The sequence below is a fragment of the Bacillus yapensis genome, from assembly GCF_005280205.1.
In the GTDB taxonomy this organism is placed as follows: domain Bacteria; phylum Bacillota; class Bacilli; order Bacillales; family Cytobacillaceae; genus Robertmurraya; species Robertmurraya yapensis.
The window spans coordinates 1-115,343 of sequence record NZ_SUND01000010.1 but is presented as its reverse complement, the minus strand read 5'-3'; the positions used below and the strand labels follow the sequence as shown (position 1 = coordinate 115,343).

Below are 115,343 nucleotides of genomic sequence, written 5' to 3'. Positions count from 1 at the left end.
CATTATAATCACCTCTAAACGCCAATCGTTATCATTATTTTTTCAAAAATATGCAACTTTGTCAATTTTTCTTTTGAACAGCTAATATTCCGTGCTGTTCATTTGTTCTTCTTCCACTATTGCTTGCAGGTCATAAAAATCGATCAAATAGATTTTGTAATCTGTTTTTTGCTGATAGTTTTTTGCTGTTTCATACAAAAACTTAGGACTTCCATCTCGTTCGGAATCGTATAAAAGAATTAGTGCATCACTTTTTTCTACTAAAAATTGATTTTTCAAGCGGAACTGCATTGGATTTTCATAGGGCTTCTTCGTTATAGAATCCACATAATCTGCCTGCATTAAAATGGACTCATACCATTCCTTTTTCTCATCCTTCCAGTTCTCCTCTTGATTCAAGAAAGGCGTAATAACCGCAAGTTGCAAATACTCATAGCCATTTTCCTGCAAATCAAATACGACCTCAGCCGCCCAAAGCTCAGTCCCTAATTGTCCGCTAATGATGACCCATTCCAGTCCATCATCCACTAATGACAAAAGCTGCTTTTTTATTGCAGCCTTAATGTAGTGTACACCGGGATCATTTGGCTTAAATATTCCTAATTCATGGGGTTTATAACCAGATACAATAGCAACCTTTGACAAAGCAACAATCTCCTTAATTCGTATGTAAAAACAAGGGCTTTTATGAGCCCTTGCTGTTAACTACTATCTTCCAAATGGTTTGCGGCCGAATGGCATTCCTCCGCCCATAGATCCTGGAGCTACGCCACCACCGAATCCGCCTGGTGCTGCTCCTCCTCCAAAGCCTCCGAATGCTCCTGGGGCTGCGGCTCCACCAAAGCCTCCAGCAGCAGGGAATCCGCCACCACCGAATGTAGCAGGGGCAGCTGCAGTTGGGGCAGCTACAAAGTTTTGGTTTGTTACTACTGTCTCAGTAGAATTTGTTTGTGGGAAGAAGTGCTGATGCTGATAGTTCACATGGTTCACTGTTGTTGTATGTGTTGGGTGAATGTGAGGAACTATATTATTCGTAAATGTTTGGTTCACACATTGTTTAGTAGGATGAACAACAGCAGGCAAAACATTAGAAACATGTGGTTTGCAACAATGATGTTTCATAAATCTGCTCCTTTCATAGTGATATTACTTACATTAACAGCCTATGATAAAGGATTAGATCTTGTACTAATCAAAATACCTATTTTTAAGCGAAAGAACTTACTAGACGAAAAGTCCTTATAAAAAAGAATAAAGATTCGTTTTTAAGTTCATAAAAACAATAGCAGTTAAACAAATGACAAGAAAAAATAAAAATAAAATTGCCTTTTGCAATGAAACCACGCGCTCCTTCATTATAATTCCATACAAATCAATATTTTACCTGTGTTCATACGAATAGACAACTAGGAAATTAGTGGTTTTTTCATGATTTATTTAATTTTCTTTTTAAGCGTTCCAGCCTTTTTTCAAGCTCCTCCAACTGTGGTTGTTTCTCGGTTCTCCAAATTTTCATTTTCTCTTGTAAGATCGACATCGCCTTCTTGCAATAGGCCATTGCGTCCTCGATATTTTTCTCTCGATGTTCATAATATTTAGCCAGTTCGACACAGGATTCAATGGCGATATTCTTGTTGCTAACTTCAGCTAATTCTTTCCAGAGAAGGATCGCTTTTTCCCATTCCTTTTGCTTTTTTCGTTCATAGGAGAGCGCAAGCTTAGCCTTCACGGAATCCTTTTCATCCCCAATGGCTGCTAGAGTTAGCGTCTCTGTAGCCGCACGAGTATCTCCAAGTGCCGCATACCAGCGCCCTACCTCATAGCTTTCGGTAATCGTTCTTTTCGCATCAATATTTAACAGTTGGAAAGTTAAATGTGTATATAACGTAATCAAAGACAATATATCCATTTCATTATGCTTTAAGATTCCGAGCATCCCATCCGGTTTTCCGCTTTCCACAAAATCAAAATAGATCATCGGTGCTAAAAAGCCTGGGACATCCTCAACTCGCTCGACCCCTAAAACTTCTTTTTCCACAATCGATAGCTTAAGTCGTTCTAATTTATGTTTCCATAAGCGCCTTGCTCCATGAAACAAATCAAAATGACCAAAAGAAGGCAATTTCGGTACATGCTCTCGAATTAAGGTGTGTCTTGTCTTCACCTGTGGCCAGTCAAAGGCTTTGCCGTTGTAGGTCACAAGTGTCGTGTAGTCGATATTTTCCAAAAAGCTTTGATAGAGTGGAACTTCTCCACTCGGATTAGGCAGAAAATGTTGTCTTAAAACCACTTTGTCTTCTTGAAATGATGCATACCCAAGTAGGAAAATCGTGTTTCCAACTCCTCCGCCTAAGCCGGTTGTTTCTGTATCGAAGAAAAATAATTGCCCTGCCTCAAATCCATTTGATGATAACGGATGTTGAAAGCTACTGTTATTCCAAGCCTGAACTGCGTGAAGAAACTGCGAAAACGTATAATTCCCATACTGCTGGTCTATAGGAAATACTTTTTCCCTCACAAAACAATAATGGTTATCGTAATAATATGGGCTTACTCCTTCTGCTTCCCACTGTTCTAGGAATGGTATCTCGTTAAGATTCTTTGTATCTTCTACCTTTACTTCTTGTTCAGCGGATAAATGAGGCTTCAAGCGATTCAATTTTTTCCGAAAGGACATTTACTTCACTTCCTAAATACTACAGAAATTTATTCAATATTTTTAAGGCATCTTGTTTCGCGAATTCACTTGTTGTATCCGTACCAGTACATGAAGGACAGCCACTCTCGCATTGACAACGTTGAATCATCGCTCGTGCTTCCTTGATGACAGTTTCCATCCCATCATAAATCTTCTCACTCAGACCAATTCCACCTGGGTAACGATCATAGAAAAAGATCGTAGGCTTTTCATTGTGAACTGCCTTTACCTGAGGTACCACATGGATATCCTGTGGATCACTCATCACAAAAATTGGTGCAATAAAACGTAATGCGTGAGCTGCACCGATTAAACCTTGTTCCATTCGTGCCTCTGTCAGTTCAGTCAAATCTCCTTGTACTGAAATCCACGCAGAACTCGTATGAAGTTCTTCTTCTGGGAGACTAATAGGACCTGAACCGATATTCTCATGTGTATCAAATTTGATCTTTTTGAAGAGCGTAGCTTTTGCTAATATACTTACATCTCCATAGCCAACTTCCATATGGTCGATACTACGTTTTTTATCTATTTCTAGTACTTTTAATTCTACGGCAAGATTGGCGTCCGTAAAGTAGTCGACATCTACTTCTCGAACAAACGCCTTCTTTTCCTCCCAATCTAGTTTTTCAACCTGAAATTGGGTGCCCTGATGTAGATAAATAGCTTCTTCATGCAAAAGAGTCATCGCAGAAAAGCGGTCCATTTCACCAATCACCTTCACGTTCGCTACATTTGATTGATCAATGATAACAATATTCTCTTGCGATGCAGAGCGAAGACTAATGTTATGAGCTGGGAATGAATCATTCATCCAATACCATTTGTCGCCATTTTGATAAAGGACTCTTTCCTCCACCAAATACTCTAACACTTCCTCTGTTTCAAAGGCGCCGAATTGCTCTCCTTTTTTAAACGGAAGCTCATATGCCGCACACTTGATATGATCGATTAAGATAATCAAGTTATCCGGATTGATTCTGGCAGTTTCAGGACTTCTCGTGAAAAAATAATCCGGATGTTCAATAATATATTGGTCAAGAGGACTTGAACTTGCGACCATGATCACAAGTGCTTCACTATGTCTTCTTCCAGCTCGTCCCGCCTGTTGCCAAGAGCTTGCAATTGAGCCAGGATAACCAGTCATAATGCAGACTTGGAGCTGTCCAATATCGACGCCTAATTCTAAAGCATTCGTACTAACAACCCCATATATATCCCCATTTCGAAGCCCTTTTTCAATCGCTCTTCTTTCTGTCGGTAAATATCCGCCCCGATACCCTCTGATCGCCTTTGGACCAAGCTGATTTTTCACTAACTCTTGTAGATAGGTTAAGAGAATTTCCACACGGACACGACTTCTAGCAAACACGATCGTCTGAATTCGATTCTTCAGCAATTCACCAGCTAGTTTTCGCACCTCAAGCGTTGCACTTCTACGAATATTTAATGGTTTATTGACGATCGGTGGGTTATAGAAAAGAAAATGCTTTCTTCCACTCGGTGCTCCATTATTATCAATGAGCTCCATTTTTGTACCCGTTAAATTTTCTGCAAGCTCTAAGGGATTCGCAATGGTCGCAGACGTACAGATAAAAATCGGGTCACTTCCATAAAAACGACAGATTCGTTGTAATCTGCGAATGACATTGGCGACATGACTTCCAAATACGCCTCGATAAATATGAAGCTCGTCGATCACGACATATTTCAGATTTTCAAATAATGATACCCATTTTGTATGATGAGGAAGAATCGCTGAATGCAGCATGTCAGGATTCGTTATGACAATATGACCAGCCTTCCGAACCTTTTCGCGAATCGAGGCCTGTGTATCTCCATCATATGTATAGCTATTAATCATTAAATCTGCTTCTTGAATAAGCTCATTAATTTCACTTTTTTGATCCTGTGCAAGAGCTTTTGTTGGAAAAATGTAAAGAGCCCTCGTTTGAGCATCCTCTGTAATTGCCTGTAGAACCGGCAGATTATAGCACATGGTTTTCCCAGATGCTGTCGGAGTAACCGCAACAATATTCTTTTTCTCCTGTACGGCTTCGAATGCCGATCTTTGATGCGTATACAGTTCGTTAACCCCACGCTTTTGTAGTGCCAGCCTTAAATTTTCATTTATTTGTAACGGAAGCTCCACTGTTTTTGCTTCCTTCTCCTCAATCGTATGCCAATGAACAATATTTTCATTAAATTTATTTTCTAGCTTTAATTCTTTTAAAAATTCCTGTAGGCTTTTTCGAACCTTCATGGTTTCACCTCGGGTAGACTCGTATTAACTCTATAATATCGAATAAACGTTCGCAGAAAAAGAATTTTAGACAATTTTTTATTGGAAATTATTTTCTGAAGTTTTTTCACATTTACAACATAATTATGAAGCTTCTATGACAATCCACGTTTCAAATAGTATGAATGCGCTCTATTTGATACAATTAAGCTAGAAACCAAGATTAAAGAGGTGGCGTATGAAACACTCGGAAATAAAGGATGTACTCGCAAAGTTTACCCTCTTCCGCGACTTAACAGATAAAGAATTAACAGAGATCGTCAATATTTCGATTTCGCGTGAGTACAAAAAAGGCAATCATGTGTTCATGCAGGATGAACCATTAGCAAATGTCTATTTTATATATAATGGAAAAATCAAAATCTACAAGAGCGATATTTCTGGAAAGGAACAGATTGTTAACTTTTTGAAAAAGGGTGAAATGTTCCCCCATGTCGGTTTTTTCAGAAAAGGTGGCTATCCTGCTTTCGCAGAAATTATCGAGGATTCGACCTTAGTCGTCGTCCCTATTTCCAAGTTTGAACATGTATTGATTGAAAACCCAGAGCTTAGCATTAAAGTTTTTAAAGTTCTAGGCGAAAAAATCGTAGACCTTCAGGAACGACTAGAATCACAAATCTTAAACAATACGTATGAACAAATTATTAAACTCTTAGTTCGATTAGGGAAAACACATGGACAGGAATTAGAGGACGAAACGGTTAAGCTTAAAGGGGAGTTCACAAATAAGGATTTGGCCAATATGATCGGTACGACCCGCGAAACCGTAAGCAGAACGTTAACGAAGCTGAAAAAAGATGGAAAGATCAAAGTGGATTCTAAAGGGAGCATGCTCTTTGATCCGAGTGAGCTATTAGATGAATTAATTTAGAATGACAAGCCGAGCCTTGATGGTTCAGCTTGTTTTTTTATATAGCTTTAAAAAGTATTGGTCAAAAGTTTTTAACAGCAAGACAATAGCTGAATAGACTGTATTGATGAATTTTTATAAAGGGGTGATTCGCATGTCTTCAAATCTTCCAAGAGACCCAAGAAAGCATGATGAACCTTTTAATGATTTTAGAGGTCTTATGAATGGTTTTTTTCACAAACCGCCAGTCAAAGGTTTCTTGCAAAGCATGGATGAATTCTTTCAAATGCCCTTTTCTACTTTTTCAGTCCAGGTTCAAGAGTTTGATAAAGAACACATCATCACAGCTGAACTTCCTGGTGTGAAGAAAGAACAGATCCATATCGATGTACTTGATCGTTCGATTAAAATTACGGTCAAGCATTTGGAAATCATCGAAGAAGAGAACGACGTAGATAAGGTTTATAAAAAAAGTCAATCGATGCAGCAATTAAGCAGAAATATCTATTTAGGACATCAAATTGACGAACGGAAGGTAAAAGCCTCTTATCAGAATGGCTTACTTAAAATCCGTGTTTCGAAACCAATGGGAAAGAAAATTTTAATCGAGGAATAAGGAAAACGACCACCCGCGTGGTCGTTTTTGATTACACTTTGAAAATTCCGCCTATCCCCTTCACTAATCCCGAAACCTGACTAAACGCATTCATCATAGTACCCGCAGTATCGATCATTTTATTAAAATCGAATGTGCCATCCTGAGCCTTAAAGGAATTCAAAATCGAATTCATTCCTGTAGGTGGGCGGTTTCCATAACCTGGCTTTGGATAAGGGTGCATATACGGATAGTTATTTTTCATATATGGATTTCCTTGCCCTCCCATTCCTTGAGTCTTCTTAGGTTGAAGAGGATTTTGCAGAATTGCTTCGATCGGATACGTTTGATTATAGCTGTAGTTCCCTCCATCCCCCATCATCGATTGTTGATGTCCGTAAGGCATTGGGCTTCCTTGGTACATCGGTGACGTTTGAGGATAGTAAGGATGGTAATAGGGCTGAGTTCTAGTTGGCGGGTTGCCTCCTATTTGATGCTTTTGATATGGATAATACGAATAAAGGGGTGGGTGTGAATAATGCTGATAGTTTTTATTTTTTCGTCCAAACAAGCCTACATCCCCTCCTTTTACGAATGAACACTTGGGTCTCTCTCCATAATTTATGAATCATTCGCCTAGGGTGTGAATATAAACCTTTGAAAAAAAATGCCCTTTAAGCTCAATATGAGAGCATGTCTAATTGTGTAAAAGAGTGTCGGAAGTTTCAATTTTATGAAAATTAATAAACGAAATAGTTCTATGTTAAGATTTTACATAAGATAGCGCGGATGATTTCAGTCATGCATCCCAAAAAAAGTTTGATCAAATTAGGGGAGGAAATTCTTATGTATGTTCACGAGCTAAAAGAAAAGTTTTCAATCCGTAAGCAGTATCAAACAGAAGATGTTAATGAGCTATTAGACTTTGCGAAAAAAGTGTATATCTCGAACGAAATCACTTCGGGCGAATACAAAAAACTAGTTCGTGAGCTTGAATCTCAAGGCGCACACTTGCCCGCTGATGAGCTAGAAAAACATTCCCATTAAGAAAAAACCTTTCTCAACAGAGCTCCTACAAAGGAGTTCTGTTTTTTCATTATCGAAAATTTTACTGTTTCTCAAGTTGCACAATAAGTGTTGTCAAAATGAAACGAACGGATTGAACATAATTGATGAATCTTGTTTTGCTCGTTTCTGGATAAAACGCTTGAACAGACAACATCTCAATTTGTTCTGTAGAAGATTCAATCTGTTTTACGTGTAAATTCTTCGGACGATTTGATGCAATCCAAGATGACGCAAGCTCAGACCACTTGTCATTGATCTCTTTCACTTCATCAGCAAAAGGCTTTACTTCTGTAAAAAAGTCTCCTCTCACTCCACTAATTTTAACTTCATCATATTTGTTGGAAATGAACTCCATATAATCCAATAATTTTTTTGTTAATGTAAGTAAGGTCACATTTTGTTCCACAGGGGATCCTCCGATCGCTTTTCTCATTAAGAAGTTTTTAGAAAAAAGCATGATAAAAAAATAAAGTAGCTCATAAACGGCTACTCTAAGATTCATTGTATTTTGTTTAGAAGCCAAGTTCAAGCTTCATGCTTGTATTTTGATGGAGATTCCCAACTCTTTTCTTATCAAACGTAATGTTTTGATAAATTCGTTCAAGTTTGGATATCCGACCATCTAGACGATCCAGTTTCGCAAATTGATCGGTCATTAATTTATTTCGATGCTCCGTTAAATTGTTATCTAGTGCTTTTTCCAATTCCTCAAGCTGATCATAAATCTCTGATAATTTTTCAAGTAGCTCTTCCTTTTGGACGTGATTCTTTTCCTCCATCATTAATCCCTCCTATCCTATATGGACGAACCTATATATTTAACAATTCTCAGTATATGCACTATATTCTCTCTTTGTACAAGACATCCTTCACAGTTGACAAAACTAGCTGTTATTCGGCAAAGAAAGTAGTATTTTTTATTGCTTTAGAGATATTTCGACACGAATGAAAACCTCTCTTTTGAACAAACTATGATCGGAGGTGTTGATCTTGAAAAAAAGAGATAAACAAAAAAATGCCCAACCAAAAAAACTAGAGGAAACAAAAGCTGGTTATGGAGATAAAAAGCTAGAAGGGCCAGATCGTCCTTCAACTTAAGAGTTTCTAAAAGGAGAAGAGAGCATCTGGAATATTCCTGTGCTCTCTTCTTTTTTAGTTCTTTTTGAATTTCCGCTTCTCTCTTTTATTGAAGCCCAAAGATTCAAACTTTGATTTCAAATGATGCCTTAGAATAATAGCCCTATGTAGCCTTGTTTGTTTCTTTTTGTACCATGTTGATAATTCAGTAGCATGCGAATGTTTCTTTATGGGAGCAAACCATTTTCGTTTAATCCTATTTGTCTCGGACCAATCCTCATATTCTTGGATATGATGGTCGATAATCGGAAAGGTTACTCTTAAATATGGGGTTGTTCTTTTGGGCTTTGGATGTACATATTGCTCATAATCAAATCTCGATCCTGAGTGGCTTGTATTCGTAGCAAATTCGTAAAAATATGGGTAGTAATTTTCATTAAAAAGAGTAGCTGATAATTTTTTCCCTAAATCAATCCTTCGATCCACAGTGCGAAATCCATGCACACTTGAGCCATATAATCGCCCGTTCATTGTTGGTAATAATACACAGCTATAATGAAACCAATCCTGAAAATCAAATAATAATGTGTGAAATACATTCTTTTTATAGCGAGGCTGTTCAACGACTGGCTTCTGAATCAAATTCTGTTCATTTATGATGAGGGCTGTTAACAATCTTTCTCTATCCCCTTTTTCCCAAAACCGATTCCACTCTTTTACCATAAATTGCGAAACATGGAAATACGGAAGAAGATGAAACATTGGAGCACCATTTTTCGTCGAATAATGGTAGAGAAGGAGCTGAGGATATGCATCGTGAAAAATGAGCCAATTTGCTCTTTCATAGGTTCTAAATAAAATGGCTCGCTTCTTTTTATCCAAGATAAGTGGAAACCACTTCCCTTGGAGGTCGCCCATATTCCAACCTGCATTTCGAGAAACCATGTGAGCAAGAAAAGACCACTTAATGTTAGAATGAGCATTATAGTAGCGGAGATAAGCTTCTGTCCTAGAAATATTATCGATGTTGTTACGCTTTACAACTTTGGCAATATCATGTACTATCTTTTTTTCGGAAGCTGTTAGCGTTTTAGAAAGATTTGGATCGTAAATTAGGACCACCCTCTTCACTTGCATTCTACTATAGAGTTCGTTAATTAGTGCTTTTTATTCAACCAAAGATAATGGACATTTGGTATGATAAGGATGGCTCAATACTTGTGTGCACCCTAAGTTCAGTAAACGAGATGAGCAATTAGAAGTCTTTGAGGTGTTGTCACTTGGAATTCCATTATCCAAACGGAAAAAAATTCAAACCTGCTACTACAGTAGAAAAAACAAAGAAAACAAAAGCAAAAGATTTCACCTATAGTAATCGGGGCATGACTTTGGAAGAGGATTTAAACGAAACGAACAAATATTATTTACAAAGTGAGATTGCTGTTATTCATAAAAAACCGACCCCTGTCCAAATCGTTAACGTTGATTATCCGAAAAGAAGCGCTGCTGTTATTAAGGAGGCTTACTTTAAACAAGCATCGACCACCGATTATAATGGCGTCTATAAAGGAAAATATATTGATTTTGAAGCAAAAGAAACGCGTTTCAAAACTTCATTTCCGCTAAACAATTTTCATAAGCACCAAATTGAGCATATTAAGCAAGTACTCAATCAAAATGGAATTGCTTTTGTTATTCTTCGTTTCTCGAGCATCGAGGAAGTTTACTTTTTAGAAGGAAAACATCTTCTTTCGCTCTGGAACAGAATGGAGGAAGGCGGTCGTAAATCCATTACAATTTCCGAGGTTCAAGAATATGGACATAGAATTTTACTTGGATTTCGACCGAGAATTGACTATATTAAGATAATAGATAAGCTTTACAATTTATCGTAGTAGGTTAGCTGTAAAAGGAAGGATGAACATATATGGCAGAAAAATATCAAACAAGGGAGGAGCGCCGCAAGAAGCTTGCAAATCAGCAAAAAGGAAAAAAGAAAAAAGGAAAAGTCTCAATTAAACGTGTCTTTTTATTCCTTGTTGCCTTAGGGATTATAGGGCTACTCGCAGGTGCTGCCACCTTTGCCTTTATGGTCAAGGACGCTCCAAAACTTGATGAAAAATTATTAAAAGATCCGATTTCTTCAGAGCTTTACGACGTCAATGGTGAAGTATTCACGGAAATTGGTTCTGTAAAACGAGATTATGTAAATTATGAAGATATTCCAAAACAGGTTGAGGAAGCCATTTTAGCAACCGAAGATGTACGTTTTTATAAGCACAACGGCATCGATTTAATCCGTTTAGGCGGCGCTGTCGTGGCCAATTTCACCCGTGGATTCGGTTCAGAGGGTGCAAGTACCCTTACCCAACAGGTTGTAAAGAATTCATTTTTATCACCAGAAAAAACCCTTTCGCGGAAAGCTCAAGAAGCTTGGCTTGCATTCCAGCTTGAGCGAAAGTATACAAAGCAACAAATCTTTGAAATGTATGTCAATAAAGTTACGATGGATACTGGTGGTCATGGTATTGCCACGGCTGCAAAAGTATTTTATGGAAAAGAGTTGGATGAACTAAATTTAGCTGAAACTGCATTGCTTGCAGGATTGCCACAAAGTCCATACAATTACAATCCTTTTAGGAATCCTGATAAAGCGGAAAAACGTCGCAATATCGTACTTTCATTAATGCATCAGCACGGTTTTATTTCAAAGGATGAGATGGAAGAAGCAAAGGCAGTTGACGTTACTTCTACATTAGTACCAGAAGAGGAACGTCAAAAGAATGGAGACATTCCTTACGATGCATTTGTTGGTCATGTCATCAAAGAAATCGAGAAAAAATACCCTGATTTAGATCCATTTTCAGATGGATTAAAAATCTACACAACGATTGAGCCAGATGCGCAACAATATGTGGAAGATATTCTTAATGGTAATGAAATTATTGCTTATCCCGATGACAAATTCAAAGCAGGAATCACCCTCTTAGATACAACTACTGGGCAAATTCGTGCACTTGGTGGCGGAAGAAATCAAACTGTTGATTTTGGATTTAACTACGCAACAGATGCGAAGAGACAGCCAGGGTCAACAATTAAACCGATTATTGACTACGGTCCCGCTATTGAATATTTAAAATGGGGTACTTATTATACGCTAGAGGATAAACCTTATACGTATTCTACCGGAGATAAAATCAATAACTGGGATAATAAACATAAAGGGATTATGACCATTCGAGAAGCTCTAGCAGATTCCCGAAATATTCCTGCCCTTCAAACTTTACAGGCAGTTGGTTTGGATAAAGCGAAGGAATTTGCGATTAGTCTAGGAATACCTTTAAAAGAAATTCATGAATCCTATTCGATCGGTGGTTTCGGTGGTGCTGATAAAGGCGTTTCTTCCCTTGAAATGGCCGGAGCTTATAGTGCTTTTGGTAACAATGGATTTTACACAGATCCCTACTCTGTTATTAAAATTGTACTAAGAGACGGTACAGAGCTCGATATGAAACCAGAATCTAAAGTTGTTATGCAAGATTCTACTGCGTTTATGGTTACAGATATGTTAAAAGATGTTGTTACTAGTGGTACTGGTACAAGAGCCAATGTTTCAGGACTCCCTCTAGCTGGTAAAACTGGAACGACAAACTATTCAGCAGATGATAAAGAACGATACGATATTCCAAAAGGCGCAGTACCAGATGCTTGGTTTGTTGGCTATACAACCAACTATACAGCTGCCGTATGGACTGGATATGACGATAAAAACAAAAACTTCCTCGTTGGGGATGATCAAAAAATAGCACAAAAGCTATTCAAAAATATTATGGAGCATGTTTCTAAGGATAAAGAAACTGCTGATTTCAAGGTTCCAAATACAGTCGAAAAAGTAAACATCGAAAAAGGTACAATGCCTGCGAAATTAGCAAGTGAATTCACACCCAAAGATTTGGTGCGTACAGAATATGCGGTTAAGGGGCATGCTCCTACCGAGGTTTCTGAGAAATACAAAAAGCTTGAAGCGCCTGTTGGCCTAAAAGCTAATTATGATGCCTTAAGTAATGAAATTGTCCTAACATGGGATTATACAGCTGAAAACGCTGAAGGCATTCAATTTGAGGTATATGCTGCAAGAGATAATGCCGCAGAAGAACTTCTAACCGTTGTCCCTGAAAAAACAATTAGAATGAAGGCTGAAAAAGGTGGAAACTACACCTTTAAAGTCATCGCTGTTCGTGAAGAGCTGAAGAGTGATCCTGCAACGACCACGATTCAAGTTCCAGATCCATTCTTCATGGACGATGGACAGGAAGATGGAGATGGCGACGGTATCCCTGACATTCCTGGTTTTGATGGAGAAGATGGCGAAGAAGGCAGTGAAGGCGGTGACCAATCAGGCGGTGACGGCACAGGAGACGGCAATAATGCTGGCTGGCCAGGTTGGAACAATGGGAACAATAATGGAAATGGGAACGGTGGAAATCGGCCTTAACAACGAAAGAAGCGTCTAAGCTTAAATGCTTAGACGCTTCTATTTTTTTAGCTTCTTTATCGCTAAAGCCTTTTTAAACCCTTTTTCTTGCTCAATGAAAAGCTCAGCTAACTGCATATAGGATTGGAATAAAGTCGGCCTTGCTATGATAAAATCAAGCCTTTCCCCTATATTAACCGGCTTAGTCTTGAATCCCGCAAAATCAATCTCTGTAGTTGAATCAACAGGTTTCTCATTGGACCAGTGTAGAAAGTCGATAAACAGGTTGATTCCTTTTTCCATGACAGGCTTAGCTTCCTTTTGTGCCCTTTTTTCAAAAAGAATATGAAGCTCCTCATTTAATGAAGACCATTGTTCTAAAAGAGTGGACACGCTCTCTTCCGGAGATTCCCATGGTTTGATACTTTCACTCATTTCTTTTTCGCCATCCTTTTCTGACCTTCACGACAAAGATCCAAAAGTGGACATTGTTCACATTGTGGATTTTGTGCTTTACAATGATAGCGTCCAAAGAATATCAAACGATGATGGGTTACGGACCATTCATCCTCCGGAACTTTTTTCATTAATGTTTTTTCAACTTCTAAAACGGAGTCCTTCCATCTGCAGATACCTAGTCTTTTACTGACTCGTTCTACATGGGTATCAACCGCAATAGCTGGCACTCCGAAGGCAACGGAAACAACTACATTCGCTGTCTTTCGCCCTACCCCAGGTAAATTTGTTAACTCGTCACGATCTCTTGGTACTTCCCCGTTATACTCGTCTAAGAGCAATTGACTGAGCTTTTGGATATTTTTTGCCTTATTACGATAAAGTCCAATCGAACGAATATCATTTTGTAATTCCTCTATTGGGACACTCAGATAGTCTTCTGGAGTTTTGTATTTTTGGAATAAGGATTTGGTCACCTTATTGACTAAAACGTCTGTACATTGAGCTGACAATGCAACAGCAATAACTAACTCAAAGGGATTGGAATGATCAAGCTCACAATGAGCATCTGGATACATTTCCCCAATTGTATCTAAACAAAAACGTATTTGTGTCTTATTTAACATTAGCTTCACTCACTTATTTTTATAACATTCTATTGTTCTAACCAATTATAGAAAGGTACTGCGTCTTTCCGAGGTGTTTGTTCCTCGTTATTAGCTCTCGGCTGCTGAGACTGATGCTGTCTAAACTTATTTCCGTAGCTCTTCGCCTGTTCAATCGTTTTAATTCCGTTTTTCTTCCACTCAAATAAAATCCGATCAATATAACGAAAGTTTAATTTTCCTGAAATAACTGCTTCTCTAAGGGCTGCCTTAATAATTAATGGCTCATGTCTATCATCATCAATCCATAAACCAAGCGTTTCACATTCGAATGGAGATAATGGTCTTCCAAATTCTTGTTCGAAGATCGTATACAAGTTCATTTCGGTTTGCTGATTCTGTTCTTTTTGCTGCTGATTTTGCTCTAATAGAAAGGCTTGTACTAACTTTTCCCAAAGCGGTTCAATGGAATATTTTTCAAAGCGGATACCATCAGTAGATTGACCATCTTCAATCGTAATAAACCCCTTTTGAATAAGCTTGCGCAGAAGTTCAGAGCATTGACTTACAGAAATCGTCATTCTTGTGGATATTTCTGGTGGAGTCGGAAAGTCATTTCCTGATTCAAGAAATGAAAAAACGTGTAAAAGCAACACCAATTCTTCCTCATTGATGTTTAATTGCTTATAATATGTCAACAAAGCCCGAGGAATTGTGATATTTCCTTCTTGGACCCATTTTATAATATTTTTATTCATATGGAGACACCTCCCGTCAATTATATCATGAAGTCACTTGCTTTTGTGCATGGAGAAATTAGGTACTTAAATACAAAAGCGAAATCTATAATTTCCTAACAAATGAAGTAAGAAAAAGTCCGCTAAATAGCGAACTTTTTCCTGAATTTTATTAAGGATATAGACGGTTCAATAAACGTGGGAATGGAATTGATTCACGAACATGTTCTACTCCACTAATCCACGCCACTGTTCTCTCAAGTCCAAGACCAAATCCTGAATGAGGAACTGAGCCATATTTGCGTAAATCTAAGTACCATTGGTAAGACTCAAGCGGAAGCTTATGCTCTTCAATTCGTTGTTTCAACAAATCGTAGTCATGAATACGCTCTGAACCACCAATGATTTCTCCATAGCCTTCTGGTGCAATAAGATCCGCACAAAGAACGACTTCTTCTCTTTCAGCATCTGGCTGCATATAGAAAGGCTTAAGACTTGTTGGATACTTTGTGATGAACACAGGCTTTTCGTAATGTTCAGCGATAGCTGTTTCATGCGGAGCGCCGAAGTCATCTCCCCACTTAATGTCATCAAAGCCTTTTTCATTCAAGAACTTAATAGCATCATCATAGCTAATGCGTGGGAATGGTGCTTTGATATTTTCAAGCTTGCTTGTATCTCTTCCTAATGTCTTCAATTCAATTGTACAATTTTTTAATACAGATTGAACGATATAAGAAACATATTGTTCTTGTACTTCTAGATTCTCTTCAAACTCAACAAATGCCATTTCCGGCTCGATCATCCAGAATTCAATTAAATGGCGACGTGTTTTTGATTTTTCCGCACGGAACGTTGGTCCGAAAGAGAATACTTTCCCAAGTGCCATTGCAGATGCTTCCATGTACAACTGACCACTTTGAGAAAGAAACGCATCTTCATCAAAATATTTCGTAGCAAACAATTCAGTTGTTCCCTCAGGAGCACTTCCTGTTAAAATTGGCGGGTCAACCTTAGCGAAACCTTGTTCATTAAAAAATTCATACGTTGCACGGATAATTTCATTTCTAATTTTCATTACCGCATGCTGACGGCGAGAACGTAACCATAAATGACGGTGGTCCATTAAAAATTCTGTTCCGTGCTCTTTTGGTGTAATTGGGTAATCAACCGATTGGTGGAGAACCTCAATTCCTTTTACAAGAAGCTCGTATCCTAATGGAGAGCGCTCGTCTTTTTGGACAACTCCAGTAACGTATACGGATGATTCTTGTGTAATAGACTTCGCAGTTTGGAATAATTCCTCAGCTACATCTTCCTTTACGACAACGCCTTGGATAAATCCAGTACCGTCACGTAATTGCAAAAATGCAATTTTTCCACTTGAGCGTTTATTGGCAATCCATGCACCAATTTTTACTTCTTGATCCACGTATTTGTGTACTTGTGAAATCGTTGTTTTGATCACTGTTATTTTCCCTCCAAAAACTAAAACACTTGCTGTGTATGTAATCAAGTTCGTGCGTCCGTCAATAGGACGAAAAAATTAAGTCAATATGCGTTTTCTTGCATCACTTTATTATACCTTTCAAAATTAGGACAATCAACATAAAAGCGGATGGACCCATTACGGTCGATCCGCCAAAAGTATTTAACTTAATTTATTTTCTACAAATTGATGGATTCTTGCTACAGCTTCTTCTAAAATCTCTAGGGAAGTTGCATAGGATAAACGAATATTATCTGGAGTACCGAAGCCAGAGCCTGGAACAACTGCTACCATCGCCTCTTCTAATAGTCCTGCAACAAAATCATCAACACTGCTAAATCCAGTTAAAACCGCTGCTTCCTTTACGTTCGGGTAAAGATAAAAAGCACCTTGAGGCTTAATGCAAGAAATGCCTGGAATCGCAACTAATTTATCGTAAATCACATTTAATCGATGCTCAAAAGCTTCCTTCATTTCTTGAACAGCATCCTGTGGACCTTCGTAAGCAGCGATAGCACCATATTGTGCAGTTGTCGTTGGGTTGGATGTACTGTGGCTAGCAAGATTCGTCATAGCTTTTATGATGACTGAATTACCAGCTGCGTAACCGATTCTCCATCCAGTCATAGAATGCGACTTGGAAACCCCATTAATAATGATCGTTTGCTCTTTTAATTGCGGAGAAAGCTGCGCGATAGAAACATGTTTATGATCTCCATAAATCAACTTCTCATATATTTCATCCGAGATAATAAGGATATTTTTCACTAAACAAATTTCACCTAGAGCAAGTAATTCCTCTGCCGTATAAATCATCCCAGTTGGGTTGCTCGGAGAATTGATAATCACTGCTTTTGTTTTATCTGTGATCGCTTGAGAAAGCTGTTCTGGAGTCATTTTGAATTCATTAGATTCTAATCCCTCAACAAAAACTGGAGTCCCCTCAGCTAATTTCACCTGTTCAGGATAGCTGACCCAGTAAGGAGCAGGGATAATGACTTCGTCCCCTTTATCAAGAATGACTTGAAATAGGGTATATAAAGCATGTTTGGCACCGTTCGTTACAAGAATTTCATTTTGCTTATACTCAAGGCCTTGGTCAACCTGGAATTTTTTCGCGATTTCTTCGATTAATTTAGCAAGCCCAGCTGAAGCTGTATACTTTGTTTGCCCTTCGTTCATTGAGACAGTAGCAGCATCGATAATATGCTGTGGTGTATTAAAGTCTGGTTCCCCTGCTCCTAAACCGATGACATCGTGTCCCTCTGCTTTTAATTGCTTCGCTTTAGCAGTAATGACTAATGTCGCCGATGGTGTTAATGATTTGACTCTAGCGGCTAACTGAATATCCATTTTTACTTTTCCTCCCAAGTTTCACATCATAAGTTTTGTATATCTTTTAACCATTCTCCGGTTTTAAAATCAATGTAGTAATAATTGATTTGATCATCGTTTGAACGGTAATAGATTTCCCACAGCGGAATATTGTTCTCAATCCCTAATTTGACGGTTATGATTTCGTCAGGATTCTTGTTTTCGTGAAGCTTCTGTATAGCTTCTTCTTTACTAATTCCATACTTTTCATTACGAACAATAATTTTATGTTTATCTTGTTTCTCAGGAATCCAGGCAATCAATGGATCTCCCGCCTTGTTAGTTCCCTTTACAACATAATAACTGCGTGAACCATTATAAATAGAAAAGTCGGTAACTGTTTCGATCACAGTTTCTTTTAATGCAATCTCTTCAGCCTTTTTCTCTGCACTATTTAATGGTTCTAAAGCGTTTATGTAAATATTGATGCCTATTCCCAAACAAATTAATAAAACTATACTTACAATCCAAATCCATTTTTTCATATTTTAAACTCCAATGTTTTGTATATCGTAAAAATCCCTTTGAAATAAACCACTCGACCTTGTGTTCACCTTTTACAACAATATTTGTAATTCATAGTTGTTCTTTTACAGGTAAAACTATTCTCAAGTAACGGCTGATATCAAAGCCTTTTTCTTAGAAACATTATAACAGTTTCCAGTGAAAAATCAGTACCCATTTCCAAAAATAAAATAACTTTTAGTCCACACACACACTTTTGCCGCGCGAAATCTGCGCGGCACTTTTTACATCCACTTTTCAATCAAATCAAGTGTCTCATTAATAGCAAGCTTTTTTACAGGGACTTCAGGAATCGACTGTAGAAAAGCTTTTCCATAAGAAGTTGTATAAAGACGTTTATCGAACACAACGACAAATCCTCGATCCTGAGTAGACCGAATCAAGCGCCCAAATCCCTGCTTAAAACGAATGATAGCTTCAGGCAATGAGTATTCAGAAAATGGATTCCCGCCACTTTGCTGAATCAAATTGCATTTCGCCTCTGTTAATGGCTCATTCGGTGGAGAAAATGGCAATCTAACAATAATCAGGCACGACAGATCCTCACCTGGGATATCAATACCTTCCCAAAAACTACTCGTTCCAAGTAAAATCGCTTTATCAAAACGCTGAAAATTTCTTGTAAGCCGTGTTCGACTTCCTCCTGTTATTCCTTGGCCCATTAGTACATAATCTTCAAGCAAGCCGCTCTCCTTCATCAAATGATACGTCCTTCTTAGCATGTCATAGGACGTAAAAAGAATCAGCATCCTCCCTTTTGTTACCTCTGCAATCGAAATAATATGTTCCGAAATAGCGGCGACATATTCATCGACCGATACAGAATTGATCTCTGGTAAGTCATTCGGAATGACAAGCTGTACTTGTTCTTTATAGTGGAACGGTGATTCAATTTGCTCCAGATGACAATTTTCCTCATTTAGCCCCAGCTCCCTCAACATGTAATCGAAGGAATTTTTGACTGATAGTGTAGCCGAAGTAATCACAACACTTTTCTTTTTATAAAAAAACTCCTGCTTTAATTGTTCGGCTATCGTAACAGGCTGTGCATATATCGTTGTTGAATTTTGTGGAGCACGTACGTCCACATCAATCCAAGCAACATTTTCTTCCGAAGGTTTTAGAATGAGCTTCTTAAGGTTTTCCCTTAGTCCTTCTAGATCACTTTGAAAAGCTGATACTTCCTGCAATAGAAGCTTTTGTTCATTGGATAGAACAATTGCATTCTTTGCAAAAGCATCCAAACACTCTTTTAAATAATCCATTAAATCTTTGATGATAAAATAAAATCGTTCCCCACATGCTTTAAGTGCTGACCATTCTTTAGATTTCTCTTCCTCTTTTAAACGGTAGGTAATACGGCTCATCGCACTTGAATGCTTCACTTTTTTCGTCGCAAAAAGCGCTACAGTCCGAAAGAATTCATCCATTTCATATGTGAGTTCTCCGAAGAGGCGATTGACCTCAAAGGAATGCTTACTTTCTAGCTTTAGCTCTGAAGCTTTTTCCTTTAACAGCTGCTCCAATTGGTAATGATATTGTTTTTGCTCGTATAAACCAAACTGGCTTAAAAGAATTCGAATATCCAGATAATCTAATGAGGACCCGAAATACTTTCCAGCTGCTTTTTCAAAATGATGACCCTCATCAAGAACACAATAGTCGTAACGAGGAAGGATCGACTGGTCGGATACTAAATCAGTTAGCAAAAAGGAGTGATTTGTAATAATGAAATCAGCAGTTTGTGCAGCTTTTCGAGCACGTAAATAGAAATCATAGTTCATCCATGATTTATGTTGAAAATACGCTGCATCATCATTTTTAATTTTGTTCCAATAAATCAAACCACCACTGGAAAGGTTCAGTTCATCCCTGTCACCAGTTTCTGTTTCTAACAACCAAATGAGAACCTGCATTTTGGTCAAGCATGTATCGTAATTGTCATCCTCTTCCTTTAATGTCTGTTCGAACTTCGCTAGGCTAATATAATGGCTTCTCCCTTTTAAAAGAACCGTATTAATTTCGAACGGAAGCATTTTTTCTAAATAAGGAATATCCTTGTTCAACAGTTGTTCTTGAAGCTGTGTCGTATGCGTACTTATCACAATGGGTTCTTTTCTTGCATTTCCAAAAAAAGCAGCCGGCAGTAAATACCCAATCGATTTACCAACCCCTGTTCCAGCTTCTATTAAGGCGTGTTTTTGATCCGAAAAGGCATGAAAAACCGAATCCATCATCTTAAATTGACCGCTTCTTTTCTCATACTCATGAAAAGCTTTTTGAAGCATTGCTTCCTTCTCTTCGTCTTGTTGAGGATATGGAATCGAAGACGGGCTCGTTTGTTCCTTTTTATTTTCAAAACCTTTCAAAACAATGCCTCGATGCCTTTCTAACCCATAAGGCAATTCTTCAATTGTCCGTTCCTTTTCTAATAACATGTCGTCTAGGAGAAGTGCAACGTCACTTTTTAGCCCTCCTGATAGCTTATGTAGTTGTTCAAGCGTTACTTGCGGCAAATTCCATAAGCGCTTAAGCAAAATAATTAAAAGTTCAGCCGTAACGTAAGCATCGCTATCTGCTTGATGGGGACGCTCATGATTCAAGCCCTCACGAATGGCTAGCTCATTAAGCTTGTAGCTATCGTAGGTTGGAAATAAGAATCGAGACATCTCGACTGTATCTAATACTGGACCTAGAAAGCCCTCGTAGCCAGCATTGACTAATTCTTCTTGGAGAAAGGATAAGTCAAATAATACATTGTGGGCGACGAAATAAGCATCTTCCAGTAAGGTAAGTACCTTTGGAGCAATTTCTTCAAAGGCCGGTGCATCACGAACCATTTCGTCAGATAGCCCAGTTAATTCTTCTATAAAAAGGGGAATTTCTCTCCCCGGATTGACTAGCGAGGAAAATTGCTCGACGATTTCGCCATTCTCTACAACGACGGCAGCAAATTGGATAAGCTTATCGCCTTTTTTCGGAGCGTTCCCAGTCGTTTCTAAATCTACAACAACAAATCTGTTACTCACTTCTTATGCACCTCAAGCGTCCATCAAATTGCTTTGAAGGAGTTCTTCTATATAATTTCTAACCTTCACTTTATCATAAACGAGGTTAAACGTAAAAACGAAGCAAACCGCCTCTTTTTTCCTAACTATATTAAAAATGTTGATTTCTACTCCAGGCGAACGCTTTCCGAGGGACAAAAAATAAGCGGTAAATTTCCGTCTATTTTTGGAGCTCCCCATGTTTCCCTTAAAATAAAGGGAGTTTTTCCGTCTATATTATCAAAATCATTGATTTTGGCCATATTTGGAGCTGTTACTCGGAATATCTCCGCTTATATCTGTTCCTTAGGCTTTCACTATATACAATAACCGGAATTTCTCCACCTAATAAATCGTCATACCTACATGGAATATCAACAAAAACACCTACTCGAACTTTTCCGAGTAGGTGCATGATTTACTTATGGATTTTATAAAATTGTACTTTCTGGTTCGGCGTGGAGCATTTCGACGATATTGTTGTCTTGGTCCATGATTGCGACCTTTGGTTGATGTGTGGCGATTTTTTCTTCTGCTACGAGGGCGTAAGAGATAATAATCACAACGTCTCCCTCTTGAACTAATCTGGCTGCGGCTCCATTGACACAAATGACTCCGCTCCCTCTTTTACCTGGGATAATATACGTTTCAAATCTTGCCCCATTGTTATTGTTCACAATTTGAACCTTCTCATTAGCAACCATACCTACTGCATCTAAAATATCTGTATCAATCGTTATGCTACCGACGTAATTTAAATTCGCCTCCGTGACACGAGCACGGTGGATTTTTCCATTCATCATAGTGCGAAACATGATGTACTTCCCCCCCTCTAACTAGCTCTGTTTATTCCACAGTAAGAACAAGATTATCAATAAGACGTGCATTGGCAAATTTCACGGCTAAGGCAATGATTATTTTGCCCTCTAGCCTTTCGTATTCTTCTAATTCTGGAAATGAATAAATCTCCACGTAATCGATAATACCCGTTGTCTTCTCTTCAATATGTTTTTTCATTTTCGCAATGACAACTTCTTTGCTTCGTTCCCCAGCTTCAAGTAATTCCTTTGCTAAAAGTAAGCTCCGATATAATTCAGGTGCCTCTTCTCGTTCTTCTGGAGCCAAACGGATATTTCTTGAACTCTTCGCTAGGCCATCTTCTTCTCGAACAGTACCAACTGGAATTAAGTTAATTGGAAAATTGAAGTCTGAAATTAATCCTTCGACAACAGCAACTTGTTGTGCATCCTTCATCCCCAGATAGACTCTCTCTGGTTGAACGATGTTGAATAGCTTTGTTAAAACGGTTGCCACCCCATCAAAGTGCCCAGGTCTTGATTCGCCACACAGGACGTTTGTCCTTCTTTGCACTAATGCTTTTACCGACAATGGACTTGGATACATTTCCTCAGCTGATGGATGGAAAATGATATCTACTCCTTCTGAAGAGCAGATATTTTGATCCCGCTCAAAATCACGAGGATAGGAATCATAGTCATCATTTGGACCAAATTGAAGCGGGTTTACAAATATACTCACAACGACAGTGTCATTTTCAAGTCGCGCTTCTTGCATTAGTTGGATATGACCTTCATGGAGATAGCCCATTGTTGGGACAAATCCAATTGATTTATCTTTTTTTATCTCTTTTACAAGAGCTTGCATTTCTTTTATTGAAGTAATGACCTTCATGATTTTCCCCCATAAAGTCCAAGTAGTTCTTCTTCCTTCATCGTGAAACTATAGGCATCAGTAGGAAACTGCGCTTTTTTCACTTCAGAGACATATTCAGCTAGTCCCTTTTGCACTTCCACATTCATATTCGCAAATGGCTTCACAAACTTCGCTAGTCGGTCTACTCCATACATCAACACATCATGGTATACAAGAACTTGACCGTCTGTTTCTACGCCAGCTCCTATTCCAATAGTAGGAATTTTTAAAGCATGAGAAATCTCGCGAGCTAGCTGCTTTGGTACACATTCGAGGACAAGCATAAAAGCACCTGCTTCTTCACACTTCTTCGCGTCTTCAATCAGCTTTCTAGCTGCCGCAGCATCCTTCCCTTGCACTTTGTAACCCCCAAGGACACCAACTGATTGTGGAGTAAGTCCAAGATGAGCAACAACAGGAATTCCCGCTCTCGTTAACGCTTTTATATGCTCTAAAACTTCATCAGCACCTTCCACTTTTACAGCGTTGGCACCCGTTTCCTGCATAATTCTCGCCCCATTAAGGAGCGTGTCCCTAACGGATAAATGGTAGCTCATAAACGGCATGTCAACGACAATGCTCGTGTTCTTAGCTCCTCTTCTAACTGCTTTCCCATGATGGATCATGTCCTCCATCGTGACAGGAACGGTGGAATCATAGCCAAGTACTACCATTCCTAATGAATCTCCCACAAGAATGATATCTACATCAACTTGTTCTGCTAATTTTGCGGAAGGATAGTCATATGCCGTAAGCATGACAATCTTTTCGCCTTCATTCTTCATTTTCAAAAAATCTGAAGTGCTTTTCATTTCAATTCCTCCTTTTAGTTGGAAGAGGAGATAAACAAAATAAAAAAGGGATCTTCTAAAAAACTACAGAAGGATCCCTTTGCATCATCATATAATTGTTTCATCCCTCTGTCCCGGTCCATTTGGATCTAGGCAGACTACTATTCATTTCAAAAAATTGTGATTCCAGGTGCAGTTCAAAAATGATACTGCCCGCACAAAAGATTATAACAAATCTTAAAGACTTTTCCTATCCAATTTCAATATCAGCTGAATAAATTTGATGGATTGTACCGCTCTCATCTTCAAGCATAAGCACGCCATCATCAGTTATTCCAAGCGCCTTTCCGGTTAGGTTCCCAGAAAGGGTCCGTGCCGTTATTTTTTTACCGATGCTTATCGCATAGCTTTCCCATAGAAGCTTGATCGGTAAAAAGCCTTTTTCTAAATAAAGTGTATACAGTTTTTCAAGACGTGCAAATACTGCCTGAACAAGCTCTGCTCGGTTAACGAACTCATCTTTTTCAATCGCAAGTGATGTAGCTATCGATTGAAGCTCTGGAGGATAGTCATCCTTTTGTTGATTAACATTGATTCCAATGCCAATAATAACAGAATGGATTTGATCCGCTTCTGCTTGTAATTCGGTTAAAATTCCGGTTACTTTTTTTCCATTGATTAAAATGTCATTTGGCCATTTAATATGCGGCTCTAGCCCCGTACAATCTCCAATTGCTTGCACTACAGCTACAGCGGTTAACAGCGTCAGTTGTGGAGCTTTTGGAAGAGGAATATTCGGACGAAGAATAATACTCATCCATACACCTGTCCCCTTTGGAGAGTGCCATGGACGGTTCATTCTGCCTCTTCCACCGACTTGCTCATCAGCTATGACAACGGTACCCTCTGGAACATTTTCAAGCCCAAGACGATGGGCTATTTTTTGTGTTGAGTCTACCGTTTCATGGTAATGGATTTCTTGTCCGATGGTCGAGGTTTTTAAGCCTAACCGAATTTCATTAGCAGTGACAAGGTCGGGAGCTTTTACAATCCGGTATCCTTTTCTTCGAATCGCTTCTAGTTCAAAGCCTTCATGACGCAAGTCCTCGATATGCTTCCATACTGCTGTCCGTGAACAGCCTATCAAGTCCGCTAAATATTGACCTGACAAATATTCACCTCTATGCTCAGTAAAAGCATCAAGCAGTTTTTTTCTTAAGGTTGATTGCATTCGAACAGCCACTCCCTTATTGATTCTTTTCCATTTCGAATCTCTCTCTTAATTACGGCAATTTCGATTTGTCGTAGGCGCTCTTCGATCCAAGGTCCACCCTTTTGCTCATACCATGCCATTAAATCCTGTCCGGTAACAGCTAACTCACTTCTCTCTTTTATCGGCAAAGCTTGCCATTGTTCCTCTAATTGCTTTATTCCATAATCCTTATCTTTTTTCATGAGAACATTGAAGAGCTTTTCCGTACTTACAGCTAGTTCAATTTGGGCTCGATAAAGTTCTTCTATTCCCCAGCCGCTATTCATTCTCTTATAAAGACAAGAAAGTCCCTTTTGCACACTTCGAATTTTTTTAACAGGCTGTTTCCAGCCTCTCATAAAAGATTCAACCTCAGTTGGAGGAAGGTTGAAATGGTAGAGCAGTATTACCCAATGCTCTTCAATCGTAAAGCTTCGATCGAGTTGAAGCTGCTGAAAAGCATGTAACTCTTCCTTATAACTAGTTAACCCAGGCAAATACTGATACATACCCGTTTCTATCAATAGCCGAATTGCTTGTTGATAATCTTGTCCCATAAGGAGCTTTTCAAATTCAGTCGTGATTCTTTCAACTGCGATAAAGCTTAACAACTTCCCATGTTCTTTTAAGGCTTGAAAAGTCTCAGAATCAATCGCAAAGGACAGCTGGCTCACAAAACGAACAGCCCTCATCATCCTTAATGCATCTTCATGAAATCTTTCACTGGCATCACCAACTGTTTTGATCACCTTGTTTTGCAGAGCAGCACGTCCGTCAAATGGGTCAATGATTTCTCCGTCTTTATTCATCGCCATCGCATTCATTGTGAAGTCTCTACGTCTTAAGTCTTCCTCTAATGAACGAATAAACGTCACATCATTCGGTCTTCTAAAATCATCGTATTCCGATTCACTTCTAAATGTCGTAACTTCATAGGATTCTCCTTGATAGAGAACGACTACAGTTCCATGAGCAATTCCAACATCTACGGTTTTAGAAAAAATCCCTTTAATTTCTTCAGGTGTGGCAGAAGTGGCAATATCAACATCGCCGATTTCTCGATTTAAAAGAAGATCTCGAACCGACCCACCAACAAAATAAGCCTCATAACCAGCTTTCTCTATTTCTTCTAAAATGGGCAATGCCTTTTCGAAAGGATATTTCATGTTATTCACCTTTATTAAATAGTTCATAATAGAGCGCTTCATACTGCTCGACAATGATTTCTCCTCTAAACTTCTCGTTTACGACACTTAGAGACTGCTCTGAAAAATGCTTATGAAGCTTAGCATCTGTTAAGATATCTAATGCTTTCCTTGAGATTTCGTCTACGTTCCCTAATTCACAAATATACCCATTTACTCCATCGGTAATAACTTCAGGCAACCCACCGATATTCGTTCCAATACATGGCACACCGCAGGCCATCCCTTCTAACGCTACTAAACCAAAGCTCTCTTTCTCAGATAGAAGAAGCATGAGGTCACTAATAGAATACAGTTCCTCAAGATTATCCTGCTTCCCTAAAAAAAGTACCTTGTCACGTAAATTGAGCTGATCCACAAGCTTTGAAACTACCGTTATTTCAGGGCCATCTCCAATTAATAAGAGCTTCGCATCAATTTTCTGAGCAACTTGGTTAAAGGCCTTAACGACATCAGGAACCCTTTTGACTGCACGGAAGTTACTGACATGAATCAACACCTTCTCATTTGGCTTAATACCAAACTCCTCTTTCAAATGGGTCGCTTCTTGGCGTTTGTATACTCTTTCATCGATAAAATTGTATACTGGAACAATCGTTTTATCAGGGTTGATTAATTCATAGGTTTGATTAATAAGAGAATGGGATACGGCAGTAACTGTATCCGATTTCTCGATTCCAAATCGAATGGCATCGGTCAATGTTAAGTCATAGCCTAAAACAGTAATATCCGTACCATGAAGCGTTGTAACGATTTTTACATCCCGTCCACTCATTTGCTTCGCCAAAATCGCACATACAGCATGAGGAATGGCATAATGAACATGCAATAAATCGAGATTCTCTCGCTGAATAACCTCAGCCATTTTACTAGCTAATGCAATATCATAGGGAGGGTATTGAAAGACCGAATACTGGTTTACTTCAACCTGATGATAGTAAATATTATGATACATTTTTCTTAATCGAAACGGCAGACCTGATGAAATAAAATGAATCTCATGCCCTTTTTCGGCCAACAATTTTCCAAGCTCAGTCGCAACAACTCCAGAGCCGCCAACAGTTGGATAGCAAGTAATGCCTATTCTTAATTTTTTCGTCATTCTTATTCTCCTAGTAAATCCTTATTAAGAATAATCGGTGCTTTCACCTTAAATCCTTCTGCGTATTTGACGCCAACTTCTTTTCCAAAAAGCTTCTCCCTTGCCTTAACAGAATCTATATATCCATTCACCAATGGTGTATCAAAACTATTATCTGTTTTTAGAAACTGACTTTCATAGGCATTTAAGGACGCAATTTTTTGATCCATATATTCTGAAATTTCAACGACAAAGTCCGGTTTATGAAACCCGTTAATCATATAGTAAAAGATTTGACTTGGACGATATGGAGGAAAATCTTCATTCGTTTCAAATTTTCGAATGCCCGCTGAAAAAAAGGCTTCTTCTACTATTTTCGTACAGTTTCCATGGTCCGGATGTCGGTCGACAGAATACGGTGTAAAAATAATCTTAGGTCGATATTTACGAATAACATCAGCTACTTGCTTAATCGAATCTTCCGTTATGTATAACCCACGATCTGGGAGATGTAAGTTTTCCCGAACTTGAACTCCAATGATATCAGCAGCAGCTTTAGCTTCTTTTGATCTTGTATCAACAGTCCCATTTGAAGAAAGCTCCGCTCGAGTCAAGTCGCATATCCCTATTCTTTTCCCTTGGCTTGCATATTTTGCAATTGTGCCCCCCATGCCAATTTCCACATCATCGGCATGGGCTCCAAATGCTAAAATATCTAAATGATTAATTTCCATTTTGTTCTCCATTACGTTTTTCAATGACTTCTCGCCATGCTAAATCTCCACGTTCTAATCCTTTTATGATAACCTCTGCAGTTCCCATATTTGTTGCAAGCGGAACTAAGTAGACATCACATAAGCGAATTAAAGCGGAAACATCTGGCTCATGCGGCTGTGCTGTTAAAGGATCGCGAAAGAAAAGCACGATATCCATTTGATTTTTTGCAATCATTGCTCCAATTTCTTGATCTCCACCAAGTGGACCTGATTGAAATCGGTGCACTTTTAACCTTGTTGCTTCCATAATTCTCGTTCCGGTTGTTCCTGTACCATATAACTCATGCTCTTTTAAGATTTCCTCATAAGCTGTTGCAAAACGAACCATGTCGTCTTTTTTCTTGTCGTGAGCGATTAATGCGATTTTCATCGGTATCCCCTCAATTCAACTTCAGATTTTATCTATTTGTAAAAATCTAGTTGCAACATTTGTATTTAGTAATACTAAAAGAACCTTAGTCAATAATATTTTCTAATCCGTATACAAACGAATCAATGTTCATAACAGTATCAACTGCTAGCTTCACACCTGACATAAATGAAGCACGATTATATGAATCGTGGCGAATCGTTAACGTTTGGCCTTCTGAACCAAACATTACTTGTTGATGAGCGATAAGTCCAGGGAGACGAACAGAATGAATGTGCATGCCATCGAAATCGGCTCCTCTAGCACCAGCAATTGTTTCTTTTTCATTCGGATGTCCTTGCTTTTTCTGCTCTCTTACTTCGGCAATCATTTGCGCAGTTTTCACTGCAGTACCAGACGGAGCATCTAACTTTTGATCATGGTGTAACTCGATGATTTCCACATCGTTAAAATATTTGCCTGCTAATTGAGCAAATTTCATCATCAAAACGGCCCCAATCGCGAAATTTGGAGCAATAATACAACCAATTTCTTTTTCCTGACAAAGTCTCTCAAGCTCTAGTAAATTTTCTTGTGTAAACCCCGTTGTTCCTACTACTGGACGAACTCCATGTAGCATTGCTGTTTTTGTATGGTGCATGCCCATTTCTGGAGTCGTTAGATCGATTAGAACATCCGCCTTTATCTCCGCAAGACATTTTTCAATTTCGCCGTAAACCGGAATATGTATAGTTTCAAAACCTTCTATGTCGTGTAATTCTTTTCCATCATGCTTATAATCGATTGCTGCTACAAGTTCATAGTTTTCCGTACTCTGCACTAGCTGTACTGCTTCTTTTCCCATTCTTCCTCTTGGTCCTGCAATAATGACTTTTACCTGTGTCATTTCAATCACTCCTCTTCAATCCTTGTCCAACGATCTTTGTCTCTCGTGTTAAATTTTTTCATAACTCGATTATGCGCTTCTTCTAAATCAATGTCTAAAGAATTAGCCAAGCAAGTGATGACAAAAAGCACATCTCCTAGTTCTTCTTCAATCGTTTTTTCATCCTCGGTTGCCTTTTTGGGCTTTTCTCCATAATAATGGTTTACTTCCCGAGCCAATTCACCTAATTCTTCCGTCAATCTCGCCATCATGGCAAGTGGACTGAAGTATCCTTCTTTAAATTGACTAATATATGCATGAACTTCTGCTTGAAGCTCCTTGACTGTCTTGTCCTTTTCCATGAGTTACACCTCTCTTAAAAAGCTCAATATAGTAATTTTAGTTAATAAATAGAGTTATTACAAATATTATTTCTCTAGGCATTTCTTGCCATCGGAATTTACTTCCCTTATAATTAAAGCGTTTTAGAGAGTTAAGGAATAGAAAGAGAGGACCATCATCAATGCTCTTTGGACTTAAGATAAAAAGTATTTTATTGATATTGCTTGGATCAGCTATATTTTCGTTTGGAATCGTTCATTTTAATATGCAAAACAATCTTGCAGAGGGAGGATTTACAGGGATCACACTACTCCTCTATTTCCTCTTTGATCTAGATCCATCATACACCAACCTTATCCTTAATATTCCCGTCTTTATAATCGGGTGGAAGCTCTTAGGGAGAAATGTGTTTTTGTATACACTCATTGGTACAATCAGCGTTTCCGTCTTTCTTTGGATATTCCAACGCTATCGATTTAACATTCCGCTAAATGACGATTTAGCACTCGCTGCTCTTTTTGCAGGTGTTTTTATCGGGATTGGTTTGGGGATCATTTTCCGTGCTGGGGGTACGACCGGAGGCGTCGATATCATTGCTAAGCTAGCCCAAAAATATCTAGGCTATAGTATGGGAAAAGCAATGTTTATGTTTGATGCAGTCGTAATCACACTATCACTCATTTTATATCTCGACTATCGTGAAGCGATGTACACGATCGTTGCAGTATTTGTTGCCGCACGGGTAATCGATTTTATGCAAGAAGGAGCCTATTCGGCTAGAGGGGCAATGATTATTTCTGATATGAACGATGAAATCTCTGAAAAAATCATGAAGGAAATGGACCGAGGAGTTACAGCGTTAAAGGGACACGGCTCTTTTACGAAACAAGAAAAAAATGTGCTCTACTGCGTTGTTGGTAGAAATGAAATTGTCCGTTTAAAAAACCTTGTCACGTCTGTTGATCCACACGCCTTTGTTTCAGTAAGTGTTGTACATGACGTGCTCGGGGAAGGTTTTACATTAGATGAAAATAAAAAACCAATTGAACGATAAGGCTCTTTTCACAATCGACAACAGCGAACGATAAAAGACAGCCGATGGCCAATGGCCAGCGGCTGTCTTTTTAATCTTCTCTTTGCATTCCCGTATAAATTAAGACTAAACGAACTAATTCTAATACCGCTACAGCTGCTGCCGCTACATAGGTTAATGCTGCTGCGTTAAGGACTTTCTTTGTTTCTCTTTCTTCCTCATTACGAATGATTCCAAGAGAGACTACTTGATCCATTGCGCGGTTTGAAGCATTGAATTCCACTGGGAGTGTAACAAGCTGAAATAGTACTGCTGCAGCCATGAAAATTATCCCTAATAATAACATTCCAGACAATTGAGCAAATATCCCTATCATAATCAGTACCCAGGAAAAATTTGAACCAATATTCGCTACAGGAACTAATGCATGGCGGATGCGCAATGCAGCATAATCCTGCTGGTCTTGAATTGCATGGCCAACCTCATGGGCTGCGATTGCTACTGCCGCTACAGAATGTCCATGATAGTTTTCCGAAGATAGGCGAACCGTTTTCGAACGTGGATCATAATGGTCGGTTAAGCGTCCTCTTGTTTCTACAACTTCTACATTATATAAACCATTACTGTCAAGAATTCTTCTAGCTACCTCAGCACCTCTCATATGTGAAGAAGAAGCTACTCGTGAATATTTTGTATATGCACTTTTCACTTTAACTTGAGCCCATATTGGTATGAGCACAATCAGAGCAAAATAGATGATGAATCCCATTTATTATTCATTCCTCCAATTACATGTTGTTACTTTTATTCTAAGGATAGTTATTTAAGGAGTCAATTAAAGAGTACTTGTCGGTTTAATCATTTTTCGCTAGGTTTAGCCTACATTCTCTTTTTCGCTCTTTCCCGTTCTTTTTCACCTTTATACTTTCTCCAGCCTACATAGGATAATGTAACAATGATAATACTTCCAGTCGTAATGATTACCCACCAAAGTGAAGGGTCTGCCTCATCCTCTGACATATCATCAAAAAGAGCTTTCAAGTCTGCCTCCAAAACTTCTATTTCTTGCCTGCTTTTATCATCACTCAGTATCTTTGCGCGATATTCATCAATGAAATTGATTCGGGCATCGATGTTTTGAACCCTTTGAATGGGCGCATCTATTTTTATGCTCGGATAGATGACTTCATAAAGAGATAGAAAGGAATTTAAATGAGCATGAAATTGTTCATTTTCTCCCTGTAAGGCAGCTTCCTTCATGCCACCAAGCACCGTCATCATAGGGTCCTCCATTTGAGTCCAAAGTGGTTGGTTCGAGGATGTAATGGCATCTATTGCAAGCCGAAACTTCGTCACCCTATTTATCCGTTCATCATGATTCATACTCCCGTCTCCCATTGCTTCAATAGCCTCATTTTGAGCAATGGTAACGATTCGCTTTTCATCTATGGAGAAAACGTCGTTTTCCATCGTGTACGTGAAAAACTCATTCGAAAAATACTCTAACAGCTTCTTAGCATCCTCGTAGCGCGAGGATTTAACCATTCGTAATGCTTCATCAGATATTTGATCAAGCTTCTCTATTGAGGATATATGATGATTAGCGTGAATCGTTACTGGTGCTAGAATTAGTATGATGATTATAAATAGTGCTACTTTGAATTTCATTCTTGTCCCCCCTCATATTACTATTAAATCGTATGAAAAGGTGGACAAGGTTAGACCAAAAAGATGAGCTTCTAATATTAGTTTCTAGGCTAATTGTAGTAAGATTATCTTATCGAAAGTGAAAACCTATTTTTCCGCAAGACAAAATAATACGCCACTCCAATGGATGCCATGCTTAACCAAAATGTAAAATACCCTATTTGAGGGATATAAGCATCGAGCATATGATACCTTGGAAGCATGAAAAATACGTAATCAATCACATCATTATGTAAGGTCCAAATTGCAGTTACGACTAAATGCCAAAGCTTAAATCGATAAAAAGGTGAATAGAGCACACCCTGTACAGCCATTGCCCCATGAGATACCATCAGCATTAACCCAATGCCGTCTAGTTCACCTGAAACGATGAACACCAATAGATTCATGACGACTGCCCAGATTCCATACTTCACGAGGGTAACTATGGCAAGCGCTTCAAATAACGGCCAATTCTTCCCAATCAAAAACGCTACTAATACAAATAAGAAAAAAAGACTCGCAGTTGGGCTATCCGGTACAAAAGCCAAAAATTTCGTCGGCGTATCGGCTAACTGATATTTATACCAGTAATATCCGTAGGCTGTACCAAAGAAATTGACCAATAGTAGCAGGTATAGTACCGAGCGATTACCTAAAATTGAGTAAATCCATTTCAACATCTTCACCTCTTAATTGTCATTCACATAACTTCTCTAAGATTAACACATATCACTCTTTGGCTCGTATAAAAAAAGCCGACGATTACTCGTCAGCTTTTATCATTATTCACTCTTAATACTTGAAATGAAATCTGCTAATACCTTTAGCTCTTCATCTGTGCCTTTGAACATACCAGCAGGCATTGCGCCTCTACCGTTCTTAGCAATGTCAGAGATTTCTTCTGGTGTTAAACCATTATCCACAAGAGCCGGTGAACCTGCTCCACCTTGGAGATCTCCTCCGTGACAGCTCGTACAGCCATTTGTTTCAAATATTTTATAACCATCAGATTCCTTATCAATTTCTGCTTCAGCAACAATCTTACCTTGTTCCTTAGCAGCTTCCCAATCGTGATGGGCAACTGATTCCCATGTTAGAAAAGTGATTCCTGCTAAAGCAAGAAGCATAAATCCTGTTGCTAATGGACGCTTGGATGGACGGCGCTCTGGTCCTCTATCAATAAATGGAGCCAATAATAAGGCACCAAACGCAAGTCCAGGAATTACAAGAGCCCCAATGATATTATATGGACCTGATGCATAAGAATATTTCAATAATTGATATAAGAATAAGAAATACCAGTCAGGTAATGGAATATAAGCTGTATCACTAGGATCCGCAATTTTTTCAAGCGGAGATGGATGAGCAGCAGTTAAACATAAAAACCCTACAAGAAAAACAGCTCCAATTAGCCATTCCTTTAAAAGAAAGTTCGGCCAAAAAGCTTCTGTTTTACCAGGGTATTCCGAATAATCTTTCGGAATATTTGGTTTACGTCCTGAAGCTGGGACACGTGAGTCGCCAACAAACTTCATACCTTTTCCACGATGCATTGGGCAATTCCCCTCCTTTTAAGAATTCACAAATCTTGAGTTTGAGTTTGATTTTACAATGGACCTGAAATACCCTGTTTACGAATCATCATGAAGTGGGCAGCCATCAATGCAAACAATGCAGCCGGTAAGAAGAATACATGAATCGCAAAGAATCGAGTGATTGTTTGAGCACCTACAATGTCAGAATGTCCAGCAAGGAGGATTTTCAAATATTCACCGATAAACGGTACTGATTCAATAATCGTTATCGTAACTTTAGTCGCGAATAACGCTTTCATATCCCAAGGTAATAAATATCCTGTCAATCCAAGTGCAAGCATGACAAAGAAAATTAAAACCCCAACAATCCAGTTAAGTTCACGTGGTTTCTTATATGCCCCTTGGAAGAAAACACGTAAAGTATGTAAGAACATCATTACAATAACTAAACTCGCACCCCAGTGGTGCATTCCGCGTACGATTTGCCCGAAAGCAACTTCATTTTGTAAATAATAAATAGATTCCCATGCATTTTTAATATCCGGAACATAGTACATTGTTAAGAACATACCGGATAAAATTTGAATAACAGTTACAAAGAACGTAAGACCACCGAAACAGTAAACAAATGCTGAAAAATGATGCGCAGGGTTTACGTGTTCAGGTACCTCATGGTCAGCAATGTCGCGCCACAAAGGCGTAATGTCTAAACGCTCATCTACCCAATCATAAATTTTGTTTAACAATGATTACGCCTCCTTTCGCGGTTCTGCTTTACCTAATGCTAAGTAACCATCCACTTCTTTGTATGGGTACACATCAAGCGGTGCCGCTGGTGGTGTACCTGGTACGTTTGTACCATCTTTAGTGTAAAGACCACCATGACATGGACAATAGAAATGTTCTGGGTTTGCCTTATCTTTATTCCAGTCAACTGTACAACCTAAATGTTTACAGATAGGAGATAATGCAATAACTTCACCATTTTCATCCTTGTATACCCATGCAGTATTCGTTACTTCAGAAGTATACCAAGCATCTTTTTGATCAAAAGTAAAGTCTACGCGAACTGGTTCGTTTGTAAGATCAGAGATTTTCTTATCAGTCACAACGAAATCGCCAGCCGCATTGTGCTGTAAAACAGGGTCAACTGCAAAACGGACCATTGGCATTAGCATTCCAGCAGCCATAAATCCACCTACACCAGTTAGTGTATAGTTTAGGAATTGACGTCTTGTTACACGTTGTTTGCTCATACCTTTCCCCCCTCTATTATGAAATCGTAGTCCAACGGACATAATTCAACACAATATAAAACTAGGACATAACCATGATATATCAATCTATACTTAAGGTCAATATAATAAATTACTAAAGGTTACCAACTGTGTGACCAAAATCTCAATTAGTCATTATTTTGCCACTTTTTCACGAATAAATGAATTAATTGTTGAACTTGGTCCTCTAATATTGAATTACGATACTTTTCATCCATGCTTTCAAGGGGTAAAGAAGGTAGCCAAATTAGTGTTCCGTCAAAGCTTTCTTCTCTAGATCTCCAGTCACTGTCAGATGTCAAATAGAATACATGATTAAATTTTTGATTTTGAAATTCAGCTTCCCAACGTTTAATATCATCTACTAGTACGTCATCAGAATTGTTTTTTAAATATGTATAGCCTGGCAGCATGAGAATTCGCCCTTTGAATTGACGTTCAAGCTGTATCGATAATAAAGAAATAAATTCTGTCATCGAGGTAGTTTGCTTTATATCATCTCCAAACGAAATCGGAAATAAAGGTAGTACTACCGTATCTACATATTCCTTTGCCCCTAAATACATATCAATATCGTTTGCGACCCACTTCATAACATCACTCCACCTTATAAAATTCTTTTTAATCATATCACTACAAATACACCCTTACCAAACGAAATTTTGTATACAGTAGGCAAAATAAAAAGCCTGCATTTAGCAAGCTTTGAAAAGTATTTAATCTTTTTGAAGTTGACTCAATTCCTTCGCTAATTTCTCAAAAGTGGCTTTGTCTTGATTGTCTAAAGCCTCATCAATTAGACGAAGCAATTTCTCTCTCTGGAAATTTTTCAGACTTGATGAAAGAAATTTCTCTGCAATGAGCCGGTCCTTTTCGCTAATTTGAAGACTCTTTGGCATGAATGGATTTTCTTCTAGTACAGCAGCATATTGATGAGCTTTATTCGATGCGTGAAAATTAAGTTGGATATAAATCTCCTCATCTCTATTCAAACGAATGTCATGAAATGATTTTTCAGCATCGGTTGTCATTACATTTTCTTTGTAGAATCGAAATGGCACCTCATCAACACAATGGGTTGACATGACAAGTCCACGAGGACAATATTGTGCTTGTTCTACAAAATGCACTTTCTCCATCAGCTGATCGTGGCTCATCAAATAATTTAAAATCCATACGCATTCCCGTCTTTTCAATTGGTAATGATTAAGGAACCAGCGAATAAAATCTTTTTTCTCGTTGACAGATACAGGGGTCTTCATCGCTTTTCCCTCCTCTGCGTGCAACTTTTTAATACAGCTGTTCTGAAAGTCTTTGTAATGTCTCCTCATACTCCTCGTTTGACGGATCCTTTTTAAGAAGCATACTAAATATTTCGATGGCCTCTTCCCTTTTTCCTTCTTCCATTAAAAAGTATCCATAATCTGAGAGAAAATCTAAATCATTCTTTAAAGAATTATATGCAAGTTGATATTTGTTTAATGCCTCAGAATATTTTTCCAAATGCTGTAACGCAACGGCCTCATCCCATATAAGTTGTGGTTCTTCAATGTCATTCTCATTAAATAACTCGATAATTTCTAACACATCTTCATATCGTTCTTGATGCAAGAGAAGCTTATTTAATGTAAGAGCCGCTTCAATGAACTCTGGATCGAGAACAAGCGCTTGTCTAAACTGGTTTTCCGCCTCTTCTTCATTGCCTAGCTTTAACGCAATTTTTCCGGCATAGAATGACAAATCCTTATTATATTCATCGTATCTTAGCCCTTCCTGTATCGCTTGGAAGCTGTTTTCTAAATCCTCTTCTCGCTCATACGACTTGGCTAAGTATAAGTATAAAGAATGGTACTCAGGATCTAACTCCTTCAATTCTGTAAATTTCTCGATCGCTGTCTTATTCATTCCTGCTTGATAGGCAGTTAGAGCATAATGGAATAATGTATTAATCTCCAAGCTATCTTCTAATGCTTTTTCATAATGAGTCAATGCTTCTTCAAATGCACCACCTGCACTATAAGCATCTCCTAATCTTTGATGAACATTTACACCAGCGATTTCGACCTCAACTGGCAGGACCTTGTCGTAAGCTCTTATCGCTTCAATAAACCTACCTTGTTCCATGTAAAGTTCACCTAAGGCAAAATCAATAATAAACTCATCAGGAAGCGTAGATTTTGCTTGAAGCAATTTCTGCTCACTCACTTCATATAACCCTTCCATTTGATATAAATCAGCCTGTAAGAGAAGGCTCTGAGGGTAACTTGGGTCATCCTCATGGATTTTATTTAAAGTTTGAAGAGCTTCATCCTCCTGTCCTTGCTCAATCGAAATTTCTGCAAGGTTGACGAGAATTTCTCCTTCCTCTGGGTAAGCTTCAAGAAGTCTTTCAAAAAGCTTTTTTGCTTCCTCTAAAAAGCCATATTGGAACAATTCTTCTCCAAGTAGTAATCGCTCATCATTTGTACCGTTCTTTAATATTTTTTCGTAACCAGCAAGCGCCTCTTCATGCTGACCGTTTTCTAAAAGAGTAATGATTTTATTAATCTTATCCATTTATTAATCCTTTCCCAAATCCCTAAATTAATAGTAGCTAGTCGTAATCATTATAAAGGAAAATCACGAATTGTACCCGTATGACGTTTTCGATTATTCCATTATAAAAAAGTTCGGAGTGTTTATAACAACATGTTCTCCAAATCCCGGTCGAAACAGAACATCTAGACCTGCTCTAATGACAGTTCCCTTATGAACCGTCACCTTTAACCGATCATTATATTTTTGAAAAAGCTCCTCCTCCATTATATTATTCCCCATATCTTCTTTCGCGTAAAAATTGTAGCTCACCTCTCCCCCTTGATGTATCCCCGATTTCAGAGGATAAATGCCCATCTTACATAAATGAAGGTGAGAAATGGGACCGTACGGAACTAATTCATCTTCTATAAATGGAATCTTCTCTTCGTAAAGTAAGCTTGTCCATCTTAATTTTGCTCGGTTTTTCATTCTTGCTTTGTCAGCCTTAAAAATAGGGATAAGTGGACTATTATACGGAAACATGGCCTCCCTTAGCCAGCCCCACGGTAGCCTCTCGAGCATCTCATCATCCTCAACCTCTACAAATATAGCAGGGACTTTTTCACGCCTACAATTTCTTAAAAAACTGGGCGTTAAAAGCTTGGGTTGTATTCTCACTCCAATACAATAGTCAATGGGGCTATTCAACAACCTCGTCTTCATTTTATTGAGAATAGGTTTTAACAAATGCTCCTTTTCGACTTCCACATAGGTTAAGAACATCGTGCACCCTTTGTTAAGGAATTCCTCAATATAATATTGTTTCATCATAGGAAATGAGGCATCTTCAGGGATTTGGGGACTGAATAGAATGTGAGGCTTGGTCATGATAAAAGAATTCGCATTTACCCTCATGTGTGTAAACCTTTTAAAAGTAGATCTTAGCGAATGAAATCTTTCATCCTTAATTAACAGGGAGATTCGCTCTAACTTGTCCTCTTTTAATACATTTGCGTCCTCAATAATATATGTCATAAAACCACCCTCTACAACGGTCTTATGACAAGCTATGCTGTTTTGAAAAAATATATGTAGGTTTTTTCTCACCATTCAAGACAGTAGGTTTGAGTGGCAAATGCATCAACATTTAAGAAAAGCTGCAGACGACTGCAGCTCTAATTAATTATGAAGCAAACGATTTAGATGACTAAAAAAGTTTGGATATGAAACTGAAATTGCCTCTTGATTTTCAAGAGTGGTTTCTTCTTTACAAATCAGAGCAGCAATAGCAAGCATCATCCCAATTCGATGATCACCGTGACTATTTACTGATCCACCTGATAGTGTAGTTTTGCCATGGATGATCATACCATCATCAGTCGCTTCGATGTTCGCTCCCAATTTTTTAAGTTCATTCACAACCGTATCGATACGATTGGTTTCTTTCACTTTAAGCTCTTCCGCATCCTTAATAATAGTAGTTCCTTCTGCTTGTGTCGCAAGCAAAGCAATTACAGGAATTTCATCGATCAGTCTTGGGATTGTGTCTCCGCCGATCGTGATTCCCTTTAAGGAAGATGTTCTTATAATAATATCCCCAACAGGCTCGAAACTTTCTTTCTCATTCACGATTTCAAAATCAGCACCCATTGCCTCTAGTACATCAAGGATTCCTGTTCTTGTCGGATTGAGTCCCACATTTTTTAACATGATCTCACTGTTAGGCACAATCGCACCTGCTACAAGGAAAAAGGCAGCTGAAGAAATATCACCTGGTACGTGGACATCAGCTGCTTTTAGAGCTTGACCGCCTTGTACAGTAATCGAAAGTCCATCAACTTCTACTTCTCCACCAAAATGTTTAATCATTCGCTCTGTATGATCTCTCGTTTTTGAAGGCTCAATGACTTTTGTTTTTCCATTCGCCTGAAGACCTGCTAATAAAATAGAAGATTTAACCTGCGCACTTGCAACAGGCAATTGATATTCCATTCCTTCCAGATTTCCTCCTCTGACCGAAATAGGTGTGTATTCTCCACCATTTCTTCCGTCAATATCTGCCCCTAAGCTACGAAGCGGTTTAGTGACCCTTGTCATCGGTCTTTTGCCAATTGAGTCGTCTCCAATTAAAGTAGAAAAGAACGGACGACCTGCTAAAATTCCAAGCATAAGTCGGATCGTAGTCCCTGAATTACCGACATCAAGAATATCTTTCGGCTCAACTAGTCCATCAAGTCCCTGTCCATAAACGATTACTTTTTCTTCATCAAGTTCGATTTTAACCCCAAGCTTTCGAAAGCAAGCAATCGTACTTAAACAATCATCACCAGTTAAAAAATTCGTTACAGTTGTTTTCCCTTCTGCAATTGCTCCAAACATAATCGAACGGTGGGAAATCGATTTATCTCCAGGAATCGTTATTTGTCCCTGTAATCGGCTTTTATTTATTGATAATAGTGTTGTTTTCATATCATCATCCCTTTTATAACCCCATTGACGTTTCATAGTTCGTATAACGTTTTATACATTGTTCCGCTTTTTCACGATCCTCTTCCGTTTGAAAGCTTATGACAAGAACACCGTATATTCCTTCGCGCGCCTCGCGAATGCGAATATTCGTTAAACTAATATTCTCTTTGGCCAAATAGCCCGTAATTTCTGAAATGATCCCCGGATAATCAGGAATATCTACAAATAAATCATAAAAAGCTGGGATCGCTCCCTTTTCTTTGATTGGCATTTCATCTCGAAATCGTTTTGCTTGGAAAAAGTATTCGTAGATGTCTTCCTCTTTTTCCTCTTGGAGCATTTGCGAGATCTTTTCCATCTCACTCTTCCATTCTTGCAATAACTCAATAAGAACCGACTTATTATGTAAAGAAATATCTCTCCACATTTCCGGGCTACTAGACGCAATACGTGTAATATCTCGAAAGCCTCCAGCAGCAAGGCGTGTGATCAGATTTTGCTTCAAGCTCGTTTTCTCCGCCTGATGAACAAGGGAAGCAGCAATAACATGAGGAAAGTGACTAATCACCCCTGTTATGTAATCATGCTCCTCTGGCATCACTTGTAAAAATCTTGCCTTCGTTCCCATTAACCAGTTTTGGAGTTTTTCAACATCCTCCATTCTAGTATCCTTTTCTGGAGTTAATAAATAAAAGGCGTTTTCGAACAGAATGGATTTAGCAGCTGTTACTCCACTTTTGTGGGAACCTGCCATCGGATGCCCGCCAATAAAGGTAAGTCCCTTTTCTTTTAGGCAAGTTGCTTTTTTGACGATTTCTAATTTGGTGCTCCCTGCATCAGATATGATGACATTATCCTTCAAAGGTACATCACAAAGAAGTTCAATGATTCTTTCCACTTCCTTAACAGGGGTGGCAATCAAAATCAAATCCGCTCGAGCCGCACCTTTTGGAATGTCATCGATGATTTCATCAATGACCCCAAGCATTTTTCCTAGTTGACTCTGTTTTTCGCTAACATCGTAGCCCATAATCGTTGCATCTGGATGCTCATTTTTTATACAAAGAGCCAGTGAACCCCCGATAAGTCCTAGCCCAATCACAAAAACATGCCCGTTCAAGAGATCACCTGCTTTTACTACAGTTTAGCGTACAAATTCTGTCGATGAGATGTATTCTTTAATTACATTCAATAGTCCACTATTTTCTTCTTCAGAGCCTACGGTTATACGTACGCTTGTTGGGAAGCCGAGGGCAACACCCGAACGAACGATGTAACCACGCTCAAGTAAATATTGAAATACTTCGTTCCCATTCACCTTGAAGTCAATCAATATAAAGTTCCCTTGTGACGGCAGATATGAGAGGTTATTTTCCTCACAAAATTGATAAAATTGTGCCATACCTTCACGATTTTTTTGCTTACAAGCTTCTACGTATTCCTGATCCTCTAGAGCTGAAATCGCCGCTGCTTGTGCAAAAGTATTGGCATTAAAAGGTTCACGTACCGGTTCAAGCGCTCGTATAACCGTTTCATTTCCAACTCCGTAACCAATTCGAAGACTCGCTAATCCATAAATTTTAGAGAAGGTGCGTAAGACGATTACGTTTTCAAATCGTTTCGCCAATTCAATTGCATCATAATAATCCTCAGCGACCACATACTCGTAATAAGCCTCGTCTAGAACAACTAGTGTTTCTTGTGGCACTCTTTCTAAAAAGGATACTAATGTGCTTTCATTAATATATGTACCTGTTGGGTTATTCGGGCTACATACCCAAACAACATTTGTTTTATCATCAATAGCAGTTAGCATGGCTTCTAAGTCATGATCTCCATTAATCAAAGGAATTTCCCGAACCTCAGCTCCCTCAATCACTGCATTGTGTTTGTACTGAGAGAAAGTCGGTACAGCCATTACCGTGTTATACCCTGGTCTCAAAAGTGCTCGTGAAATAATTTGAATAATATTGTCAGACCCATTTCCAAAAATCAACTCAGTAGGCTTCACATCAAGTTTTTTCGCAAGAGCCTCGCGAAGATCTGTTGCATATCCATCTGGGTATAAGGCAAGAGACTGATCAAATTCACGAATTGTTTTCAGAGCTTCTTTGGAGCATCCAAATGGATTTTCGTTTGAAGCTAGCTTCACAATTTTATCTAATCCGTATTGCCGTTTGACTGCTCCAATTGATTTACCTGGCTGGTACGGGGTTAGATTTAAAATCTCGTCTTTCCATCTCACAACAATCACCCACTCTATTTATTGATTTTGTCTATGCTTTTAAATCCGGTCTTAAAACGATTGCTTTCTCTAAATAAACATGGTGTATCTCTTCTTGTTTCTTCTCTGTATTCACATGTACCATCACACGGATACAATTTTTAAGAGAACCAACCACTGGAATTTCTCGCATACACATGACCGGGACATACGTCCATCCCTCTAACAGCCTTAAAGCTTTAGCTGGAAATGCGGCATCAATTTCTTCCGTAACAGAAATGAAGACAGAAGCTACCTTATCTGCCTCAATCCCATTTAAAGAAATAAGCTCATCCATCATTCTTTTTGTCGCTTCGACAATTAGCGCTTCTGTATTTTCTTCAATTGTAATAGCTCCCCTTACTCCTCTGAGCAAATTATTCCACCTCTCCTCGAAACATGTTTAAACTTTCCAATAAATATTGGTCATCTATTTCTTTTAATACCGGCTCGCCAATTTGATTTAAGAGCACAAATTGTACATGTCCACCAACCGATTTTTTATCCTGTTTCATTCTTTCTATTAACCTTTGATGATCCAACTGACTTGGAATTGCGATTTCATAGCCGAGCTTTTTCACCCAATTTTTGAACTGTGAAAGATTAAAAGAAAGACCAAGCAATTCACGACTTAGTTCTAACGCGAACACCATTCCGATCATTACCGCTTCTCCATGAGTTATTTTCCCGTAACCAGCTTCCCCTTCAATCGCGTGACCAAGAGTATGTCCTAGATTTAGGAACGCACGGACACCTGCTTCTTTCTCATCTTTTGAGACAAAGGAACCTTTAATAGCGATTCCTTTTTCTAGCATATAGGCAAACTGTTCTTCGCTTAATTGCTCTAAATTAGTGATATGCTCTTCTAACCATCGGTAAAAATCTAAATCAGATATAAGCGCTTCTTTAACCACTTCAGCAAACCCCGATCTTCTCTCATGGATTGGCAATGAGTGAAGGAACTCCAAATCATAGAAGACTGCTTCAGGTTGATAGAAAGCTCCAATCATATTTTTCCCTAATGGATGATTGATCGCTACTTTTCCACCTACAGCACTATCATGTGCGAGAATCGTCGTCGGAATTTGAATAAAAGGAATACCACGCATGTACGTGGCTGCTACAAAACCACTTACATCACCAACTGCTCCACCACCAAAAGCTAGAATTAATGATTTTCGATCAAGCTTTTTTTCTAAGGCAAAGGTCAAACACTGTTGATAAACCTCGAACGTCTTCGCGTATTCTCCATTTGGAACAGTATAAGATATCGGCTTAAAATCAGAAAGGACACTTACCAATAACGATAAGTATCTCTCTCCTACATTTTCATCCGTAATAATTAATAGATTCGTTAAGGACGGAAATTTTTCTTTTAGAAAACTCCCGAGTTCTTCAATGACACCAGTGCCAACATAAACAGGGTAATCCTTAGAAGTTGTATGTATCGTTAACCCTTCCATTAGAACTCCCTCGCATATTGACGCTGTTTTTCTACCGTATCGATTAATATATCTAGGCGATCAGCATAAAATTGGTCGACAATTGCAGAAGCAATCTCCCAAGCAACCGCATGCTCTGCCACAACTGCTGCAGCAGGTACAGCACAGCTGTCCGAACGCTCAATACTTGCAGTAAAAGGTTCTTTTGTATCAATATCGACACTTTGAAGAGGTTTGTATAAGGTCGGGATTGGTTTCATCACTCCACGAACGACAATAGGCATCCCCGTCGTCATTCCTCCCTCAAATCCACCTAATCGATTTGATTTACGATAATATCCCTCTTGTTCATTCCAAGCGATTTCATCGTGAACTTCACTACCTGGCTTATGAGCGGCCTCAAAACCAATGCCAAATTCAACGCCCTTAAAAGCGTTGATGCTGACGATCGCCGCTGCTAGTTTGGCATCGAGCTTGCGATCATAGTGAACATAGCTTCCGACACCAGGAGGCATTCCTTCGACAATAACTTCAACAATTCCTCCGATTGAGTCGCCATTTTCCTTTGCTTGATCAATTGCTTTCATCATTTCTACTTCGGCTTTCGGATCAAGACAGCGAACTGGGGAATTTTCCGTAATTTCTTTCAATGATTTTATTGATTCATAATCTCGAACTTCACTTTTTACTCCACCAATTTCCACAACATGTGAAGCTACTTCGATCCCCAATAAAGATAAAAGTTTCTTAGCTACTGCACCAGCAGCCACCCTCACAGTTGTTTCACGAGCGGATGAACGTTCAAGAACATTTCGCAAATCGCGATGCCCATATTTCAAACCACCATTTAAATCAGCATGACCAGGGCGAGGACGAGTGATCTTACGTTTCACTTCTTCTCCCTCATCAAGCTCTAATGGTTCTTGACCCATAATCTTTGTCCAATGTTTCCAGTCGTTATTCTCTACAACTAAGGCCACTGGAGAACCAAGGGTAAGTCCATGTCTAATTCCACTAGCAATTTGAGCCGTATCTTTTTCAATTTGCATTCTTCGACCGCGGCCATACCCTTTTTGACGTCTTGCTAATTCTTCATTAATATCCTCAGCAAGTAATGGCATGCCAGCCGGTAATCCTTCGATAATTGTTGTTAATTGGGGACCATGTGACTCTCCCGCTGTTAAATATCTCATAAACTCTTTCCTCCTTCAACGCTTTAAAGGATTATGTACCAATATAACATACGTTCCAAAATAAAAATAGTATAAGATTGAAAATATTAGAAATTTACATCTTCATACTGAAGTTGCCTTTATTCTATCATAGCTTTTTTCAAGAATAGAAAAATAGAGCCTAAATTGGCTCTAATTTTTCTTATAGAAGAAGGTATCCTCAGTCTCAAAACCATACACACTCGGATTGAAAATTTGCTCCGTACTCCCAACGAAAAAGATTCCGTCCTGTTTTAGCGCGCCTGAGAATTTTTTATAAAGGATATCCTTCGCATCCTCTGTAAAATAGATTAAAACATTGCGACAGACAATTAAATCAAATGGACCACCGAATGGGTCGGCAAGTAAATTCAGTTTTTTAAAGGTAACAGTTTTCTTAATCTCTTCCGAAATTTTAAAAAAGCTCCCATCCTGTGTAAAATATTTTCTTTTCATTTCTTCAGGGACTTCATTAAGAGACCTTTCAGGATAAGCCCCCGTTTTTGCCCTTGCAATCACATTTTCATCGATATCCGTTGCCAAAATTTGCACTTGGGAAAGTGGCATAAATTTGGATAAAATCATCGCAATCGTATACGGTTCTTCCCCAGTTGAACAAGCAGCACTCCATATTTTCAGGCGACCATTTTTTTCGAGTAATTTGGGAAGTAGTTTTTTCTCAAGGACTTCCCACCTCTTCCCATTACGATAAAATTCAGATACATTTATGGTCATTCTATCAAGAAATTCCTCTAATAACTTTCTATCTTCACTGACGGCCAGGTAATATTCTTGGAAAGAACGAAAGCCTCTTTTTTCATATAGAGAAGTCAGTCTTCTTTTCATTTGAGCTTCCTTATATAGAGCGAGATCAATTCCTGTTTTTTTCTTAATATTTACGACAAACTGTTCATAGTCTTGTACCATATCTATTCTCCCTATGCATTACGTTCCCTAAGATTAAAATCACATACCCATAAGTATAGCAAAAATAACAAAAATTGGAGTACAACTCATGAAAAATTTTATGTTCTAATTAAAAAAGCGCTTGCATTTTAATACAAGCGCTTACTTTTATAGTATTAATAAATTTCGCACAATTTTATTTGCACGTATATTTTAAATTAATAAACCCACTCAGTAATTAGTTTTGAATAAGATACTAGTTCTTCTTCTTTAAAAAATAACCCAATTTCTCTTTCTGCACTTTCAGGTGAATCTGAACCATGAATAATGTTCTTTCCAACAGTAGCAGCAAAATCCCCACGAACTGTTCCAGGAGCAGCTTCTTTCGGATTCGTCTTACCCATCATTCCACGAGCCGTAGCAATAACATCTTCACCTTCCCATACCATTGCAAATACTGGACCGGAAGTAATGAAATCTACTAATTCTCCAAAGAAAGGGCGTTCTTTGTGCTCCCCATAATGCTGCTCGGCTAATTCTTGCGGAATGCTCATTAGTTTAGCTCCAACTAACTGAAATCCCTTCTTTTCAAAGCGGGAAACGATTTCACCAATTAAACTACGTTGTACGCCATCTGGTTTTACCATTAAAAATGTCTTTTCCATGAACTCCACTCCTAAAATTCTATGTATGTTAGGACTTCATATTATTGCCAGTCCACGAAAATATTATCATTATTTTCGCAATTTAGCAACAAACTTTAGGAGTGGTGATGCTTAAAACTTCCTTTTTCCGATATATAGCGCAATGTCTTGCAGGGTTCTCTTTGCACGATTATTCGGTAAATCTTCTAAAACCTTCAGCGCTTTGTCTAAATAACGATTACTTATTTCAACAGATCTTTCAATTGCATTCGACTGTTTGATTAAAGAAATGATGGAATTGATTTCAGCTTGGCTCATAGCCTCGTGAACTTTTACAATCTCTGAGCGAAGTTTCTCATCTTCCATCGCGAACAATACCGGTAAAGTGATATTTCCCTGAAATAAATCGCCTCCAGCAGGCTTCCCCAACTCTTTCTCAGTACCAGTAAAATCTAAAATATCATCGGTGATCTGAAAGCTCATGCCAACAAAATATCCAAAACGATAAAGTTTACGATGGAGACTTTCGTCGACTCCAGCTGCAACTGCACCTAATTGACAGCTTGCTGCGATTAACAATGCTGTCTTTCTCTTGATTCGCAATAAATAATCTCTTAAATTCTGTTCAAATCGATACTTATCTTTAATTTGTTCAATTTCACCAATAGATAACTCAACGATGGTATTTGCTAAAATTTTATGTGCAATTGGGTTTTCAATTTTCGTCATTAATTCCAATGCTTTAGCAAAAATGTAATCTCCTGAATACATGGCAAAGCGGTTATCCCATTTGTTCTTGATCGTCGGTCTTCCACGACGCAAGTCGGCATCATCGATGACATCATCGTGAACCAAAGATGCCATATGAATTAACTCCAGGGCAACTGCAACTTCTTTAATTACATGAATGTCATAATTCCCGAATTTCCCAGCAAGCAAAACAAAAACAGGGCGGATTCTTTTTCCACCTGCTTGGAGTAAATGCAAGGAGGCTTCTTGTAGCAACGGTGATTCACCATGTACAGTGTCCTCTAACGCTTTTTCAATTATGTTGATATCTGAGTTCAAAAATGAATACATCATTTTTAATTTCATATTTACTTCACCAGCTCTACCATCTAATAAATTGTTTCTTTCTATTTTTCAAAAGCCAGTCCAACTAAAAATGAATACATCATTTTTAATTTCATATTTACTTCACCAGCTTTGCCTTGACTATTAATTTGTTCTCTCTTTTTTTGGAAGCTAGTTGAATTAAAAATGAACACATCATTTTTAATTTCATATTTACTTCACCAGCTTTGCCTTGACTAATAATAATTATAAAGCTCAATCCTTATAATTATATCAATAATTTCCCTTATCTAATTAAAAACTTAAGTCAAATTTTTGACTTAAGTTTTTTAAGAGCACATTTATTCCTTGTGGCCGATATGAACAGCTGCAGCACCGCCACTGTATGGTTTAAAAGTTACCTTCTTAAATCCAGCAGTTTCAAACATTTTTGCTAACTCTTTCATCCCTGGAAAATCTCTTGCTGATTCATGAAGCCACGCATATTCATTGTAGCTCTTCGCAAAAAGCTTTCCAAACAATGGCATAATAAAGCGAAAGTAAAAAAAGAATAGCTGGCGATACCCAAACATCGTTGGTTGTGAAGTTTCTAAACATACTCCAATCCCGCCTGGTTTAAGTACACGATTCATCTCTTTTAATACTTGAAGATAATCTGGTACATTTCTTAAACCAAATCCGATTGTCACATAATCAAACGTATTATCTTCAAACGGAAGCTCCATTGCGTTACCATGAATGAGCTCCACCTGATTAAGATTTAAATTCTTAACCTTTTCCTCACCGACCTTTAGCATGTTCTTACTAAAGTCTAAACCAACCACTTCACCAGTTGGCCCAATTTTCTCAGCGAGTGTGATAGTCCAATCAGCTGTTCCACAGCAAACATCTAACGCTTTTTTTCCAGCTTGAACATTCATACGTTTCATTGTATCATCGCGCCATTTTTTATGTAGTTGAAAGCTAATAACCGAATTCATTTTATCATAGTTTTCTGAGATTTTTTCAAAAACCCCATGTACACGTTGTTCTTTGGACTGGCTCATTTTCATCCTTCTTCCACAAGCGATTTAGCACCTAGCTGATGTTGATGTAAAATATCCTCAATCTTTTCCTCAACAGCATCATTAAGAATTGAAAGGTTTCTTTTTGCCTTAATTAACATCTCTTTTGAAAAATTTATATATTTATCGCAGATGAGAATTAAATATTTCTTTTGTTCAAGTGACAATTCACGAAGAGAATGTTCATGTTTTGGAAAAACAAGCTTTTTCAAGGCTTCGAATACGACTGAACGATTAGATTGAGTAAATAACTCTTTTTCTAAAATCAAACGTTTAATAAACATGTAATTAGCTATTAAATCATTCCACTCTGGAGCCTGTAAATGAGTAATTAATTTTTGATAAAGAGAAGATTCGATTTTTCTTACACTCTCCATCAAATTTTCAATCCCGTTTACTTCCTGCTGATAGACAATTATCTTCTGATCATTGATTATTTCGATGCCCTCAGCTAGTAAGCGAATGACCTCAATATCGTCTTGCTCTGCAAGAATTTTGTAGTACAAACCACTATAATAAATTCCTGCTAACACAGTTAGTTGACGATGCTTTTGATTTGTTTCTCCCGTCATATCATTCGTTACCTTTTCATGCGTATCAAGTGCAATTTGCAAAAGTAGCGTCGGAACCACATAATGCTCAATCTCGGATAAGGACATTCCCTTTTCATCCAAAAAGGAAACTAGTAGAAGAAGTTTATCATCGTCAATTATGGGTGCTTCGATATTTTGGGATAAGAAGGGATGACTAATCCTTCTTTTAATTTTCTCCCTAACATACTCGCATTTTTTTTGAAGGTCCTGCATGTAATCACCCTTGTATTCCCAAGTTTATATTGAAGGCTATTAATCTAAATACGATTGACATTCACGATAAAAGCGTCAATTAACAAACGTTTAAACTAAAACAGATTTTATCGTAACAGAAGAATATTCTGTATTATTTCATTCATGTAAATGCAATGACAATTATATCATAAATGAATTTAATATTGCTCTGTTTGTAAAAATATAGACTATTCTGTATGCTTTTGGTTCTACTTTTTCGGCTCACTTTCGATTTCACCGTGAGAAGTCAAAATTTTCGCGTTCCCTCTTACCTTTATCGCAGATGTATGTTCTGTAAACTGGGCAATCATTACTTCGCCTTTATCCAATTTTTCCGAGTGATGAAATCTTGTATCGGTTCCACGAGTAAGGCCGATTACATTCACACCATCTTCAATAGCTTTAATAACAACAAAATCTCCAGTAGGTTTGTTCTCCATTCGATCACCTTTCAACTCTCCAATATTTAAACAATCACTATTATTCTCCATAGAGGAGAAGTGTCGACTATTCTTTAAGACTTAGTCGACACAGTAACCTTCTCTATTGCTTGATAAGTGATAAAATCTCTGCGCGAGCATTGCTATCATCAGCAAACGTTCCTCTTACAGCTGTGGTAATCGTTTTTGCGCCTGGCTTTTTCACCCCGCGCATCGTCATACACATATGCTCTGCCTCAACGACGATCATGACACCATGTGGCTCAAGCTTTTCCATGATGGCATCTGCAACCGTTGATGTAATTCTTTCCTGAAGCTGTGGTCTTTTTGCGACTGCTTCCACTGCACGAGCTAACTTACTTAATCCAGTAACTCTTCCATTACGCGGAATATAGGCTACATGCGCTTTTCCGTAAAAAGGAACAAGATGGTGTTCGCACATGGAGTAGAACGGAATATCCTTAACTAATACAAGCTCTTCATGGTCTTCACTAAAAATAGTTTCAAAGTACTCACGAGGGTCCTGATTTAGCCCTTGAAAAACTTCTTCATACATTTTTGCAACCCTTTTAGGTGTATCTAATACACCTTCACGATTTGGGTCGTCTCCTACTGCTTCTAATATTAAACGTACCGCCTCTTCAATTTGGGCACGATTTACCTTTGTCATGATGGATCCTCCTCAGCCTAAACAAGCTAACACTAGTTTTATGTACTTAAATGTATAACAATACCATATTAGCATAACTATTTTAGTTCAAGCAAAACAGAAGAATTAATTTATAATAGTAAGACTAGTCATGACGATTATTTCCCGATTCAAACACTCCTATTTTTTACAAAAATAAAAAAGGCACGCATGTATAAATGCGCGCCTTTTTTATCAAGATAAGCTTAAAGTACTTTTATGTAATTATTTTACTGCGTCTTTAAGCGCCTTACCTGGTTTGAAAGCAGGTACCTTGCTAGCAGAAATTTCAATTTCTTCGCCAGTTTGAGGGTTACGACCTTTACGAGCTGCACGCTCACGTACCTCAAAGTTTCCGAAACCGATTAATTGTACTTTATCACCATCTTTTAAAGCATTTAAGATGGAATCAAATACTGCATCAACTGCTTTAGTAGCGTCCTTTTTAGAAAGTTCGCTTGCTTCTGCAACTGCATTAACTAGTTCTGTCTTGTTCATGCCTTTCACCTCCTCCCAAAAAATTCAATCCATTAAGTTGAAAATTGCATTCTTATCATCATTTGTAAACAAAATTACTGATTTCTATACGTTGCGACTTGTTTTTATCCCTATTTCAACAAATTCTGCTGTAATGGGAATTATATGACAACAAACGAAAACTATCAACCAATGTGATGAATTCACTAATGACGGGTAGTATACCCATGCCATATAATAAATGATAAAAATTAAGATTTCAACATTTTTTCTTTTAAAACCCTTTATTTTCAAGGATTCTAGTCGCTTTCATCAGTAATTCTGTTAAAAGATTATCATAATCAATTACTCTTATCAAGAAGATTTAGCGAAATTATGGTAATCTTTTCTTATTTGATATGATTTTGTCATATTTTGTCGAGGATTAAGCCATAAAAATGATACTTTTAGACTATTCTTAGGCAAAAGCATCCAAACACGAAAAAAACCAATAAAATCAAGTGTTAGCTCCTCCTAATACCTTCCATATGTCTTCTTTACTTATTCTATCAAATTCACTTTTTCTACCAAATAAAGTAAAAAAATAACATAATAATTCCTAAAAAAAGAAAAAAGACTCCGAAACAGAGTCTTTCACGGCATCTATAAGATAATGGCGATTAGGCCGCCTGATCCTTCGTTTATAATTCTCTCTAAAGTTTCTTTTAATTTGTAGCGAGCATTTTCAGGCATTAACGATAGCTTAGCTTGAATCCCTTCTCGCACGATGGAGCTTAAGCTTCGGCCAAAAATATCAGAATTCCAAATAGATAGTGGGTCATCCTCAAAATCTTGCATTAAATATCGGACCAATTCTTCACTTTGCTTTTCTGTTCCGATAATTGGGGCAAACTCTGATTCTACATCGACCTTAATCATGTGGATAGACGGTGCAACCGCCTTTAATCTGACGCCAAATCTTGCCCCTTGGCGAATAATTTCCGGCTCATCTAAGCTCATATCTGAAAGTGAAGGAGCTGCAATTCCATAGCCTGTTTGCTTTACCATTTTAAGAGCATCAGAGATGACATCATACTCCTGTTTAGCATGGGCAAAGTCTTGCATTAATTCTAGCAAATGGTCACGTCCACGAATCTCGACGCCGACAATTTCTTTTAGAATATCGTCATAAAGCTCATCTGGAGCAAACAAGTCAATTTCCGCTACCCCTTGACCCATCTCAATCCCAGCTAAACCAGCTCTCTCGATAAATTCGTAGTCACTGAACAATTGAACAACCCTGTCAACATCACGAAGTCTCTTAATATCCTTCACCGTTTCCTTAACAGCTTCCTGATAGCTCTCTCTTAGCCAATGGTCTTCTTTTAGAACCATTACCCAGCTAGGAAGGTTAACATTCACTTCTAGAACTGGGAATTCGTATAAAGCTTCTCGCATTACGCTAAGTACATCAGACTCGCGCATGCCTTCGATACTCATAGCCAGTACAGGGATATCATATTTCACCATCAATTCGCCGCGAAGAGCATCTGTATTTGGATGGTGAGGCTGCACACTGTTGATGACCATAATGAATGGCTTACCTACTTCTTTTAATTCAGCAATGACTCTTTCCTCAGCTTCAATATAGTCTGCTCTTGGGATTTCACCGATAGTTCCATCCGTTGTAATGACAACACCAATTGTAGAATGCTCTTGAATGACCTTACGCGTGCCAATTTCCGCAGCTTCATGAAAAGGAATCGGTTCCTCATACCATGGTGTATTAATCATTCTAGGACCATTCTCGTCTTCGTACCCCTTTGCACCTGGAACCGTATAGCCTACACAATCAACTAAACGAATATTGACATCTAGTCCTTCACTTACATGAATTGATGCTGCTTGATTTGGTACGAATTTCGGTTCTGTAGTCATGATTGTTCTTCCCGCTGCACTTTGAGGCAGTTCATCTTGGGTACGGGCTCTCTCAGCCTCGTTATCCATATTCGGAAGAACGACAAGTTCCATGAATTTTTTAATGAACGTGGACTTCCCAGTTCGAACTGCTCCAACTACTCCAAGATATATATCGCCGCCTGTTCTTTCGGCAATATCCTTAAAAATATCTACCTTTTCCAAGTGATCCCCTCCTGAAATCATGAGTTAGTGGGATAATATTTATCCGATTTTTAGTGCTATATATAGACAATATATATTTATGACGTTGTCCTACAACTGTATGACAGTTTTCTTAAATTTTTGCCCTCCTTATTTCATAAACTTGTTCTCTGCTAGTCTTTTCGATTCACTAAAGTTACGTTTACTTCCATTTATCCAGTCTCTTTTTCCGTCTGAAAAATTCATAAAAATATAAAATAAAAACCCTTCTCCTACAATATATTCCTGTAAGAAAAGGGTTATGACTATTTATCATATACCTGAATAAGGTTCTATTTTTCGTCATACACGATCTCATTTGTTTCTGGATCAAGTGTATATGGCAAGGAGTATGCTGGAACAAACATTGAATCTTGATGAAGAATTTTACGAAGATCCTCACCAGGTTCCATTTTTTCTCCTGATTTTTGCATAATTTGATATAGATCCTTCCGATAATCAACGTAAATCTCAGCGTTTCCCGTAATAACGAACGGTAGTTCTTGATTTGTAAAAGGACTTATCACAACAGGCTCTTCCTTATAGCCAAGCTTTTCAAAGTCTAAAGAATAGACATTTTCAGCTAATCGTTCTTTATATGGAGGATATTTCTCCATTTTGATCCTTAAATTTAGGTCACGAATCGTTTCGGCAATTCTTAAATCAAAAATTTTAACTGTTGGATTCGTCTCCACATCAATCAAGACGTATTGAAATATCCCACCAGATTCAAACGAATTTCCCGGAGGCTCCGCCATATATGTTGGTGCTATTTGCTTGAAATCTATCAAGTACTTTTGGTAAATCGGAGTGTCCTGTTCTTTCGTTTTAATTGGAAGGATTCCACCCTTATCCTTTTGAAATTGATCAACAGCTGATTGAACAGATTCTATTTGATCTTGATAAGGAGTTTGATTTTGGGCTAATCTGTCTTGCGGATATGCACAGCCTGTTAAAATAGCGGAAGCAATGACCCAAGTTAATAAAATTCGAACTCTTTTATTCATATGTATCAATCCTTCTATTCTATGTATTTAGCATTACGACGTTGGACCACTCATGACCACAAAAAGAATAATAATTCCGCTTAAAATCAACAAGATATACGCAATCAATGCTGTGATAAATTTCAATACACCAGTATTTATTTTATAACGACTAAGATAAATCAAAAGTATGGAAATAACCATGAATCCCATAGCAGAAATAGAAATCCACATTTTTAGCATGGATGGTGACATACACTCAACTCCTTTTTCAAAAATATTATAACAAAATACGCTTGCTGTATGGGTTTTCATATTCCAGCGCCACAAAAAAAAGACTAAAGTAAAGTAGGGGGCTGCTCTTTACCTTAGTCTGAAATGACTAAATACACCATACACCCTGTTCATTTCACCAGTTTGCTTCGCTCCCATTGTATGCATTTCTATTTGAAATCGCATCCTCGAAAGCCTATATTTTAGAAATTATAAGGACCTTTCCCCAATTAAATAGCTAAAAAAAGCAACCAAGCTTATTGTTCACTAGAAAGAACGTTGGCCAAATCCTCCATTTCGTGTGTCTTCACACGAGACATTAAGGCATCTACCTCATCTTTAGGATTTGCGTGTTGAAAAAGCACATTATGTAGCGCAGTTGTGATTGGCATTTTTACCTGATATTTCTCTGCAAGCTGATAGGCAGCCTTCGTTGTTCTAACACCTTCCACGACCATGCCCATGTTTTCTAACACTTCTTCAAGCTTTTGGCCTTTCCCTAAAAGATTTCCCGCTCTCCAGTTTCTTGAATGAACGCTTGTACAAGTTACAATTAAATCACCGATTCCAGTTAATCCCGAGAAAGTTAACGGACTCGCACCCATTTTCGTACCTAGACGAGCAATCTCAGCCAATCCTCTTGTGATTAGCGCCGCTTTTGCGTTATCCCCGTAGCCAAGTCCATCTGTAATACCAGCCGCTAGTGCAATAATATTTTTTAAAGCTCCACCAATTTCTACCCCGATAATATCAGGATTTGTGTACACACGAAAATAGGAATTGATGAATAAATCTTGTACTTTTTCAGCGGCTTCAATATTTTTTGAAGATACTGTAACAGTAGTGATATGACGCAAGCTGACCTCTTCAGCATGACTAGGTCCAGAAAGGACTACTACATCTTGAAGTAAATGCTCAGGCATCTCATCTTCGATCATCTCAGATATTCGTAATAACGTATCCGGTTCAATCCCTTTACTTACATGAACAATCGTGAGAGGTTCCTTATGGACTTCAGCCATATCATTTAGAACCTCACGGATTGCCTTAGTTGGTACAGCTAAAATGCAGGTTTCAACCTCATTCAGCGCGTCCTGTAAAGAGCTGTATCCAATGATATTATTCGGCAGTTCAACACCAGGTAAGTATTTTTCATTTGTATGAAGCCGATTTATTTCCTCTATTTGATTAGGATTATGTCCCCATAGCCTCACATCATGTCCATTATCAGCTAATACAAGAGCCAATGCTGTACCCCAGCTTCCTGCACCGACGACTGTGATTTTTTCTTTTCTTTCCATAAAATCACTTCCTTAAACAAATTCTCTATTATTTACGTTCACGAGCAAAGATTTTGATCGGTGTTCCTTCGAAACCAAAAGCGTCTCGAATTCGATTTTCTAAAAATCTTTGATAAGAGAAATGCATTAATTCTGGATCGTTTACGAAAACAACAAAAGTTGGAGGCGAAACCGCTACCTGAGTTGTATAGTAAATTTTTAGACGTTTACCATTATCGGTTGGTGTTGGATTCATCGCAACAGCGTCCATAATTACATCATTCAGCACACTTGTTTCCACTCTTCGCGCATGATTTTCACTAGCCATATCAATCATTGGAATTAATGTATGGATTCGTTTTTTTGTAAGAGCAGATAAAAAGACAATTGGTGCATAATCTAGGAATAAGAAATGCTCACGAATATTTTGTTCAAATGCCTTCATCGTTTTTTCATCTTTTTCGACTGCATCCCATTTATTCACAACAATTACTACTGCACGTCCTGCTTCATGAGCATATCCAGCAATTTTCTTGTCCTGCTCGATAATTCCTTCTTCTCCATCAAGAACAACTAAAACAACATCTGAACGTTCAATTGCCCTTAAAGCACGTAAAACGCTGTATTTTTCTGTACTTTCATAGACCTTACCTTTTTTACGCATACCCGCTGTATCAATAATGACATACTTCTGCCCATTGACTGTAACCATCGAGTCAATCGCATCTCTCGTTGTACCAGCTATATTACTTACGATTACGCGTTCTTCTCCAAGTATAGCATTTACTAAAGAGGATTTACCTACATTTGGACGACCAATAAGTGAAAACTTTATGGTATCTGGGTCGTAGTTCTCCCCTTGATCCGTTGGAAAATGCTTTGCGGCTTCATCTAACAAATCCCCTAAGCCTAGACCATGTGCGCCTGAAATAGGGAACGGTTCACCAAAACCGAGGGAATAAAAATCATAGATTTGATCCCGCATCTCTGGGTTATCCACTTTATTTACAGCTAAGACAACTGGCTTCTTCGCCTTATATAAAATTTTCGCAACCTCTTCGTCAGCAGCTGTTACTCCTTCTCTTCCATTTGTTAAGAAAATAATAACATCGGCTTCATCAATCGCGATTTGTGCTTGCGCACGAATTTGTTCTAAAAATGGTTCATCTCCAATATCAATACCACCAGTATCAATGATATTAAAATCATGCGTGAGCCATTCTGCTGCACTATATATTCGATCTCTTGTTACTCCTGGAATGTCTTCTACTATGGAAATTCTATCTCCTACAATTCGGTTAAAAATCGTTGATTTTCCAACGTTTGGACGTCCAACGATGGCTACTACAGGTTTCACCATGAACATCACCCTTTCCTTCTACTTTATCGAAATTTAATCATTAGATTACAATGTCAAATTTGCTTCCTGTTAGTAAATAAACCCTTCCATCTTAGAAGGGTCTAACCTAATTATATTAACAAAGTGATTTCTTCCTCGCAATGAAAAGATTGGATTGATTGGTGAAGACTGTAATCTCAATGCTTTACGATGATATAAATCTCATCTGATAAAGCGTGGGCAATTCCGTCTAGAATAGCTTCTAGGTTTGTTGTTATCGCATCCATCTCTTCCTTACTATCACAGTGAAAAACAGTTGAAGCGACGGGAGCCTTTTTCGGATTCGTTGTAATAACAGCAAGAATAAATTTTTGCAGATCCATATCTGTTATCTCCCCTCCTCTTTTCGTTTTCTTTTTGTAGGGAGGCGCACTGCATTTTCAAGTATAGGTACCTTGCCAATAATTTCGATTGCCCTTTTCTCATCTCGTTCCTGTGGTAAAACAAACACTCCCACTCTACCATCATCCAAATCTCTCTTGGCAAGCGGAACTAATGCCGGAGTCCCAGAATCCCTATATATGCCTAAGGCCGTTGAAACGTCATGAAGGATGGCCTGACGTTGACCAAGATTAGCAATCGTCGATCGCGAATCGAAACTTTTTGGTTTTAAAATAAAGCCCATCCCATAACTTAAGATTTCTTTTTTCCGTTCCGGTAAACCGATATTCATGATATAAATATTATCCACATACAATCCTGCACCTTCAAATCGTGGTTCTACATATTCAACATCGACAATATCCGTTAATTTTCCTCCAGCCATCAAGGCTTTTGAAATAAAAAAAGCGATCGCACCAACAATAATTCCTCCCCAAATATTCGATAACAAGTAAGCGAGCGTTGTCAAAAGAGAGGTAAAAATAACTAAATAATTCCGACTTTCAAAAGCGATCGCGATTCCTTCAATGTATGTTCTTCCTCTTGGGACTAACTCAGATGAATCCATTTCCGATAAGGTATTCCGTTCCATGTTTCTCACTTCTCTAAATTGGGAAGCAGCAATCGTTAAAAATGTGACCGCTGTAAAATCTTCTTCCATTATCGAAGGGACAGCAAGTGTTCCGAGTCCTGCCGCAATAAAACCTAGTGCAATATGAATAATTTTCCCATGTAAGTATGTTGGATACTGGCGATAATCTGTTCTCAGCATATATATTCTCGTTAATGTACCAATGATAATTCCAAGCAAAATTGGGTAAGTATACTCTGTCATGACTGTTTTTGTTTCTCCCTTTCAAATTGTTTGAAGTGACTTTCAAAGTAGATGGAGAGCTTTTTAAATCCACTAGCAATCAGCAGTAGAGCAATAGATATCGAGACAACATCAAGAAATGCATAGTCCCCAACAGAATGCGGAAATGTAAATTTTCGTAATATGAAGGAGTACAAAATATCCCCTAGAATAGCTCCTGATACTAAAGACAGTACCCGCACTTCCACTTTATTGTGAAGCAAAATCGAAAGATAAGTCATTAGAAGCGAAAGCATAATCGTTCGATCAAAAATTAGCCATACTGGATCAAACAGTTCAAACAGCTGAAATACAGTATAAGAAAGCATCAAAATAAAGGAGGTAATGAGCATGTAACTCCCTCTTTTAAAGCTTTGGCGGGCTATCCAAACAAAAAAGGTAATAAGTAAAAATAGGCTATTATAAGAAATTTCAATTTCCCAGAATGTAAAAGAAAATGTAGACAACGTAAGCGCCAACAAAATCCCAATCGATATTTTCAATCTAAGTTGATTTTTTTCCATAAAAAAAGTTGCCATGATCCAGAACATCCAAAATAGCCAATAAAAGAAAAAGCCTTCCATTTCGCTACCTCCTATCATTTCCATTATGGCTCATGGATATGTACTTTAACCTTCGGATGAATAAAGTTTTCTTGTTTATATATGATAATCATAGGAGGTGCAATTCACATGGGAAGGGACCGTCAAGAACAGAAGTTAAAAAAGAATAAGCAGGTTGAATCAGATCGAGACCAAGCACTTCACTATCCGGGTGCAACAAAAATGTCTAGCCCTGAAGAAGCTAGAAAATTAAATGATGGGAAATGAAAAAAACTCTCATGGAATTTGAATCCATGAGAGTTTTTCGATTATCTTTGACTAAATTTTTTTGTATCAATTCCTCTTTCGTTTAACCAATGATGAGTCTTCCCTGAAATAATAACGGGTATCTTTTGTAACTCCGGAAGCGATTTTGCCCCAAGAGCGGTCATCATAAGCTTTAACTCATCTTTCATTTCTTGAATCTCCTCAATAAGAGATTCAACACCATCATCAACCAACGTCTTGAGGACCTTTCCTGCTAAGCCTGTTGCACAGGCACCAAGAGCTATCGCCTTTATCGTATCAAGGCTATGTTGAACTCCACCAGAGCCGACAATTGAAAGATCCGGAAAAGCTTCTTTTGCTTCAATAATCGAAACCGCTGTCGGGATTCCCCAGTCATTAAAAAACGACAGAAGCTTTTTCCTTCTTGCGTTTTCAATTTTGGCAAAATTAGTGCCGCCAAAACCTCCAACATCTACCGCTTGAACACCAATCGAATGTAGCTTCCGCACTGTTTCCATACTCATGCCGAAACCCACCTCTTTTACGATCACCGGCATTTCCAAGCTCTTTACGATTGCTTCTATCCGTACAAGGGCATCTACAAAGCTCCGATCACCCTCTGGCATCGTCAGCTCCTGAATTGTATTAAGATGGATTTGCAGCGCATTTGCTTCAAGCATATCGGTAGCAGCTTTTGCCTGGTCAACAGTAGCTTCACTTCCTAAATTTGCAAAAACTATTCCCTCTTTGTTTTCATCTCGGACAATTTTATAAGTTCTTATTTCAGACGAATCCTTTAAGGCAGACATTTGAGAACCTAGTGCAATGGGAACATTCGCTTCTTGTGCAACGATTGCTAGTTTTCGGTTAATTTGATATGTTGCTTCTCCTCCGCCACCCGTCATCGCATTTATAAAAATTGGCGAACTTAAATCAAGTTCGCCAATTTTTGTACTTAATTGAATCTGTTCTACGGAACAATCGGGTAAGCTTTGGTGAACAAAAGTGATATCATCAAAACCGGTCAGTCTACTCTGTCCTGTTTTTAGAGCATATTGAAGATGCTCTGCTTTCCGTTTTGCTCTTGTCACTATTATCACCTAACAATTATTTAAGGTTCTTTAGCTGGTCTCCAATCATTTCTCCAAGTTGGAAACCCTTTGCCTCTTCAGGTAGCTCATAATCAAGAACTTCTGGCTCTTTTTCTTCAAGCTCCTTAATACTTAGTGAAAGTCTTTGTTCTGCTTCATTCACATCAAGAACTTTTACTTTAATATCTTGGCCTTCTTTTAATACTTCATGCGGAGTGCCGATATGCTTATGAGAAATTTGAGAAATATGAACCAAGCCTTCTACTCCTGGGAATACTTCAACAAATGCACCATAGGAGACAAGTCTCTTTACTACTCCATCAAGCACTGCACCCTTAGGAGCCTTTTCAGCAAGATTCGCCCATGGTCCAGGGAGAGTTTCCTTGATTGATAATGAAATTCTCTCATTATCTCGGTCTACATTTAGCACCTTCACTTTGACTACTTGACCTTCTTGAACAACATCCGATGGTTTTTGAACATGTTCATGTGACAGTTGAGATATATGCACTAATCCATCGATACCGCCAATATCCACAAATGCACCAAAGTCTGTGAGTCTTTGAACTGTACCTTCTAGTACTTGATTCGGTTGAAGAGAATCTAATACAGCTGATTTTTGTTTTCCTTTCTCTTCTTCTACAACGACACGATGAGAAAGAATCAATCTATTCTTATCTTGATCTAATTCAACGATTTTAAAAGTTAAAGTTTTCCCTTTATAATCCGAGAAATCCTCAACAAAATGGGCTTCAACCAGGGAGGCAGGAACAAATCCTCTTACACCTAGATCTACCACTAAACCGCCTTTAACGACATCTTTAACTTCTGCTTCAATAACAGCCCCACTCTCAAACTGCTGCTGAAGGTCACTCCAAGCTTTTTTCGCATCTGCTTTTCTTTTTGAAAGAATAAGAGCTTCTTCTTCAATCTTTAAAACTTCTAAAACAATTTCTTGGCCTTCTTCAACAACATCGCTTGCTTTTTCTACATGAAGGCTTGAAAGCTCACTAATTGGAATAATTCCGTCGAGCTTGCTGTCACGAATATCAACAATAACCTGTTTTTCCTCAACCTTGGTTACTGTTGCTGTGACTTGATCACCAATTTTAAATTTTTTTACCTCTACTTGATTCATCTCTTCCGACATATGTACTCCTCCTTAATCCAATCGCTACTCCCTTATCGTTAACGCATATATGATTTAGAAAATATAGGTCAGTACCGAAGATGATTCTTTTTATAACTTCTTATAAAACTACACTTTTGTCAAGAAAGTTGAATTATCAGTTTTTCTTATATCGCTCGATTAACTTACGAATTTCTTGCATAATAGCCTCTGTCGTTTCCTCAGCAGATGCTTTATTTTCACGAAGTGTTTTCATATCAATTGGTTTTCCATAAACGACCTTTAAACGCGAAAAAGCTTTGTAGGGCCCAATAATCGCACACGGAACGACATCTGCATCGGTTCTTAAGGCAAAAAATCCTGCTCCAGCTAATCCTTTGCCTAATTCTCCAGTTTTGCTACGTGTTCCTTCAGGAAAAAGGCCTAAAACCTTTCCTTCCTTTAACACTTTTAAGCCTGTACGTAATGCTTCACGGTCACTCATTCCACGCTTTACAGGAAAGGCATTTACATGAGGAAGAATTTTTCCTAAAACCGGAACGTTAAATAGCTCTTCCTTCGCCATAAAAGAAATAGGTCTCGGTGCCATAATCCCCACGACAGGAGGATCAAAATTATGAATATGATTTGCACATAAAAGAACCCCTCCTTCTTTAGGGATATTTTCTCTCCCGATTGCTTCAATTCGGTAAAATGGTTTTAAAATTCCATATACGATCGATCTTGCAAATCCATAAAACGACATCTTATTCGATCCTTTCCCTTGCTAAGCCCATAATAAGCTCAACAACCTCTTCTATTGATTTTGAGGTGGTGTCAATCTCCACCGCGTCATCTGCTTTTTTCAGAGGGGCTACTTCTCGCTCAGAATCGAGCTTATCACGCGCAGCTATTTCTTCTTTCAGCTTTTCTAAATCTGAAGGGAAGCCCTTTTCCAGATTCTCCGTATGTCTTCTTTGTGCTCTTTCATCAACACTCGCAAGTAGAAAAACTTTTACTTCTGCATGTGGAATGACATGGGTCCCGATGTCTCGCCCATCCATAACTACGCCACCTTGCAATGCAAATTGTTGCTGTCTTCTTACCATTTCTTCTCGTACAAGCTTATGCTTGGCAACATAAGAGACATTATTAGTTACTTCAGAATTTCTAATGTCTGAAGTTACTTCATGACCATTTACACGGACAATTTGTCCATTTTCTGTTGCTTCGAGTGTGATCTCAGTCATATCAAGCAATTCCATTAGTTGTTCTTCATTTTGAAGGTCAATTCCATTTTTTATTGCTTGAAAAGTTAAACTTCTGTACATTGCACCTGTATCTACATATATGTAATTTAGATTTTTCGCCACAATTTTTGCAACTGTACTTTTTCCTGCAGCAGCAGGTCCATCTATAGCTATTGAAATTTTCTTCATATGTCCTCCTAGTTGTTCAAAAAAGATTGCTGTCATATGCTCTGTTAAGTAAGATACGCCAAATCTCTCCATTATTTTCATAATCTATTTTACCATATGTCCTCTTATTCCTCTTATAAAAATAATAGTCTTTTTTTATTTTTTCATTGCATATCACAATTTATGATTTTAAATTATTAAACACCAAAGAAGGAGTCTATTTGAAAAAGTTGATTTCCACTTCAAGCCACTCGCTTTCCGTATAAATAGAAAACAAAAAAATAGCTGTGACCAAAAGTCGTTTCTAGACGGCCTTTGATCCAGCTTCACTTGTTCCCATTAAAAGCTTCTAACAGCTCGGAGAAGTTATTTTCAGTTACTCCTTCGTATTGAGTTATCTCTTTTAACTCAGGGAATACATTCCATTTATGTAATACAATTTGTGCTAAAACTAAGAAAAGCAATTGAATAATGATGAGTTTAATCATAATTCTTTCAATTGTTTTCATGTTCTCTCCACCTATCTCCAATGAATGCTTAATAGCATTATAGGAGATAAGTAGATAACTTATTCATCTCTTACCCCTTTTCTTCTCATCGCCAACTGGCGATCGAAGCAGAATCGAAGTAAAACTTGACGCTCGAGTGCTTCTACATTAAGAAATTCAAGAGACGTCTTAAATCTATTTGGATCGAGAGGAATATTCCTCACAACTTTTGCTTCGAACTTAAAATAATGAAAATCTCCGTTTTGCATCGGTAGCACGAACCACGAATCAATAAGTGTTCCTGCTTCTAGCTTCTGTTGCTTCGATACGATAATGGCTGCACCACCCGCACTTATGTCATCTGTTACAGTGACAAACGGTTGAAATTCAGAATTAGTTGAATGTACGGCCACATCTACAGCTGTTTCAACACGAACATATTGACGACGTTGGATTTTAATGAGTTGATCATCGCCTGGATATGTTAACTTAATCATCGGAATCTTTTGTTTCACTCGTCCAACAACTTCTGAATCAAACAAATAAACGGTACCATCACGCATAATAAAAGAACACTTTAACTGCGTTCCATCTAAAAAGAAGGCTGTCCGTTTCGTTTCCATATTAATTGGATAATCAATATATAATTGTTGTCCGTTTCTTTCTACTAGTTTACATTTGTATTTTTCAACTCTATCACTGTACTGTAATTCAAGGGTTAACGGGTCTCCGATTTTCATCATCATAATCACACTTTCTGTTTACCAAATATGATCGACTTATTATTGTTCATTATGACATGATAAGCCCACCATGCGCAAGAGCAGAAAAGTTATTCTTGATAAAAATGGATGAAAGGGAAAAAAAAGGAAAAGCGAGTGCTTTTCCTTTTTAAACGACATCTTCAAAAATCGGTTCTGCATTTTGGAGCTTTTCAATTTTTTCTTCAACCTTAGTCTCAGCATTAATATAAATTCTGTAAGTGTCATCGCCAAGAGTTCCATAAAATTCATGACACAATACTTCTTCATTGAGATCATTTACAATAATCGCTAAGCCTTCATCCATTATTTTAACGTTTGGATTAATTTCTTTCCGAGCTTCGGCAGCAGTAATCGTTGGTTTTGGAATATCTCTCGTATGATGAGACCGCAAATATTCCTCTGCTGAAAATCCAATAATGTTTCCATTATCAAGGGCAACCTTCACAGTAATTGCATCAGGGTAAATTCGAACGCCATCTTCATTCGTTACGAACGTAAATACTCCCATTTTGTCATACTGGCTACTTTCAAATAAATCTAGATTTTCAAAGTCATTATCCTTCAGAAACTTGACGGCTTTATTACTTGCATCATTCAAACTAATTTTCGCATCCTTTACCTCTCTAGAGAGAATAAACCAGATTGGGTAACCACCCTTTTTGGTAATGTCCATATTTGCTTCTTGCTTTGTTTTCTTATCTTGTACAGAAACGCTGAAGAAGCCAACATCTGAACCCTTTCCATTTTCGGTCACTTGAGTATTTGCGTTATTCCCGAATCCACTATATTTAAGCGCGATTTTCTTAGCCTCGTTTTTTGTAATATCTTTTCCTTCTAAATACTTATAGCCATCATCTTGTTTTTTCATATTAACAAAGGTTGGGCCAAAATCCGTTTCTCCATATCCATCAACTGTTTTCTCAACCGTTTTGAAACCATCAATAATCGTGTTATCGTTCGGTTGTTCCTCTGTCGCTAAAGCAAGCTCTACATCCATCCATCGAAGATTGTTATTTAAAACTGTATGTTGAACATTTCTTAATTCCTTCTGGATATCTGCAGATTGACCATATAATTCTTTTAGAGCAGCATACTCTTTATCAGATAACGGCTCTTTTTCTAAATCTCGAATAGCCGTTTGGTAACTAAAATCACCAATTTTCGCTAAAAATTCCTCTGTTTTATTAAATGGAAGTAAGGTTAATGGCAGTTGCCCCACGTCGCTATGTGCCTCTGAAGTAATTTTCCACACCTCTGCAAGTGCTGGAGAAAGAGATGTACGAGAATTCATTGCTAAAGTCGTGCCTATTTTGTCATTCAACAAATCAACTTGATAGGTCAAATCATGAAATGCCCTTTGATAATTGTTTTCAGCATTTATGAGAATGGCGTTCTTCTCTCTATGTTCCTGATACCCCCAAAAGGCTGTGCCCGCTACACCTAAAGCCAACACTCCAATAAGAATTCCTCTAATCAACTGTACCTCACCTCTTTATTTACAGAATATATGTTTCCCAATTTGCTTAATCTGTGGTCTCGTCCATATCCACCCACTCGTAGCCGTATCTGGATTAAAATAATAGATCGCATTTCCAGTAGGATCGTATCCATTTATCGCATCTAGCACTGCTTCCTTCGCCTGTTCATTAGGTGTTAACCATATCTGTCCATCTGCAACTGCTGTAAATGCACGAGGCTCAAAAATTACTCCCGATACTGTATTTGGGAAGCTTGCGCTATCAACGCGATTTAATATAACTGCTGCTACAGCTACCTGACCAATATATGGTTCACCTCGAGACTCCCCATAAACTGCGTTAGCCATTAGCTGAATATCATTTTGTGAAAAACCAGCCGGTACATTTGCTGCTGTTGGTTGCTTCGGCGGATTTGCCGGTGCCTTAGGAGCGGCTTGTTGCTGAGGCTGATTTGCTGGTGCCTTAGGAGCAGCTTGTTGTTGAGCTGGCGCTTTCGCTGCATTTCCACCAGTGGCTCCACCTTTATTCGTAGTACCACCACCGCCCGTTTTATTAGGAGCACTTTGCTTATTTAAATCCATCCCACCGTAATGTGAAAATTTGTTTCCTTTATTGATTTGTTCTTTTACAAATTGTTCGTTATATTTCGATGCTTTCGCTAACTTATTTTTGGTTGTTTGACCCGCTAGGCCGTCGATGGGTAATCCAAACTCATATTGAAAATTTCTTAATGCCCAGTATGTTCTCCAACCAAACACCCCATCAATTTTTCCTGTATAAAAACCTAAATATTGCAGTCTTGACTGTAATTCAATAACATCGTCACCTACTGCTCCATGCTGTATGACCTGATTGGAAAAAGCATCTACCGTTTTCTCGTTCATACTTAATGGAACACAAATTATACAAACTGATAGTATTAGCAAGATTTTTATAAATCTCTTGTTCAAAATGAATGCACCCCCAATTGAATTTGATTCCTAAGATGAACTGTTTGATTTATGCAATGTACTCCATTGAACCTATTTTTTGTATTGAGTGGGTTTTTATTCAAATCTATTTACACATAATTTAATTTCTTTTAAATTGAATGGTTTTTCAACAAACGGTAACTCCGTTAACAATTAAAAAAAGCCTCCATTTTACAATGGAAGGCTTTTGTTTAATTCTCTATTATGTTGAGATGTAAGAATACGAGCATGTTTTACTTTTCGCAAAGCGAGCCACCATAGAAAAATCATGAAAGGCAGCATATAAATTAACCAATTTTCAAAGGAAATAAGAATATAATCATAGACACCGTGAAACAGGAACGGAAATAGTAAAGAAAAAATAATCCACCTTGGTCTGTGACTTTTACTAAACTTCCCTTTACCTAAATAAAAGCCCATGATTACACCAAATAGAGCATGACTGGATACAGGTAATAAAGCACGGCTTAATGCATATTCTAAGCCATTCGCAATTAGATAAAATATATTCTCAACGGTCGCAAATCCTAATGAAACGGCAACTCCGTATACAATACCATCATATGGTTCATCGAATTCTACATGCTGATATACCGTATAAATTAAAATAAACCATTTAAAAAATTCTTCAAGGAAACTGATTGAAAAGAAGGCATGGATCAAATCCGAGTGGACAATATGTTCAACATCGAGAACATACTGAATAAACATAATTGGGAACACAAGGAGAGCGCCAATCATAAAGGCCCTGAACACAACTGAAATCGGTTCAGAATCATATTCATCCTTCAAATAAAAATAACTTAACAGTGCTAATCCCGGGGCAATCGCCGCCGACAATATCCCAAGCATGAAATTTGTCCTCTTTTCAAATCTTTTACATAATCGTATCATGGAATAAAGATAAAGAAAATGTTGAATTATTTACGGAGGGTTAATTTCATGAAGAAAAAAATACTCGTCATTCATACAGGTGGCACAATCTCAATGAGTGAGGATGAAACAACAGGAGCAGTCAAACCAAGTGAAATCAATCCAATGACAGATAAGACACAAGGGTTAGTAGACTTTGCTGATTTAATTATAGAAGAACCTTTTAATTTACCTTCTCCCCATGTAACTCCTAAGGAAATGCTTCAGCTAAAAAAATTGATCGGGGCCAAGAGCAAGGAGCATGCTATCGCTGGAGTAGTCATCACACATGGCACTGATACGTTAGAAGAAACAGCCTACTTTTTAGACTTAACTATGGATACAAAAATTCCAATTGTTGTAACTGGAGCCATGCGATCTAGTAACGAAATCGGCTCTGATGGTCTTTATAATTTAATTACTTCTATTAAAGTTGCAGCTAGCGATGAAGCAGTTAACAAAGGGGTTCTCGTTGTTCTCAACGATGAAATTCATACAGCCAAGAACGTAACGAAAACACACACAAGCAATATTTCGACCTTCCAAAGTCCACAATATGGACCGATTGGAGTCGTGACAAAAAGAGGTGTATTATTCCATCATTGCCCAACAGGCTCTGAGCATTACCCTATTCAAGACGTTTCAAAGAAAGTTGTTCTGATCAAAGCTCATGCCGGAATGGACTCTTCTCTTCTGTATGCTATCAACGAATTACCTTGTGACGGCATCGTAATTGAAGCACTGGGTCAAGGAAATCTTCCACCTGCAACTATTCCGGGTATCCAAGCATTAATTAAAAATAATATCCCTGTTGTCTTTGTATCACGTTGCTTTAATGGAATTGCTCAAGATACGTATGCATATGATGGCGGAGGAAAGCAACTGAAAGAGTTAGGCGTTATTTTTTCCAATGGATTAAATGGTCAGAAAGCCCGACTGAAACTTTTAATTATGCTGGATACAACGAGTGATTTTAAGAAAATCGAAGAAGCTTTTTCGATTTAATCGTAAGGGGGATGAGGAGGGACAACGGCTGGCATTTTGAGTTTGTCGGTCAAGTTGAGTACTTTGCTTCTCATCTTGACGTGCATTTCCTATTTGTCCGCCAAGTTGAGCGCTTTACTCCCCATCTTGGCGTACATTCCTTGTTTGTCGGTCAAGATGAGGCATTTTTTTCTTATCTTGACGTGCATTTCTTATTTGTCCGCCAGGTCGAGGCTTTTTCTCCTCTTCTTGGCGTGCTTTCCCTATTTGTCCGCCAAGTTGATCTCTTTTCTCCCCATCTTGGCGTGCATTCCTTGTTTGTCGGTCAAGTTGAGACATTTTTTTCTATTTTGACGTGCATTTCTTATTTGTCCGCCAAGTTGATCTCTTTTCTCCCCATCTTGGCGTGCATTTCTGAACTCAAGAATAACCCTATGAATAAAAAACGAAGCTGTCTGTAAGTGACAGCCTCCTTTTTATTTAATCCTTAGCAACTAGTGCATTGGCGATTTGTTCCCCATGAAAACGGCCATTTTCAATGAAAATTTCATTTGCATTATTGCCTGCTGCAATCACACCTGCAATAAATATCCCCTCCACATTTGTTTCCATCGATTCAGGATTAAAAATTGGCCTACCAGTCTCTTCATCAATTTCAACACCCATTTTTCGTAAAAACTGATGGTCAGGATGATAACCGGTCATCGCAAACACGAAATCATTTTTGATTTGTAGGACTTCCCCTGCTTTTTCGTAGATAACATGTTCTGATGTTATTTCCTTAATATTCGAGTTAAATTCCATTTTTACGATACCATGACGAACAAGCGATTCAAACTCCGGTAGAATCCACGGCTTGATGCTTGGAGAATATTCAGTTCCACGATAAATAACCGTTACCCTCGCTCCTGCTTTTACGAGCTCAATTGTCGCATCGACACTTGAATTTTTTCCTCCCACTACGACAACATCTTTATCAAAAAACGGATGTGCTTCTTTAAAATAGTGATAAACCTTTGGCAAGTCTTCACCTGGTACATTCATATAATTCGGATTGTCATAGTAGCCTGTTGCAATAACGACATTATTACAAGCATAATCCTCTTTATCGGTCTTAATCACAAAATCGCCGGATATCTGCTTTTCAACTGCTAAGACCTTTTCAAAGGCATTTACACGAAGAGCCGCTCTTTTAACTACCTCACGATAATAGACTAATGCTTGATTTCTTTTTGGCTTGTATTCCTCTGTAACAAAAGGAGTGTTACCGATTTCTAATTTTTCACTTGTACTAAAAAATGTTTGATGAGTCGGATAATTGTAAATCGCATTCACAATATTTCCTTTTTCAATTACTAACGCACTTTTGCCAATATTCTTTAATGCAATAGCCGCAGCTAAGCCGCATGGACCCCCACCAACAATAATGACTTCTTCCTGTTTCATAGTTGTAACACACTCCTTTTTCAGACAACGAAAGAAGAACTCGCCGCAACGACAAGTCCTTCTAAAAAGATTCGCTCATATATTTTCAGAGGGGATACAGGTTCTTATATCCATCCTCTAAATCTTGATGCTTCTGCCATTTTTCTTACTCCAACCATATAGGCAGCAAGTCGCATATCTACTCGACGTGTTTGGGCAGTATTATAAATATTTTCAAAGGATTTCACCATTACTGCTCTTAGCTTATCATCTACTTCTTCTTCCGTCCAATAATAACCTTGATTATTCTGAACCCATTCAAAATAAGAAACAGTTACTCCACCAGCAGATGCAAGCACATCTGGTACTAAAAGAATGCCACGATCAGTTAAAATTTGTGTGGCGTCTAACGTTGTTGGTCCGTTCGCTGCTTCAACCACAATTTTCGCCCTAATGTTATGAGCATTCTCTTCCGTAATTTGATTTTCAATTGCTGCTGGAACAAGAATATCGCAATCTAATTCTAATAATTCCTTATTAGTTATCGTATTATTAAATAGTTTTGTCACAGTCCCAAAACTGTCACGACGATCAAGCAAGTAATCAATGTCTAGACCTTCTGGGTCATACAGTCCACCATAAGCATCTGAAATTCCAACTACTTTAGCTCCGGCATCATGCATAAATTTTGATAGGAAGCTTCCTGCGTTTCCAAATCCTTGTACAACAACACGAGCACCTTTAAGTTCAATTCCTTTTCTCTTTGCCGCTTCTTCAATACAGATCGTTACTCCTCTTGCTGTGGCTGATTCACGACCGTGAGAACCACCTAGCACAAGAGGCTTTCCTGTAATAAAGCCTGGAGAGTTAAATTCATCGATTCGGCTATACTCGTCCATCATCCAAGCCATAATTTGTGAGTTGGTAAATACATCAGGCGCTGGAATATCCTTTGTTGGGCCTACAATTTGGCTAATTGCACGGACATATCCGCGACTCAAGCGTTCTAATTCACGAAACGACATATCCCTTGGGTCACAAACAATTCCGCCTTTTCCTCCACCATATGGTAAATCAACAATTCCACATTTCAAACTCATCCAAATGGAGAGTGCTTTCACTTCTTTTTCAGTAACATTTGGGTGAAAACGAATTCCACCTTTTGTTGGGCCCACAGCATCATTATGCTGAGCACGGTAGCCAGTAAAGATTTTTACAGAGCCATCATCCATTCTAACTGGAATTTTGACTGTCATTAATCGCAAAGGTTCTTTTAAAAGCTCATAGACTTCTTCAGGGTATCCAAGTCTTTCAAGTGCATTATGAATAACAGTTTGAGTGGACTTTAACACGTCGAGCTTGTCTTCTTGATTTATATTTTCTGTGCTTTTCTCGGCTACCATCTAAAATAGACCTCCTAAAAATCGCTTACAATATTGTCATCTTTCAGTCACAAGTATACACCTTTGGATAATTTATGCAAGATAAAAAAGATAATTTTTCAGCCTATTTCTATAATTTTTTGTAAACGTTATCAATGTTGAAAATTAAGGAATTAATAGGTGAAATACCACTATTAATTTTCCCTTTTTTAGAAGGAAGAAAACCACTATTTTTGATTAATTATTACCATTTTTATTATTACTGATATAATTTTTTTCAAAGAAAAAGGCTTTTCGCAAACATTGTTGCTTTTGAGTTATAACTTGGTAAGTACATTTCAAGTTTAAAATTAACTAAAAGTAGAATGGCAGCGAAAAATGCCGTGCAAAATAATGTGTGAATAGGAACACCGTAGGAAGTGTAAATGTCGGCTTTAGATTTTTTTAGAAGAAAAAAACTAGGACATTTACGAGAAAAACCACAACCATTACGAAAACAGCGTGAAAAAAAGACGCTTAGGGAGAAAGAGGTCTCTGCCTCTCAAAAATACTCCACAAGCGTCTCGACTGCATGTTGGTAAATGATCTTATTTCCATATTCCTCCAACCAATGAATACTCATCAGTGAAGGATTGCCAAATTCCGCCATGACCGCAATTAGGTCCGCTGAATCCCTTCTTATATCTTCTTGAAATGATAAAAAATATTTATCTTCCAACGCATATAAGCTTCCGCCAAAAAAATCTATCGTTAATAGTAGCTTTGCTAATCCGATGACATGCTCAATCTCCTGAAACTCAAAAAGAATATCCTCGTTATTTTTTGTGGTAACTTCCATATCAATAAATCCTTCATGGAGTGATTCTTCGTCTTCTTCTTCCATCGTGACAATCATAATCATTCCCTGAGCATGCATAGAAAAGATTTCCACAGCAACCGATCCCTCGATACTTACCCCAAATTCATCACTTGCTTCTTCAAGCATATCATGAAAAAGCTGATGCCACTTTAATGAATCCTTCCAAATATCCTCTTTTGTTAATCCACGTTCCGTCAAATCATCGGTCGTGAGGAAGATTTTGATTTTATTATAAGTTAATCGCTCTATGCGCATAGTATTTGCCCCCTGCTGTGACAACTGTTGGTTTAGTTTATGTAAAATTAGAGGGATGGTGAGTCGTCTATTTATGGTTTTTAAGCATTAGCTGTTTTCTAAATCCAACAATTTTTGCGAATAGAGCCTAAGCATTTGATTTTAATGTAATCACATGAGTTTCTGGTTTAGCACCAAGCCTTAATGGTATAGACGTTGTTCCATACCCGTTACTCACCAACAAGGTTGTCTGAGGGTACTTTTTGAGCTTCCCTATTTCATACAGCCCGATGCCAAAGATGCGAATCTGTCCACCATGGGTATGTCCGCTTAATACGAGTGAAATGTCTTCCTCTTTTGTTAACCTGTTCACGACTCGCGGGTCATGACTTACTAAAATTCGGAACCCAGCTTCTCCGCCATCCTGGAGAGCTAGATCCAGCCTATCTCTTTCTGTAGACATATCATCAATACCTAATAAAATTAATCGTTCTCCAATCTCTGACTCAAATGAGACAGCAGTGTTATCTAAAATTTTCACACCATATTTTAATAATAGTCCATCCAGTAGATGGGGATTGATTTCATAATCGTTATTTCCCCAAACAAAATATACCGGACCTACCTCTATTAACTTTTGAATGTTTTGTTCAACTTGTTCAATCGTTACCCTTTTATCCAGGAGATCTCCGCCAATTATGACCAAATCTACCTTTCCTCTTACTTCTTTTATGAGCTCGTCCGAAACAATTCTACAGTGAAGATCAGAGATAAAGAATATCTTTACTTCCCCTAAGCTTTTCGGAAATTCTGCGAATGTTATTTCTTGATAAATGATATTATCCATATGAGCTAATTTATACATATATACGAGCAAACCTACTGCAAAAACAATGCCTATCACAAAAATAAAGATCATAAGTCCTCCCCTAGACCACTACTCTTCGATCATTTTAAACCTTCTAAAATCTAATGAAATAATACCATACAGAATAGAAAAACAGAAAAAAACCATCGTTTGCCAAAAACCTGTTTGGAATAAAACATAAAAACTAACCATTAGCAATAACACAAAGATGATTTCCATTAGATTCGATTCTTTTTGATTGTATAACAAATACGTTTCTTCTACTCCCTCTTTAATGATCAGTGCATTTGATATAAAGCCAACAATAAATACGATTGAGGCAGCAAAAAACGAAAAAGGATTGATGACAAATTCCAGTAGGAATTCGGATAAGTTAAAGGGTGAGTCAATCGGAAACATCAAGATAAATAGATACCCACACCCGAAACCTAGTAATAATCGGATACTCTTTTTCCACATAAAAAAACCCCTCCCATACAAATCTATGAGAGAGATTTCGTTTATTGCTCTTAAAACCCAGAAAAATCATTCATCCTCATGAATATCTAATATACGAAAACCGACATCCTCTAGTTTTTTCGTAAACTTTTCAACGTTATCCTTCTTTTCAATCTTCACAACGATTCGTCGAACAAGCTTATCTGTTTCGTCGAATGTAACCAATGAAATGATATGCTCATGGAATTGTCGGGCGATCTCTGCAAATCTCGCAATTCTTCCTTCTGTTTCAATCGAGGTAAAAGCGATGCGGACCCCTTTCTTATTCACCCCAAATGCAGATTGAAATTGTTCAAGGACATCGAAGCGTGTGACGATTCCCAAGTATTCATTTTTATCATCCACTACTGCAAGTATAGGAAAATCTTTTAAATCAAGAAGTGTATGTTCAAATAGCTCTTGACCCTTTAAAAATTTTTCTTGGTAAGTAGCAATATCTGCGCATGTAGTGTTTTGAAGAAAGTCTTCCCTTGACTGATTAGAAGTAAAGTAATTTTCATACAAGTTGTACCTTGTTACGATACCTGCATATTGAGTTCCATTAAGAATAGGCAAACCATCAATATGATGCTCCTCCAATTTTTCAAGAGCCGTTTTCAATGAATCATTATTTTGAACTGTGTGCGTCTTGTGCTTTGGAATCATTATATTTTTGACAAACATATTTATCACCTCGGGGATATTATAAGCGACTATGTGTATAATTCCACATTCTAATGGTAAAATCCTTTTATTTTTCATAATTATGTCATGCCAGAGATTTTTAATCATAAAATTGAATGATATATAAATAAGAGGAGGGCAACTATGTTTACACTGTATAAAACCCATCGACCTTTTGTTGGTCCTTTTGATCCGTGTCCACCGATCAGGGTTAAAAGTTTTTCAACACCACCAAATTTATATATTGGGTTTCAACCAAATAACTTTCCTCAATTTACCCCAATGGAAGCATTAAGAGCCGGAACCCTTTGGAAGCCGCTATATGACCCCTATTACAATTCTCGTGAATTAGCAAAGGGAGGTAACCCTTTATGACAAAACAATTACCACCAGAATTTTATGAGCTAATGGAACAGCTTCAGGCTGTCGATTTTGTCCTTGTTGAGCTTAATTTATACTTAGATACTCATAATGGAGATTCAGAGGCTATCAGACAGTTTAACCACTATGTAAAAGAAAGAAAGAGATTAAGAAATGCCGTGGAAAGTATTTACGGACCATTAATGCATTTTGGTCACAGTTATTCGGGTGATCCTTGGAACTGGGACGACGCTCCTTGGCCATGGCAAGTGTAGAGACAATACGAATAGGAGGGATAGACACAAATGTGGATCTACGAGAAAAAGCTTCAATACCCTGTTAAGGTCACTACATGTAACCCGATGTTAGCGAAATTTTTAATCGAGCAATACGGTGGAGCTGATGGAGAGTTATCTGCGGCGTTACGTTACTTAAATCAACGCTATTCTATACCTGATAAAGTCATTGGACTTTTAACAGATATTGGAACAGAAGAATTCGCCCACTTGGAAATGATTGCGACAATGATATATAAACTCACAAAGGATGCCACACCTGAGCAAATGAAAGCAGCAGGATTAGGGGACCACTATGCAAATCATGATAATGCTCTGTTTTATCACAATGCCGCTGGTGCACCATGGACGGCAACTTACATTCAAGCTAAAGGTGATCCAATTGCTGACTTATACGAAGATATTGCTGCAGAAGAAAAAGCAAGAGCAACCTATCAATGGATTATCAATATGAGCGATGATCCAGATCTAAATGATGCCCTAAGATTTTTACGAGAACGAGAAATCGTTCACTCTTTACGGTTTAGAGAAGCTGTTGAAATACTTAAAGAAGAAAAAGATAAAAAGAGAATTTTCTAGTATGCTTAAGGAGGCAGATCTCATTCTGCCTCTTTTATTATCGCTGTTTTCGTAATGATTGTGGTTTTTTTTTTCGTAAATGTCCACAAGCCGACATTTACGCCTCCTAATGGGCGCTGCCACCCCTTGGGTGGTTCAGTGGCACACATAAATTTTGCGCGGCACTTTTCGCTACTCTCATATTGTTTTTTGAGGTCAGAAAGATAATTTCTATACCAACTTAGCTTCCAAAGCAACAAGTTTTTTTCGAAAGAAAATAAACAAATTATGCGAAAAGAGCCTTTATTATTTATTTTCATGGTATAGATTGATGTCATAATTCTTTTTCATCATTTCAAAAACGAGATGTCTATTTTTCCATGCATCCTTCGGCTTCCATAAATCCTTACTTTTATCAATAATTTCACATCGTAAAGCATGGTATTCTTTTTCTGCTTTATCCTTCTTTTGTTTTAGGAGATTCATTAAACCAAATAACCCACCAATGACGACAAACGCATACAAATTGAGGGAATTGTCCACATAAGCTGAAAACATTGCGGCAAACGAATAGGAGTATGGAATCGCGATCGTTTTATAGAGAAAATAAATATAGGAAAAAGCAAGAAAGACCGTTAGCCATAATACAGTTAAGTGCCGAAATTTGAATGCATCAAACTTCCTTTTTCTCTCCACAACCTTCTGAAGCATTTGTTTTGTCGCCTTATCTGTTCTTTCATCAAGCATTAAGATTGAAGATTCCACTTTCGACTTCCCCTTCCAACCATTTCAATTTGCAAGGTCCTATCCAAATATATGTACTTGTCCTGCAATATATGATTGACGCACACAAAAAGCCGTTCCTACTTTTTTCGTAAGAACGGCATTTTCCATTTATTGGGGAATCTTGATTGTTTGTCCTACTTGAATCTCATTACCTTGGATGTTATTTGCTTGTTTTATTTTCTCAATTCCAGATTGTGAACCGTAGTACTTCATCGCTATTCTAAATAAATTCTCACCTGGTTGTACGGTATGGCTTTGAACAGCTTCTGATGCTGTATTTGTTTCAGGTGCCGTTACTGGCGGTGTTGTATTCTTATCATTTACTGTAGTCTGAGTAGAAGCTGGATTCTCCATTTCTTCTGATTCCACTACTTCTGTTTCTTGATTTGCTTCTTCCTCTGACCCTGCCACTGACTCAGCAACAATTTCTTCATTGACATCTTCTACATTTTCTTCAATTACTGTCGAATCCGAAATCGAAACACCCTCGTCTTCATCTGTAACATTTACTGATTCAATATTGCCTTGTTCATTATGATCAACTGACTCTGTGCTAGCCTTCTCTTTGTTATGATTGATTATATAAATGCTGACAACCGGTAATAGAATAAAAAATATTGCCAATAATCTTATGATTGGATACTTTAGCTTTAACCTTGTTTTTTTCCTTTTTTGCTCTTGCTGATGTACTCTACTTCTCGGTGGCAAAGTAGCCGAACTGGTAATCAGTTCTTCGTGAGCTTCTGATTTCTTCGATATTCGTTTCCTTAGCCGTTGCGCTTGATCGCGTAGTGGTTCTTCTTTACTCATGGTTGGTTTTTCCTCCTCTTTGATTAGACTTCTTCCTAGAAAAACGAATCATTACACCTAACAAGAAATCCACAATAAAATGTAAAACTATTGTGACAAGAAGATTGTCTGTCATTTCGTATATATAGCCGATAAAAAAGCTTAACACAACAATATTGATAAAAAGAAACAGATTGAATAAATAACGATAATGGATAAGTGCAAAAATAATACTTGTGATAACTAATCCGAAATGGGTTTGTAGAACACCTCGAAATAATACTTCTTCGCCAATCGCAACGAGAGCGGCAATCGCAGCAATTTGCCAAACAGTTTTACTTTGAAAAAGTCTTTGATTTAGTCCTCCATCATCATAAAAAGAAGAAGGAAGAATTCTCATTAAGAGAAGATCTACATTGACAATCACCAATCCAGACACAACTCCTACTGTCCAAACTTTTGCATCATCCCATTTCAAGAGCTCCCAAAAGGACGATAAATCATCAAATAGAAAAAATCCTAAGATAAGTGAAATCACAATTAATAAGACTTGAGTAGCAACAAGATGAAACATGATTTCTCGGTCAGTTAATTCATTTACTATATCTGTATATTTATTTTTCATCATTCATTCGCTCACTCTTTACATAGAATAGTAGATAAATAATCCTGCCAATTAAACGGAAACTCAATTATTGCTTCATCTTCTTTTCGATACGAATCCATTTGCAAGCCACAAATATCACAACAAGGTTCAACCCCAATTTTCTTCTCTTCAGAAAAATAATTCAAGATTTTTTCTCGACGACATTGGTTCGACTGGATCCAATTTTTAAGCTGTTCAACTTTTTCACGTTTAACCTGAATCCGATTTTTAATAAACTCTTGAAATTCATTAAGAATTGACTCTAGCTCATTCCCGCTAGTCTCAACACTTGTAAAGAAATCCGCTAGGATCCGCCACTGTATATCATTTAAGCCTGCATAAGCTCTCATTTCATCTTCATATTCGCCAATAGAATCAATCTTTTTTTCCTTAAGCCATGAAAATACTCTGCCGATTTGAATTTCATTTGGCAACTCATTCTCAACAAGATGATAGGATAGATTCTCATCTCCAGAAGAATAGAGTAAAATCGCAATACTCTTCTTACCATCTCTACCAGCACGGCCAATTTCTTGGATATATGATTCCAACTGTAATGGCATATGGTAATGGATAACATAACGAACATTTTCTTTATTAATGCCCATTCCAAAAGCACTTGTTGCACAAACGAGATCAAGTTGGCCATAAATAAATTGCTGCTGTATAAGGATACGGCTTTCTTGGTCCATCCCTCCATGATAAGCCATCACACGTGAAATTCCATTTTCCCTCAACAATTGAACAATTGCTTCAGCTTTTTTCCGACTAGAAAAATAAATAATTCCTGGACCATTTAAATATGAAACAAGTTCCATCAACCGTTGGTCTTTTTCTCTTAAATCGGCTACCTCTTCCACCTTCAGCGCAATATTTGGACGATCAACTGAAAACAGAAACTCCTCCCAAGTTTTCAATTGCAATGAGGTCACAATATCGCTCACGACTTCTTTTGTTGCCGTTGCAGTTAGCGCTAGGGTTAGAGGATTTCCTAAATGCTCTCGCACCTGACCAAGCTTCATGTAATCAGGTCGAAAATCATATCCCCATTGAGAAATACAGTGAGCCTCATCGATTACAAAAAGAGAGATGGAAAGCCTTTGAAGTCTCTTTATTACGCCTGTCATACCCAGCATTTCTGGAGAGATAAAAATAAATTTATATTGATCCAATTGAGTAAAAATCGCTCTTCTATTTTCACCTGAATTAAAGGAATTAATCGCAACGACCCTTTTTTCTCCACGCATTTGAATCTGCTCCACCTGATCCTGCATTAAAGATAATAGTGGAGAGACAATAATAACGACTCCAGGAAGATTATACGCAGGAAGCTGATAGCATAGTGACTTTCCAGTACCCGTAGGCAATACAGCCACTGTGTTCTGACCACTTAAAACAGAATCGATGATCTCTTTCTGTCCTTGCTTAAAGGCCGAAAAACCAAAAAACGTTTCTAACATTTCTTCTAATTTGTTACTCATTGTTCATCACCATACTTTGTCATTACTAATCGAATTTCAAAATAAGTGGTATCGGGTACAAGCTCTTTAATATATCTCAATTGTTTTGAAGTCGTTTTATTCTTTGCAGCTATAATATGATTTATTTTTTCATTATCAACAAATGGTGTGATATCAAACGAATCAATTTGAAGTGCAAGCTCTACGATATGGTCTTGAATCGTATTTACTTTTAAATTTCTAATTTTACCGATTTCCTCTAGGGAAAAACCTTTATTTAATAGTTCATATGTTTTTTTAGTCGACTCAGTCAATGGCTGCTTTGTTTGCAAATCACTTAATACGATAGCTAAAAGTGGATAACTTGTCCGATTTGACTGAATTTTGTTCATCATATCGTGGATAAGCGCGTAAAATTGATAATGATATAAGGTTGGTTCAAGCCCCAATGTATCATTTGCTTGTTTTTCAGTTAACCCAATTGCTTGGAAACCTGTAAGTCGAATAACTACTACAGCTGGATCAATTACACTCACCTGGGTAAAATAAGCGACTAATTCTTCATAAAGAGTTCGGCTTAATTTTGTTCGAGGCACACCACACTGTCTTAAAAAGCTCTTAACCCAAGATTGGACATGACGATTGCGTTGGATCGGAACATATTTAGCTTCATGTTCAGTTAGATGCGATGCAACCTGAACAAGGAGGGAAAGCCTCTCCCAAAATAGTTCTCCTTCTTGGAAATGCCAGCCATCAAGAAAAGATAAGAATGGATAAGTCGGTTTCAACGTTTCAAGACCCGTTTCCGTTACAACATAATATTGTTCATCTGTTTCAAAAATCAAGCTCTGTTCAACTAATGACTTCACAATTTCATCAAAATGGTTTCTTGTAATGGAGCTATATGTTTTAAAAAATTTTGTAAGTTGGAAAAGATGTGCATCTTGAATCGTTTGGGAAGATTTTTTTCCACTAAGGAGATGATAAATAGAGTAAATCGTTCTTTCTCCGTTTAATTTATGTAAACAATGAAGAACAACATATTCCAAAAAAGGAGTTGACATTCTACCACCCTATTATTTTACGATTTTCAAGTCGTTCCGTTAGTCTTATCAAGGACTTTCACATAAATAGACGAAATTTCGACGTATTTCTCTTTTATTCTACCATGAAAAAGAAATTCTGTATCTCATCCCGTGCGAAATCCCTATATGATAAGCATTCTCAATATACTTTTTTATTGAAAAGTTACTGATACAGTTTTACAATAAGGTATGAGGGATACGTTTCAGAAAATTTTATGAAATGTATATGTATAATTCATTGGGAGGTAATTACATGGCAAAGTACACAATTGTTGACAAGGAAACATGCATCGCATGTGGCGCTTGTGGAGCTGCTGCACCAGATATTTACGATTATGATGATGAAGGTATCGCATTCGTAACACTTGATGACAACGAAGGAATCGTTGAAATTCCGGATGTTCTAATAGATGATATGATGGACGCATTCGAAGGCTGCCCAACTGATTCTATTAAGGTTGCTGATGAGCCATTCGACGGTGACGCTTTAAAATTTGAATAGAATTTTTCATCATAAAAGGTGCCCCATAAGCTATGCTCAGGGACACCTTTTTTCGTTTAGTGGATACAAAATGGTTGCTACTCCAAGTACTTCTTAAACAACAATACTGCATTATGTCCACCAAACCCAAAACCATTCGAGAGAGCATAATTCACTTCTGCTTTAATACTTCGGTTAGGTACATAATCAAGGTCACATTCCGGATCTGGATTTTCATAATTGATCGTTGGTGGGATTATATCTTCCTTGATACTCTTCAAAGTAATGATTGCTTCAAGTCCTCCTGCAGCCCCAAACAAATGTCCTGTCATTGATTTGGTCGAACTTACTTTCAATTTATATGCATGAGATCCAAATACGTTTTTAATAGCCTTGGTCTCAGATTTATCTCCCTCAGGCGTGCTGGTACCATGTGCATTAATATAATGAATTTCAGTTCGCTTGATGCCTCCCATATCCAACGCTAGCTTCATTGCTCTTTCAGCCCCATGGTAATCTGGAGAAGTCATATGGTGGGCATCTGTTGTGGAACCGTATCCGATAATCTCTCCTAAAATTGTCGCTCCTCTCTTTTTGGCGTGCTCATATTCTTCCAATAGTAGAACCCCAGATCCTTCTGACATAACAAATCCATCACGTAATGAGTCAAATGGCCGGCTAGCTTTTTCAGGAAATTCATTATTGGTTGACATGGCTCTCATTCTTGAAAAACCGGAATAAGCCAAAGGATTGACAGAAGCCTCCGCTCCACCCGCTAGAATCGCATCGGAATACCCGTGCGCAATATTTAGATAAGCCTCACCGATCGCTTGATTTCCAGTTGCACAGGCAGATACAGGTGAAAAACTTGGACCTTTGAACCCTGTTTTAATGGAAACAATTCCTGATGCCATATTACTTATCATCATTGGAACCATAAACGGTGACACTTTTCTAGGGCCCTTTTCTAGTAGACTTCTATGATTTTCTAGCGTCGTATTTATCCCACCTATCCCTGAGCCAATATATACGCCTAATCGGTTGGGATCACTTTCAGTAATCATTAATTTAGATTGTTCTAATGCTTGTTTTGCAGCGGCGTAGGCATATTGAATAAAAAGATCATATTTCCCCAACTCTTTCTTATCAAAATAGTCCTCAGGATTAAAATGCTCGATTAAGCCACCAATTTTCGTACTTATCTCTTTATATCCACTAAAGTTCACTTCTTTAATCCCTGATTTACCTAACTTAATATTTTCCCAAATTATTTCTGGATCATTTCCTAACGGGGAAATAGCTCCATATCCTGTTACTACGACTCTACGCTTCAACTATTTGTTCCTCCATTCTTTATTTCTCTATTTTTAGCTATCTTTCCATTAAGCACCATACAGGTTGAACTAGCTTTTGCTACCAACGACTCTTTTTCGTCCAATATAATACATTCAATTAAGCCTATTGATTTTCCCTTTTTTATGACATTGGCATGAGCACTTAAAACTGTTTTCCAAACAGGTTTTAAATAGTTCATTTTTAGTTCTATTGTTGTAAAGGACTCATTTTCCTCCAATAATGTTGCAAAAGCGATTCCATAGCCGCGTCTGCGAGATCACAAAGAATCCCACCATGTACAGTTCCCATAGGGTTAAAATGTTCTTGCTTTGTCTCTAATCTGAATAGAGCTTCACCACTTTTAACCTCAACCGGGTAAAATCCAATTAGTTTTCCAACAGGAGGAAGAGAAATCTTTTTATAATCATTAATTTTCAAATACTTATCCATTCAATATCCCCATCCAATTTTAGATTTTCAATAAATAAAACCAATCGGTCTTTTTTTGAGCTAAAAAAAATCACTTAAATGAAAAGTAATTTTTTTATCTGCTTAATCGCTAGTTCTAAATAGTCCTTATCCTGATACAATCGACTTAAAGCTAAAGCTCCCTCAAGGGTGGAAAGGATAAATTTAGCTGTGTCTACTACCTCAATGTCACCCTTGATTTCATTTTGAAGTTTCCCTTTTTCAATAATTCCTGAAATCAACGTTACTAAACCTGTAAACCCTTCTTTTATAGAGTCCTCAAAATCAATCGGAGTGTCATCAGCTTCAATTGCAGCATTCATTAAAGGACAGCCCCCTACAAGAACATTGTTAGAAAACAAAGATCTGAACACCTCAATAAAAGCATCAAATTGTTCATATGAAGTATCTTTTGAATTAACGGCTTCTAAGTATTTATTTCTTAATACGTTAACTGAATGGGAAAATGATGCCTTCGCCAAAACATCTTTGTTTTGAAAATGGTTATAGATTCCCCCCTTCTTAAGACCGGTAGCAGTCATAATATCAGAAATTGAGGTATGCCTATAGCCAAGTTTATTGAATAAAGCGGATGAATGTTCAATGATAAAACGTTTGGTTCTTTCTCCTTTGTTCACGCTAACCTCCTCCTAAAAAAAGAACAATCGGTCTTTTTTTTGTATCATAATATTATTTTGTAATTTCTGTCAAGAGGCCTCTTGAAATCAAACAGAACCTATATTAAGTGGCATAAAAAAAGGCATATCAGCAAATGCTAGATACGCCCCAAAATAACATAATTCATAAATATATCTTATTTTCCTTTTATATTAAACACGATATGCTCTTTGCTTTCCTATCCATGTACTCATTCGGCTAAATAAAAGAATGAATACGATTGAGATGATGATCCCTTTTACGATATTAAAAGGAAGGATCCCTGCCACAATCATTTGTCTTGTTTCAGCTCCAGTCATTGCTGGGAAGCCCATAAATAGCGTGTACAAAGGTAGGAACACAAAATAATTTAACACACTCATGACAATTGCCATGATCAGTGTACCTGCAACTAAAGCATATGTCATTCCTTTTTTCGTTTTCAACTTCTCATAAATAAAGTAAGTTGGAACAATAAACAGTATCCCTGCGACAAAATTCGAAAGATGCCCTACTGGAATCCCGGTATCACTGCTTGAGAAAATATAGTCCAATAAATTCTTAAAGAATTCTACTAATATACCCGCTACCGGACCAAAAATTAGCGCTGCAATCAGTGCTGGGATGTCACTAAAATCCACCATTAGAAATTTTGGAAATGGTGGCAGTGGAAAGTTTAAGAGCATTAAAACAAATCCAATGCTGCTCAACATTCCAATTGAAACTAAAGCCTTAACGTTGAAACTTTTCATTTTCCTCTCTCCTTTTTAGGATCCATCTCTCCTAAAGAAGAAAGGTTCAGCAAGCTTAAGGCACCTGTGAATTGTCGCACAAGAAAAAATCCTTTAAACGACAAACTCCCTCAAGTAAACTTGAGGGAGAAAAAATTCAGGCACGCTTAATAAACATTCAAATTACTATTCTTTTGAACGTCTGCAGAACCTCCATCTTCTCCCATCCAGACTATACTGTCGGCTTTGGAATTTAACCAAATCCTGCCAAAGCGATAATAGTATTTCACTTGATTCGTACTAATATCCTGTGAAAATACATTATCCACTTATAATTGGCTCGCGGGCTTAGAGACATACTCTCATCACCGCCGGTCGGGAATTACACCCTGCCCCGAAGATAGATCAATATTAAATTACAGTTTCAATTATACCCTACGATTATTTTTTTGTGAAGAAATACGTTTTGGCCGCCATATAATTTTGTTTTCTAGGCCGGTTTTATGGTAAATTAATATAGTAAAATTTATCATAGAATAAAAGTTATTCTTACAAAAGAAAACTAATTTTAGAAGGTGAGAAAATGGAAAAAGTACTTGTATTCGGACATAAAAATCCTGACACAGACACAATTTGTTCTGCGATTGCCTATGCAGACCTTAAGAATAAACTTGGGTGGAATGCAGAGCCAGTTCGTTTAGGTGACTTAAACGGAGAAACAGAATATGCTTTAAAAACATTTAACGCCGAAGCTCCTCGCTTAGTTCAAGCAGTAGCTGCTGAAGCAAAAGAAGTTATTTTAGTTGACCATAACGAACGTCAACAAAGTGCTGACGACATTGACCAAGTAAAAGTATTAGAGGTCATTGACCATCACCGCATTGCTAACTTTGAAACAAGCGATCCCTTATACTATCGCGCTGAGCCAGTAGGTTGTACGGCAACTATTTTAAAGAAGATTTATAAAGAAAACGGGATTGAAATTGAAAAGAATATCGCTGGATTAATGCTTTCTGCTATTATTTCTGACTCTTTACTATTCAAATCTCCAACATGCACAAACGAAGACGCGGAAGCAGCTCGTGAGCTTGCTGAAATCGCTGGCGTAGATGCACAACAGTATGGACTAGAGATGCTAAAAGCTGGGGCAGATTTACGCGATAAAACAATTGAGCAACTTATCTCTCTTGATGCAAAAGAATTCCAAATGGGGAACAGCAAGGTTGAAGTAGCTCAAGTAAACGCTGTTGACGTTCAGGATGTTCTTTCAAGACAAAGCGAACTCGAAGTAGCTCTTCAAAAGGTCATTGATGCGAAAAACCTTGATTTATTTGTATTTGTTGTAACGGATATTTTAAATAGCGACTCCACTGCTCTTGCTCTTGGACGTGCGACAGATGCTGTTGAAGAAGCTTATAACGTAAAACTTGAAAATAACACAGCACTTCTAAAAGGTGTTGTATCTCGTAAGAAACAAATTGTTCCTGTATTAACAAATATTTTTAACAACAGATAAGATAACAAATAAAACGTAGGTCATAGTGGCCTACGTTTTTTTATTTGATGTGTGCATTTGAGAATGAACCACGGTAACCTGAAATAATCCGAACATTTTAGAATAGATCACATTTTAATATATGGTAATTTATACTGTATTTTAAACATAAATTTAAAAAACGTTCGTTATTTTAGTTAATATTTGAACATTTTTGTGTAAAGAGAATTGACAGAAGAATATTCGTTTTGTACAATAATCAGAAAATTACTACTTAATTGGGAGATGTTCAAATGTATCAAGTTCTAGTTGCCGATGCGATAAACGCAGAAGGCCTCCAACCTCTTTTAGAATACCCGGATGCAGTTCTTATTGAGAAAAAAGTAACAGACCCAGACGTTGATTTAGAAAAAATGGACGCCATTCTCGTCAGAAGCGCCACTACTGTGACAGAAGAGCTTCTAGAAAAAATGCCTCAACTCAAAATCATCGCAAGGGCTGGCGTTGGCGTTGATAATATAGACGTTGCTGCAGCAACCAAGCGAGGCATCGTTGTTGTAAACGCTCCAGATGGAAATACCATTTCAACAGCAGAGCATACCTTTGCCATGATGGCAGCGCTTATGAGAAACATCCCCCAAGCACATGGTTCTGTAAAAAATTTGGAATGGAAAAGAAATGCGTTTGTAGGTCAAGAATTGTTTGGAAAAGCATTAGGGATTGTAGGATTAGGGAGAATCGGTTCTGAAATTGCCAAACGGGCGAAGGTTTTTGGGATGAATGTTCTCGTTTTTGATCCATTTCTTACAAAAGAAAGAGCAAAAAATCTGAATGTCCAAAGCTGTACACTTGATCAAATACTAGAACAAGCAGATATCATTACAGTTCATACTCCTTTAACTGCAGAAACAAAAGGATTAATTAATGAAGAAGCGATTAAGAAAACGAAAAAAGGTGTCTATTTCCTAAATTGCGCGCGCGGAGGCATCATAGATGAACAAGCGTTAGCAGCATACATTGGCAATGGTCATATCGGCGGCGCGGCAATAGATGTGTTTGAAGTAGAGCCTCCAGGTGAACATCCCCTTTTTAAATATGACAACGTAATCGTGACTCCACACTTGGGAGCTTCTACAAAAGAAGCTCAATTAAATGTGGCGACACAAGTAGCAAAAGAGGTCAGAACTTATTTTGAGGATAAGCCTGTATCTAACTCTATTAATCTTCCAGCGATATCAACAGATATTTATGAAAAGATTCGCCCGTTCCATAACTTATCGAAACAAATTGGCGTGATTTTATCACAATGCGTAAAAGAAGGAGTTCATGAACTTTCCATCAATTATGCCGGAAGTGTTACTGAACTAGAAACATCTTACCTAACTAAAGCATTGTTATCAGGATTTTTCAAAAACCGGATCGATGTCCATGTCAATGAAGTCAATGCCCTTTTAACAGCAAAGGAACGAGCAATTACAGTTGGTGAAAAAATTTCTACCGATGCCTTTGGCTACGCGAACAGCATTACCGTGACAGCAAAAGTTGAAGATAGACAATTTACAATTAGAGGGACTTATATCGATCATTACGGTCCACGAATCGTCTTTATGAATGGATTTAATATTGATTTTCTTCCTGAAGGCAATCTCCTCTATGTTCAGCATATGGACCGTCCAGGTGTAATTGGTCGTGTCGGAAAAATTCTAGGTGACCAATCCATCAATATCGCTACGATGCAGGTTGGACGCAAAAGTGCTGGGGGAGAGGCGATCATGGTACTTTCTTTTGACAAACCACTTGACGATGCATCACTTGCTCTATTGCAAAAGCTTGACGATATTGTGTTATTAAATCGAATTCATTTATAAAGCCTACAGGGTCGGAGGAAATATTCCTCCGATTTTTTATTCATTCACATTAATTTTTAGCACCTGTTGCGGCTGAATGACATCTGAATTTAGTTGATTTATTTCCTTCAGATCTTGAACGGTTGTATTCAAATGTTTCGCTATAGTAGATAAAGAATCACCAGCATGAACAACATAGCTATCCGTAGATAAAGGTTTTATGACCAATTCTTGGTCAGGCACGATTAGGTCATCTTCTAACTGATTAGATACCATAATCAGGCCAACAGACGTTTCATATTCTTCTGCAATCTCCCATAAAGTATCGCCTTTTTCAACCTTATAAGTTATATCTTCAGACTCTGCTTCATTATCATTTTGCAGACTCATAATCGTTTTTTCACTATCTCCCATTACAAGTAGATAATCGCTTTCAGGTAAGTATTTTGCAAGAGAGTCTACGGTTATAGTTTTTTCTGCTGAAGCTATTGATTCATCTCCCGTTTCCTTTACACCTGCTACTTGACCATTATCCATCACACCTGCAACCTGAGCTTCATCCTTTACTTCTTTCATCGCTTGGACGTGTGCCCCTTTGCCTACATCCCCAAGGACAGCTACAGGGTTAAGTGCATTTTCCTTCCCTACAGTCCATTCATTTTTATGTACTTCAAAATGTAGATGAACACCCGTTGATCTTCCAGTGCTCCCCATCTCACCTATGATATCTCCCTGTTTAACAGTTTGGCCTTCCTTTACACTCCTTTTACTTAAGTGCGCGTACACCGTCTCAAAACGATTAGGATGTTTCACAAAGACTACATTCCCATACGAGCTAGAATGATACGATCTTGTCACGACGCCTTCGTCAACTGAATAAATTGGTGTGCCAAGTCCTGCGGCTATATCGATACCGTAATGCTTTCCGCCTCGCGTTCCAAACGTATCCGTGATTACTCCGTCTGCTGGCCACATCCAGTGGTCAGCTGCTGCTTGCAAATCATTCGTAGCAGCTTGTGGATATTTTACTCCTATAAAAAGTAGGCTAATAAACAACGCCATTATACCCGCAATCAATAAACGTTTTATAAAGTCTCTCATAAGAATCCTCCTTAATTTGAGCTTTCTGTTACACGATATGACAGCCTGTACTTTGTTAGAACCACGAATTAGGCGGAGTAAAATGAAAAACCTGTCAAAACCTTTATCATTTCTTGTCTTATAAGGATTTCTTTGTTTTTTTATGTCTTTTAAAGACACATTTGTTATTATTTGGATTACATTTGATTTTTTATACAAAAAGTTACTCTTTTGCAGGTAAATCCTGCTATTGAGCTACTTTTGCAGTAGATCTACAAAATCATTTTTCAACATCTTTTGACATCTAATTGAAATGAAAATTTAATAAATGAAAAAGACCAGCAATAATGCTGGTCTTAATTTAATATTTCCATTTTGTTCGGAGCAACAGGAACATCTATTTCTTCATTCATATTGAATTTCCCAATTTTATCTAATTTATTGTATTGAATGATTACTTTTTCAAAATCAAAGTCTTTTGCCGTTAATAAAATCGCTTCGATTGTATGAATAAAGGAAGGTTCATTAGCAATTTTCGAATCCTCATTGAACTTTAAATTAAGAATATCTTCGTCTGCAGATTTGATTTCTTCTATATTAATATCTTGTGGAATTGAAGCATTCAATCCCATAGCGATATTTTCCTTCATAGCGTTAAAGGCTTCTTCAATATTCTTATAGGATTGACTAAAGGGAACTAAATAAAGCTGTTCTGGTTTAGTCTCAGGATAATAAAAATAATAAGCATGATTGCTTTCATCTGAAAGATCCAGCATTTTCTCAGTTCCTAAATTGCCTAAATCTATTCCTTCCTTATTTTCTGTAAACAAGGATACTTCCTTTATTCCGAAAGTTTTAGCTGTGTCCTGTAACACTTGAATAAGAGCCGGTGCATTTATAGAACCATCTCTATACGAATGATCAGTAGGAACATTAACATTTAAAATACTCTTATTACTTATACTTAGCTCCGCATTTAGTGGATAAAATTCACTTAATCCCCACTCTTCTTCTTTAAGGCTCGTCATTATTTCTTTATACTGTTCAAATAGTTCCTTGCCGTCCTCTTTTGGTACAACAATGCTAACTGGAACTATATTTTGTCCTTGCTCATCAGGAATAGCATATGTGAAGACATTTCCTTCTGCTATGTCCTCCTCATACAAAGCTGTGTACGATTCTTCCTCTTCAATGGAGGTCATCTGCATTTTCTCTTCATTTTCATTTTCTGTAAAAATTTTCGCTTCTTCTTCTTTCCCACCCGCTGAGTCTTCACTATTCTCAGTCATTTTCTCCATTTGCGGCTGTTCGGCCGAGTCATGCGCAGTACTACTTTCTTGCATTGAATTGGACGTCGAATCATTCCAATTCATCAAGTTCGGAGCGAGAATAACAAAGAGGAGAACGGCTGCAGCAGTCGCAACAGATGGCACCACCCAGCTACGTTGCTTCTTTTTATTCATCGTAATCGTGATATTCTGATAAATATCACGAGGATCGCGGTGGTCTTGTATTTTCGGCATGTTGCTTAATAAATCTTCAAGTTGCTCATCGCTCCACTCTGATCTTTTCACTAGCTGTCTCCTCCTTTGCCATTCTTTCTTCCATTTCCTTTTTCAACACTTTTAATGCACGATGCTGAGTCGTTTTCACTTTACTTTCGGTCCATCCTAGAGCCTCAGCTGTTTCGGAAATGGTCAGTTCTTGAATATACCTCATGATAATGACCATTCTTTGGTCAACCGTACAACAGTCTAGACATTGATATATCATGCCCACTTCTTCTTTTTGCAAAGCAATTTCTTCAGGAATCGGGCTCTCATCCTTCACTTGACCAGTAGTCCAATCAAACTTCTCCGCTATTTTTTGCTTCCAACCTTTTTGTTTACGGAAATGGTCAATGGCTACATTTCTAGCAATGGAGAATAGCCATGTTTTTTCACTACTTTTCCCCTCAAAACGCTCATATGATTTTAAAACTCTTATATATACCTCTTGAACAAGATCTTCTGCTTGTTCTCTATTTTTCACCATATAAAAGATGAATTGAAAGACGTCATGATGATATTTCTCATAGAGTTCATCAAAAACGGAGTCCATTGGTTTCCCTCCCCGTTCAACCAATTAGTCGTATTTTGTATTTAAAAAGTTACATTTTCTCATTTTTCTATATTTTTACATTGACGCACATAATAACTATAGTATTTTTTATAAAAAAAAGGAAGAAGTTTTGAAAAAACTCCAACCTTTATTAAAAAATTCATATGTGCATATTCGCTCTTGTTTATCGGTAGAAAAAGCTTTACTAGTGCTTGTCGGGTCTGAACGAACCGCCTCCGCTTTTCGCTCTGTCTAGCTCCGGTGGCTAGACCCTCGAGGTCGCTTCAGGTTAGTGACTGAAGTCAAAGTTCAGACTTCATCCCCTGCCCTTCCAGCGCTTGTCGGGTCTGAGCAAGCCACCTGCGCTTTTCGATCTGTCCAGCTCCGAGCGCTATCGGCTCGAGCGAAAAAGGAAAACCACTTTTTCCTTGGTCACAAGCCATTCCGTCCAGGAGGTTAAAGAACAACCTCCCGGTCGGCTCGTCTTGTGCTTGTCGCCGATGAACGAGCGCTCTCCGCTTTTCGTTTTGTCTAGCTCCGGCGGCTAGACCCTCGAGGTCGCTTCAGGTCAGTGACTGAAGTCAAAGTTCAGACTTCATCCCCTGCCCTTCCAGCGCTTGTCGGGTCTAAGCGAGCCGCCTCCGCTTTTCGATGTTCCTTGTGAATCAAGATAAGTCGTCAGATTTCTAGTTGTTATTGGATATTTCGAGGAATAAAGAAGGAAAATGTCGTTCCATGTCCTGCTTTACTCTGGACCGTAATATACCCTTTATGTCCTTCGATAATATTTTTGGCAATTGCAAGTCCAAGACCTGTTCCTGAACTTCCTCTTGTTCTTGCCTTGTCACTTTTATAAAAGCGTTCAAATACAAACGGCAAATCTTCTTCAGGAATTCCTATCCCCGTATTAAATACCTCTATATGAAGCCCTTTTTCATCGGTATTGGCCGTAACGTTTATCGTACCATGATCTTCAGTATATCTCATCGCATTATCGATTAAGTTCGTCAAGACCTGTTCAATTCGATCCCCATCAAAAGCAAAGTACGGTTCTAAACGTTCAAAGTTCCCTTGAAGATAGATTTCCTTTTCTTTCGCTAGACCTTGGAATTTGCGAATAATGCGTTCTAGATAAGGCTTTACTTCTATTTCACTTATCGTTAACTGAATATGACCAGCTTCCATACGAGCAAGATCCAATAACTCATTGACGAGGCGACCCATTCTTAATGATTCATCATAGATGACTCTAGCCATTTCGATTTTCTCATCTTCCGTCGCTGCAATTCCATCGACGATCGCTTCGCTATAACCTTGAAGCATGGAAATAGGCGTTCTTAATTCATGAGAAACATTTGCGATAAAGTCTTGACGGAGCTTGTCCAATTGACGCTCCTCCGTCATGTCCCTGACGACGGCAACTGCTCCACGAATAAACTTGTTATTGTAAAGGGGACTGACAATAATCACCCAAAATCGGCCCTGGACATGAATTTCCCCCACTTGCTCCTGCTCCGTATTTACAGCGAGCTGGAACAACTCCATGACCTTTGTAGGCACTTCCTCTGTACTTTTTGCTCTTCCATCCTGCTCAAAATACCAATCTTGTAAAAAACGTTCAGCAGGTGGATTTGTAATTAGAATCGTACCATCACGGTTAAAAGTAATAACTCCATCAACCATACTGCTTAGGATACTTGAGAGTTGTTCTTTTTCTTGACTCAGTGCATTTAAATTAAACTTTAGCTGTCTTCCCATTTGATTAAAGGCAGTAGCTAATTCACCGATTTCATCGTGTGTTAAAATCGGAACCTTTGTATCAAACTTTCCACGCGCTATTTCAGTAGCTGCTTCTTTCATCTTCCGCAATGGTGCATTAATTCTAGTAGCTAAGAAAAAGGCAAAAATAGTCGTGAGAACAAAAGCCACACCTGCAGCCAATAAAATGAACTTTTTCGTATCCTCAGAAGTTTGTTTCAGCACCTGTAATGACTGCATAATAAAAACAGCACCGTGTTTATTGTCCTCAAGATGGATCGGAGCACCAATAATCAAAAATCGAGAATCTTCATCATAATTCTCTACCGGGAAGCTTGCGATTTTCATCGTGGATGTCTCTTCTGTAAATACCCTGTTCAATTCAGAGTCCTTTAAAAAGTAATCGACTGGTAAATCAAAGGATTCTTCCATTGTTGGCGATGCAAAATACTCGTTTTCATCATAAATGATCATCGCTTCTGTCGCATCATCAAGAAGTTCCCACGCAATTTGCAGACCTATGCTCTCTTCCTGATCCTCGAGAAAATGAGAAATCCGCGTCGCTGTTTTTTCAAGATTATTTTCAGCTTCATTTATTCGATCGTTTTCAAAGTACTCTAGTAACATCACCGTTAAAATGAACAATACAAATGAAACGAGGAATAGAATGGTAAACCATAGCTTTCCAACAACACTACGCCAGAACATCATTCATTGATAACCTCAAACTTGTAACCGACTCCCCATACAGTTACGATCATTCGCGCTGCATCTTCAGAAACCTTATTAAGCTTTTCGCGAAGACGTTTAACATGAGTATCGACTGTTCTCAAATCCCCAAAGAATTCATAATGCCAAACTTCTTTTAAAAGTTGTTCCCGGTCAAACACTTTATCCGGAGCTTTCGCTAAGAAATATAGGAGTTCATATTCTTTCGGTGTTAAGCCAACCTCTTTACCGTCAGCTAACACGCGATGGGCATCATTATCAATGGTTAAATGTTGAAATACAATAACATCCTTAGTTGTTGTTTCCGTTTGAAAATAAGAAGTATTAGATGATCTTCTTAACATCGCTTTAACACGAAGTACAACCTCCCTCGGACTAAACGGTTTAACAATATAGTCATCTGTACCAACTTCAAAGCCTTGGACGCGGTTTACTTCTTCCCCTTTTGCTGTCAGCATAATAACTGGTGTCGCTTTCTTTTCTCTCAGCTCACGACATACTTCGATCCCGTCTTTACCTGGCATCATTAAATCAAGAAGAATTACATCGTAATCATATGCGAGTGCTTTAGCTAGAGCTTCGTTTCCATCCTCTGCCTCATCAATCGTATATTCTTCTCTTTCTAAATACATTTTTAATAAACGTCTAATTCTTTCCTCATCATCAACAACTAAAATTCTTACTTCCTTTTCCATATAACAATCCCCCTAAGATTGAATATTGTTTTGTAGTAGCTTATCCCCATAATTTTTCAAAAAAGCCTTCACAATAAGTGAAGGCCTATGATGAAACCTTTTCAACTTGCTGATTTCAATTAAGAACCAGCGTAAGAATGCAATCCAGCTAACACCAAGTTCACAGCAATTAGATTAAACATGATAATCGCAAATCCGATTACAGCTAACCATGCTGATTTTTCACCATGCCAGCCCTTTGCTAGACGTAAATGTAAGAACGCTGCATAGAACAACCATGTAATAAGTGCCCATACTTCTTTCGGATCCCAACCCCAGAAGCGCGTCCAAGCTATTTGCGCCCATATCATGGCGAAAACAAGTCCACCTAACGTGAAAACTGGAAAACCAATTAATACGGAACGGTAGCTGATTTCATCAACTAAATCTAGGTTAATATTTTTTGTTAAAGGTTGAAGAAGCGCTCCAATCCGTTTCCGAATGATAAGTCTTATTAAAATATAGAGAACAAGACCCGCTCCAAGTGACCAAATAACCGTATTCAATTTCTTCGCATTAATAATAGCCGGAACTTCTACTAATGGTTCAAAGTCACCTTTATTAACGAGCTCCCATTCATGGGGACCAACTAAAGCTGGCATTGAATATTCCAGCGTTGCTGCAGCATCGTTTTTATCAATATAGTTATAGGTTGCCTTATAATCTGAAAGTGCAAACCCTGAAGTAATCACGACAAATCCGATAATGGCAACAAAGGAATACATAATAACTTCTAGCCAAGTCGTACTTTTGCTTCGTTTGGACTGGTCAATTGCTTTTACTAAATAGATAAGACCTGAACCGAAGCTAACTGCTAAAATCGCTTCTCCTAAAGCAACTGTAGAAACGTGAATTTGTAACCAATAGCTTTGCAATGCAGGTATTAAAGGCGAAATATCTCGCGGAAACATACTTGCATAGGCAATGACAAGAAGTGCAATTGGCAATACAAACAAACCGAGTACAGAAGTTTTATAAAGAAAATAAATCAAAATAAACGCAAGAACTAAGCACATTCCAAAGAATGCAGTATACTCAAACATGTTACTAAGAGGCGCATGTCCTCCAACAATCCATCTTGTTATGAAAAAACCTAGTTGTGAAAGAAAACCTATAATCGTAATGGTTATTCCAATTTTAGCCCACTTTTCGAATGACTTCTTTTCCTCTAGACCCTTCTTTTGCCTAATCGCACCGCCAAAAAACGGAATGGCAACTAGATATAGAATAAATGCTACTAATAAAAGGTTTGAACTCAAATTAGCCAACCTATTTCCTCCTAACTATGAGAAAGTGACAGACTTTACTCATCCTGCAATTGATCCTTTGGTTCTTGAATTCCAGAACCGTCTAATATCATTCCAATTTCTCTCTTTAAACCATGCCAGTTCTTATTCGTATGACCCGACACCCAAATTTCATTGTCTTTTCTTCTAATCCAGATTCTACGATGATTCCAATAAGCACCTTGCGCAACTCCAAACATAAAGATAAAGCCGCCTACAGCAAAGAACCAGAGCGTTGAGTCTTTACGTACTGTTAAGCCAGAAACATCCTTCGTTTCAATCCCAGCAAATTTCATTTGGTATTCATTATCCCCAAAAGGCTCCACTGTTTGTTGAATTGCCACAAAGCTTATTTCCCCATCTGGTTTATCAGGAGTTAACATTTTAAAGACAAAGGCTGGGTTATTCGGGACCCTTGATTTTGTCCTAGGCTCTCCATCATCATTAAATTCAAAATCAGGAAAATAACTCATAATTTCAACCGAATAGCCATTTCCTAAATCGTATTTCTTTTCAGGCTCATTTAAGTCAATTTTCAGATTGCCTAGTGGCTCATTATCACTCTTTTTAACAAGATTAAAAGACATCGAGGATAACTCGTCTAATTTATATTCTGTCTGATACAAGGCAAATCCTTCAAATTTAAGAGGTTCATTAACACGAATGTCATATTCCTTAACTTCCTCTAACTTAGCCTCTTCTCCTGCAACACTATCATCAACCTTTTTATAAAGAATGACGTCAGATTGATAATTTTTCGCGACCATTCCCGCATTTTCAATCGCTTCACTGAAAGCTTTGTTATCTTTTTCTTTATCATACACTTCTAAAGTAAATTCTTTATTTTCGAGATAGTATTGACCATCTGTTTCTGGTATGAGCTTCGTTTCACCTTCACGAATCCATACCATGTCGTCTATGTACATTCCAGGAACAAAGCGAAGCATTCCGCCTATTAAAAAGATGATTAAACCACAATGATTAACATAAGGACCCCAACGAGAAAATCGTCCTTTTTCCGCAAGAATGTTTCCATCTTCTTCCCGAATCTTATAACGCTTACCTTTTAAATTTTCCTTTACCTTTTCAAAGGTTTCATCTACGGTCTGAGCATCAGTAATTCCAAATAGACGTTGACGTTTAAGAAAGCTTTCATGTCTCGTCACTCGCTGTGTCTTTAATGCACGATATAAAGGTACTACTCTATCAATACTACAAATGACAAGGGAGACTCCTATAGAGGCAATTAATACTAGATACCACCATGAGCTATACAAATTGTGAAACCCGAGTTGATAATAAAGTTTCCCAAACCAGCCATATTGATCCTCGTAATATTCAGCAGGAGTCATGATTGTTGGGATATACATTTCCTGTGGAAGAATGGTTCCTAGTGCCGAAGCAATTAGGGTGACGACAATCAGCCAAACTCCAACCTTAACAGATGAGAAAAAGTTCCAAATTTTATCGATAATCGTTTTATTATAAGTTTGTGATCGGCGGGCACTCCCCTCATAACGCATATCATGGAGCTTTCCTTGTGCTTTTTCTTCTATTAATGAAATACCACAAGACTCACAAAGTACCGTTCCATGAGGATTCACATGTCCGCATTCACATTTTACTTCCTTCATTCTAAAAACTCCTCGTACCCTTATGGTTTTATCTCTTTGGCCATGTCTGCAATTACAGCTTCGTTAATGATTTCTCCCTTATGAATCTTCTTAATAATACCGTCTTTATCTATTAAGAATGTAATCGGAAGAGGGTCAACTCCGTAAGCTGTTAATACTTCCTGATTTTTATCATTGAGTACTGGAAAAGTTAATTTATGTCGGTCAATAAACTCTTTTACAGTTACAGTAGCTTCTCCAACATTTACTGTTAATACTTGAATACCTTCATCATTATAATTTTGATACTGTTGTTCCAAGTAAGGCATTTCCCGCTCACATGGCGGACACCATGTTGCCCAGAAATTTAACAGTACACCCTTCCCTTCAAAATCTGAGAGGCGGTATTTTTCACCATTCAGGTCAGTAAGAACAAAATCAGGCGCTTTTTTACCTACTTCAATTTCCGGATTATCATCCTTTGTAAAATTGGCATACAACGTATAAATCACAGCAGCTCCCAAAACTAGCAAGATCACGGTTCGAATGATTAACCGCTGCTTTTTCATATGTAAAAACTCCCTCCGATTTGCCTAAAAATGAACGTAAGTTAACACCATTATATCATTTTTCAACATGTACACATTGTTATCTTTCCTATTATCTGTGACACTTCTATGAATTTTTCGTAATTTCGTGAATTGATTCACAAATCAACTACTTATCATTTTGGTTTCGTAGTTGCTAAAGCACGAAGCTGCTTCACTTCATGAGGCGTCAGTTCTCGCATATCCCCTACATTGAGCCCTTTTAACGTTAGAAAACCATAGCTTTCCCTCTTCAACTTCATGACTGGATGTCCAATTGCCTCAAACATTCTACGAACTTGTCGATTTCTTCCTTCATGAATGGCTAATTCAATAATCGCTGTTTGCTTCTTCTTATCAATGCTAATGACTTTCGCTTTAGCAGGTGCAGTTTTTCCATCCTCTAACTGAACGCCTCGTTCTAGACCTCTAATTTTTTCCCTTGATGGAATTCCTTTTATTTTAGCTACGTATACCTTTTGAATCTCATTTTTTGGATGCATTAAAAGGTTCGCAAATTCTCCGTCATTCGTTAGTAAAATCAAGCCTGACGTATCATAATCCAAACGTCCAACAGGATAAACTCTTTGCTTTAATTCAGGTAAGAAATCGGTAACAACCTTTCGACCCTTATCATCCATTACACTAGAGATAACACCACGCGGTTTATAAAATAGAAAATAAATCGGTTCCTCTTTTTCAACAGGGATTCCGTTTACTTCTACTCGATCTGTTGGTGAAACCTTTAACCCTAGTTCCTTTACCACTTTGCCGTTTACTTTAACCTGTCCATCTATAATGAGCTGTTCTGCCTTTCTTCGAGAAGCGAAGCCGGCATGAGCAATCACTTTTTGCAATCTTTCCATTTATGTCACCTCAGTAAGTTCGTGTCAGTATAATACTTTCCTACTGAATTATGACATAAGTCATGTCATTTTCAAAGTGTTGACCGTCAATAAGTGCAAAAGAAAAAGATATCGCATCAACGGATATCTTCTTACTTCATTCATTTTCCAAACACCAACGTTACTACAATAATTGCAGCGGAGATTCCCACCAGGTCAGCTAATAGGCCAACTTTTAAGGCATCACCCATTTTTTTGATTCCAACTGCTCCAAAATAAACAGTCAATACATAGAAGGTCGTATCTGTACTACCTTGAATCGTCGCTGCAAGCCTTCCAATAAAAGAATCTGGTCCATGCGTAGCCATTAGATCACTTGTCAAACCAAGGGCAGCTGTACCCGAAATAGGTCTGATAAAAGCTAGAGGTGCGATTTCTGCTGGCACACCAATAGCTTCAAGAACAGGTCGAATGAATCCCATCAAAAAATCAAGCGCTCCCGATGCACGAAAAACGGAAATGGCAACTAACATCCCTACAAGAAAAGGGATAATGGATACCGCAATTTTAATGCCTTCCTTTCCCCCTTCGGTAAAGCTTTCGTATGTAGGAATTCTTTTAAACGTGCCATAGATTAATATGAATCCAATTAAAACCGGTATAAACCACATAGAAATTACAGAAACGATACCCATTTATCATTCATCCTTTTTTCGGCTTCTTCGATAATGAAAGTAACGGTCAATAATAATTGCTCCTATTGTCGAGCACATCGTGGCAAGTAAAGTCGTTCCTACAATATCGGTCGGATTGGCCGAATTATAATTCATCCGAATCGCAATCACCGTTGTCGGTATTAATGTAAGACTGGACGTATTAATGGCAAGAAACGTGATCATGGAACGACTTGCCTCATTGGAGCCATTGTTCAATTTTTTCATTTCCTCCATCGCTTTAATTCCCAACGGGGTCGCTGCGTTTCCAAGACCAAACATATTTGCGATCATATTCGAGAGCACATACCCCATAGCTGGATGCTCATTTGGGATTTCAGGAAATAACCTTTTTACAATCGGCTCAAATAATTTTGCCAATATTTTCAGCATGCCTGCGTTCTCTGCAATTTTCATCATCCCAAGCCAAAAAACTAGAATACTGATTAAACCAATACATAAAGTTACAGCTTCTTTCGCACCTGTAAAAATAGCTTCATTAACCGCTCCGATCGTGCCATTGAACATTGCAAAGACAATTCCGATCACAAACATAAAAACCCAGATTAAATTAACCATTTGTATTCACACCAGTTAAAGCAGCAAACAAGTCTTTTATTTGCTTGAACCATGAAGAATCTTCGTCTTTCTCATGCCGATAATAAATAGGAATCTCTTTTATCGGTTGATCTTCAAATCGAACAACGGCTTTACCAACCACATCTGGAGCGTTCCTACTGTCTTCCCATTCTTCCTTTGGATTGACTAGTTGAATGTCAATTTGGAATTTATCCTTTTCGTCTTCAGTAACAGGATACGTATATTCATTTTTTATATAAATCTTTTGTTTATAAAAGTCGTTGTTAATTTTTTTGAGATTCCCAGACTTTATGATTTGGACGATATCGTAATTTTTGAAGGCCGACTCAAACATAGAAATGTGATCATTCCAATCGTCTGATGCATTAAGTGTGACCGCTATTAAATTCATATCGCCTTTCGAAGCTGTACTAACTAAAGTTCTTTTCGCAAGCTTCGTGTAGCCTGTTTTCCCACCAGTACTATATTTATAGAGTCTTGTTAAGAGCTTGTTTTTATTTTTCCACTCTCTTTCCCAATTTTCGGTTGGATTCGGAGCATGATGCTCCTTCGTACCAGAAATTGTTCTGTATGTATCGTTTTCCATTGCATACCTCGTTAAGAGTGCCATATCATAAGCGGTTGAGTAATGGTCATCTGAATCGTCAAGCCCATGTGGATTCGCAAAATGACTGTTCGTCATTCCAATTTCTTCAGCTTTTTGATTCATTAAGAAAACAAATCCCTCCAAGCTTCCCCCTACATGCTCCGCGATGGCAACAGCAGCATCGTTCCCAGATCTCAGCATAAGCCCATACACTAGGTCCTCTAGTTTAATCTTCTCACCTTTTTTTAAATACAAGGAAGACCCTTCTGTTCCTTCCGCCCGATCACTGACCGTCACCATCTCGTCAAGCTTGCCTGATTCAATGGCTAAGATAGCCGTCATAATCTTTGTGATACTAGCAATCTTCCTCTTTTCATGGGCACCTTTTTCAAATAAGACTCTTCCCGAATCCTGCTCCATTAAAATGGCATTTCGAGCACTCACTGAAACCGAAACAGAGGCTTTTGCCTTCTGTGGAAGATTCGTTATAAGAAGAGTAAGGCTTATGTAGAAAATAATTAGCTTCCACTGTTTTTTCATTCTGATTACCTCGCACTGTTTTGTTTGTACAAGTTTATGCGGGACAAGGCATGATATGACAAAAACAACGTTCTTTTCTCAAAACTGGAAGCTGTTTTCACAGAAAAAAGAAAGTGAGTTTAGAAGAATTTCCTAAACTCACCTTCCTGTAAAAATTAATTAGTACGGCTTCCAAGTTAATTGTTTTGCCTTTAGGAATCTTTGCTCTACGTCATTCCAATTAACAATATTCCACCAATTATCTACATATGGACCACGCTCATTTTTGTATTGCAAATAATAGGCATGCTCCCATACATCTAAGACTAATAAAGGAATTGTATCCCATTGCGTTAATATCATGTGGCGTTCTGATTGAAGAATTTCTAAACGACGAGAACGCGGGGACCAAACTAAAACGGCCCAGCCAACGCCTTCTACTGCTTTTGCCGCTTCTGTAAAATGCTTTTTAAAGGCATCAAAGCTACCAAAATATTTCTCTATTTCTTTTAAAAGCTTGCCAGAAGGTGTTCCGCCTCCATTCGGGCTCATATTATTCCAGAAGATTGTGTGAAGGTAATGGCCAGAGCCATGAAAAGCCAGCTCTCTAGACCAATGTTTTACGAGAGAGAAATCACCCGATTTTCGTGCATCTGCTAAGTTTTTTTCCGCCTTATTCAGGCCGTCCACATATGATTGATGATGCTTCGTATGGTGCAATATCATGATTTCTTCTGAAATCACAGGCTCCAGCGCATCGTATGCATATGGCAACGGCGGCAACGTATGCTTTCCTATTTCAACGAAGGGATCTCTCATAAAGATCGTTCCAATTTCCTGTCGCTTAATAAAATAATCCTCCATATTATGGTGAAGCTCTTCTACTTGTGATTGGAGGCCACGCAACTGTTGTTCATTCAAACTCCCTGGTTGTTGCACGGTTTCTAAGACATCTGTCAGTCCGTCAAGCTTCTTCCAAATGTCATCATCTCTGTCTACCTGTTCTGATTGGAGAAACTTCTGCCATTCTTCATTCCAACCCATAACCTCTTGAACATAGTCCTCAAACTTGCCCATTCTTCACCCTCATTCCATTTGCGATTTTTCTTCTTTTTGGATGCTTAAGAAAAAAGCCTGCATAGTCTTTCATCATATATGGTATGAATTGGTTATTTGTGTGTGCAAAAAAAGAGCCCTGCTCTTTAACAGGACTCTTCTACGTTTTATTTGGATTGTATCATTTTGGTACGATAATCAGTTTCATAATACTCAAGCTCTTCACGAATACTTTGGAAACTACCCTCAAGCCCTTTTAACAGCTCTTTTACACTAGCAGGTACTGTCTCTTGGAACTTAATTGAATTTCTACCTGTATAAGCTGCACGGCTATCCTCAAACCACGCATCGCTCTTTGGCTGAAAAAATTCCTCTACACACTGATGATAAATGCGGTAAAGAGTTTTCTCTGCTGCTCCTTTAGGGAATGATTCTGATTGAAGGATGATCGTACAAGCGTCTAACCCTTCTTCACAGTAGACTAATAGCTTGCGAACATTTGATAAAATGGTCTTATAATAGCTCTCGTCACCTTGCTCTTCTGTAAGCATAGATGCCAAAGTTGTATCATTAAGAAAATCCTCAAAAGTACATACTGTCGTTTCAAGGAATTTCTTAACATCCTCAATTTGTGATTTAACCATGGTATTAGCCAATTCATACACCCCTATGAATATAATTAAGCATTTAAATATTATTGCGGTTGCTGGATAAACTCCAACGGCGAACGGAGTTCATATCCATTTTGATGCACTAAACCTTCAAATATCGTTTTGATTTTCTCATAATCAACATCTTTAAAAAAGGAAGAAAATTCATGTTTCGAATTAAAATAGACCCGCTTTCTGTGGCGGAATCCTGGATTTTTAATAAGGCATACAATGGCTACAATATCTTTAAAAGAAACCGCACGATCGCCAATCTGAAATAGAGGATCTTGCTGATATGGAGTAAACTCTCCCATCACCTCATCAAAATAACGTAGATATAAGACTTGAAGCGTCTTCTCGCTCCCATCCTCTTGAAAGGTAACTTCGCTTCGATTAAAAAAGTCTTCAGACGTATTTGGCTTTTCCTTCTCTAATTCATACCCGCTACAACTCTTGATAAACATATGACCATTCCTTTAGTTTAATTAGGCTCTTTTCTCAAACTTTGTTGCTTTTGGAAAAAATAAACTAATGAATTTAACTTTGTTTAAAATGATACATGTCGTAAATCAATGAGAAAAGAGCTCGCAAACTCGTTACGATGCACAAAATGGCTATTTCTACGTTAAAATCGGCAGTAAGATTTTAACAACAATCTTTACGAAAACAGCCTTTAATTAGAATGAAAGATTGATTATTTTGCCTTATTTTTCACTTTCATTCTAACATACTCTTAGTTGAATGTGTCAGAAAAATCAAGAATCAATTGTTTCTTGGAACTTTTCAAAGAATAAATCAGCTTCTTCTTGAATATAGTCTTCATCAACCTTTTCCGGAAGAGGAGGAAGCTCTTTAATACTTCTCAAGCCGAAATAATCAAGAAATTCCTTTGTCGTACCGTATAATATTGCTCTCCCGGTCCCTTCAGCACGCCCCACCTCTTTAATAAGCACTTTTGCTGCTAATGTATGAATTGGTCGTTCTGTTTTGACACCTCTAATTTCCTCAATTTCAGCTCTTGTTATTGGCTGTTTATAAGCAATAATCGCTAACGTTTCAAGTGCTGCCTGAGACAATGTAGTCGTTGTCGGAGAATCTACAAGCTTTTTTAAATAGGCTGAGTTCTCTTTTTTCGTGGCAAGCTGGTAACTTCCAGCAAACTGAACAATCGTGATGCCTCGATTGAGGTCATTTGCATAGTCTTCAGTCAGTTGAAGGAGAATTTCCTGTGTATATGCCTCCTCGATTTCAAGAACTTGTGAAATCTGTTTAATGGATAAGCCTTCATCACCTGCTGCGAATAATAGACTTTCCACAATTCCTTTCCAATTAACAATCTCCAAAAATGTTACTCCTTCCCCATCACAAATATTTCCGTAAAATTGCTTTCTTGCTCGACAATGATTTCTCTTCGTTTCATTAATTCCAACACCGCTAGGAATGTAATGACGATATGTTCCTTTTCCGGAACTGGAAATAGGTCAAAGAAGCTTCTCCGACCTTTATGAGTTCTTAACTCGTTCACGATCTCTTCCATTCTCTGCTCGATCGGTATTTCTTGTCGTTGAATCTTTGTAGGCAGAGGTCTTTGTAGCTTCTTCCGTCTTAACAGCTTCTGTAAAGCACCAAGCATATCATAGAGTGACACATCCAAATCTCTTCTTTCTGTGTTTTCTTCACTCACATATTCAGCTAGATCACTTGGAGGTTTGGTAAACATCAAGCCCCTCTCACTCTCTAGGCTTTTCAAATCTGAAGCTGCTTCTTTATACTTTCTATATTCAATTAACCTTTCGACTAACTCGTCCCTTGGGTCTTCTTCGATCTCAAACTCGAAATCATCTTCTAAAGATTCCTCATGCTTCGGCAGTAACATTTTACTCTTAATCGCTAACAACGTTGCGGCCATGACTAAAAATTCACTTGCCACATCAAGCTCAAGCTCTTTCATTGTATGTATATAGAAAAGATACTGCTCCGTAATTTCGGAAACAGGGATATCGTAAATATCAATTTCAAGACGATTGATCAAATGAAGGAGTAAATCCAAAGGTCCCTCAAAAGCATCAATTTTCACATTATAGTGCATCATATTTTCCACCAAAGCTTCTCATAAATTCATTCAAACATACTAATAGTATAGAGGATTGAGAAGGTATATCCAATAAAAATTTCATTTCTGCTATGTCGTTTCCACCATATACCAATTTCTCTCCTTTGAGATTAGGGTATTTGCCTATACATTAAGTCAAATGATGACATACGATGTTACTGTACTAAAAAAGATTATCAAGTAGGAGGTAATATAAATGTCAGCAGGTCATGGATTTGGTTCAGGCTTTGCCCTAATCGTAGTACTGTTCATTCTTTTAATTATTGTCGGTGCTTCTTGGTTCTAGAACAATATTCGGGAGAACTCGAACAAATATAGCAAAAGTTATCATGCTTATGAAATACCCAGACATTCTCTGGGTATTTTCTTTTGGTCGACCAAGACATCGATGTGCGGTAAAATGAATGAAAAGACTCTTTTCTCAAACTTGTTGCTATTGGAGCAAAAAATCAAGGGATTATTTTAATGATAACTGGCCGTAAATCAAGGAGAAATGAGCGATTTTTTTTCGATAGAGAAAAAACCAATCTTTACGAAAACAGCCAATGATAAAGAGGGCAAGGAGGCAGCGAATGTATCCAGAAAAATATATCGAATACTTGATCCATTTTCATGGTGATCGTGATTATTTTGAGTGCCATGAAATTCTAGAAGAGTATTGGAAACAAGTTGATAAAAACAATAAGAATTCTATTTTAGTTGGCTTTATTTTGCTCGCTGTTTCTTGCTACCATCATAGACGAGAAAATTTTAGCGGAGCTCACCGTACCTTAAGTAAAGCCTTAAACATCTTTCAAGAACAAAGAACTCAGTTAGCTAACTTCGGTTTTGAACCCAATGAGTTTTTCGTTTTTTTACAAGACAGACTCTCCCATATTCAAAGTCGGCGGACCTACACAAGTATGAACTTACCTATACAGGATCAGGAGCTAATTGTACTCTGCAAGAAAGCTAGTGAAAAAAAGAAGGTCGTTTGGTGTCAGGAAAGTGATCTCAGCAACAAGGAGCTTGTTCACCGTCATGCATTAAGAGACCGCAGTGACGTTATTGCGGAACGTAATCATGCACTCCAATTAAAACGCAAAAAAGGCAGTGAATAAAAACTATTCGCTGCCTTCCATTTTACATTTATCAATAAATTCTGCTGTCTCAGAAGATGCCTTAATTAATTTTCCCGGGAATACTTCCTTTAATGCTTGGACCATATTTTTCCCAATCCCTTGTTGTCTATGGGAAGGGTTCACTGAAATATGCTGGATTTCAATTTGGTTCTCATCAATTAAGGAAACGCCAATAAGTCCGATAATATCTTCTTCTTTCCATAGGAAAAGCTGCCACTGATCTGAATTTTCATACTGCTTCATCGTCGTTTGCAGTTTTTTCAAATCCTTTTCATTTGGCATAAAAGATAATAGACCCATCGCTATTTTTTCAAACGGCTTTTTATAACGAATTAACATTTAAGATCCCTCATTAATGGAATAAACATTTAGAATCTATTTTTTCCATTTTCTTCTCTTTTTAAACTACTCATGTACTATTATGCTATTAGCTCTTGACCCCTTTATGTATAATATGTTGTTCTTGTAAAAACGGTTCTTTAGATGCATACCGATCGTTATTATCATACAAGATTTATAGAATTTCTTCAATCTCCAAATTGTAGGGAAGAAGGTTTTCATTCATTTCCACCTAGTCTATAATAGTAATAATTGAAACTTTCTATAACCTGATATCGTCTATGAAAAAGAGAAAACAGCTAATTGTAGCTAGGAGGCTATTCAGATGAAAAAAATAAAGATTATTACAGCTCTACTGTTAATGTTATGCCTTTTGCCGGTACAAGCATTCGCCGACATGGCTGAAGGAGATATGATTGTTACTTTAGGAGAAAATTTAACTGACGACCAGAAGAATTTACTTCTTGCAGAAATGAAAGCTCCTGTGGATGCACAGATTATAACGGTATCCAATGCTGAAGAGCATCAATATCTTGGTAACTACATCGCCAAGTCTTTAATTGGAACAAAAGCGATCTCTTCTTCCGCCATTACTGTTGGTAAAGAAGGTTCTGGACTTGAAGTTGAAACAAAGAATATTAACTGGGTTACGGATGAGATGTACATCAATGCTCTAATTACAGCTGGAGTTAAGGATGCAAGTATTTATATTACTGCGCCAACATCCGTTTCTGGTACAGCAGCTTTAACCGGAATTATTAAAGCTTATGAAATTTCAGCAGATACAACAATTCCTGAGGATGTTAAACAAGCAGCAAATGAAGAAATGGTTGAAACAGCAGAGCTTGGGGAAACTGTTGGACAAGAAAATGCTGCAGCCCTAATTGCAAAAATTAAAGAAGAGATTGCTAAAAATAAACCCGAAACAGATGCGGATCTTCGTGCCATTATTGAACAAGCAGCGAAGGAATTAGGCATTACATTAACTGAAGAGCAAATCCAAAGCTTAATTGATTTGTTCAATAAAATTAAGGATTTAGATATCGACTGGAATCAAGTTGGTGATCAATTAAATCAAGCAAAGGATAAAATTTCAAAATTCCTTGAAAGTGAAGAAGGTCAAGGCTTCTTAGAAAAACTAAAGGAATTTTTCGTTAGTTTAATTGATGCGATTAAAGCTCTATTTTCTAAATAAATAAGCTGCCCTACTGGGCAGCTTATTTATTTTGCGCCTTCACTTTTAATGGTAAATCATGTCTCACAAGGTCAGCATATGTTTCTCTTCTAACAACGAGAGTTACCTGACCATTTTCGACGAACACAACTGGTGGTTTTGGAATTCGATTGTAGTTGTTTGCCATAGAATATCCATAAGCTCCCGTACAGAAGACGGCTAATACATCTTCCTTTCCCGCTCTTGGTAGCGGTATATCCCAAATCAACATGTCACCTGACTCGCAGCATTTTCCTGCAATCGATACCGTTTCTTCTACTTCATCTAATGGACGATTAGCCAATACCGCTTCATACTTTGCTTCATACAAAGCAGGACGTATATTATCACTCATTCCTCCATCTACCGCCAAATAGTTTCTGACGTTTGGAACTTCCTTCCTCGAACCAACTTGATATAAAGTTGTACCGGCATCCCCTACTAAAGACCGTCCAGGCTCAATCCATATTTCTGGAATTTCCATATCAAATATTTTTGCCTGTTCCTTGACCTCTTGAATGATTTCATCAACATATTGGGAAGCTGGAATTGGGGCATCTTCATTCGTATAACGGATACCAAATCCTCCACCAAGATTTAACACCTTTACTTCATAGGAATAAGTTTCCTTCCAGTCATTCAATTTTTCAAAGATCTTTCTGGCTGCTAGAATAAATCCTGTTGTTTCAAAAATTTGAGAGCCAATGTGACAATGTATGCCTAGTAGATTTAAGAAGTCAGAATGTATTCCGATTTTAAGAGCCGACTCAGCCTGTCCATTTTGCAAGTCAAAACCAAACTTCGAATCTTCCTGACCTGTTAAGATATAGTCATGAGTATGAGCTTCGATTCCAGGAGTAACACGAAGAAGGATATTTGCTTTTACTTCCTTCTCTCTACAAAGTTCCTCGAGCATTTTTAATTCATGAAAATTATCAACGACAATACAACCAATTTCATGTTCTAATGCCATAGCTAATTCTTCTCGACTTTTATTATTCCCATGAAAATGAATCTTTTCGACTGGAAACTCAGCTGCAAGCGCTGTGTATAGCTCACCGCCAGAGACAACATCTAGGGATAGTCCTTCCTGCTCGACTAGCTGAATCATTGCTACTGTTGAGAACGCCTTACTTGCATAAGCAACCTGTGCTTTAACCCCTAATTTATCAAAGGTTTCCTTAAACCCTCGAGCCCTTTCTCTAATAAGAGCAACATCGTATACGTAGACTGGCGTACCAAACTCTTTGACGATTTCAAGTGTATCCACTCCACCTATTTCTAAATGGCCTTTATCATTCACACTGGAGGTACCATGCAAAAACATTCTCTATCCCCTCACTTCAGGTTAAATAAATAGACAGCATCTATAAGAGACTGTCTATTGTTACACGAAATTTTTATATTAGTTTAGACAATTCGAATAAAAATTACTTTATCATATTCGAGGGGAAACTTCAATTCCCATTTCCATACTTGGGATTAAAGTTTACTAACTACTTGAAGTTTGTTTTTGCCGTTTTTTTGGTTGTACGATACTTGGTCTAATTTTAGAGCCAGGTGCAGATTTTCGAAATAGTATTTCCAAACATGCCCTTGGACTAAACGGCAAAAACGGCCAAAAATATGGGCTATTAAAGGAGCGCATATTCACCAAGAATAGAAGATATATTGTTACCCCAATAACAAGTCCTGGTACCTTGAAGATTGATACGAGAATGAGCAAAAAGAGCTTCACAAGTGTATTGGCAATGCCCAATTCATAACTTGGAGTTGAAAAAGTACCCATCGCTGAAACCGCCACATAAAGGATAACTTCAGGAACAAATACTCCCACGTCAATCGCAATTTGCCCGATTAATACCGCAGCAATAAGACCCATGGCCGTCGCTAATGGGGTTGGAGTGTGAATCGCAGCTAATCGCAGGAACATCAGACCTAACTCTGAAAGAAATATTTGCAAAATAATGGGGATATGTGATTTCTCATTGGGACCGATAAATTTTAATTCCTCAGGTAAAAGCGAGGGCTCTAACACAAATAACAACCAAAGTGGTAACAAAAATAGTGATCCAAATACACCTAAGAATCTACACCAGCGAATGAAGGTTCCAACTGCTGGTGATTGACGGTATTCTTCAGCATGTTGCAAATGGTGAAAGTATGTAGTTGGTGTGATAATAACACTTGGAGAAGTACTAACATAAATCAATACATGCCCCTCTAACAGGTGAGTAGCAGCTACATCTGCTCTTTCCGTATACCGTACTAACGGATATGGATTGTACCCTTGTTTAACTAAATATTCTTCGACGGCTTTGTCAGCCATCGTCAATCCGTCTACATCGATTGCTTCGAGCTCTTCTCGAATAATTTGAATCAGATCTGTATTCGCAACATCTTTCACATATCCAATGGCAATGTCTGTTTTCGAACGTTCACCAACTTTTAGGATTTCAAACCTTAATCTTTCATCTCTAATTCTTAATCTTGTTAGCCCAGTATTTAAAATAATATTTTCAACAAAACCATCCCTTGATCCTCGAACAACCTTTTCTGTTACAGGCTCATCTGGTTGTCTCCCCGGGTAGCTTCTGACATCTACAGCAAAAGCTTCATTTTCCCCTTCCATGACAATAACAATCAAGCCAGAAAGCAATTGATCCACAAGTTCGTCCATAAATTTTACAGGCTGAACGGACTGATGTAGGAGGCGATTTTGTATAAGTTCAAATAAATCCGATTTCGAATTTTCATTATCATTCAATTCAACCAATTCTTTGATGATTTGAATAATAAAATTCGTGTCACAAAGACCGTTTACCGAATAAATATGAACATCCTTCTTAAGGATTTTTATTTTTCGAATCCCTAGATCAAAGCTTTCACCTAAACCAACCCGATCTTTCATAAATTGTTCTACTTCACCTGGGTCAGAAGGAATTGGTAGCTTTTCCACAGAAGTTCTACTTGTCATAAAACCCGCTCCTTTCAAGGATAATTTCAATTGCTTTCTTTGTGATCGGGGCACCAATTTCAAAGGAGTCCTTTCCTGACATTTTTCCAACATCCCCAATCCCTACAATCACAGGCACATCCAACTGATCGAGCGAATAAACAGTGTCACCATTCAATCTTCCGATATCTAGCTCTGGTTCGCCGTATTTATCGACTCCATAAGGTGTCAATTCGCCATTACGATCGACACTTACATCAATTTTTGTCCACTCAGCCTGTTTGGTTTTCGCTGCTACCGCTAACACACCTAATACTTCGATATCTGGGTGTTTCGCAACATGCATGAGTGCCCTCTCTCCGTTACCTTCTCCTACTAAGCCACTATCATCAAACATAACGAGGATCGGTTCTTGTTGCGCCTTTTTAATTAAAGCAACAATTTCTGCCCCTGATAAAACAGTTGGATTTCCATGAGACATAGAAATACACCGTCCACCGATTTCCTTCGCTACATGTTCAACTGCTTTTCTTGCATATTCATCCCCATCAGTAATGATAATAATGCGCTTTCGTTCACCCATAGATCGTTTCCTTTCTCGCTCCTCTATTTATACTTTGCGAATTAACCTTCAGTCTGCTACATAGTAGATCCACTGATACAAAGAACCAAAGATCTTTCCAAACACAAATGCCATCATTAAAATGACAATCTTCTCTTCTAAGCCGATTCTCTTAGCCAAAATCGGAAAAACATTTAATACTTCAGTTAGTGCTGCCGCCATCATTCCAACAAAAACTCCTCCAGCTGCTCCTAACGGTATTAAAATAAATGAAGATAAATAAAGAGAAGGGTCTCTTAAGCTTGCGAAGCCACCAATTAACGCTCCGAGTACGACTGCCCACTGATACCAAACGATCATCTTCATCGTTTTCGTTAGCTGCGTCAAACGAGGAATAATTCCGAGTACAGTTAAGAAAGCAACAAATCCCGAGCCTACCGCTAACCCACCTGCAAGACCTAGAAACATCACAAAAGCTATTTTAATGACCATCGATATGTTTCATACTTTCCTTATTTTCAGTTAGGCTTACATATCGATCTAGGTCTTGCTGATAATTAAACATTTCAACCTCAAGTGGGCTAGGCTCATCATTAAGTCGCTTGCGAAAAACATGATTGAAAAATAACACCATCCCAACACCAAGTCCGATAGAGTACGGTACCTGAAAGAGCAATGGTTTTTTCTCAACTTTACCAGTGATAATGGTATAAATACGTTGTTGGGTTTGTTGCATGCTAACATCTTCATGAAAATACATAATTGCTAAAGCTGAACCCAAAAAGAGGAGACACCAAATTAAAATAAAAAATGGAATCGACACACCTTTTTTCTTGTAAATCACTTCTACTATTGTTTGAGAAGGACCAATCGTTTGAACTTCGATACTATGGAGCTCACGTGTGATACGTTCAATAACCCGCATCACATCAATCACAATAATGTTATTATCCTCATCAGAAACCTTATGAATAGGGAGGTTTTTCAAAACGGTGAGAATATTCTCATCAGCGATAATTTGTGCCAAATCCTTTAGATAAACTGTCTCTTGTGGACGGGTTTGGACACGGTGCCGCATTCGAATATATATTGTTTCTTCCATCACTTTCACACCCCAAACATTGATTTCCTCGTATAACTTAGTATGAGTTACAACTATTTCCTTCATGAACACCAAAAAGTACCAAATTAAAAGAAAAGCGCAAGGCGCAGACTATCGGCGACAAGTACAAGCCAAGGAAAAAGTGTATTGTCTTTTTCACTCGAGCCGATGGCGCCTGGAGCTAGACCATTCTCAAAAGTAGAAGGTAAACTTTTAAAAAAGGCTCTTTTCGCAAAGATTGTTTATTTTCTTACGAGAAAACCTTGTTGTTTGTAGATAAAAATTGATTAAGTGACTAGCGGTATTGCCTCTTAAAAACAATAAAGCGTAGCGAAAAGTGCCATACAAAAATGATATGTAGCACTGAACCGCCTAGGAGCTGTAAATGTCGGCCTTAGATTTTTTTCGAAGAAAAAATTAGGACATTTACGAAAAAAACAACAAGCAATAAGAAAACAGCGTAAAAAAAAGAACCGCATGGATTTAGACATCCATACGATCCTTCATTTGCTGCAATATCTTTTTTTCAAGACGAGATACTTGAACCTGGGATATCCCTAGTCGTTCGGCCACCTCTGATTGGGTTTGGTCTTTGTAGTACCTCAAATACACGATAAGTCGTTCCCTTTCATCCAGCTCACGAATCGCTTCCTTTAGAGCAATTTTATCAAACCACTTGCCTTCATTCCCATCATCAATTTGATCCAGTAACGTTATCGGATCCCCGTCATTTTCATAGACAGTTTCATGAATGGAAGAAGGTGTACGGCTTGCATCTTGGGCTAAAATGATATCTTCTGATGATATATCCAGATATTCTGATAGTTCATTAATCGTCGGAATTCGACCAAGACTCTTTGAAAGCTCATCCTTCGCTTTTCGAATTTTATTGCTTAGCTCTTTGAGGGAGCGGCTTACCTTAACCGTTCCGTCATCACGAATGAACCTTTGAATTTCTCCAATAATCATCGGCACGGCATAAGTAGAAAATTTAACATCATAGGATAAATCAAATTTATCCACAGACTTCAATAAGCCGATGCAGCCAATTTGAAAAAGATCATCTGGTTCATAACCTCGATTAAGAAAACGCTGAACAACGGACCACACAAGTCTCATGTTTTTCTGCACAATTAGGTCTCTTGCGTCGCCATCCCCATTTTGACTTCTCTTAATGAGTTCCTTGACTTCACGATCCTTTAAATAGGTTTCATTTTTTTCTGACTTTACCTCCACATCCATAGGCAAGACTCCCTTAATTGCATAGCAATTTGCTTTTCGCTACGTGTTTTCTTAATCGAACTTCTGTGCCTTCTCCAATAATCGAGTTAACCTCAATTTCATCCATAAAATTTTCCATAATCGTAAAACCCATTCCTGAGCGCTCTAATTCGGGTTTCGTAGTGAATAACGGTTGACGAGCTTCCTCAATATCAGTAATTCCCTGACCATTATCCTTGATCGTCATGTCAATCACATCGTCCTCAATTTTCACCGAAATATACACAATGCCTTCAGGATTATTGTCATACCCATGAATAATGGCATTGGTAACAGCTTCTGAAACAACCGTCTTTATTTCTGTTAACTCATCCATCGTCGGGTCAAGCTGGGCAATAAATGCAGCAACCGTCACCCTAGCAAATGACTCATTTTGACTTAACGCATTAAATTGCAGATGCATCTCATTTTTCATCTTTTAAGCTACCCCCAATCTTTTCAAAGCAAATTGTTCTGTCGGCTCTAAGCGAATGATTTTGAATAAGCCAGACATATCAAATAACCTCTGAACGTTTGGGGAAATAGCGCAAACAACCATTTCACCATGTCTCTGTTTAATCTGTTTATATCTCCCAAGGATCACACCGAGACCCGAACTATCCATAAAGGAAAGGGATTCCAAATTCAGGACAATGTGACGGATGCTGTGTTCCTCAATTGCATTTGTTGCTCTTTCACGCAAATCGTCAGCTGCATGATGATCCAACTCACCACTCAGACGAATGCATAAAACATCTTGTTTGATCTCCAATTCAATGTTTAGACTCACTATCCATAGCCCTCCTTAGTCTTTCATAGTGAGTCAATTCGATTTTTGATGCTTCAATTCCTTCTTATGGACAAAACTAGTAACAATTCGCTAAAAAAAGTTGGAATAAGAGTTGTTTCGACAACAGCCTATCAGACGGCTTATATCCCACTGTTAATCACCTGATTTGGTGAACAAACCAAAGGAACGCTTATACAGTTCCCACCAAGTTGCATTTTTTACATCGACACTTGCCACTAATGGACTTTCAACAATTGTTTTCCCTTCAAGGGTGAGCCTTAATTGTCCAATCTTGTCTCCTTTGTTAAGAGGGGCTTTCAGATCTTTTTTAAGGATTATTTCTTGTTGGACATTTTCTACACTTTCTCCCTTTTTCGTTAAAATGGAGATCGGTTCACTTGTTACGGCCTCAATATTTTTTTTGTCTCCCTTACTAATTCTTGCTTTTTCAATTGAGACATTCCGTTCATACATAGGATGTGTTTCATATTGACTAAATGCGTAATCCAGCATCTTCGTGACCTGTGCGTTTCTCGATTTAGAAGTAGGCGCTCCAAAGACAACAGCGATGACACGCATATTGTTTTTCTCTGCGGTAGCTGTCAAACAGTACTTCGCTTCGCCTGTATAACCAGTCTTTAATCCGTCCACACCTGGATAAAATTTCACAAGTCGATTTGTATTCACGAGCCAGAACTTCTTATCGGTATTTTCCCGTAAAAAAGATTCATATGTTCCAGTGAATTTTGTGATTTTGTCATATTTTAATAATTCTTTTGCGATAATTGCCATATCATGTGCGGTACTATAATGATCCTCTGCAGGTAATCCCGTCGTATTTCTAAACTGTGTATTTTTAAGTCCTAACTCTTTAATCTTGTTATTCATCATTTCTACAAATGCTTCTTCTGATCCAGCAACACGTTCTGCAACAGCAACTGAAGCATCATTTGCAGAACCAATGGCGATCCCACGTAGCATTTGTTCCGTCGTCATTTCCTCACCAGGTTCAAGAAAAATCTGAGATCCTCCCATGGATGCCGCATATTCACTTGTGCGGATTTTTTCATCCATTTTTAGCTTTCCAGTATCTATTGCCTCCATAATTAAAAGCATGGTCATTATTTTTGTCATGCTTGCAGGAGGTAATTTCTCATTGCTATTTTTATCATAAAGAATTGTGCCTGTATCTCTTTCAATCAATATGGCTGATTTTGCTTCATCAGCTAGATTAATACCATTCTTTTCTTCTGCAAAAACTGCTGGTGCGCTTATTGAGGAAACAATTAATAGAACGATGAATAATGATAGAAATCTTTTCACGACATAACCCTCCATTCTTTATAAATCCATTTTTCACCAACACAGAGAAAAATATACAAAAAAAGAGGCTGGGACAAAACCCCACCTCTAAGATGAAAAAGCCGGTGAAATTTTACGACAAGTAAAATTTCACCGGCTTTGATTATTTTTAGAATAAAAATAAGGACCACTTCTGATAAAAT

The 115,343-nt window shown here is 37.9% G+C and carries 129 protein-coding genes and 1 riboswitch (1 of these 130 running past the window's edge); of the genes, 17 read left to right on the top strand and 112 right to left on the bottom strand.

What is annotated here, in order from left to right; all coding sequences use genetic code 11:
• The 5 genes from gpsB to FAR12_RS13335 form a co-directional block, all read right to left on the bottom strand.
• Nucleotides 1–3 carry the 5' portion of a cell division regulator GpsB gene (gpsB, locus tag FAR12_RS13355; protein WP_126409154.1) on the bottom strand. Its footprint begins 309 nt before the window's first position, so 3 of the gene's 312 nt are visible here — the first part of the coding sequence; its start codon is at nt 1–3; its stop codon lies off the left edge, out of view.
• Nucleotides 4–81: 78 nt separating this feature from the next.
• A complete protein-coding gene (locus tag FAR12_RS13350) occupies nt 82–645 on the bottom strand; it encodes an SLOG family protein (protein WP_126409153.1) in 564 nt (187 codons plus the stop codon).
• Between the two features lie 63 nt (nt 646–708).
• On the bottom strand, nt 709–1,122 hold the full coding sequence (locus FAR12_RS13345) for a CotD family spore coat protein (protein WP_126409152.1): 414 nt from the start codon (nt 1,120–1,122) through the stop codon (nt 709–711).
• A gap of 304 nt (nt 1,123–1,426) precedes the next feature.
• Nucleotides 1,427–2,677, bottom strand: a complete 1,251-nt coding sequence (locus tag FAR12_RS13340; RefSeq protein ID WP_126409151.1) for a DUF6340 family protein — start codon at nt 2,675–2,677, stop codon at nt 1,427–1,429.
• Between the two features lie 19 nt (nt 2,678–2,696).
• A complete protein-coding gene (locus FAR12_RS13335; RefSeq protein ID WP_126409150.1) occupies nt 2,697–4,961 on the bottom strand; it encodes a DEAD/DEAH box helicase in 2,265 nt (754 codons plus the stop codon).
• Between the two features lie 217 nt (nt 4,962–5,178).
• On the opposite strand from FAR12_RS13335, the gene FAR12_RS13330 reads away from it, so the two are divergent.
• A complete protein-coding gene (locus tag FAR12_RS13330; RefSeq protein WP_126409149.1) occupies nt 5,179–5,871 on the top strand; it encodes a Crp/Fnr family transcriptional regulator in 693 nt (230 codons plus the stop codon).
• Between the two features lie 133 nt (nt 5,872–6,004).
• Nucleotides 6,005–6,466: an Hsp20 family protein gene (locus FAR12_RS13325; RefSeq protein ID WP_126409148.1), complete on the top strand. Its 462-nt coding sequence runs from the start codon at nt 6,005–6,007 to the stop codon at nt 6,464–6,466.
• A gap of 31 nt (nt 6,467–6,497) precedes the next feature.
• Here FAR12_RS13325 and FAR12_RS13320 read toward each other — a convergent pair whose 3' ends face one another.
• Nucleotides 6,498–7,016: a YppG family protein gene (locus FAR12_RS13320; protein ID WP_126409147.1), complete on the bottom strand. Its 519-nt coding sequence runs from the start codon at nt 7,014–7,016 to the stop codon at nt 6,498–6,500.
• A 275-nt stretch (nt 7,017–7,291) separates the two neighbouring features.
• Between FAR12_RS13320 and yppF the strand changes: the two genes are divergently transcribed.
• Entirely contained in the window at nt 7,292–7,492 is a 201-nt protein-coding gene (yppF, locus tag FAR12_RS13315) for a YppF family protein (protein ID WP_126409146.1), read from the top strand.
• 61 nt (nt 7,493–7,553) lie between these two features.
• Here yppF and FAR12_RS13310 read toward each other — a convergent pair whose 3' ends face one another.
• The 3 genes from FAR12_RS13310 to FAR12_RS13300 form a co-directional block, all read right to left on the bottom strand.
• Nucleotides 7,554–7,919 (bottom strand): YppE family protein, encoded by a 366-nt coding sequence (locus FAR12_RS13310; protein WP_246010391.1) that lies wholly within the window; start codon nt 7,917–7,919, stop codon nt 7,554–7,556.
• A gap of 106 nt (nt 7,920–8,025) precedes the next feature.
• Nucleotides 8,026–8,292: a hypothetical protein gene (locus FAR12_RS13305; protein WP_126409145.1), complete on the bottom strand. Its 267-nt coding sequence runs from the start codon at nt 8,290–8,292 to the stop codon at nt 8,026–8,028.
• 373 nt (nt 8,293–8,665) lie between these two features.
• Nucleotides 8,666–9,727, bottom strand: a complete 1,062-nt coding sequence (locus FAR12_RS13300) for a DUF2515 domain-containing protein (protein WP_126409144.1) — start codon at nt 9,725–9,727, stop codon at nt 8,666–8,668.
• A gap of 143 nt (nt 9,728–9,870) precedes the next feature.
• Here FAR12_RS13300 and recU point away from each other — a divergent pair, with 143 nt between their 5' ends.
• A complete protein-coding gene (recU, locus tag FAR12_RS13295; RefSeq protein WP_126409143.1) occupies nt 9,871–10,485 on the top strand; it encodes a Holliday junction resolvase RecU in 615 nt (204 codons plus the stop codon).
• 32 nt (nt 10,486–10,517) lie between these two features.
• Entirely contained in the window at nt 10,518–13,085 is a 2,568-nt protein-coding gene (locus FAR12_RS13290; protein WP_126409142.1) for a transglycosylase domain-containing protein, read from the top strand.
• A gap of 39 nt (nt 13,086–13,124) precedes the next feature.
• Here FAR12_RS13290 and FAR12_RS13285 read toward each other — a convergent pair whose 3' ends face one another.
• From FAR12_RS13285 to FAR12_RS13205, 17 genes are all read right to left on the bottom strand, one after another.
• Nucleotides 13,125–13,499: a YpoC family protein gene (locus tag FAR12_RS13285; RefSeq protein ID WP_126409141.1), complete on the bottom strand. Its 375-nt coding sequence runs from the start codon at nt 13,497–13,499 to the stop codon at nt 13,125–13,127.
• The gene (gene nth, locus FAR12_RS13280) at nt 13,496–14,146 is read right to left on the bottom strand and encodes an endonuclease III (RefSeq protein ID WP_126409140.1); all 651 of its coding nucleotides are present in this window, start codon (nt 14,144–14,146) and stop codon (nt 13,496–13,498) included. Before nth ends, FAR12_RS13285 begins: the two co-directional genes overlap by 4 nt.
• Nucleotides 14,147–14,175: 29 nt before the next feature.
• Nucleotides 14,176–14,883, bottom strand: coding sequence for a DnaD domain-containing protein (locus tag FAR12_RS13275; protein ID WP_126409139.1), 708 nt, complete (start codon nt 14,881–14,883; stop codon nt 14,176–14,178).
• Between the two features lie 151 nt (nt 14,884–15,034).
• Entirely contained in the window at nt 15,035–16,327 is a 1,293-nt protein-coding gene (gene asnS / locus FAR12_RS13270; RefSeq protein ID WP_126409205.1) for an asparagine--tRNA ligase, read from the bottom strand.
• Between the two features lie 186 nt (nt 16,328–16,513).
• On the bottom strand, nt 16,514–17,704 hold the full coding sequence (locus FAR12_RS13265; RefSeq protein WP_281275671.1) for a pyridoxal phosphate-dependent aminotransferase: 1,191 nt from the start codon (nt 17,702–17,704) through the stop codon (nt 16,514–16,516).
• Between the two features lie 26 nt (nt 17,705–17,730).
• Nucleotides 17,731–18,210, bottom strand: a complete 480-nt coding sequence (locus FAR12_RS13260; protein WP_126409138.1) for a cell wall elongation regulator TseB-like domain-containing protein — start codon at nt 18,208–18,210, stop codon at nt 17,731–17,733.
• A 264-nt stretch (nt 18,211–18,474) separates the two neighbouring features.
• Nucleotides 18,475–21,279 carry an ATP-dependent DNA helicase DinG gene (gene dinG, locus FAR12_RS13255; protein ID WP_126409137.1) on the bottom strand — a complete coding sequence of 935 codons (2,805 nt, stop codon included), beginning with the start codon at nt 21,277–21,279 and terminating at the stop codon, nt 18,475–18,477.
• Nucleotides 21,280–21,728: 449 nt separating this feature from the next.
• A complete protein-coding gene (panD, locus tag FAR12_RS13250) occupies nt 21,729–22,112 on the bottom strand; it encodes an aspartate 1-decarboxylase (RefSeq protein WP_126409136.1) in 384 nt (127 codons plus the stop codon).
• Nucleotides 22,113–22,143: 31 nt separating this feature from the next.
• Nucleotides 22,144–22,989: a pantoate--beta-alanine ligase gene (panC, locus tag FAR12_RS13245; RefSeq protein WP_126409135.1), complete on the bottom strand. Its 846-nt coding sequence runs from the start codon at nt 22,987–22,989 to the stop codon at nt 22,144–22,146.
• A complete protein-coding gene (panB, locus tag FAR12_RS13240; RefSeq protein WP_126409134.1) occupies nt 22,986–23,822 on the bottom strand; it encodes a 3-methyl-2-oxobutanoate hydroxymethyltransferase in 837 nt (278 codons plus the stop codon). The genes panC and panB overlap by 4 nt, the downstream gene beginning before the upstream one ends.
• A 229-nt stretch (nt 23,823–24,051) precedes the next feature.
• On the bottom strand, nt 24,052–25,032 hold the full coding sequence (locus tag FAR12_RS13235) for a biotin--[acetyl-CoA-carboxylase] ligase (RefSeq protein WP_126409133.1): 981 nt from the start codon (nt 25,030–25,032) through the stop codon (nt 24,052–24,054).
• Nucleotides 25,017–26,219, bottom strand: coding sequence for a CCA tRNA nucleotidyltransferase (locus FAR12_RS13230; protein WP_126409132.1), 1,203 nt, complete (start codon nt 26,217–26,219; stop codon nt 25,017–25,019). Before FAR12_RS13230 ends, FAR12_RS13235 begins: the two co-directional genes overlap by 16 nt.
• Nucleotide 26,220: 1 nt before the next feature.
• Nucleotides 26,221–27,360 (bottom strand): N-acetyl-alpha-D-glucosaminyl L-malate synthase BshA, encoded by a 1,140-nt coding sequence (bshA, locus tag FAR12_RS13225; protein WP_126409131.1) that lies wholly within the window; start codon nt 27,358–27,360, stop codon nt 26,221–26,223.
• 2 nt (nt 27,361–27,362) lie between these two features.
• Complete coding sequence (gene bshB1, locus FAR12_RS13220) at nt 27,363–28,073, bottom strand: bacillithiol biosynthesis deacetylase BshB1 (protein WP_126409130.1); 711 nt, start codon at nt 28,071–28,073, stop codon at nt 27,363–27,365.
• Nucleotides 28,063–28,485 carry a methylglyoxal synthase gene (locus FAR12_RS13215; RefSeq protein ID WP_126409129.1) on the bottom strand — a complete coding sequence of 141 codons (423 nt, stop codon included), beginning with the start codon at nt 28,483–28,485 and terminating at the stop codon, nt 28,063–28,065. The genes bshB1 and FAR12_RS13215 overlap by 11 nt, the downstream gene beginning before the upstream one ends.
• 85 nt (nt 28,486–28,570) lie before the next feature.
• Entirely contained in the window at nt 28,571–29,371 is an 801-nt protein-coding gene (dapB, locus tag FAR12_RS13210; RefSeq protein ID WP_126409128.1) for a 4-hydroxy-tetrahydrodipicolinate reductase, read from the bottom strand.
• 5 nt (nt 29,372–29,376) lie between these two features.
• Nucleotides 29,377–29,712 carry a nucleotide pyrophosphohydrolase gene (locus tag FAR12_RS13205; RefSeq protein ID WP_126409127.1) on the bottom strand — a complete coding sequence of 112 codons (336 nt, stop codon included), beginning with the start codon at nt 29,710–29,712 and terminating at the stop codon, nt 29,377–29,379.
• A gap of 161 nt (nt 29,713–29,873) precedes the next feature.
• Here FAR12_RS13205 and FAR12_RS13200 point away from each other — a divergent pair, with 161 nt between their 5' ends.
• A complete protein-coding gene (locus FAR12_RS13200) occupies nt 29,874–30,746 on the top strand; it encodes a YitT family protein (RefSeq protein ID WP_126409126.1) in 873 nt (290 codons plus the stop codon).
• Between the two features lie 70 nt (nt 30,747–30,816).
• On the opposite strand, the gene FAR12_RS13195 is transcribed toward FAR12_RS13200, so the two are convergent.
• The 32 genes from FAR12_RS13195 to FAR12_RS13040 all read right to left on the bottom strand — a co-directional run bounded on the left by FAR12_RS13195 (nt 30,817) and on the right by FAR12_RS13040 (nt 59,143).
• Nucleotides 30,817–31,494, bottom strand: a complete 678-nt coding sequence (locus tag FAR12_RS13195) for a zinc metallopeptidase (RefSeq protein ID WP_126409125.1) — start codon at nt 31,492–31,494, stop codon at nt 30,817–30,819.
• Nucleotides 31,495–31,604: 110 nt separating this feature from the next.
• Nucleotides 31,605–32,393, bottom strand: coding sequence for a sporulation protein YpjB (gene ypjB / locus FAR12_RS13190; protein WP_126409124.1), 789 nt, complete (start codon nt 32,391–32,393; stop codon nt 31,605–31,607).
• A 104-nt stretch (nt 32,394–32,497) separates the two neighbouring features.
• The gene (lhaT, locus tag FAR12_RS13185; RefSeq protein WP_126409203.1) at nt 32,498–33,091 is read right to left on the bottom strand and encodes a lipoprotein heptaprenylglyceryl N-acetyltransferase LhaT; all 594 of its coding nucleotides are present in this window, start codon (nt 33,089–33,091) and stop codon (nt 32,498–32,500) included.
• 105 nt (nt 33,092–33,196) lie between these two features.
• Nucleotides 33,197–33,967: a menaquinol-cytochrome c reductase cytochrome b/c subunit gene (locus tag FAR12_RS13180; protein WP_126409123.1), complete on the bottom strand. Its 771-nt coding sequence runs from the start codon at nt 33,965–33,967 to the stop codon at nt 33,197–33,199.
• Between the two features lie 53 nt (nt 33,968–34,020).
• Nucleotides 34,021–34,695 (bottom strand): menaquinol-cytochrome c reductase cytochrome b subunit, encoded by a 675-nt coding sequence (qcrB, locus tag FAR12_RS13175; protein ID WP_126409122.1) that lies wholly within the window; start codon nt 34,693–34,695, stop codon nt 34,021–34,023.
• 3 nt (nt 34,696–34,698) lie between these two features.
• A complete protein-coding gene (locus tag FAR12_RS13170) occupies nt 34,699–35,205 on the bottom strand; it encodes a QcrA and Rieske domain-containing protein (RefSeq protein WP_126409121.1) in 507 nt (168 codons plus the stop codon).
• A gap of 149 nt (nt 35,206–35,354) precedes the next feature.
• A complete protein-coding gene (locus FAR12_RS13165; RefSeq protein ID WP_126409120.1) occupies nt 35,355–35,819 on the bottom strand; it encodes a YpiF family protein in 465 nt (154 codons plus the stop codon).
• A 123-nt stretch (nt 35,820–35,942) separates the two neighbouring features.
• Nucleotides 35,943–36,488 carry a ReoY family proteolytic degradation factor gene (locus FAR12_RS13160; RefSeq protein ID WP_126409119.1) on the bottom strand — a complete coding sequence of 182 codons (546 nt, stop codon included), beginning with the start codon at nt 36,486–36,488 and terminating at the stop codon, nt 35,943–35,945.
• Between the two features lie 28 nt (nt 36,489–36,516).
• Entirely contained in the window at nt 36,517–37,782 is a 1,266-nt protein-coding gene (locus tag FAR12_RS13155) for a tetratricopeptide repeat protein (protein ID WP_126409118.1), read from the bottom strand.
• A gap of 93 nt (nt 37,783–37,875) precedes the next feature.
• A complete protein-coding gene (locus FAR12_RS13150) occupies nt 37,876–38,571 on the bottom strand; it encodes a hypothetical protein (RefSeq protein WP_246010389.1) in 696 nt (231 codons plus the stop codon).
• A 351-nt stretch (nt 38,572–38,922) separates the two neighbouring features.
• Nucleotides 38,923–40,212 (bottom strand): 3-phosphoshikimate 1-carboxyvinyltransferase, encoded by a 1,290-nt coding sequence (gene aroA / locus FAR12_RS13145; RefSeq protein WP_126409116.1) that lies wholly within the window; start codon nt 40,210–40,212, stop codon nt 38,923–38,925.
• A gap of 13 nt (nt 40,213–40,225) precedes the next feature.
• A complete protein-coding gene (locus tag FAR12_RS13140) occupies nt 40,226–41,332 on the bottom strand; it encodes a prephenate dehydrogenase (RefSeq protein ID WP_126409115.1) in 1,107 nt (368 codons plus the stop codon).
• Between the two features lie 24 nt (nt 41,333–41,356).
• On the bottom strand, nt 41,357–42,457 hold the full coding sequence (gene hisC / locus FAR12_RS13135) for a histidinol-phosphate transaminase (RefSeq protein WP_126409114.1): 1,101 nt from the start codon (nt 42,455–42,457) through the stop codon (nt 41,357–41,359).
• A gap of 31 nt (nt 42,458–42,488) precedes the next feature.
• Entirely contained in the window at nt 42,489–42,851 is a 363-nt protein-coding gene (aroH, locus tag FAR12_RS13130; RefSeq protein ID WP_126409113.1) for a chorismate mutase, read from the bottom strand.
• Between the two features lies 1 nt (nt 42,852).
• On the bottom strand, nt 42,853–43,938 hold the full coding sequence (aroB, locus tag FAR12_RS13125; protein WP_126409112.1) for a 3-dehydroquinate synthase: 1,086 nt from the start codon (nt 43,936–43,938) through the stop codon (nt 42,853–42,855).
• Nucleotides 43,938–45,110: a chorismate synthase gene (aroC, locus tag FAR12_RS13120; protein WP_126409111.1), complete on the bottom strand. Its 1,173-nt coding sequence runs from the start codon at nt 45,108–45,110 to the stop codon at nt 43,938–43,940. The genes aroB and aroC overlap by 1 nt, the downstream gene beginning before the upstream one ends.
• 171 nt (nt 45,111–45,281) lie before the next feature.
• Nucleotides 45,282–46,055: a CheR family methyltransferase gene (locus FAR12_RS13115; RefSeq protein WP_126409110.1), complete on the bottom strand. Its 774-nt coding sequence runs from the start codon at nt 46,053–46,055 to the stop codon at nt 45,282–45,284.
• Between the two features lie 197 nt (nt 46,056–46,252).
• On the bottom strand, nt 46,253–46,699 hold the full coding sequence (gene ndk / locus FAR12_RS13110; RefSeq protein ID WP_126409109.1) for a nucleoside-diphosphate kinase: 447 nt from the start codon (nt 46,697–46,699) through the stop codon (nt 46,253–46,255).
• A gap of 111 nt (nt 46,700–46,810) precedes the next feature.
• Nucleotides 46,811–47,773, bottom strand: coding sequence for a heptaprenyl diphosphate synthase component II (hepT, locus tag FAR12_RS13105; RefSeq protein WP_126409108.1), 963 nt, complete (start codon nt 47,771–47,773; stop codon nt 46,811–46,813).
• 320 nt (nt 47,774–48,093) lie between these two features.
• Nucleotides 48,094–48,798 (bottom strand): demethylmenaquinone methyltransferase, encoded by a 705-nt coding sequence (menG, locus tag FAR12_RS13100; RefSeq protein WP_126409107.1) that lies wholly within the window; start codon nt 48,796–48,798, stop codon nt 48,094–48,096.
• 2 nt (nt 48,799–48,800) lie between these two features.
• Nucleotides 48,801–49,622: a heptaprenyl diphosphate synthase component 1 gene (locus tag FAR12_RS13095; protein WP_126409106.1), complete on the bottom strand. Its 822-nt coding sequence runs from the start codon at nt 49,620–49,622 to the stop codon at nt 48,801–48,803.
• A 230-nt stretch (nt 49,623–49,852) separates the two neighbouring features.
• Entirely contained in the window at nt 49,853–50,083 is a 231-nt protein-coding gene (gene mtrB / locus FAR12_RS13090) for a trp RNA-binding attenuation protein MtrB (protein WP_126409105.1), read from the bottom strand.
• Between the two features lie 103 nt (nt 50,084–50,186).
• Nucleotides 50,187–50,753 carry a GTP cyclohydrolase I FolE gene (gene folE / locus FAR12_RS13085; RefSeq protein ID WP_126409104.1) on the bottom strand — a complete coding sequence of 189 codons (567 nt, stop codon included), beginning with the start codon at nt 50,751–50,753 and terminating at the stop codon, nt 50,187–50,189.
• A 243-nt stretch (nt 50,754–50,996) separates the two neighbouring features.
• Nucleotides 50,997–51,269: an HU family DNA-binding protein gene (locus FAR12_RS13080; protein ID WP_126409103.1), complete on the bottom strand. Its 273-nt coding sequence runs from the start codon at nt 51,267–51,269 to the stop codon at nt 50,997–50,999.
• A gap of 621 nt (nt 51,270–51,890) precedes the next feature.
• The gene (gene spoIVA / locus FAR12_RS13075; RefSeq protein ID WP_126409102.1) at nt 51,891–53,369 is read right to left on the bottom strand and encodes a stage IV sporulation protein A; all 1,479 of its coding nucleotides are present in this window, start codon (nt 53,367–53,369) and stop codon (nt 51,891–51,893) included.
• A 311-nt stretch (nt 53,370–53,680) separates the two neighbouring features.
• Nucleotides 53,681–54,394, bottom strand: coding sequence for a hypothetical protein (locus FAR12_RS13070; protein ID WP_126409101.1), 714 nt, complete (start codon nt 54,392–54,394; stop codon nt 53,681–53,683).
• A gap of 33 nt (nt 54,395–54,427) precedes the next feature.
• Nucleotides 54,428–54,628 (bottom strand): DUF2768 domain-containing protein, encoded by a 201-nt coding sequence (locus FAR12_RS13065; RefSeq protein ID WP_126409100.1) that lies wholly within the window; start codon nt 54,626–54,628, stop codon nt 54,428–54,430.
• Nucleotides 54,629–54,903: 275 nt separating this feature from the next.
• Nucleotides 54,904–55,947: an NAD(P)H-dependent glycerol-3-phosphate dehydrogenase gene (locus FAR12_RS13060; protein ID WP_126409099.1), complete on the bottom strand. Its 1,044-nt coding sequence runs from the start codon at nt 55,945–55,947 to the stop codon at nt 54,904–54,906.
• A 28-nt stretch (nt 55,948–55,975) separates the two neighbouring features.
• Nucleotides 55,976–57,286, bottom strand: coding sequence for a ribosome biogenesis GTPase Der (der, locus tag FAR12_RS13055; protein ID WP_126409202.1), 1,311 nt, complete (start codon nt 57,284–57,286; stop codon nt 55,976–55,978).
• A gap of 176 nt (nt 57,287–57,462) precedes the next feature.
• Nucleotides 57,463–57,648, bottom strand: a complete 186-nt coding sequence (locus FAR12_RS13050) for a capping complex subunit for YIEGIA (protein ID WP_126409098.1) — start codon at nt 57,646–57,648, stop codon at nt 57,463–57,465.
• A 5-nt stretch (nt 57,649–57,653) separates the two neighbouring features.
• Nucleotides 57,654–58,541, bottom strand: coding sequence for a YIEGIA family protein (locus tag FAR12_RS13045; RefSeq protein ID WP_126409097.1), 888 nt, complete (start codon nt 58,539–58,541; stop codon nt 57,654–57,656).
• On the bottom strand, nt 58,538–59,143 hold the full coding sequence (locus FAR12_RS13040) for a YphA family membrane protein (protein WP_126409096.1): 606 nt from the start codon (nt 59,141–59,143) through the stop codon (nt 58,538–58,540). Before FAR12_RS13040 ends, FAR12_RS13045 begins: the two co-directional genes overlap by 4 nt.
• Before the next feature lie 108 nt (nt 59,144–59,251).
• Between FAR12_RS13040 and FAR12_RS13035 the strand changes: the two genes are divergently transcribed.
• Complete coding sequence (locus FAR12_RS13035; protein ID WP_126409095.1) at nt 59,252–59,389, top strand: YpzI family protein; 138 nt, start codon at nt 59,252–59,254, stop codon at nt 59,387–59,389.
• A gap of 41 nt (nt 59,390–59,430) precedes the next feature.
• On the opposite strand, the gene fni is transcribed toward FAR12_RS13035, so the two are convergent.
• From fni to prsW, 9 genes are all read right to left on the bottom strand, one after another.
• Complete coding sequence (gene fni / locus FAR12_RS13030) at nt 59,431–60,480, bottom strand: type 2 isopentenyl-diphosphate Delta-isomerase (protein WP_126409094.1); 1,050 nt, start codon at nt 60,478–60,480, stop codon at nt 59,431–59,433.
• A 16-nt stretch (nt 60,481–60,496) separates the two neighbouring features.
• Nucleotides 60,497–61,630 carry a 30S ribosomal protein S1 gene (gene rpsA, locus FAR12_RS13025; RefSeq protein WP_126409093.1) on the bottom strand — a complete coding sequence of 378 codons (1,134 nt, stop codon included), beginning with the start codon at nt 61,628–61,630 and terminating at the stop codon, nt 60,497–60,499.
• 136 nt (nt 61,631–61,766) lie between these two features.
• Nucleotides 61,767–62,354: a lysophospholipid acyltransferase family protein gene (locus tag FAR12_RS13020; RefSeq protein WP_126409092.1), complete on the bottom strand. Its 588-nt coding sequence runs from the start codon at nt 62,352–62,354 to the stop codon at nt 61,767–61,769.
• A 1-nt stretch (nt 62,355) separates the two neighbouring features.
• Nucleotides 62,356–63,027: a (d)CMP kinase gene (gene cmk, locus FAR12_RS13015; RefSeq protein ID WP_126409091.1), complete on the bottom strand. Its 672-nt coding sequence runs from the start codon at nt 63,025–63,027 to the stop codon at nt 62,356–62,358.
• Between the two features lie 305 nt (nt 63,028–63,332).
• Nucleotides 63,333–63,515, bottom strand: a complete 183-nt coding sequence (locus FAR12_RS13010; protein WP_126409090.1) for a YpfB family protein — start codon at nt 63,513–63,515, stop codon at nt 63,333–63,335.
• Nucleotides 63,516–63,574: 59 nt separating this feature from the next.
• A complete protein-coding gene (locus FAR12_RS13005; protein WP_126409089.1) occupies nt 63,575–64,237 on the bottom strand; it encodes a flagellar brake protein in 663 nt (220 codons plus the stop codon).
• A gap of 148 nt (nt 64,238–64,385) precedes the next feature.
• Nucleotides 64,386–65,735 (bottom strand): germination protein YpeB, encoded by a 1,350-nt coding sequence (ypeB, locus tag FAR12_RS13000; protein WP_126409088.1) that lies wholly within the window; start codon nt 65,733–65,735, stop codon nt 64,386–64,388.
• A gap of 15 nt (nt 65,736–65,750) precedes the next feature.
• Entirely contained in the window at nt 65,751–66,686 is a 936-nt protein-coding gene (sleB, locus tag FAR12_RS12995) for a spore cortex-lytic enzyme (RefSeq protein ID WP_126409087.1), read from the bottom strand.
• A gap of 192 nt (nt 66,687–66,878) precedes the next feature.
• Nucleotides 66,879–67,559, bottom strand: a complete 681-nt coding sequence (prsW, locus tag FAR12_RS12990; protein WP_126409086.1) for a glutamic-type intramembrane protease PrsW — start codon at nt 67,557–67,559, stop codon at nt 66,879–66,881.
• 90 nt (nt 67,560–67,649) lie between these two features.
• Here prsW and FAR12_RS12985 point away from each other — a divergent pair, with 90 nt between their 5' ends.
• A complete protein-coding gene (locus FAR12_RS12985) occupies nt 67,650–68,624 on the top strand; it encodes an asparaginase (protein WP_126409085.1) in 975 nt (324 codons plus the stop codon).
• A gap of 114 nt (nt 68,625–68,738) precedes the next feature.
• On the opposite strand, the gene FAR12_RS23455 is transcribed toward FAR12_RS12985, so the two are convergent.
• The 7 genes from FAR12_RS23455 to FAR12_RS12950 all read right to left on the bottom strand — a co-directional run bounded on the left by FAR12_RS23455 (nt 68,739) and on the right by FAR12_RS12950 (nt 74,532).
• On the bottom strand, nt 68,739–68,942 hold the full coding sequence (locus tag FAR12_RS23455; RefSeq protein WP_170972197.1) for a hypothetical protein: 204 nt from the start codon (nt 68,940–68,942) through the stop codon (nt 68,739–68,741).
• 141 nt (nt 68,943–69,083) lie between these two features.
• Nucleotides 69,084–70,049 carry a YpdA family putative bacillithiol disulfide reductase gene (locus tag FAR12_RS12975; protein WP_126409083.1) on the bottom strand — a complete coding sequence of 322 codons (966 nt, stop codon included), beginning with the start codon at nt 70,047–70,049 and terminating at the stop codon, nt 69,084–69,086.
• 104 nt (nt 70,050–70,153) lie between these two features.
• On the bottom strand, nt 70,154–71,431 hold the full coding sequence (locus tag FAR12_RS12970; RefSeq protein WP_126409082.1) for a Glu/Leu/Phe/Val family dehydrogenase: 1,278 nt from the start codon (nt 71,429–71,431) through the stop codon (nt 70,154–70,156).
• 520 nt (nt 71,432–71,951) lie between these two features.
• Nucleotides 71,952–72,524, bottom strand: a complete 573-nt coding sequence (locus FAR12_RS12965; RefSeq protein ID WP_126409081.1) for a genetic competence negative regulator — start codon at nt 72,522–72,524, stop codon at nt 71,952–71,954.
• 127 nt (nt 72,525–72,651) lie between these two features.
• Nucleotides 72,652–73,422, bottom strand: coding sequence for a metallophosphoesterase (locus tag FAR12_RS12960; protein WP_126409080.1), 771 nt, complete (start codon nt 73,420–73,422; stop codon nt 72,652–72,654).
• A gap of 18 nt (nt 73,423–73,440) precedes the next feature.
• Nucleotides 73,441–73,830, bottom strand: coding sequence for a hypothetical protein (locus tag FAR12_RS12955; protein WP_126409079.1), 390 nt, complete (start codon nt 73,828–73,830; stop codon nt 73,441–73,443).
• A gap of 66 nt (nt 73,831–73,896) precedes the next feature.
• Nucleotides 73,897–74,532: a CBS domain-containing protein gene (locus tag FAR12_RS12950; protein ID WP_126409078.1), complete on the bottom strand. Its 636-nt coding sequence runs from the start codon at nt 74,530–74,532 to the stop codon at nt 73,897–73,899.
• 144 nt (nt 74,533–74,676) lie between these two features.
• On the opposite strand from FAR12_RS12950, the gene FAR12_RS12945 reads away from it, so the two are divergent.
• Genes FAR12_RS12945 through FAR12_RS12935 form a run of 3 tightly spaced genes read left to right on the top strand, consistent with a single transcriptional unit; the run spans nt 74,677 to nt 75,767 of the window.
• Nucleotides 74,677–74,907: a spore coat associated protein CotJA gene (locus FAR12_RS12945; protein ID WP_126409077.1), complete on the top strand. Its 231-nt coding sequence runs from the start codon at nt 74,677–74,679 to the stop codon at nt 74,905–74,907.
• Complete coding sequence (locus tag FAR12_RS12940) at nt 74,904–75,167, top strand: spore coat protein CotJB (RefSeq protein ID WP_126409076.1); 264 nt, start codon at nt 74,904–74,906, stop codon at nt 75,165–75,167. The genes FAR12_RS12945 and FAR12_RS12940 overlap by 4 nt, the downstream gene beginning before the upstream one ends.
• A 30-nt stretch (nt 75,168–75,197) precedes the next feature.
• Nucleotides 75,198–75,767 (top strand): manganese catalase family protein, encoded by a 570-nt coding sequence (locus FAR12_RS12935; RefSeq protein WP_126409075.1) that lies wholly within the window; start codon nt 75,198–75,200, stop codon nt 75,765–75,767.
• Nucleotides 75,768–75,787: 20 nt separating this feature from the next.
• Here FAR12_RS12935 and FAR12_RS23655 read toward each other — a convergent pair whose 3' ends face one another.
• The 6 genes from FAR12_RS23655 to FAR12_RS12910 all read right to left on the bottom strand — a co-directional run bounded on the left by FAR12_RS23655 (nt 75,788) and on the right by FAR12_RS12910 (nt 80,491).
• Nucleotides 75,788–76,066: a hypothetical protein gene (locus tag FAR12_RS23655; RefSeq protein ID WP_212734390.1), complete on the bottom strand. Its 279-nt coding sequence runs from the start codon at nt 76,064–76,066 to the stop codon at nt 75,788–75,790.
• On the bottom strand, nt 76,053–76,511 hold the full coding sequence (locus tag FAR12_RS12930; protein WP_126409074.1) for a YpbF family protein: 459 nt from the start codon (nt 76,509–76,511) through the stop codon (nt 76,053–76,055). The genes FAR12_RS23655 and FAR12_RS12930 overlap by 14 nt, the downstream gene beginning before the upstream one ends.
• A gap of 129 nt (nt 76,512–76,640) precedes the next feature.
• Complete coding sequence (locus FAR12_RS12925) at nt 76,641–77,342, bottom strand: LysM peptidoglycan-binding domain-containing protein (protein ID WP_126409073.1); 702 nt, start codon at nt 77,340–77,342, stop codon at nt 76,641–76,643.
• Nucleotides 77,335–77,946, bottom strand: coding sequence for a CPBP family intramembrane glutamic endopeptidase (locus FAR12_RS12920; RefSeq protein WP_126409201.1), 612 nt, complete (start codon nt 77,944–77,946; stop codon nt 77,335–77,337). Before FAR12_RS12920 ends, FAR12_RS12925 begins: the two co-directional genes overlap by 8 nt.
• Before the next feature lie 11 nt (nt 77,947–77,957).
• Nucleotides 77,958–79,448, bottom strand: a complete 1,491-nt coding sequence (locus tag FAR12_RS12915; RefSeq protein ID WP_126409072.1) for a RecQ family ATP-dependent DNA helicase — start codon at nt 79,446–79,448, stop codon at nt 77,958–77,960.
• Nucleotides 79,445–80,491, bottom strand: coding sequence for a YpbB family protein (locus FAR12_RS12910; protein WP_126409071.1), 1,047 nt, complete (start codon nt 80,489–80,491; stop codon nt 79,445–79,447). The genes FAR12_RS12915 and FAR12_RS12910 overlap by 4 nt, the downstream gene beginning before the upstream one ends.
• A 274-nt stretch (nt 80,492–80,765) precedes the next feature.
• Here FAR12_RS12910 and FAR12_RS12905 point away from each other — a divergent pair, with 274 nt between their 5' ends.
• Nucleotides 80,766–81,014 (top strand): ferredoxin, encoded by a 249-nt coding sequence (locus tag FAR12_RS12905; RefSeq protein ID WP_019154341.1) that lies wholly within the window; start codon nt 80,766–80,768, stop codon nt 81,012–81,014.
• A gap of 77 nt (nt 81,015–81,091) precedes the next feature.
• Here FAR12_RS12905 and fabF read toward each other — a convergent pair whose 3' ends face one another.
• The 5 genes from fabF to FAR12_RS12885 all read right to left on the bottom strand — a co-directional run bounded on the left by fabF (nt 81,092) and on the right by FAR12_RS12885 (nt 84,205).
• Nucleotides 81,092–82,327, bottom strand: coding sequence for a beta-ketoacyl-ACP synthase II (gene fabF / locus FAR12_RS12900; RefSeq protein WP_126409070.1), 1,236 nt, complete (start codon nt 82,325–82,327; stop codon nt 81,092–81,094).
• A complete protein-coding gene (locus tag FAR12_RS23835; protein WP_342772323.1) occupies nt 82,324–82,527 on the bottom strand; it encodes a PaaI family thioesterase in 204 nt (67 codons plus the stop codon). The genes fabF and FAR12_RS23835 overlap by 4 nt, the downstream gene beginning before the upstream one ends.
• A gap of 8 nt (nt 82,528–82,535) precedes the next feature.
• Complete coding sequence (locus FAR12_RS23830) at nt 82,536–82,778, bottom strand: PaaI family thioesterase (RefSeq protein ID WP_246010387.1); 243 nt, start codon at nt 82,776–82,778, stop codon at nt 82,536–82,538.
• Between the two features lie 74 nt (nt 82,779–82,852).
• On the bottom strand, nt 82,853–83,434 hold the full coding sequence (locus FAR12_RS12890; RefSeq protein WP_126409069.1) for a TetR/AcrR family transcriptional regulator: 582 nt from the start codon (nt 83,432–83,434) through the stop codon (nt 82,853–82,855).
• 192 nt (nt 83,435–83,626) lie between these two features.
• A complete protein-coding gene (locus tag FAR12_RS12885; protein ID WP_126409068.1) occupies nt 83,627–84,205 on the bottom strand; it encodes an ECF transporter S component in 579 nt (192 codons plus the stop codon).
• 190 nt (nt 84,206–84,395) lie between these two features.
• Nucleotides 84,396–84,590, bottom strand: a riboswitch (FMN riboswitch).
• A gap of 177 nt (nt 84,591–84,767) precedes the next feature.
• Here FAR12_RS12885 and FAR12_RS12880 point away from each other — a divergent pair.
• Nucleotides 84,768–85,700 carry a manganese-dependent inorganic pyrophosphatase gene (locus FAR12_RS12880; RefSeq protein ID WP_126409067.1) on the top strand — a complete coding sequence of 311 codons (933 nt, stop codon included), beginning with the start codon at nt 84,768–84,770 and terminating at the stop codon, nt 85,698–85,700.
• A 272-nt stretch (nt 85,701–85,972) separates the two neighbouring features.
• Nucleotides 85,973–87,547, top strand: coding sequence for a phosphoglycerate dehydrogenase (gene serA / locus FAR12_RS12875; RefSeq protein ID WP_126409066.1), 1,575 nt, complete (start codon nt 85,973–85,975; stop codon nt 87,545–87,547).
• Between the two features lie 36 nt (nt 87,548–87,583).
• Here serA and FAR12_RS12870 read toward each other — a convergent pair whose 3' ends face one another.
• From FAR12_RS12870 to FAR12_RS12790, 17 genes are all read right to left on the bottom strand, one after another.
• Nucleotides 87,584–88,627 (bottom strand): M23 family metallopeptidase, encoded by a 1,044-nt coding sequence (locus FAR12_RS12870; RefSeq protein ID WP_126409065.1) that lies wholly within the window; start codon nt 88,625–88,627, stop codon nt 87,584–87,586.
• Nucleotides 88,628–88,962: 335 nt separating this feature from the next.
• A complete protein-coding gene (locus FAR12_RS12865; RefSeq protein ID WP_126409064.1) occupies nt 88,963–90,180 on the bottom strand; it encodes a GerMN domain-containing protein in 1,218 nt (405 codons plus the stop codon).
• Complete coding sequence (gene sigX, locus FAR12_RS12860) at nt 90,155–90,706, bottom strand: RNA polymerase sigma factor SigX (RefSeq protein ID WP_126409063.1); 552 nt, start codon at nt 90,704–90,706, stop codon at nt 90,155–90,157. Before sigX ends, FAR12_RS12865 begins: the two co-directional genes overlap by 26 nt.
• A 693-nt stretch (nt 90,707–91,399) precedes the next feature.
• Entirely contained in the window at nt 91,400–93,175 is a 1,776-nt protein-coding gene (locus FAR12_RS12855) for an ATP-binding protein (RefSeq protein ID WP_126409062.1), read from the bottom strand.
• Complete coding sequence (locus FAR12_RS12850) at nt 93,172–93,888, bottom strand: response regulator transcription factor (protein ID WP_126409061.1); 717 nt, start codon at nt 93,886–93,888, stop codon at nt 93,172–93,174. Before FAR12_RS12850 ends, FAR12_RS12855 begins: the two co-directional genes overlap by 4 nt.
• Nucleotides 93,889–94,007: 119 nt before the next feature.
• Complete coding sequence (gene ccsB / locus FAR12_RS12845; protein ID WP_126409060.1) at nt 94,008–95,195, bottom strand: c-type cytochrome biogenesis protein CcsB; 1,188 nt, start codon at nt 95,193–95,195, stop codon at nt 94,008–94,010.
• 35 nt (nt 95,196–95,230) lie between these two features.
• Nucleotides 95,231–96,847 (bottom strand): cytochrome c biogenesis protein ResB, encoded by a 1,617-nt coding sequence (resB, locus tag FAR12_RS12840; RefSeq protein ID WP_126409059.1) that lies wholly within the window; start codon nt 96,845–96,847, stop codon nt 95,231–95,233.
• Between the two features lie 20 nt (nt 96,848–96,867).
• On the bottom strand, nt 96,868–97,395 hold the full coding sequence (gene resA / locus FAR12_RS12835) for a thiol-disulfide oxidoreductase ResA (RefSeq protein WP_126409058.1): 528 nt from the start codon (nt 97,393–97,395) through the stop codon (nt 96,868–96,870).
• Nucleotides 97,396–97,550: 155 nt separating this feature from the next.
• Nucleotides 97,551–98,279: a 23S rRNA pseudouridine(2605) synthase RluB gene (rluB, locus tag FAR12_RS12830; RefSeq protein ID WP_126409057.1), complete on the bottom strand. Its 729-nt coding sequence runs from the start codon at nt 98,277–98,279 to the stop codon at nt 97,551–97,553.
• A gap of 140 nt (nt 98,280–98,419) precedes the next feature.
• Complete coding sequence (locus tag FAR12_RS12825) at nt 98,420–98,953, bottom strand: spore maturation protein (RefSeq protein WP_126409056.1); 534 nt, start codon at nt 98,951–98,953, stop codon at nt 98,420–98,422.
• Nucleotides 98,954–98,956: 3 nt separating this feature from the next.
• Nucleotides 98,957–99,550 (bottom strand): nucleoside recognition domain-containing protein, encoded by a 594-nt coding sequence (locus tag FAR12_RS12820; RefSeq protein WP_126409055.1) that lies wholly within the window; start codon nt 99,548–99,550, stop codon nt 98,957–98,959.
• Nucleotides 99,543–100,697, bottom strand: a complete 1,155-nt coding sequence (locus FAR12_RS12815; protein ID WP_126409054.1) for a D-alanyl-D-alanine carboxypeptidase family protein — start codon at nt 100,695–100,697, stop codon at nt 99,543–99,545. The genes FAR12_RS12820 and FAR12_RS12815 overlap by 8 nt, the downstream gene beginning before the upstream one ends.
• Nucleotides 100,698–100,856: 159 nt before the next feature.
• The gene (locus FAR12_RS12810; RefSeq protein WP_126409053.1) at nt 100,857–101,753 is read right to left on the bottom strand and encodes a Fe-Mn family superoxide dismutase; all 897 of its coding nucleotides are present in this window, start codon (nt 101,751–101,753) and stop codon (nt 100,857–100,859) included.
• A 146-nt stretch (nt 101,754–101,899) separates the two neighbouring features.
• The gene (locus tag FAR12_RS12805; protein WP_126409052.1) at nt 101,900–102,388 is read right to left on the bottom strand and encodes a YpuI family protein; all 489 of its coding nucleotides are present in this window, start codon (nt 102,386–102,388) and stop codon (nt 101,900–101,902) included.
• 38 nt (nt 102,389–102,426) lie between these two features.
• Complete coding sequence (locus FAR12_RS12800; RefSeq protein ID WP_126409051.1) at nt 102,427–102,846, bottom strand: hypothetical protein; 420 nt, start codon at nt 102,844–102,846, stop codon at nt 102,427–102,429.
• A gap of 291 nt (nt 102,847–103,137) precedes the next feature.
• Entirely contained in the window at nt 103,138–103,725 is a 588-nt protein-coding gene (scpB, locus tag FAR12_RS12795) for an SMC-Scp complex subunit ScpB (RefSeq protein ID WP_126409050.1), read from the bottom strand.
• Between the two features lie 5 nt (nt 103,726–103,730).
• Complete coding sequence (locus FAR12_RS12790; RefSeq protein ID WP_126409200.1) at nt 103,731–104,471, bottom strand: segregation/condensation protein A; 741 nt, start codon at nt 104,469–104,471, stop codon at nt 103,731–103,733.
• A 220-nt stretch (nt 104,472–104,691) separates the two neighbouring features.
• On the opposite strand from FAR12_RS12790, the gene FAR12_RS12785 reads away from it, so the two are divergent.
• Nucleotides 104,692–104,781: a YjcZ family sporulation protein gene (locus FAR12_RS12785; protein ID WP_126409049.1), complete on the top strand. Its 90-nt coding sequence runs from the start codon at nt 104,692–104,694 to the stop codon at nt 104,779–104,781.
• A 286-nt stretch (nt 104,782–105,067) separates the two neighbouring features.
• Nucleotides 105,068–105,595, top strand: coding sequence for a DUF309 domain-containing protein (locus FAR12_RS12780; protein WP_126409048.1), 528 nt, complete (start codon nt 105,068–105,070; stop codon nt 105,593–105,595).
• A 3-nt stretch (nt 105,596–105,598) separates the two neighbouring features.
• Here the strand turns inward: FAR12_RS12780 and FAR12_RS12775 are convergent, their stop codons facing one another.
• Nucleotides 105,599–105,955, bottom strand: coding sequence for a GNAT family N-acetyltransferase (locus FAR12_RS12775; protein ID WP_126409047.1), 357 nt, complete (start codon nt 105,953–105,955; stop codon nt 105,599–105,601).
• 325 nt (nt 105,956–106,280) lie between these two features.
• On the opposite strand from FAR12_RS12775, the gene FAR12_RS12770 reads away from it, so the two are divergent.
• Nucleotides 106,281–107,150, top strand: a complete 870-nt coding sequence (locus FAR12_RS12770) for a DUF1002 domain-containing protein (RefSeq protein ID WP_126409046.1) — start codon at nt 106,281–106,283, stop codon at nt 107,148–107,150.
• Between the two features lie 22 nt (nt 107,151–107,172).
• On the opposite strand, the gene lysA is transcribed toward FAR12_RS12770, so the two are convergent.
• The 9 genes from lysA to FAR12_RS12725 all read right to left on the bottom strand — a co-directional run bounded on the left by lysA (nt 107,173) and on the right by FAR12_RS12725 (nt 115,161).
• Complete coding sequence (gene lysA, locus FAR12_RS12765; RefSeq protein ID WP_126409045.1) at nt 107,173–108,495, bottom strand: diaminopimelate decarboxylase; 1,323 nt, start codon at nt 108,493–108,495, stop codon at nt 107,173–107,175.
• A 165-nt stretch (nt 108,496–108,660) separates the two neighbouring features.
• Entirely contained in the window at nt 108,661–110,145 is a 1,485-nt protein-coding gene (locus tag FAR12_RS12760) for a spore germination protein (RefSeq protein WP_126409044.1), read from the bottom strand.
• On the bottom strand, nt 110,135–110,707 hold the full coding sequence (spoVAEA, locus tag FAR12_RS12755) for a stage V sporulation protein SpoVABEA (protein WP_126409043.1): 573 nt from the start codon (nt 110,705–110,707) through the stop codon (nt 110,135–110,137). The genes FAR12_RS12760 and spoVAEA overlap by 11 nt, the downstream gene beginning before the upstream one ends.
• A gap of 48 nt (nt 110,708–110,755) precedes the next feature.
• Nucleotides 110,756–111,178: a stage V sporulation protein AB gene (locus tag FAR12_RS12750; RefSeq protein ID WP_126409042.1), complete on the bottom strand. Its 423-nt coding sequence runs from the start codon at nt 111,176–111,178 to the stop codon at nt 110,756–110,758.
• On the bottom strand, nt 111,168–111,788 hold the full coding sequence (locus FAR12_RS12745) for a stage V sporulation protein AA (RefSeq protein ID WP_126409041.1): 621 nt from the start codon (nt 111,786–111,788) through the stop codon (nt 111,168–111,170). The genes FAR12_RS12750 and FAR12_RS12745 overlap by 11 nt, the downstream gene beginning before the upstream one ends.
• Before the next feature lie 483 nt (nt 111,789–112,271).
• On the bottom strand, nt 112,272–113,030 hold the full coding sequence (gene sigF, locus FAR12_RS12740; protein WP_126409040.1) for an RNA polymerase sporulation sigma factor SigF: 759 nt from the start codon (nt 113,028–113,030) through the stop codon (nt 112,272–112,274).
• Nucleotides 113,031–113,043: 13 nt separating this feature from the next.
• A complete protein-coding gene (spoIIAB, locus tag FAR12_RS12735; protein ID WP_126409039.1) occupies nt 113,044–113,484 on the bottom strand; it encodes an anti-sigma F factor in 441 nt (146 codons plus the stop codon).
• Nucleotides 113,485–113,487: 3 nt separating this feature from the next.
• Entirely contained in the window at nt 113,488–113,838 is a 351-nt protein-coding gene (gene spoIIAA, locus FAR12_RS12730; RefSeq protein WP_126409038.1) for an anti-sigma F factor antagonist, read from the bottom strand.
• Nucleotides 113,839–113,991: 153 nt separating this feature from the next.
• Nucleotides 113,992–115,161 carry a D-alanyl-D-alanine carboxypeptidase family protein gene (locus FAR12_RS12725; protein ID WP_212734389.1) on the bottom strand — a complete coding sequence of 390 codons (1,170 nt, stop codon included), beginning with the start codon at nt 115,159–115,161 and terminating at the stop codon, nt 113,992–113,994.
• Between the last annotated feature and the right edge of the window lie 182 nt (nt 115,162–115,343).

Coding starts and splice junctions, on each gene's coding strand:
- FAR12_RS13045 (WP_126409097.1), bottom strand. CDS start 58,541: ATGACAGAGTATACTTACCCAATTTTGCTTGGAATTATCATTGGTACA.
- FAR12_RS13080 (WP_126409103.1), bottom strand. CDS start 51,269: ATGAACAAGACAGAACTAGTTAATGCAGTTGCAGAAGCAAGCGAACTT.
- FAR12_RS12745 (WP_126409041.1), bottom strand. CDS start 111,788: ATGGAAGAAACAATATATATTCGAATGCGGCACCGTGTCCAAACCCGT.
- FAR12_RS13285 (WP_126409141.1), bottom strand. CDS start 13,499: ATGAGTGAAAGTATCAAACCATGGGAATCTCCGGAAGAGAGCGTGTCC.
- FAR12_RS13215 (WP_126409129.1), bottom strand. CDS start 28,485: ATGAAAATCGCATTAATCGCTCACGACAAGAAAAAAGACGACATGGTT.
- FAR12_RS12825 (WP_126409056.1), bottom strand. CDS start 98,953: ATGGGTATCGTTTCTGTAATTTCTATGTGGTTTATACCGGTTTTAATT.
- FAR12_RS12760 (WP_126409044.1), bottom strand. CDS start 110,145: ATGACAAGTAGAACTTCTGTGGAAAAGCTACCAATTCCTTCTGACCCA.
- FAR12_RS13290 (WP_126409142.1), top strand. CDS start 10,518: ATGGCAGAAAAATATCAAACAAGGGAGGAGCGCCGCAAGAAGCTTGCA.
- FAR12_RS12750 (WP_126409042.1), bottom strand. CDS start 111,178: ATGGTCATTAAAATAGCTTTTGTGATGTTTCTAGGTCTTGCAGGTGGG.
- cmk (WP_126409091.1), bottom strand. CDS start 63,027: ATGAAGAAAATTTCAATAGCTATAGATGGACCTGCTGCTGCAGGAAAA.
- FAR12_RS13050 (WP_126409098.1), bottom strand. CDS start 57,648: ATGGATCTGCAAAAATTTATTCTTGCTGTTATTACAACGAATCCGAAA.
- FAR12_RS12810 (WP_126409053.1), bottom strand. CDS start 101,753: ATGGGCAAGTTTGAGGACTATGTTCAAGAGGTTATGGGTTGGAATGAA.
- resB (WP_126409059.1), bottom strand. CDS start 96,847: ATGAAGGAAGTAAAATGTGAATGCGGACATGTGAATCCTCATGGAACG.
- FAR12_RS13200 (WP_126409126.1), top strand. CDS start 29,874: ATGCTCTTTGGACTTAAGATAAAAAGTATTTTATTGATATTGCTTGGA.
- FAR12_RS13330 (WP_126409149.1), top strand. CDS start 5,179: ATGAAACACTCGGAAATAAAGGATGTACTCGCAAAGTTTACCCTCTTC.
- FAR12_RS12915 (WP_126409072.1), bottom strand. CDS start 79,448: ATGAGTAACAAATTAGAAGAAATGTTAGAAACGTTTTTTGGTTTTTCG.
- ypjB (WP_126409124.1), bottom strand. CDS start 32,393: ATGAAATTCAAAGTAGCACTATTTATAATCATCATACTAATTCTAGCA.
- FAR12_RS12775 (WP_126409047.1), bottom strand. CDS start 105,955: ATGTTAATTCGTTATAAAAAGCCGTTTGAAAAAATAGCGATGGGTCTA.
- FAR12_RS12815 (WP_126409054.1), bottom strand. CDS start 100,697: ATGAAAAAACAGTGGAAGCTAATTATTTTCTACATAAGCCTTACTCTT.
- rpsA (WP_126409093.1), bottom strand. CDS start 61,630: ATGTCGGAAGAGATGAATCAAGTAGAGGTAAAAAAATTTAAAATTGGT.
- FAR12_RS12850 (WP_126409061.1), bottom strand. CDS start 93,888: ATGGAAAAGGAAGTAAGAATTTTAGTTGTTGATGATGAGGAAAGAATT.
- spoVAEA (WP_126409043.1), bottom strand. CDS start 110,707: ATGGGTGAACGAAAGCGCATTATTATCATTACTGATGGGGATGAATAT.
- FAR12_RS12870 (WP_126409065.1), bottom strand. CDS start 88,627: ATGAGAGACTTTATAAAACGTTTATTGATTGCGGGTATAATGGCGTTG.
- FAR12_RS12855 (WP_126409062.1), bottom strand. CDS start 93,175: ATGATGTTCTGGCGTAGTGTTGTTGGAAAGCTATGGTTTACCATTCTA.
- nth (WP_126409140.1), bottom strand. CDS start 14,146: ATGTTAAATAAGACACAAATACGTTTTTGTTTAGATACAATTGGGGAA.
- FAR12_RS12820 (WP_126409055.1), bottom strand. CDS start 99,550: ATGGTTAATTTAATCTGGGTTTTTATGTTTGTGATCGGAATTGTCTTT.
- aroC (WP_126409111.1), bottom strand. CDS start 45,110: ATGAGATATTTAACAGCGGGAGAGTCACATGGTCCCCAATTAACAACA.
- panC (WP_126409135.1), bottom strand. CDS start 22,989: ATGAAGGTCATTACTTCAATAAAAGAAATGCAAGCTCTTGTAAAAGAG.
- FAR12_RS13020 (WP_126409092.1), bottom strand. CDS start 62,354: ATGTCGTTTTATGGATTTGCAAGATCGATCGTATATGGAATTTTAAAA.
- aroA (WP_126409116.1), bottom strand. CDS start 40,212: ATGAAAACAACACTATTATCAATAAATAAAAGCCGATTACAGGGACAA.
- panB (WP_126409134.1), bottom strand. CDS start 23,822: ATGAAAAGCACTTCAGATTTTTTGAAAATGAAGAATGAAGGCGAAAAG.
- FAR12_RS13180 (WP_126409123.1), bottom strand. CDS start 33,967: ATGCATCGTGGAAAAGGTATGAAGTTTGTTGGCGACTCACGTGTCCCA.
- FAR12_RS12940 (WP_126409076.1), top strand. CDS start 74,904: ATGACAAAACAATTACCACCAGAATTTTATGAGCTAATGGAACAGCTT.
- FAR12_RS13160 (WP_126409119.1), bottom strand. CDS start 36,488: ATGAAGACCCCTGTATCTGTCAACGAGAAAAAAGATTTTATTCGCTGG.
- FAR12_RS12785 (WP_126409049.1), top strand. CDS start 104,692: ATGTCAGCAGGTCATGGATTTGGTTCAGGCTTTGCCCTAATCGTAGTA.
- FAR12_RS12885 (WP_126409068.1), bottom strand. CDS start 84,205: ATGAAAAGTTTCAACGTTAAGGCTTTAGTTTCAATTGGAATGTTGAGC.
- resA (WP_126409058.1), bottom strand. CDS start 97,395: ATGAAAAAGCAGCGGTTAATCATTCGAACCGTGATCTTGCTAGTTTTG.
- FAR12_RS23830 (WP_246010387.1), bottom strand. CDS start 82,778: ATGGATAAGTATTTGAAAATTAATGATTATAAAAAGATTTCTCTTCCT.
- FAR12_RS13325 (WP_126409148.1), top strand. CDS start 6,005: ATGTCTTCAAATCTTCCAAGAGACCCAAGAAAGCATGATGAACCTTTT.
- FAR12_RS12950 (WP_126409078.1), bottom strand. CDS start 74,532: ATGTTTGTCAAAAATATAATGATTCCAAAGCACAAGACGCACACAGTT.
- FAR12_RS13230 (WP_126409132.1), bottom strand. CDS start 26,219: ATGAAATATCCTTTCGAAAAGGCATTGCCCATTTTAGAAGAAATAGAG.
- FAR12_RS12910 (WP_126409071.1), bottom strand. CDS start 80,491: ATGTCAACTCCTTTTTTGGAATATGTTGTTCTTCATTGTTTACATAAA.
- FAR12_RS12905 (WP_019154341.1), top strand. CDS start 80,766: ATGGCAAAGTACACAATTGTTGACAAGGAAACATGCATCGCATGTGGC.
- panD (WP_126409136.1), bottom strand. CDS start 22,112: ATGTTTCGCACTATGATGAATGGAAAAATCCACCGTGCTCGTGTCACG.
- FAR12_RS13060 (WP_126409099.1), bottom strand. CDS start 55,947: ATGGAAAGAAAAGAAAAAATCACAGTCGTCGGTGCAGGAAGCTGGGGT.
- FAR12_RS13070 (WP_126409101.1), bottom strand. CDS start 54,394: ATGAATAAAAGAGTTCGAATTTTATTAACTTGGGTCATTGCTTCCGCT.
- FAR12_RS13300 (WP_126409144.1), bottom strand. CDS start 9,727: ATGCAAGTGAAGAGGGTGGTCCTAATTTACGATCCAAATCTTTCTAAA.
- spoIIAB (WP_126409039.1), bottom strand. CDS start 113,484: ATGAAAAATGAGATGCATCTGCAATTTAATGCGTTAAGTCAAAATGAG.
- FAR12_RS13115 (WP_126409110.1), bottom strand. CDS start 46,055: ATGGTACAAGACTATGAACAGTTTGTCGTAAATATTAAGAAAAAAACA.
- FAR12_RS13205 (WP_126409127.1), bottom strand. CDS start 29,712: ATGGAAAAGGACAAGACAGTCAAGGAGCTTCAAGCAGAAGTTCATGCA.
- FAR12_RS23835 (WP_342772323.1), bottom strand. CDS start 82,527: ATGAACTATTTAAAACCTGTTTGGAAAACAGTTTTAAGTGCTCATGCC.
- FAR12_RS13035 (WP_126409095.1), top strand. CDS start 59,252: ATGGGAAGGGACCGTCAAGAACAGAAGTTAAAAAAGAATAAGCAGGTT.
- folE (WP_126409104.1), bottom strand. CDS start 50,753: ATGACAAAGGTAAATCGTGCCCAAATTGAAGAGGCGGTACGTTTAATA.
- FAR12_RS12920 (WP_126409201.1), bottom strand. CDS start 77,946: ATGAAAAATAAATATACAGATATAGTAAATGAATTAACTGACCGAGAA.
- FAR12_RS13340 (WP_126409151.1), bottom strand. CDS start 2,677: ATGTCCTTTCGGAAAAAATTGAATCGCTTGAAGCCTCATTTATCCGCT.
- FAR12_RS13275 (WP_126409139.1), bottom strand. CDS start 14,883: ATGAATAAAAATATTATAAAATGGGTCCAAGAAGGAAATATCACAATT.
- FAR12_RS12955 (WP_126409079.1), bottom strand. CDS start 73,830: ATGTGGAAAAAGAGTATCCGATTATTACTAGGTTTCGGGTGTGGGTAT.
- FAR12_RS13155 (WP_126409118.1), bottom strand. CDS start 37,782: ATGGATAAGATTAATAAAATCATTACTCTTTTAGAAAACGGTCAGCAT.
- aroB (WP_126409112.1), bottom strand. CDS start 43,938: ATGGAAGGGTTAACGATACATACAACTTCTAAGGATTACCCTGTTTAT.
- rluB (WP_126409057.1), bottom strand. CDS start 98,279: ATGGAAAGATTGCAAAAAGTGATTGCTCATGCCGGCTTCGCTTCTCGA.
- FAR12_RS12965 (WP_126409081.1), bottom strand. CDS start 72,524: ATGCGCATAGAGCGATTAACTTATAATAAAATCAAAATCTTCCTCACG.
- ndk (WP_126409109.1), bottom strand. CDS start 46,699: ATGGAAAAGACATTTTTAATGGTAAAACCAGATGGCGTACAACGTAGT.
- FAR12_RS13335 (WP_126409150.1), bottom strand. CDS start 4,961: ATGAAGGTTCGAAAAAGCCTACAGGAATTTTTAAAAGAATTAAAGCTA.
- FAR12_RS23455 (WP_170972197.1), bottom strand. CDS start 68,942: ATGTCTCAACTTGACCGACAAACAAGGAATGCACGCCAAGATGGGGAG.
- FAR12_RS12800 (WP_126409051.1), bottom strand. CDS start 102,846: ATGTTTATCAAGAGTTGTAGCGGGTATGAATTAGAGAAGGAAAAGCCA.
- FAR12_RS13195 (WP_126409125.1), bottom strand. CDS start 31,494: ATGGGATTCATCATCTATTTTGCTCTGATTGTGCTCATACCAATATGG.
- FAR12_RS12985 (WP_126409085.1), top strand. CDS start 67,650: ATGAAGAAAAAAATACTCGTCATTCATACAGGTGGCACAATCTCAATG.
- FAR12_RS13265 (WP_281275671.1), bottom strand. CDS start 17,704: ATGGATATTCAGTTAGCCGCTAGAGTCAAATCATTAACACCATCGGCG.
- FAR12_RS12770 (WP_126409046.1), top strand. CDS start 106,281: ATGAAAAAAATAAAGATTATTACAGCTCTACTGTTAATGTTATGCCTT.
- FAR12_RS13170 (WP_126409121.1), bottom strand. CDS start 35,205: ATGAGCAAACAACGTGTAACAAGACGTCAATTCCTAAACTATACACTA.
- menG (WP_126409107.1), bottom strand. CDS start 48,798: ATGAGCCAGTCCAAAGAACAACGTGTACATGGGGTTTTTGAAAAAATC.
- yppF (WP_126409146.1), top strand. CDS start 7,292: ATGTATGTTCACGAGCTAAAAGAAAAGTTTTCAATCCGTAAGCAGTAT.
- FAR12_RS13150 (WP_246010389.1), bottom strand. CDS start 38,571: ATGAAACAATATTATATTGAGGAATTCCTTAACAAAGGGTGCACGATG.
- FAR12_RS12945 (WP_126409077.1), top strand. CDS start 74,677: ATGTTTACACTGTATAAAACCCATCGACCTTTTGTTGGTCCTTTTGAT.
- FAR12_RS12970 (WP_126409082.1), bottom strand. CDS start 71,431: ATGGTAGCCGAGAAAAGCACAGAAAATATAAATCAAGAAGACAAGCTC.
- der (WP_126409202.1), bottom strand. CDS start 57,286: ATGGTGAAACCTGTAGTAGCCATCGTTGGACGTCCAAACGTTGGAAAA.
- FAR12_RS13005 (WP_126409089.1), bottom strand. CDS start 64,237: ATGATGAAAATCGGAGACCCGTTAACCCTTGAATTACAGTACAGTGAT.
- FAR12_RS23655 (WP_212734390.1), bottom strand. CDS start 76,066: ATGAAAATAAATAATAAAGGCTCTTTTCGCATAATTTGTTTATTTTCT.
- bshB1 (WP_126409130.1), bottom strand. CDS start 28,073: ATGGAAATTAATCATTTAGATATTTTAGCATTTGGAGCCCATGCCGAT.
- FAR12_RS12935 (WP_126409075.1), top strand. CDS start 75,198: ATGTGGATCTACGAGAAAAAGCTTCAATACCCTGTTAAGGTCACTACA.
- FAR12_RS13010 (WP_126409090.1), bottom strand. CDS start 63,515: ATGAAAACAATTGAAAGAATTATGATTAAACTCATCATTATTCAATTG.
- FAR12_RS12790 (WP_126409200.1), bottom strand. CDS start 104,471: ATGCACTATAATGTGAAAATTGATGCTTTTGAGGGACCTTTGGATTTA.
- mtrB (WP_126409105.1), bottom strand. CDS start 50,083: ATGGAGAACAAACCTACTGGAGATTTTGTTGTTATTAAAGCTATTGAA.
- sigF (WP_126409040.1), bottom strand. CDS start 113,030: ATGGATGTGGAGGTAAAGTCAGAAAAAAATGAAACCTATTTAAAGGAT.
- FAR12_RS12960 (WP_126409080.1), bottom strand. CDS start 73,422: ATGATCTTTATTTTTGTGATAGGCATTGTTTTTGCAGTAGGTTTGCTC.
- FAR12_RS12780 (WP_126409048.1), top strand. CDS start 105,068: ATGTATCCAGAAAAATATATCGAATACTTGATCCATTTTCATGGTGAT.
- hepT (WP_126409108.1), bottom strand. CDS start 47,773: ATGAAATTAAAAATGATGTATTCATTTTTGAACTCAGATATCAACATA.
- FAR12_RS12880 (WP_126409067.1), top strand. CDS start 84,768: ATGGAAAAAGTACTTGTATTCGGACATAAAAATCCTGACACAGACACA.
- dapB (WP_126409128.1), bottom strand. CDS start 29,371: ATGACACAGGTAAAAGTCATTATTGCAGGACCAAGAGGAAGAATGGGA.
- FAR12_RS12925 (WP_126409073.1), bottom strand. CDS start 77,342: ATGAGTAAAGAAGAACCACTACGCGATCAAGCGCAACGGCTAAGGAAA.
- serA (WP_126409066.1), top strand. CDS start 85,973: ATGTATCAAGTTCTAGTTGCCGATGCGATAAACGCAGAAGGCCTCCAA.
- FAR12_RS13305 (WP_126409145.1), bottom strand. CDS start 8,292: ATGGAGGAAAAGAATCACGTCCAAAAGGAAGAGCTACTTGAAAAATTA.
- FAR12_RS13065 (WP_126409100.1), bottom strand. CDS start 54,628: ATGTCACCATCCATGCTAAAAATGTGGATTTCTATTTCTGCTATGGGA.
- FAR12_RS13165 (WP_126409120.1), bottom strand. CDS start 35,819: ATGAAGTGGGTCGCAAACGATATTGATATGTATTTAGGGGCAAAGGAA.
- FAR12_RS13040 (WP_126409096.1), bottom strand. CDS start 59,143: ATGGAAGGCTTTTTCTTTTATTGGCTATTTTGGATGTTCTGGATCATG.
- FAR12_RS13260 (WP_126409138.1), bottom strand. CDS start 18,210: ATGAAAAAATGGATTTGGATTGTAAGTATAGTTTTATTAATTTGTTTG.
- FAR12_RS12975 (WP_126409083.1), bottom strand. CDS start 70,049: ATGAAACAGGAAGAAGTCATTATTGTTGGTGGGGGTCCATGCGGCTTA.
- FAR12_RS13235 (WP_126409133.1), bottom strand. CDS start 25,032: ATGCAATCAACCTTAAGAAAAAAACTGCTTGATGCTTTTACTGAGCAT.
- FAR12_RS13345 (WP_126409152.1), bottom strand. CDS start 1,122: ATGAAACATCATTGTTGCAAACCACATGTTTCTAATGTTTTGCCTGCT.
- prsW (WP_126409086.1), bottom strand. CDS start 67,559: ATGCTTGGGATATTGTCGGCGGCGATTGCCCCGGGATTAGCACTGTTA.
- lysA (WP_126409045.1), bottom strand. CDS start 108,495: ATGTTTTTGCATGGTACCTCCAGTGTGAATGATAAAGGCCATTTAGAA.
- bshA (WP_126409131.1), bottom strand. CDS start 27,360: ATGACGAAAAAATTAAGAATAGGCATTACTTGCTATCCAACTGTTGGC.
- FAR12_RS13095 (WP_126409106.1), bottom strand. CDS start 49,622: ATGCAGGACCTTCAAAAAAAATGCGAGTATGTTAGGGAGAAAATTAAA.
- sigX (WP_126409063.1), bottom strand. CDS start 90,706: ATGGACTCCGTTTTTGATGAACTCTATGAGAAATATCATCATGACGTC.